86 protein-coding genes are annotated in these 88,605 nt (G+C 31.9%); 46 read left to right on the top strand and 40 right to left on the bottom strand.

The genetic code is table 11. The annotated features are described in order from the left end of the window. Window positions 1–752 precede the first annotated feature (752 nt). Window positions 753–1,556 carry a sulfite exporter TauE/SafE family protein gene (locus MXE27_RS10120; RefSeq protein ID WP_248612318.1) on the top strand — a complete coding sequence of 268 codons (804 nt, stop codon included), beginning with the start codon at window positions 753–755 and terminating at the stop codon, window positions 1,554–1,556. A gap of 6 nt (window positions 1,557–1,562) precedes the next feature. Here the strand turns inward: MXE27_RS10120 and MXE27_RS10115 are convergent, their stop codons facing one another. The 10 genes from MXE27_RS10115 to MXE27_RS10070 form a co-directional block, all read right to left on the bottom strand. Next, on the bottom strand, window positions 1,563–3,203 hold the full coding sequence (locus tag MXE27_RS10115; protein WP_248612317.1) for an ABC1 kinase family protein: 1,641 nt from the start codon (window positions 3,201–3,203) through the stop codon (window positions 1,563–1,565). A gap of 75 nt (window positions 3,204–3,278) precedes the next feature. Beyond that, window positions 3,279–3,653: a hypothetical protein gene (locus tag MXE27_RS10110; protein ID WP_248612316.1), complete on the bottom strand. Its 375-nt coding sequence runs from the start codon at window positions 3,651–3,653 to the stop codon at window positions 3,279–3,281. 102 nt (window positions 3,654–3,755) lie between these two features. Further along, window positions 3,756–5,252, bottom strand: coding sequence for an alpha,alpha-trehalose-phosphate synthase (UDP-forming) (locus tag MXE27_RS10105; RefSeq protein ID WP_248612315.1), 1,497 nt, complete (start codon window positions 5,250–5,252; stop codon window positions 3,756–3,758). A 15-nt stretch (window positions 5,253–5,267) separates the two neighbouring features. Further along, window positions 5,268–6,566 carry a phosphomannomutase gene (locus MXE27_RS12005; protein ID WP_248612314.1) on the bottom strand — a complete coding sequence of 433 codons (1,299 nt, stop codon included), beginning with the start codon at window positions 6,564–6,566 and terminating at the stop codon, window positions 5,268–5,270. A gap of 51 nt (window positions 6,567–6,617) precedes the next feature. Next, window positions 6,618–7,748 (bottom strand): nucleotidyltransferase family protein, encoded by a 1,131-nt coding sequence (locus tag MXE27_RS10095; RefSeq protein ID WP_248612313.1) that lies wholly within the window; start codon window positions 7,746–7,748, stop codon window positions 6,618–6,620. A gap of 113 nt (window positions 7,749–7,861) precedes the next feature. After that, entirely contained in the window at window positions 7,862–8,671 is an 810-nt protein-coding gene (gene otsB / locus MXE27_RS10090) for a trehalose-phosphatase (protein WP_248612312.1), read from the bottom strand. A gap of 79 nt (window positions 8,672–8,750) precedes the next feature. Further along, window positions 8,751–9,926 carry a hypothetical protein gene (locus MXE27_RS10085; protein WP_248612311.1) on the bottom strand — a complete coding sequence of 392 codons (1,176 nt, stop codon included), beginning with the start codon at window positions 9,924–9,926 and terminating at the stop codon, window positions 8,751–8,753. Window positions 9,927–10,112: 186 nt separating this feature from the next. Continuing rightward, a complete protein-coding gene (locus MXE27_RS10080) occupies window positions 10,113–12,020 on the bottom strand; it encodes a MutS-related protein (protein WP_248612319.1) in 1,908 nt (635 codons plus the stop codon). Window positions 12,021–12,217: 197 nt separating this feature from the next. Then, complete coding sequence (locus tag MXE27_RS10075; RefSeq protein WP_248612310.1) at window positions 12,218–14,866, bottom strand: U32 family peptidase; 2,649 nt, start codon at window positions 14,864–14,866, stop codon at window positions 12,218–12,220. Between the two features lie 110 nt (window positions 14,867–14,976). After that, entirely contained in the window at window positions 14,977–16,332 is a 1,356-nt protein-coding gene (locus MXE27_RS10070; RefSeq protein ID WP_248612309.1) for a GAF domain-containing protein, read from the bottom strand. A gap of 164 nt (window positions 16,333–16,496) precedes the next feature. Between MXE27_RS10070 and tmk the strand changes: the two genes are divergently transcribed. Further along, entirely contained in the window at window positions 16,497–17,084 is a 588-nt protein-coding gene (gene tmk / locus MXE27_RS10065; protein ID WP_248612308.1) for a dTMP kinase, read from the top strand. Between the two features lie 22 nt (window positions 17,085–17,106). Here the strand turns inward: tmk and MXE27_RS10060 are convergent, their stop codons facing one another. From MXE27_RS10060 to mcm, 5 genes are all read right to left on the bottom strand, one after another. Continuing rightward, on the bottom strand, window positions 17,107–17,301 hold the full coding sequence (locus tag MXE27_RS10060) for a hypothetical protein (protein ID WP_248612307.1): 195 nt from the start codon (window positions 17,299–17,301) through the stop codon (window positions 17,107–17,109). Between the two features lie 75 nt (window positions 17,302–17,376). Continuing rightward, complete coding sequence (locus MXE27_RS10055) at window positions 17,377–18,342, bottom strand: tyrosine--tRNA ligase (protein ID WP_248612306.1); 966 nt, start codon at window positions 18,340–18,342, stop codon at window positions 17,377–17,379. A 113-nt stretch (window positions 18,343–18,455) separates the two neighbouring features. Next, window positions 18,456–19,502: a 60S ribosomal export protein NMD3 gene (locus MXE27_RS10050; protein ID WP_248612305.1), complete on the bottom strand. Its 1,047-nt coding sequence runs from the start codon at window positions 19,500–19,502 to the stop codon at window positions 18,456–18,458. A gap of 162 nt (window positions 19,503–19,664) precedes the next feature. Further along, window positions 19,665–20,072 carry a translation initiation factor IF-2 subunit beta gene (locus MXE27_RS10045; protein WP_248612304.1) on the bottom strand — a complete coding sequence of 136 codons (408 nt, stop codon included), beginning with the start codon at window positions 20,070–20,072 and terminating at the stop codon, window positions 19,665–19,667. Window positions 20,073–20,181: 109 nt separating this feature from the next. After that, the gene (gene mcm / locus MXE27_RS10040) at window positions 20,182–22,179 is read right to left on the bottom strand and encodes a minichromosome maintenance protein MCM (RefSeq protein ID WP_248612303.1); all 1,998 of its coding nucleotides are present in this window, start codon (window positions 22,177–22,179) and stop codon (window positions 20,182–20,184) included. 126 nt (window positions 22,180–22,305) lie between these two features. Between mcm and MXE27_RS10035 the strand changes: the two genes are divergently transcribed. After that, on the top strand, window positions 22,306–22,740 hold the full coding sequence (locus MXE27_RS10035) for a hypothetical protein (protein ID WP_248612302.1): 435 nt from the start codon (window positions 22,306–22,308) through the stop codon (window positions 22,738–22,740). Between the two features lie 51 nt (window positions 22,741–22,791). On the opposite strand, the gene MXE27_RS10030 is transcribed toward MXE27_RS10035, so the two are convergent. The 4 genes from MXE27_RS10030 to MXE27_RS10015 form a co-directional block, all read right to left on the bottom strand. Next, complete coding sequence (locus tag MXE27_RS10030) at window positions 22,792–23,403, bottom strand: RlmE family RNA methyltransferase (protein ID WP_248612301.1); 612 nt, start codon at window positions 23,401–23,403, stop codon at window positions 22,792–22,794. A gap of 44 nt (window positions 23,404–23,447) precedes the next feature. Further along, window positions 23,448–23,969, bottom strand: a complete 522-nt coding sequence (locus MXE27_RS10025; RefSeq protein ID WP_248612300.1) for a metallophosphoesterase — start codon at window positions 23,967–23,969, stop codon at window positions 23,448–23,450. A 139-nt stretch (window positions 23,970–24,108) separates the two neighbouring features. Continuing rightward, window positions 24,109–24,468, bottom strand: coding sequence for a DUF5518 domain-containing protein (locus MXE27_RS10020; protein WP_248612299.1), 360 nt, complete (start codon window positions 24,466–24,468; stop codon window positions 24,109–24,111). Between the two features lie 278 nt (window positions 24,469–24,746). Further along, a complete protein-coding gene (locus MXE27_RS10015) occupies window positions 24,747–26,699 on the bottom strand; it encodes a sensor histidine kinase (protein ID WP_248612298.1) in 1,953 nt (650 codons plus the stop codon). A 131-nt stretch (window positions 26,700–26,830) separates the two neighbouring features. Here MXE27_RS10015 and MXE27_RS10010 point away from each other — a divergent pair, with 131 nt between their 5' ends. From MXE27_RS10010 to MXE27_RS09985, 6 genes are all read left to right on the top strand, one after another. Next, complete coding sequence (locus MXE27_RS10010; protein WP_248612297.1) at window positions 26,831–27,100, top strand: hypothetical protein; 270 nt, start codon at window positions 26,831–26,833, stop codon at window positions 27,098–27,100. An 11-nt stretch (window positions 27,101–27,111) separates the two neighbouring features. Continuing rightward, window positions 27,112–27,561 (top strand): HVO_A0114 family putative DNA-binding protein, encoded by a 450-nt coding sequence (locus MXE27_RS10005; protein ID WP_248612296.1) that lies wholly within the window; start codon window positions 27,112–27,114, stop codon window positions 27,559–27,561. Window positions 27,562–27,660: 99 nt separating this feature from the next. Then, a complete protein-coding gene (locus MXE27_RS10000; RefSeq protein WP_248612295.1) occupies window positions 27,661–28,230 on the top strand; it encodes a flavin reductase family protein in 570 nt (189 codons plus the stop codon). A 505-nt stretch (window positions 28,231–28,735) separates the two neighbouring features. Further along, complete coding sequence (bsh, locus tag MXE27_RS09995) at window positions 28,736–29,722, top strand: choloylglycine hydrolase (RefSeq protein WP_248612294.1); 987 nt, start codon at window positions 28,736–28,738, stop codon at window positions 29,720–29,722. A 222-nt stretch (window positions 29,723–29,944) separates the two neighbouring features. Then, a complete protein-coding gene (locus tag MXE27_RS09990; RefSeq protein WP_248612293.1) occupies window positions 29,945–31,600 on the top strand; it encodes a lipocalin-like domain-containing protein in 1,656 nt (551 codons plus the stop codon). Window positions 31,601–32,026: 426 nt separating this feature from the next. Continuing rightward, window positions 32,027–32,233 carry a hypothetical protein gene (locus MXE27_RS09985; RefSeq protein ID WP_248612292.1) on the top strand — a complete coding sequence of 69 codons (207 nt, stop codon included), beginning with the start codon at window positions 32,027–32,029 and terminating at the stop codon, window positions 32,231–32,233. 277 nt (window positions 32,234–32,510) lie between these two features. Here MXE27_RS09985 and MXE27_RS09980 read toward each other — a convergent pair whose 3' ends face one another. Next, the gene (locus tag MXE27_RS09980; protein ID WP_248612291.1) at window positions 32,511–32,891 is read right to left on the bottom strand and encodes an ArsR/SmtB family transcription factor; all 381 of its coding nucleotides are present in this window, start codon (window positions 32,889–32,891) and stop codon (window positions 32,511–32,513) included. Between the two features lie 249 nt (window positions 32,892–33,140). Here MXE27_RS09980 and tsaA point away from each other — a divergent pair, with 249 nt between their 5' ends. The 4 genes from tsaA (at window position 33,141) to MXE27_RS12000 (ending at window position 35,575) form a co-directional block, all read left to right on the top strand. Continuing rightward, complete coding sequence (tsaA, locus tag MXE27_RS09975) at window positions 33,141–34,094, top strand: tRNA (N6-threonylcarbamoyladenosine(37)-N6)-methyltransferase TrmO (protein WP_248612290.1); 954 nt, start codon at window positions 33,141–33,143, stop codon at window positions 34,092–34,094. 193 nt (window positions 34,095–34,287) lie between these two features. After that, window positions 34,288–34,824: a GyrI-like domain-containing protein gene (locus tag MXE27_RS09970; RefSeq protein ID WP_248612289.1), complete on the top strand. Its 537-nt coding sequence runs from the start codon at window positions 34,288–34,290 to the stop codon at window positions 34,822–34,824. 213 nt (window positions 34,825–35,037) lie between these two features. Beyond that, window positions 35,038–35,181: a hypothetical protein gene (locus MXE27_RS09965; protein WP_248612288.1), complete on the top strand. Its 144-nt coding sequence runs from the start codon at window positions 35,038–35,040 to the stop codon at window positions 35,179–35,181. After that, a complete protein-coding gene (locus tag MXE27_RS12000) occupies window positions 35,174–35,575 on the top strand; it encodes a YoaP domain-containing protein (protein ID WP_248612287.1) in 402 nt (133 codons plus the stop codon). The genes MXE27_RS09965 and MXE27_RS12000 overlap by 8 nt, the downstream gene beginning before the upstream one ends. A gap of 284 nt (window positions 35,576–35,859) precedes the next feature. Here the strand turns inward: MXE27_RS12000 and MXE27_RS09955 are convergent, their stop codons facing one another. Together MXE27_RS09955 and MXE27_RS09950 are read right to left on the bottom strand one after the other, a co-directional pair. Beyond that, complete coding sequence (locus MXE27_RS09955; RefSeq protein WP_248612286.1) at window positions 35,860–36,486, bottom strand: type 1 glutamine amidotransferase family protein; 627 nt, start codon at window positions 36,484–36,486, stop codon at window positions 35,860–35,862. Between the two features lie 325 nt (window positions 36,487–36,811). Continuing rightward, window positions 36,812–37,135, bottom strand: a complete 324-nt coding sequence (locus MXE27_RS09950) for a hypothetical protein (RefSeq protein WP_248612285.1) — start codon at window positions 37,133–37,135, stop codon at window positions 36,812–36,814. 186 nt (window positions 37,136–37,321) lie between these two features. Here MXE27_RS09950 and ku point away from each other — a divergent pair, with 186 nt between their 5' ends. The 10 genes from ku (at window position 37,322) to MXE27_RS09905 (ending at window position 42,957) form a co-directional block, all read left to right on the top strand. After that, the gene (gene ku, locus MXE27_RS09945) at window positions 37,322–38,092 is read left to right on the top strand and encodes a non-homologous end joining protein Ku (protein WP_248612284.1); all 771 of its coding nucleotides are present in this window, start codon (window positions 37,322–37,324) and stop codon (window positions 38,090–38,092) included. A gap of 26 nt (window positions 38,093–38,118) precedes the next feature. Continuing rightward, a complete protein-coding gene (locus MXE27_RS09940) occupies window positions 38,119–39,006 on the top strand; it encodes an ATP-dependent DNA ligase (RefSeq protein WP_248612283.1) in 888 nt (295 codons plus the stop codon). Between the two features lie 388 nt (window positions 39,007–39,394). Continuing rightward, window positions 39,395–39,733: a carboxymuconolactone decarboxylase family protein gene (locus MXE27_RS09935; RefSeq protein ID WP_248612282.1), complete on the top strand. Its 339-nt coding sequence runs from the start codon at window positions 39,395–39,397 to the stop codon at window positions 39,731–39,733. A gap of 132 nt (window positions 39,734–39,865) precedes the next feature. After that, window positions 39,866–39,997 (top strand): hypothetical protein, encoded by a 132-nt coding sequence (locus tag MXE27_RS11950; protein ID WP_282731748.1) that lies wholly within the window; start codon window positions 39,866–39,868, stop codon window positions 39,995–39,997. Between the two features lie 70 nt (window positions 39,998–40,067). Beyond that, the gene (locus tag MXE27_RS09930) at window positions 40,068–40,718 is read left to right on the top strand and encodes a class I SAM-dependent methyltransferase (protein WP_248612281.1); all 651 of its coding nucleotides are present in this window, start codon (window positions 40,068–40,070) and stop codon (window positions 40,716–40,718) included. Window positions 40,719–40,785: 67 nt separating this feature from the next. After that, entirely contained in the window at window positions 40,786–41,181 is a 396-nt protein-coding gene (locus tag MXE27_RS09925) for a hypothetical protein (RefSeq protein WP_248612280.1), read from the top strand. Then, window positions 41,181–41,333 (top strand): hypothetical protein, encoded by a 153-nt coding sequence (locus MXE27_RS09920; RefSeq protein WP_248612279.1) that lies wholly within the window; start codon window positions 41,181–41,183, stop codon window positions 41,331–41,333. The genes MXE27_RS09925 and MXE27_RS09920 overlap by 1 nt, the downstream gene beginning before the upstream one ends. Window positions 41,334–41,422: 89 nt before the next feature. Beyond that, window positions 41,423–41,590 carry a hypothetical protein gene (locus MXE27_RS09915; protein ID WP_248612278.1) on the top strand — a complete coding sequence of 56 codons (168 nt, stop codon included), beginning with the start codon at window positions 41,423–41,425 and terminating at the stop codon, window positions 41,588–41,590. Beyond that, a complete protein-coding gene (locus tag MXE27_RS09910) occupies window positions 41,574–41,798 on the top strand; it encodes a TDT family transporter (RefSeq protein WP_248612277.1) in 225 nt (74 codons plus the stop codon). Before MXE27_RS09915 ends, MXE27_RS09910 begins: the two co-directional genes overlap by 17 nt. Before the next feature lie 802 nt (window positions 41,799–42,600). Next, the gene (locus MXE27_RS09905; RefSeq protein ID WP_248612276.1) at window positions 42,601–42,957 is read left to right on the top strand and encodes an ArsR/SmtB family transcription factor; all 357 of its coding nucleotides are present in this window, start codon (window positions 42,601–42,603) and stop codon (window positions 42,955–42,957) included. Between the two features lie 71 nt (window positions 42,958–43,028). Here MXE27_RS09905 and MXE27_RS09900 read toward each other — a convergent pair whose 3' ends face one another. Beyond that, window positions 43,029–43,799 (bottom strand): CPBP family intramembrane glutamic endopeptidase, encoded by a 771-nt coding sequence (locus MXE27_RS09900; RefSeq protein WP_248612275.1) that lies wholly within the window; start codon window positions 43,797–43,799, stop codon window positions 43,029–43,031. Between the two features lie 330 nt (window positions 43,800–44,129). Between MXE27_RS09900 and MXE27_RS09895 the strand changes: the two genes are divergently transcribed. From MXE27_RS09895 to MXE27_RS09860, 8 genes are all read left to right on the top strand, one after another. Next, window positions 44,130–44,507, top strand: coding sequence for an iron chaperone (locus MXE27_RS09895; protein WP_248612274.1), 378 nt, complete (start codon window positions 44,130–44,132; stop codon window positions 44,505–44,507). 183 nt (window positions 44,508–44,690) lie between these two features. Next, the gene (locus MXE27_RS09890) at window positions 44,691–45,662 is read left to right on the top strand and encodes an NAD(P)H-dependent glycerol-3-phosphate dehydrogenase (RefSeq protein WP_248612273.1); all 972 of its coding nucleotides are present in this window, start codon (window positions 44,691–44,693) and stop codon (window positions 45,660–45,662) included. Between the two features lie 77 nt (window positions 45,663–45,739). Continuing rightward, window positions 45,740–46,465, top strand: a complete 726-nt coding sequence (locus tag MXE27_RS09885) for a phosphocholine cytidylyltransferase family protein (RefSeq protein ID WP_248612272.1) — start codon at window positions 45,740–45,742, stop codon at window positions 46,463–46,465. A 330-nt stretch (window positions 46,466–46,795) separates the two neighbouring features. Further along, the gene (locus tag MXE27_RS09880; RefSeq protein WP_248612271.1) at window positions 46,796–48,031 is read left to right on the top strand and encodes a CDP-glycerol glycerophosphotransferase family protein; all 1,236 of its coding nucleotides are present in this window, start codon (window positions 46,796–46,798) and stop codon (window positions 48,029–48,031) included. A gap of 43 nt (window positions 48,032–48,074) precedes the next feature. Further along, window positions 48,075–49,274: a CDP-glycerol glycerophosphotransferase family protein gene (locus tag MXE27_RS09875; protein WP_248612270.1), complete on the top strand. Its 1,200-nt coding sequence runs from the start codon at window positions 48,075–48,077 to the stop codon at window positions 49,272–49,274. Window positions 49,275–49,277: 3 nt separating this feature from the next. Then, on the top strand, window positions 49,278–50,426 hold the full coding sequence (locus tag MXE27_RS09870; RefSeq protein ID WP_248612269.1) for a CDP-glycerol glycerophosphotransferase family protein: 1,149 nt from the start codon (window positions 49,278–49,280) through the stop codon (window positions 50,424–50,426). A gap of 86 nt (window positions 50,427–50,512) precedes the next feature. After that, a complete protein-coding gene (locus MXE27_RS09865) occupies window positions 50,513–50,869 on the top strand; it encodes a hypothetical protein (RefSeq protein WP_248612268.1) in 357 nt (118 codons plus the stop codon). A 726-nt stretch (window positions 50,870–51,595) separates the two neighbouring features. Continuing rightward, a complete protein-coding gene (locus MXE27_RS09860) occupies window positions 51,596–52,654 on the top strand; it encodes a GNAT family N-acetyltransferase (protein WP_248612267.1) in 1,059 nt (352 codons plus the stop codon). A 130-nt stretch (window positions 52,655–52,784) separates the two neighbouring features. On the opposite strand, the gene MXE27_RS09855 is transcribed toward MXE27_RS09860, so the two are convergent. Continuing rightward, window positions 52,785–53,171: a hypothetical protein gene (locus MXE27_RS09855; protein WP_248612266.1), complete on the bottom strand. Its 387-nt coding sequence runs from the start codon at window positions 53,169–53,171 to the stop codon at window positions 52,785–52,787. Between the two features lie 154 nt (window positions 53,172–53,325). Here MXE27_RS09855 and MXE27_RS09850 point away from each other — a divergent pair, with 154 nt between their 5' ends. The 6 genes from MXE27_RS09850 to MXE27_RS09825 all read left to right on the top strand — a co-directional run bounded on the left by MXE27_RS09850 (window position 53,326) and on the right by MXE27_RS09825 (window position 56,851). Next, on the top strand, window positions 53,326–53,709 hold the full coding sequence (locus tag MXE27_RS09850) for a hypothetical protein (protein ID WP_248612265.1): 384 nt from the start codon (window positions 53,326–53,328) through the stop codon (window positions 53,707–53,709). 126 nt (window positions 53,710–53,835) lie between these two features. Next, window positions 53,836–54,672: a hypothetical protein gene (locus MXE27_RS09845; protein WP_248612264.1), complete on the top strand. Its 837-nt coding sequence runs from the start codon at window positions 53,836–53,838 to the stop codon at window positions 54,670–54,672. 1 nt (window position 54,673) lies between these two features. Next, window positions 54,674–55,174 carry a MarR family transcriptional regulator gene (locus MXE27_RS09840; RefSeq protein ID WP_248612263.1) on the top strand — a complete coding sequence of 167 codons (501 nt, stop codon included), beginning with the start codon at window positions 54,674–54,676 and terminating at the stop codon, window positions 55,172–55,174. Window positions 55,175–55,193: 19 nt separating this feature from the next. Beyond that, window positions 55,194–55,712 (top strand): flavodoxin domain-containing protein, encoded by a 519-nt coding sequence (locus tag MXE27_RS09835; protein ID WP_248612262.1) that lies wholly within the window; start codon window positions 55,194–55,196, stop codon window positions 55,710–55,712. A 26-nt stretch (window positions 55,713–55,738) separates the two neighbouring features. After that, a complete protein-coding gene (locus MXE27_RS09830; protein WP_248612261.1) occupies window positions 55,739–56,308 on the top strand; it encodes a flavodoxin domain-containing protein in 570 nt (189 codons plus the stop codon). A gap of 36 nt (window positions 56,309–56,344) precedes the next feature. Beyond that, window positions 56,345–56,851, top strand: a complete 507-nt coding sequence (locus MXE27_RS09825; protein ID WP_248612260.1) for a CDP-alcohol phosphatidyltransferase family protein — start codon at window positions 56,345–56,347, stop codon at window positions 56,849–56,851. Window position 56,852: 1 nt separating this feature from the next. Here the strand turns inward: MXE27_RS09825 and MXE27_RS09820 are convergent, their stop codons facing one another. Continuing rightward, window positions 56,853–57,146, bottom strand: coding sequence for a 4a-hydroxytetrahydrobiopterin dehydratase (locus MXE27_RS09820; RefSeq protein ID WP_248612259.1), 294 nt, complete (start codon window positions 57,144–57,146; stop codon window positions 56,853–56,855). Between the two features lie 193 nt (window positions 57,147–57,339). Between MXE27_RS09820 and MXE27_RS09815 the strand changes: the two genes are divergently transcribed. Further along, window positions 57,340–57,606: a hypothetical protein gene (locus tag MXE27_RS09815; protein ID WP_248612258.1), complete on the top strand. Its 267-nt coding sequence runs from the start codon at window positions 57,340–57,342 to the stop codon at window positions 57,604–57,606. 24 nt (window positions 57,607–57,630) lie between these two features. Then, the gene (locus MXE27_RS09810; protein ID WP_248612257.1) at window positions 57,631–57,978 is read left to right on the top strand and encodes a hypothetical protein; all 348 of its coding nucleotides are present in this window, start codon (window positions 57,631–57,633) and stop codon (window positions 57,976–57,978) included. On the opposite strand, the gene MXE27_RS09805 is transcribed toward MXE27_RS09810, so the two are convergent. The 5 genes from MXE27_RS09805 to MXE27_RS09785 all read right to left on the bottom strand — a co-directional run bounded on the left by MXE27_RS09805 (window position 57,975) and on the right by MXE27_RS09785 (window position 64,729). Further along, entirely contained in the window at window positions 57,975–59,381 is a 1,407-nt protein-coding gene (locus tag MXE27_RS09805) for an undecaprenyl-phosphate glucose phosphotransferase (RefSeq protein WP_248612256.1), read from the bottom strand. The genes MXE27_RS09810 and MXE27_RS09805 overlap by 4 nt on opposite strands. A gap of 63 nt (window positions 59,382–59,444) precedes the next feature. Further along, entirely contained in the window at window positions 59,445–60,329 is an 885-nt protein-coding gene (locus MXE27_RS09800; RefSeq protein ID WP_248612255.1) for a glycosyltransferase family 2 protein, read from the bottom strand. 138 nt (window positions 60,330–60,467) lie between these two features. Beyond that, window positions 60,468–62,240 (bottom strand): glycosyltransferase family 2 protein, encoded by a 1,773-nt coding sequence (locus MXE27_RS09795; RefSeq protein WP_248612254.1) that lies wholly within the window; start codon window positions 62,238–62,240, stop codon window positions 60,468–60,470. 295 nt (window positions 62,241–62,535) lie between these two features. Next, the gene (locus MXE27_RS09790) at window positions 62,536–63,489 is read right to left on the bottom strand and encodes a glycosyltransferase family 2 protein (RefSeq protein WP_248612253.1); all 954 of its coding nucleotides are present in this window, start codon (window positions 63,487–63,489) and stop codon (window positions 62,536–62,538) included. Window positions 63,490–63,598: 109 nt separating this feature from the next. Further along, window positions 63,599–64,729 (bottom strand): glycosyltransferase family 2 protein, encoded by a 1,131-nt coding sequence (locus MXE27_RS09785; RefSeq protein ID WP_248612252.1) that lies wholly within the window; start codon window positions 64,727–64,729, stop codon window positions 63,599–63,601. 338 nt (window positions 64,730–65,067) lie between these two features. Here MXE27_RS09785 and MXE27_RS09780 point away from each other — a divergent pair, with 338 nt between their 5' ends. The 5 genes from MXE27_RS09780 to MXE27_RS09760 are packed head-to-tail and all read left to right on the top strand — an operon-like array spanning window position 65,068 to window position 71,849. Further along, window positions 65,068–65,850, top strand: a complete 783-nt coding sequence (locus MXE27_RS09780) for an ABC transporter permease (protein ID WP_248612251.1) — start codon at window positions 65,068–65,070, stop codon at window positions 65,848–65,850. A gap of 10 nt (window positions 65,851–65,860) precedes the next feature. Next, complete coding sequence (locus MXE27_RS09775; RefSeq protein WP_248612250.1) at window positions 65,861–66,667, top strand: ABC transporter ATP-binding protein; 807 nt, start codon at window positions 65,861–65,863, stop codon at window positions 66,665–66,667. A gap of 20 nt (window positions 66,668–66,687) precedes the next feature. Next, window positions 66,688–67,797 carry a glycosyltransferase family 2 protein gene (locus MXE27_RS09770; protein WP_248612249.1) on the top strand — a complete coding sequence of 370 codons (1,110 nt, stop codon included), beginning with the start codon at window positions 66,688–66,690 and terminating at the stop codon, window positions 67,795–67,797. Between the two features lie 28 nt (window positions 67,798–67,825). Next, on the top strand, window positions 67,826–69,595 hold the full coding sequence (locus MXE27_RS09765) for a CDP-glycerol glycerophosphotransferase family protein (RefSeq protein WP_248612248.1): 1,770 nt from the start codon (window positions 67,826–67,828) through the stop codon (window positions 69,593–69,595). 4 nt (window positions 69,596–69,599) lie between these two features. After that, entirely contained in the window at window positions 69,600–71,849 is a 2,250-nt protein-coding gene (locus tag MXE27_RS09760; RefSeq protein ID WP_248612247.1) for a polysaccharide pyruvyl transferase family protein, read from the top strand. A 174-nt stretch (window positions 71,850–72,023) separates the two neighbouring features. Here MXE27_RS09760 and MXE27_RS09755 read toward each other — a convergent pair whose 3' ends face one another. The 4 genes from MXE27_RS09755 to MXE27_RS09740 form a co-directional block, all read right to left on the bottom strand. Then, window positions 72,024–73,343 (bottom strand): UDP-glucose dehydrogenase family protein, encoded by a 1,320-nt coding sequence (locus tag MXE27_RS09755; protein ID WP_248612246.1) that lies wholly within the window; start codon window positions 73,341–73,343, stop codon window positions 72,024–72,026. A gap of 26 nt (window positions 73,344–73,369) precedes the next feature. Continuing rightward, on the bottom strand, window positions 73,370–75,751 hold the full coding sequence (locus tag MXE27_RS09750) for a glycosyltransferase family protein (protein WP_248612245.1): 2,382 nt from the start codon (window positions 75,749–75,751) through the stop codon (window positions 73,370–73,372). A gap of 246 nt (window positions 75,752–75,997) precedes the next feature. Beyond that, window positions 75,998–78,439, bottom strand: coding sequence for a glycosyltransferase (locus tag MXE27_RS09745; RefSeq protein WP_248612244.1), 2,442 nt, complete (start codon window positions 78,437–78,439; stop codon window positions 75,998–76,000). A gap of 6 nt (window positions 78,440–78,445) precedes the next feature. Next, window positions 78,446–79,867 carry a glycoside hydrolase family 99-like domain-containing protein gene (locus MXE27_RS09740; protein ID WP_248612243.1) on the bottom strand — a complete coding sequence of 474 codons (1,422 nt, stop codon included), beginning with the start codon at window positions 79,865–79,867 and terminating at the stop codon, window positions 78,446–78,448. A gap of 297 nt (window positions 79,868–80,164) precedes the next feature. Between MXE27_RS09740 and MXE27_RS09735 the strand changes: the two genes are divergently transcribed. After that, the gene (locus MXE27_RS09735) at window positions 80,165–81,310 is read left to right on the top strand and encodes an FkbM family methyltransferase (protein WP_248612242.1); all 1,146 of its coding nucleotides are present in this window, start codon (window positions 80,165–80,167) and stop codon (window positions 81,308–81,310) included. 58 nt (window positions 81,311–81,368) lie between these two features. Here the strand turns inward: MXE27_RS09735 and rfbB are convergent, their stop codons facing one another. The 6 genes from rfbB to MXE27_RS09705 form a co-directional block, all read right to left on the bottom strand. Then, window positions 81,369–82,370 (bottom strand): dTDP-glucose 4,6-dehydratase, encoded by a 1,002-nt coding sequence (rfbB, locus tag MXE27_RS09730; RefSeq protein ID WP_248612241.1) that lies wholly within the window; start codon window positions 82,368–82,370, stop codon window positions 81,369–81,371. A gap of 41 nt (window positions 82,371–82,411) precedes the next feature. Further along, a complete protein-coding gene (gene rfbC, locus MXE27_RS09725) occupies window positions 82,412–82,969 on the bottom strand; it encodes a dTDP-4-dehydrorhamnose 3,5-epimerase (RefSeq protein ID WP_248612240.1) in 558 nt (185 codons plus the stop codon). Continuing rightward, window positions 82,966–84,051 (bottom strand): galactosyltransferase-related protein, encoded by a 1,086-nt coding sequence (locus tag MXE27_RS09720; RefSeq protein WP_248612239.1) that lies wholly within the window; start codon window positions 84,049–84,051, stop codon window positions 82,966–82,968. Before MXE27_RS09720 ends, rfbC begins: the two co-directional genes overlap by 4 nt. Window positions 84,052–84,146: 95 nt before the next feature. Continuing rightward, complete coding sequence (gene rfbA / locus MXE27_RS09715) at window positions 84,147–85,019, bottom strand: glucose-1-phosphate thymidylyltransferase RfbA (RefSeq protein WP_248612238.1); 873 nt, start codon at window positions 85,017–85,019, stop codon at window positions 84,147–84,149. Between the two features lie 212 nt (window positions 85,020–85,231). After that, on the bottom strand, window positions 85,232–86,068 hold the full coding sequence (gene rfbD, locus MXE27_RS09710; RefSeq protein ID WP_248612237.1) for a dTDP-4-dehydrorhamnose reductase: 837 nt from the start codon (window positions 86,066–86,068) through the stop codon (window positions 85,232–85,234). Between the two features lie 62 nt (window positions 86,069–86,130). Continuing rightward, window positions 86,131–86,649 (bottom strand): glycosyltransferase domain-containing protein, encoded by a 519-nt coding sequence (locus MXE27_RS09705; protein ID WP_342766004.1) that lies wholly within the window; start codon window positions 86,647–86,649, stop codon window positions 86,131–86,133. Window positions 86,650–87,009: 360 nt separating this feature from the next. Here MXE27_RS09705 and MXE27_RS09700 point away from each other — a divergent pair, with 360 nt between their 5' ends. Next, window positions 87,010–88,017, top strand: coding sequence for an SIS domain-containing protein (locus tag MXE27_RS09700; RefSeq protein ID WP_248612235.1), 1,008 nt, complete (start codon window positions 87,010–87,012; stop codon window positions 88,015–88,017). Window positions 88,018–88,605: the final 588 nt, after the last annotated feature.

The raw sequence follows: 88,605 nt of genomic DNA, 5'->3' as shown, positions 1-88,605 counted from the left end.
TGGTACTGTGGGTTTGTTCCTATGGGAATTTCATAACGCTGCCAGCCCATCTCATTATTACTATATTTTAGAGTGAATTATTTAGAATTCGCACATTACAATTTATTTTAAGTGCTTTTTTATTTCAAATTAATAGTCCTATTTCTAGGTTCTATTTGATATCAAATTCAAATGATCATCAATCCTGTCTTAAAATTTATTAAAAAATTAATTAAGATTAAATAGGCTGTAAAACATATATTTCATTGTCATATCTTACGACTGATGCCTACGGTCCTTCTAAGATTTAGGCGATAGCCAGGAATGATTAGGAGAAACCCAGCATTGGACAGACTGCCTGCTTCGAGGGTTGCTCGGGGAGGGAAGGGTTATCTACCTGTGATCCAGACGAGTTAGTATGCAGGCAACATACATTTATAATTTGGTGAGTATTTACTTTGCAGATCAAATATCTTTTTAATCAATACAATTTTTTAACTAGTTTCATTCTATTCAACATTCAATTTGTAAAATTAATTAATTTTTTTATGATTATATTCAATATCTAAATCTAATTATGCATCAATGTGGTTAATGGATGTTATAATGTAGAATTTTTGCTAATTGATAGCTAAGTGTATGATAAAACTTTAAGAATTCATGTTTAAAGTATGATATTCAATAAAAATCGAGAATAGGGAGAAAAGCTAAGATACATATCATATAATCTACATAGGTAAAGAAAAAAACAGTTTCTGGCTGTAGGTCTAAAAATGAATAACAAAAAAACATCCCTATTATCATTAGTTATAGGTGCACCTATTGGTTGTTTAGGTGGATTAATAGGTTTAGGTGGAGCAGAATTTAGATTACCTTTCTTATTAAAGACGTTTAGTAAAACTGCCAAAAAAGCAGTAGCATTAAATATGTTGATTAGCCTAATCACCGTAGCATCTGCAATTTATTTTAGAATGAATAATTTTGATGTATCTCCTATTTATCCTCAAATATTATTAATGATATCACTTATAGTAGGTTCTACTACTGGTGCTTATTTTGGAATAGAATTATCAACTAAAATCTCCGATGCCTTATTTAAAAAAGTATTGTTAATTTTACTTTTGATTATGGGATTACTTCTAATTAGTGAAAGCTTCATCACATTTGGATCAATGGGAATACTATTTAGTAGTTTGTATATGATGTTAGTAGTAGCTATATTATGCGGAGTACTAATTGGGATTATTAGCAGTCTTTTAGGGGTGGCTGGTGGAGAAGTTATAATTCCTATATTAATTTTAATATTTGGAATAGATGTTAAACTAGCAGGAACTATGAGTTTAATCATCAGTTTACCTACTATGCTTGTAGGGATTACCCGACATGCTAAAAACAAAATGTATACAAAAAAATCTGAAATAAAATATTTAGTTATCCCTATGGGTGTGAGCTCAATAATCGGAGCTTCAATTGGAGCTTTTTTAGTTATATATGCTCCTTCAGAATTATTAAAAATTATATTGGGTGCATTATTAATATTCACATCTATTAAACTATTTACAGAAAAAGAAGAATAAAAAAAGTTATACTCGTTTCAAAACAGATAAAATTAACATCAATCCCAGTATTGCACTTATTATAAATCCAATAATTCCTAAAAATGGAAAACCTAAAATTAATATTCCTTTATCGGTTTGCATTATCAGGGATGATCCAATTAAAAGTGCAGAGAGAATCAAAGCGATTGAGATCTTATTACTTATTCTATCTAAATCTTTGTGTTCAATTTCAATCTGTATTTTCCCTTCTTCTAACCTATAAAGTGTTTTAGTAAATGTACGTGGCACAATTTTTAATAGATGTTCAAATTCAAATAAGTTATCCTTTATAAAATCTATCAGCTTGAAAGGGGTAAGTTTTTCATGTAAAATCTTACGGGCCATGGGTTGTAATATTTTGGTGGTATTAAATTGAGGATCCAGTCTTTGACCTGTTTCTTCTAACATGGCTATTCCCCTTGCTAAGAGAACAAATTCACTAGGTAGGGAAATATGGTACTTACGCATGATATTAATCATAGAATTCATACCTCCCTGAACTTCTGTTAACTCGGATCCGTAATATTTGTACATTAAATCATTTAATTCAGTTTTTAAGGAAGAGGTATCCATAGCAGCATCAATAATTCCCATATAAATTAATTGGTTAATAATTCCTTTAACACTATTTTCAATAAAGTAAATAAAAAGTTCTGCCAAGTTTTCTCTGAATTCTTTATCCAATATACCCATCATTCCATAATCAAGGAAACATATGACGTTATCTTCTAAAACATAAATATTGGCCGGATGGGGATCTGCGTGGAAGAATCCATGCAACATTATCTGTTTAAAGTAAGATTCAACTCCTCTTCTAGCCAGTAATTTTCTATCAAATCCTTTACTATCTTTAATAACATTTGAAATTTTCTCGCCTTCTATCAGTTCCATGGTGAGAACTTTAAAAGTAGAATAATCATGATAAGTTTTAGGTACATAGATGCTGTCGTCGTCTTTAAAAATATCCTCAAAGCGTTTAATGTTTCTAAATTCCTGTTCATAATCGATTTCTTTTAAAATAGATCTTTCAAATTCATCAACAATTCCTGGAAGGTTATAATTACGTGCGGATGGGATGTAATTATCTATTCTAATAGCTAAAAATCGCATTATGGCAAGATCTGATTTTATGAGTTTTTTTACGCCAGGTTTTTGAACTTTAACAGCTACTTTTTCCCCACTTTTAAGTACTGCTTGATGTACTTGACCAATAGATGCGGATCCGAGTGGTTCTTCATTAAACTCTTTAAAAACAGTGTTAATTGGCTTTTTTAATTCTTTTTCAACAATTTTTTTAATGGTATCAAAGTCTAAAGCAGGGTTATCATCTTGCAGCTTAGTTAATTCACTGGCTATTGTCCTTCCAACTAAATCCGGCCGGGTGCTTAATGTCTGCCCCAGTTTTATATAAGTAGTTCCTAATTCCTGGAAAACCATCCTCACTCTTATGGGGAAAGATTCATCTAATTCTTCCAGTGACTCATATTCATTCGATGGGTTGATAAAAGGTATTTTATGTTTAAGCTTTATTTTTTCTGAGACATACCCAAATTCGTATTTGCTCAAGACTTTGAGTATTTCATTCACCCGATTTAAATGGGGGTTGCTGCTTTTGCGAAAGTTCATAAAAATAGTAAGTTTCAAATATTATATAATTTTCTGCTTTATTTTATTAAAAAAGATAAGATTTAGGAAATTAAATTAATCTAATTTTAGGTTTTTTTTAAATTCTACATATTCTACTATTACTCCATCGGGATGTTGAACTCTCATATTCATGCCAGTAGGCACTTCACGGGGTTCACTTAGAATAATGGTGTTATCAACACCTATTTTCTTTCTAAATTCGTTAATAGAATCTACTAAAAATGTTAAAGACGTTTCTTTAAAAGGTTTTAAATCATCTTCAGAACCAGCAATTAATAATATTGGTCCAACCACAGCTAATTCAAGACCCGCTGGATGTTCAATAATCATTTTACATTTTTTATCAAATAGATTTTCATAGTATTTTATAGAAGTATACAAATCGGAAGAATCAATATAAATTCTGCTTAAAACTTTTAGTATTTCCATTCACCCACCTGCAAATAAGATGTTTGTTGTATATTTTGTAGGTACGTTATTGAGTTAGCCTAGTATTCTATGATTTCATTAGATATATATATTTCATTAAATTTATTTCTCAGGCATTAATTTTTCAAAATCCTCAAATTGCTCACTAATCCAGTGATAAATGGTTCTTCTGGAAATAATCTTCTGCATTCTATTTAATCTACTTTTTCTATCTGCAGAACTCATTGTTATGGCTTCATAAAAAGCATCTGCAGTTTCTTTGATATCAAATGGATTCACAGAGATGACATGTTCTTTCAATTCTTCATAACAACCAGCATTTTCTGATAAAATCAAGGAACCATCACATTCATTGACGGTTGATGCTTCTTTGGGTACAATATTCATACCATCAGCAATGGGATTCACAATCAAACAGTCATAGTTTTTAAAAGCAGCTACCACTAAATTGTAATCCGCTTTAAATATACACTCGACAGGCTTCCAATCGGCAGTAGCATATTTTTGATTAATTTCGTGAATGGCTTGCTGAATTTGGTTGTAATATTCTTTGTATTCACTAATTTGCTGACGGGTTGGCTTGCCTGTAGATAAAAACTTCACTTTCCCCTGGTATTCTGGATGATTTTTTAAAAACAGATCGTATGCTTTAAAACCTCTTATAATATTTTTACTTAAATCAGCTCGATCGGTTCTATAAATTAAAAAATTCTCCCCTTTAATATCTTTGACTAGTTTTTCTCTTGCAGCTACATCTTTGGAATTTGCCATTTGGGTTATATTATTGTAATCTACGGAAATAGGGTAACTTTTCACATATGTACAAATTCCATTGTGCCATATGGTTCCTTTATCATAATTGACTTTGTCTACAAATTCTTCACAGCATTGAATAAAATTAGTAACATAACGGGGAATATGGAATCCTAAGATATTATTGGATAACATACCTTCAATTATGGCTTTCCTCATATATTCTGGTATTATGTGGAAATATTCTGATTGAGGCCAGGGAATATGTATGAATTGGCTTAAAAAAATATCCCCTAATTTTTCACGAATAAAAGAAGGACATAAATAAAGATGATAATCTTGAAGCATTATTAATGGATCTTTATGATTCCGTTTACTTTCTTCAATTACTTTTTCAGCAAATTTTTTATTGAGGTACACGTAACCATTTTTCCAGGCGCTATGTATGTCCTCATCAATATTAGGAGTGTAAGGATTGTCCCACATATAATGCTGGACAAACCATAAAAGGGGATTGCTTATAACACTGTAATAGTCTTCATATTGGTCACGATTAACTACTACAAAGGGTACCCAGAATTTTGTATCTTTTTCAGGAATAGGTACTCTATTATCTGGAAACTGCCGGGCAACTTCAGCATCGGCCAGTGTCATGGCACTGGCGATCCATGTGCCATTCAATGCTTCCATCAATGGTAAAAGAGTAGAAACAAGGCCTCCTGCACCTCTTTTCATTTTAAATTCATTTTCTTTTTTATAAAATTCAATAGGCCCTCTATTAGAGACCACTATCAAATTTTTATCCTCTAAAAAATTTAAAATTTTCTTTTGCTGGGGATAATTCATTAATTTACACCTTCATCATGCTAGTTCAATCATAGATTTAACAGATTCAGCTAACTTTTGTAATTTATCTGCAGATTCAGATTCCAAATACACTCTTATTATTGGTTCAAATCGAGAAGGCCTTATCAAAATCATAGAATCATTCAAATCAACCCTTATACCATCTGTAGTGTTTATTTCATATTTTGATTCAAATTGATCTTTGAAAATATCAATTACTGGAGTTTTTTTCTCATGTTCACAATCTATGGTAAAAACAATTCTATTATATTCTTCTATTTCATTTGCCAGATTAGATAGAGTAGTATTTTTTTGGGCCAGTATTTCAAGCATTTTAACTACGCTGAAGATGGCATCAAAACAAACCTGAAATTCTGAGAAAACGTACATACCAGGTTCGTCACCACCAAATATTGCATTATTTTCAGCAATTTCACTTAAAACTTGATTAACAGATGTTTTAATAATTTTGCCTTTCTGGAGAACAATATCATCTAAAGACTTGGAAACAACTACTGATGAAACAATAATACTGCCTGGATTTTGTTCTAAAATATATTTGCTGAATATGGCTAAAATGGTCTGATCCTTAATTCGGTTTCCTTTTTCATCAATAAAAACAACCATATCTAAATCGTTATCAAATATTATCCCCATATCCGCACCCACAGCAGTGGTTACCTCTGAAACCAGAGAAATTCTTTGAGGATTGGGTTCGGGATAAATTTTAGCAGGGGAAGTATCTTTACAACCAATAATAATATTTTGACACCCTACATCACTCAGTATCTGAGATGCAAATGGTTTCTCCAGACTTTCTTCACAATCAATGACAATTAAAAATCCTTTATCTTTTATTAGATTAATGGGTGTATTTTTAAGAATAGATTTTAAATACTGATCTTGATGGTTAGTGGCATATTTTAAATGACCTATCTTATCCCAGGGTACTTTTTCGGCGTGTCTTTGTTCTAAAGGGATTTCATGATCGCTGAAAATTTTGATATTAATGTCTTCTGGTCTTAAATGTGATCTAGAAACAGTAATCATCACCGAGGCGTCAAATATCTTTAAATTAAAATGAATAAGGGGTAGGGGAACTATCCCCAGATCAATTACATTTATCCCTGCAGACATAAGTCCAGTAGTTAAACTTCTTTTTATCATTTGGGATGGAGTATGGGAATCTCTCCCAACCAGCACATTCTGATCAGAGCCCAGGTAGTTACCTACAATGGTTCCTAAATGTGACGCGAATTTATTGGTGATTTCAGTATTAACTACGCCTCTAATATCTTGCACATATTTTGACACTTGAAACCGCCCTTTTTCTCAAATCACCGAAATTAATTTCAAATTTTATAGTTATAATGGAAAATTCGAGTCAACATGTGATTCTGGTAAAATTTTTACTTTGTTGGTAATGGAACGATTGGAACTAATTAAACTGGATGGCCCTACATGCACTGAATTGCCAAGAAGAGCTCCTTTTTCAATTACACAACCTGAATCTAAAATACATTCTGAATCAATTATACAATTTTTAAGATGTGAATTTGAATTTATAATGCTTTTTGAAAATATCACAGAGCCTTCAATTGTTGTATTCTCTTTTATAGTTACATTATCCCCAATAACGGTGTTTCTCCCAATAACAGAATTTTGTTCTATGATTGAGTCATTTCCAATAACTACTGGACCAATTATTCTCACTTTATCCTTAATTTCAACATTATCTCCGACCCATATGTCTCCAAACTTCCCCACACTTTCTTTTAATATTTTACCATTAGGTCGGGGTGTTATTTTTTTATTAAGCACATCATGGTTGGCATTTAAAAATGAATCTGGTCTTCCTACGTCATTCCAATACCCCTCTGATATATAACCATAAATACCTGCTTTTGCATTTATAAGTTCTGGAAATACGTCATTTGAAAAATCAACAGCTCCTTGGGAAGTATCAATATAATCCATTATTTCTGGTTCAAAAATATATGTTCCAGTATTCGCAATCTTACTGAAAACATCTGAATGTGATGGTTTTTCTAAAAATTTAATTATTTCATTGTCTTGACTTAATACGGCAATTCCAAAATGAGATGGGTCATTAACAGGTTTAAGAATCATAGTGGCTAATGCTTTTTTCTTTTTATGAAATTTCAATATTTCATCAAAATCTACGTCAATTAGCACATCTCCACTTAAAACAAAAAAGGTATCATCAATATATTTCTGGGCCAGGGCCACTCCTCCCGCGGTGCCCAAAGGTTTTTTTTCTATTGAGAATTTAGCATTAAAATTAGGATGGTTCTTTTTCAAGAGTTTTTTGATGTGGGTTCTTAAATAGTTTAAAGTAACCACTATGTCATTATGTCCATGAATTTTAAGTTTTTTAAGAATATATTCAATCATGGGCCTATTTGCCACAGGAATTAAGGGCTTTGGTCTGCTTAGAGTTAATGGTTGTATTCGAGTTCCCTTTCCCCCGGCCATAATAACAGCCTTAATCATAGGTATTAATATATGAAGTTCACATCTAATAAGTTTTTCTTAAAAAATAGTTTTCCCGTCTTTATTTGCTTATTTAAACTTTAAAAAGAACTTTATCAATCTAAGAGCCATCTGAAAAATTTAAGAACTTCCTTTACATCACACACAAAAAACTGCGCACCATTTTTAACATAAATGGGTATTTCATTGGACAGAACTATTATGCTGGCACTTTTTATTTTTTTCTGATTTTCTAATTTTTTAAGTTCTTTAAAGGCGTCTAAATCTGTGATATCGTCCCCCAAATAAATTATTTTTTTTAAATTATATTTATCTACGATTTCATGGATAATGACTCCTTTATCGTAACCCACAGGGGGTTTTAATTCTACAATTTTCCGTCCTTCATTTATCTGCAGCTTTTTTGATTCAGGAACTTTTTCAATTGAATCTAATATCTTGTTTCGAATTATTTCTGAGCCATCACATTTACGATAATGAATAGAATAGCAGATACCTTTATCCTCAAATAATAAACCTTCAATAGCACATAAGTCTTTGTTTATTTTACTTGCTGTTTTATTAATAGATGAGAGATAATTTTCTACATCCGGAGCCACAAAGTATTCGCCGTCTGAAAAATATTCCAGACCATGGTTTCCTACATATAAAATATCTTCGATTCCTACCATGGATCGGGCGTCTTTTAGAGATCTACCACTTATAACGGCCAGTAAATTAAATCTTTCTTTCAATTTTATTAATTTATTTCTCATGGATGGTGTAATTAATGCTTTTTTTGGATTATTAGTTATTTCACTGATAGTACCATCTATGTCTGTAATTATGGCGGTTGAAATATCATTTTTAAACTCAGCCAATAAATTTAAATTATCAAAAAGATATTTTGGTTTCAAATCTTCCATAAAAATCACATCAGTATATTATTGCTGCAGAAAGGTCAAGATGAACGCTGGAATTTATTCTTGATTGGAATTTAAAGATTCAATTGCTTTTTTCAAGATATTGTTTCACGTTATTGATTATTTTATAGGGGTCATCTGCCACCACTGTGCTTCCAAATAATTCCATCCCCCCCATATCTACAGTGGGCCTGAAAATGTTTCCACGGTCAACGATTTTAATTAAGTATGGAAAATTATATTCTCCATCCATGGGGGGACAATAAATGGCTAGGTTAAAGCTGTGAATTCTCATAATGTCTATAAAACACCTTAATATTCCATATATGGTTTGTTTGATATTCAAATCTTTATGGGGTGCTTTTGAAGCTAAAATCATAATCTCTTTTTCTTTTATGGGGGTGATGCTAGCATATACTCTAACGTCTTTGAGGGAAAATCCCAATCCTAAAATACTGTGGATCTTAAATATATCATGGAAATAATCACTGCCATTTTCTTTTTGATATTTTGAACTAATTTTTCGCATGGATTCCATTTTAGCATAAGCTTTATCTTTACTCATCAAAATCTGCGCATGACCATGCACTTGAGATGCTCCCGCTTTATATAAACAATTCCAAACAAAAAAAGGAAATTTATAATCTTGGTTTTGAGCATATGCTTCTTTAAACCAGGTGAAAGCAGTATCTATAACATCTGATAATTCTTCTAAATTAAATTTAAGGGGGTTGTGATTTTTAAATATAACTAAACTACTCCAAAGATCATATTTTGCTAAATTAGATGCAGTAATTGAATTTTTTCCCTTAATCCTACCATTACTACTTAATGAAACTTTTTTAAAAATATCCTGGGGGGTGCATTTTTCCGCATTACAAAAATCACAATTGGTTTTAGAATCATTAATTAAAATAGAAATCTGTTTTTGATCATCTTCGAAACTTTTATCTCCTGAGATCGGTCGTGAAGTGCGGATATAATTAAAAAGAGCGCTTTCATAAGTCCAATTATTAAATGTTTTGATTATTTTCTGTTTTTCAATTCTATTTATAACATTGCCTGGATTTTCTAGGAGATGGCCATATTCATCTTTTCTACCAAACTGATTAATTACTTTGTTTTTAAGATCAGGAGGAATAACCATAAATCCTTCTCCAGATGATACTGTGAAAATTCTATGGAAAAGATGATATGATTCTTCATCAGTAATTTTAAGATATTTTATTTTATTTTCCAATTCCATAATGGATGTCATAAACACACCATTCCATATTATTATTTTAACTTCAAAATATTTATAAATGAATAGTGAGTATGGTGCTAAAATGATCCTTTGAAACTCGGTATTTTAATTCAAGATAATAAAATTAGAAATCAGTTATTTAGATAAATTTAAGATATTTGATCTTCATGGGCTTAAAGAAGGATATGGTGAATGCATTCAAAATTTTTCTAATATTCTGCTATAAACTTCTTTTAGTTTCCCATCTGAACGGCTGTGAATCATTTTTAAGATCAGCTCTGGAGTACTGCGTGCAAGATAATTCATTCGAGGAGTTCTATCTACAATTAAATTGTAATTTTCATCCAGGCCCTTAGCTTCAATCCCATCAACCCTAACTTCGGCGTATTTCATTATCTCCCGTGCCATGTGAGTAACAATCACAGCATAAGACTTAGAATCTTTAATGAACTCAATAAAACTGGAAATTATTTTCACTGCGGCTTCTAATTCAGTAATGGCTTCAAGTTCATCTAAAAGGATTAATTTTTGAGTATCGGTTGTGGCTATTGGTGCAAAAGTTCTCAAGAATGATTCAAATGCACCGGCATCTAGTGACCTTTTCTTGGAGAAGAAATAAATTTCGTCCAATAATTTTATTTGAGCATTTTGTGCACATACAGGCAAACCCATCTGAGCCATAATAGAAATTTGAGCCATTGTTTCCAGAAGTGTAGTTTTTCCTCCACTATTTGCACCAGTTAGAATGGCTACGTTTTCTTCATCAGTTAAATTATAATCCACCCTCTGAATATTTTCTTCATTTTCTAGTGCCAGATCAAGATGGAGGGCTTGTTTTAAAGTAAAATTATTGGAAATTTCTGGAGGTTCTAATTTATAGTAATGAGCAAAACAACCCATTGCAAATTCATAATCAAATTCAAGGGCTTCTTTAATTTCATTATCCACTGATTTCCTTAAATCGGAAAGCCTTTTAGCTGCTTTAACTTTATTATCAAAATCAACAATCTGCCTATTTGAAAGCTCCCTTTTTTTTATTCTTTCCAGTTCTTGCTGGTCAATTTCAAGTGGATATGTGCGGATGAATGGATCAAATTCTGTGCCTGTTTGGGATTTGATTGTTTCCCTTGATTTACCAATAATATCATCAAATATTTTTTCAATCTTATCTGTCATTCCCTGATTTAATAAAGCAAGAACTTCATTTCCATTAAGATCAACATTTTGAATGGTATTTTTTATCTCTTCATCAGCCACTAACTTCGCAGATTCAACAACTTTATCAAAATCAACTTCCCGGGCCTTAAATTCTTTTAGTTCAGAGATTATGGTTAGAACTTCGTCCATAACTGTTTTTGTACCGGTGATTTTTCTAAGTTCCAGGACTTGTTTAAATATATCTTCGTTATCAAAAAAATAGATTAAAACTTTTTCAGGAACTATCTCTAATTCTTCTGCCTCTTTATTAACCATTATAAGATTACTAGCATCTTCAAAGTCTATTTCTCCTGAAGAATATACATATATAACTAATTCATATTCCTGAATCTCTCCTGCTTCTTGAGCAGTAATAAGGGGATAATACTTGTTCAAGCCTAAATCCAGCAGATAATTATAATCTTCCTTATTTTCCACTAAAATCGCTTTAGATGCATCAAAATGTGGTTTTTTTTCCTGGGGGGTATTTAGGTTTCGTAGTAACTTTTTAACATTTTTTATGGGCAAATTGGAAACCATTTCTTTAGATTCCATTACAAAATTAAGATTGGATTGAATTTTTTCCATATCTTTAGAAGGAGATAAAAGTAAAATCTTATTCCTGGCATGGGTAGTATGAGTATATTTAATTATCTTTTCCAGTATTTCTTCATAAATCTGCAAGGTTCTTTCTGTTTTTAAAAACTGCTGTGTGGGATTACCTAACAACTCATTCATGATCTCAATAGCCTTTCTTTGACTAACTCCGTCAATACTGGAAATCTTATCCACTTCACAATTTTTAACTATTTTAAATAGTTCTTTTTCACCACCCAGTTGAGATATTATCTTCTGGGCCATATGATCTCCTACCCCTTTAACTGTGGTAAGGTCAATTTCTTTGTCCATACTTTTGCCTGGAATTAATCTTTCAGATGTATTTATTGATGAATGATTTAATGTTATTGGATAAGACATTAAATAGACTTATTTTTTATCATGGTATTTATAAAAATTCCGAGAGTGTGTGAAAAGAAATAATCCACTTCCATTAATTTACAACTTCACTCCAAAATATTGGATATTTAGATATTCCATAAACTTAATTACGGCTTTTCAATACCTTTCATAAAATTATAAGATGTAATGCCACCTAAAGATATTTTTTTAATGTCTTTTTTTATTTTTTCAACTTTTTTATTATTTTTTGAGTTTTGGATGGCTTTTTCGTAGAAATAACCCATTTTTTCCACGTAACGTTCTCCTCGCCATCTCCCGTCAATTGCTATATTTTTAATTCCATTGTTCATCATTGCCGGGACATAATTCACCAGACAAGTTTCTACAGAATTTAATATAATGCTCTGACAATCTGAGGAAATTTTCAAAGGAAAAACACGTTCACGTTCATCTTTGATCCCCCAAAATCTCTCCAAACATGATTTTTCTGGACTAAATTCTGAGAAATACGTTTTAGAAATTAAATCTGGAGAAATTAGGCAGTTTTCACTAATAATTGATTCCATATTTCCTTGAACAAGTATTTCTATTTCTGAATTAGAGGATAAATGATTTGATTTTTGATAATGGATTATATTATTAATTTCTTTCCAGGATAATTCTGGAGATAATGTGATCAGTGAAAAAAGAGGGGATAATGTGGCTATGGTACGGTGGTTCCAGACATTAAGAGCATAGGATCCATACAATCTGGTTTCATCAAAGCTCTTTTTAATGAAATTTCCAGCACCTATGTTGCCCACCATAAGATCCAGACCAGTGGGATAATCTTTTTTAATCTTTTTTAAAAAGTCTAAAAGATAATTTCTAGTAATATTGGGCCATTTCCAAACTAAATGGGAATTGGATTGAGAACATAATTCAATAGCTTCATCTAGAATAGCATTAACATATTCGAAGTCAAAATCATACTTTGAGTTGGGATCACTGCATTTGGAAAGTAGCTTTTCAGGGGCTAAAAGAGGAATATCCAGATAAATACGATCAAAACCTGTTTTTATCGCAGACTTTAAACTGGGAATATCATTTACATACACTGATAAATTGATCGAGCTTTGGCTTGATTTAGAAGCGTTTTTAAATGGTCCATTTTGTTTTTGGCCATGGTAATGTAGACCTTTCTTCAATTCATTTAATTTTAGCTGGGCTGAATCAATTTTTTTTAGAGAGGGGGTGTAACTTTCAATAACTTTTTTTTCCAAATCTTCTATTAATTCTCTTCTAAGTTGATTCAATTCTTTAATGGGTAGAAAAAGAGTTTCATCATATTCAATATCTGAAATTTTCCCCTTAAATGGTTTATCCCCCATTTTAAGCAATTGTTTTTGAATATTTTTGTTGGATAGTGGGCGAGTTTTTGCTGGTTCCATAGATGTTTTACCCACAACCTCGCTGATTACAACTTTCCCCCCATGTGTTTGTATTTGGCCTTTAAGGTGGGGATAATTATTTGCATCTAATTTAAAGAATAAATCAACTGCTAAATTAGGCAAATCAATGGGCTGGTGGTTTTTATAAAGGAGAGATAAGTCCTTTTTACGGGTTAAAAAAACCCTTGACGGTACTGTAACTGGTTTTTTCAAGGATAAAAACATATCTTTTCCTTTTATAAATGGGGGTTTTTCAATATCCATACCAATGGGTGCTTCATTGTTAGAAGGAACAAAAAAAAGCCCATCTCCTTTTCCTGGTTTTATAATTGATTTTAAATGAATGACGCCTTCTCGTTTTTTTGGATTATACTTTTTAAGATTTCCAATAAACAAACCCCGATGACCGGGTTTGTCCCGACCCATTAATTTTTCCCTCATGGATTTAAATAAGTATCCTGATGTGAATCCTCTATTAAATCCTAATTTAAGGACCTCCATATCATAATCATTATTTAAATGATTTGTACCTGAACCAATTTTATCTAATGCTTGACGGTAAATACTTACTGCGGTTTTCACATATTCTGGAGAACGCATCCTACCTTCTATTTTCAAACTACTAATTTTAGAATTAACTAGTTCTCTTAGATGAGGATAAAGACACAGATCTTTAGGAGAAAGAATATATTTTTCTTTAAGAGGTAATGCCTGGATTTTTATGGGTCGGCCATATTCATCCAGGTTACTAGTTATTATGGTGTAGGGTTTTCGGCATGGCTGAGCACACATACCACGATTTCCACTTCTACCCCCAATAAATGATGATAAAAGGCACTGCCCAGAATAGGAATAACACAAAGCCCCGTGGAGAAATATTTCCAGTTCCAATCTACTATTTTTGGTCATGGAGTTTACTTCATCCATACTCAGCTCTCTAGATAGCACAACTCTGCTGAAACCATTTTCTTCAAGCCATTCTAGACTGTCATTATTATGAATGGTCATCTGTGTTGAACCATGCAAATCCATATCTGGAAAAATTTCCTTTATGATATGCGATAATCCCAGATCTTGGACTAAAACACCATCCACACCCATACTATATAGTTTGAATACATACTCTGCAGCAGATGATAACTCCCTCTCTTTAATAAGAGTATTCACAGTAACATATACTTTGACTCCTCTTAAATGAGCATACTGAATGGCAGATTCTATTTCAAAAACACTGAAATTATCTGCAAATTGCCGAGCCCCAAATTTTTTTCCAGATAAATAAACTGCATCCGCACCGGCAGATATAGCCTCTTTTAAAGCATCAGGAGATCCTGCAGGGGCTAAAAGTTCAGGTAATTTAATCAATATTCTTTCCTCCAGATTATATCACTTAGATGGTCATAAAAAAGATATATTATTTATTCAAATACAAAATAAAAAAAGATTATATGGGTCGACATTTAAAAATTAGAACCTTATTTTATCTCTGCCAGCATTTCAGATACAATTTTCAGAAATTTTTCTACAATAATCCTGTTTTTTTCTTCACTTTTCATTAATTTTTCTTCTGAAAGTTTTCGATGTATGGCCAGGGCATAGATATCTGCCAGTCTTTCGGTAAGTAAAAGATCTTGATCTGTATAAGAATGATCTGCATTGGCCAGGGCAATTTGGCCCACTAATTCATCATTTGCTATGGCGGGGGCAGATAAGAAATTTTTAATAGCTATATGACCTTCAGGAGTTCCTTTAGATCTTTCATCTGCTGATGGATCATTAGTTAATATTGATTTTTTATTATCTAAAACCCAACCCCAAAGTCCTCCTACGTCATTGAAATCAAATTCGGTTTTAAAAACATTTTCTACATGACACTTGGACCAAACGGTCTTAGTGAGGCTGAAATTAACGAGGTTTTTTGTGCCAGGTTCAGTATAACCTACAAAACAGAATTCACTTCCAGTTAATTCTTTAGCATATCCTAAGACTTGTTTGGAAATATCTTCCAGGGATATTGCACCTAAAAGTCTTTGAGATAAATCTGCAAGAGCATTACTGTTTTTAATTTCTAATGAAAGTGCTTTTTTTGTTTTTTTAAGAGCAGTAATGTCTCTTAAAAGCCCAGTAACTCCAATTATTTCTCCATCTGCATTTTTAAGGGGTGAAACAGATGTCTGGAAATAAAAACTGCTTTCATTAATCTGGGTTGACCAGTCATAAACAACATTTTCCCCATTCAAAGCTTTTTGATTAGCTTCATGATGTGCACGGGTGGATACTCCTAATTGTTCAAACGGATTTTTTCCTATAAAATCCTCTGCATTAAATCCATAGCGTTTTAATTGAGGTTCAGAAACCATAGTACATTTTTCATCAAGATCGAGCGTAAAGAGAATATCATTAATTGAATTAAGAGTTATCCTATATCTTTCTTCACTTTCTTTAAGTTTAGTTTCCAGATCATGTTTATAAAGAGCAATTTCGATTACACTGTGCAGTTCCCTATCTTCAAATGGTTTAATAATATATCCAAAAGGACCTGTTACCTTGGCTCTTTTAAGAGTTTTTTCATCAGAATAAGCAGTGAGGTAAACTACCGGAATTTTAAATTTTTCCACAATCTGCGCTGCTGCTTCAATACCGTCCATTTTCCCTTTTAAAACAATATCCATCAAAATAATCTCTGGTGAAGTTTTTTCAGCCATTTCAATGGCTTTTTCGCCTGATGAAACTGTAGCGGTTACTTCATATCCCAGGCCAACCAATCTTTGACCAATATCAATTGCTACAATACTTTCATCTTCTACTACCATGACCTTAATTTTAGACATAGTTCACCTCTTTAATTTCCACGAATAAAGTAAGTAAATATTTGGATGAATACATTATTATAAATATCCCTAATCTGTACTAAACTATAATTGGTTTCGAGCTAATTCATTATTTTCATAACTCATTAGAAAAACTATTATGTGCTGAGGTTGAATTGTTGTTTATGTACATATGTTTGGAAGGTATTGATGGTGCTGGAAAATCCACTCAAGTAGAACTTCTCAAAGAATGGTTAGATGAGATGGGGCATGATGTGGAGCGGATTGTTGAACCCACATCATCAGAAGTAGGAATTCTGATTCGAAAGATGCTGAAAAATCCTAAAGCTACTCATTCCGATTTTCAAAAAACACTAGGCCTCCTTTTTGCTGCAGACAGAATGATTTTAAAGGAAACAATAGAGAAAGCAGAAACTGAAAATAAAATTATTATAAGTGATCGCTGCTTTTATTCAAGTATGGCTTATCAAAACCCCTTAAGTTGGATTGGGGAAATTAATAAATATGCAAAAAAACCAGATCTGGTTGTTTTATTGGACTTGGATGTTAAAACAGCAGTTTCACGCTGCCAGGGAACTGATGAATTTGAGAAAAAATCCTTTTTAACAAAAGTGAAAAAAAATTATTTGAATATTGCAAAAAAGGAAGATTTTTTTGTAATAAATGCAAACAATGGTGTTAACCTGGTTCATAGGGATATTAAAAAGATTATTGCCCCTCATTTAGGTATTTGTATGGATAATATTCTTTAATATAAATTCAAAAAAATAAATTTTATTTTTTTTCAAATTTATTAATGCGTTGATTCAACTCTTTCACTAAATAATCTCTAATTTCTTCCAGTACAGTAATCTCACCTTTAATCACTGGCCCATAATCCGTGTGAACTAATTCGACTTCATATTGGTTTATTATGTTCGCCATATCTCTTTCAGTTACTCCAGGGGGAATTCTCATTTCATACAACATTTTATCACCACATATGAAACATTTTTTACATTTTTGGGAAGATTAATTTCTTAGTTTATATTTGAAGATATTTTTTTATTTATTAGCCATATATTCTCGAACAGGCTTTAATATATCTACCAGGTACTCTGTCACGGTATTTTTAAGGTCAAGAGGATGTAATTTTTCTTGAGAGTACATATCTAATAATTCTTTATAATTTAGTTCCAGATTACCCCCAAACTTTTCAGGTCTTTTAATAACCATCTGCTCTTGTCTGGTAAATATAAAATGTTTTGCTATTTCTAAAATAGGATTACCATCAATTTCTCCTGCAGGACAGTAACTCTTTTTAATCTTTTGCTTTATTTCTTCAGGAGAATCATCAATAGCTATGAAATTACCTTTGCTGGAGGACATCTTTTCAGAACCATCTGTACCATGGAGTAAAGGCGTATGAATACAAACTGGGGATTCAAAACCAATTCGGGGAAGATTTTCACGGGCTAACATGTGTATTTTCCGCTGCTCCATACCACCTAAGGCTAGGTCAGCTTCTAAAAATACCATGTCCACTACTTGCATTAAAGGATAAATAACTTCCGCTACCTTATGGTCCTCAGCGTCCCGTGTAATTTGGGCCATACTCCTTTTGGCTCGCACCAGCGTGGTTAAAAGGGCTAATTTGTAAACATGGGTAGTGTAATCTTCTCTGGTTTGAAAACTGGATCCCAATATGAATTCAGTATTTGTGGGGGAAAGTCCTAGAGCAAGGAAACATTTTTTATTATATTCCGCCATATCTTTTATTTCTTCTAAACTGCCTTTTCCATTTAAATAAGCGTGATAATCGGCTAAAAGAATTTTAATTTTAAAACCCGCTTTTTGAAGATCTATCAACTTCATAACAGTAATGGCATGCCCCATATGGATTTTTCCAGATGGTTCATATCCAATATATGCTACTGGTTGGTCTTTTTGGAGTTTTTCTTCCAATTCATTGTCGGTAATTACTTCCAGGGTGCCTTGAATAATTAATTCCATCTTTGTTTGTAAATCCATTCTTTCACCGTTTTTAGAATGTGAAAACTTGTAAGTTTTATTAATTGATTGTTATTTAAATTATGGTTTATTTGGGAGGCTTATTCCATTGATATGCAATACCTTCCGGCTTTTTATTCAGTGATTATATAAATTTCATTATTTAATTCAATAACTGAAACCTCATCCCCAATTTCCAAATCTTTCATCCGAGGCTTTATCTCCAGATCAATAGGTTGAAATGTTTCAGGATGTAAAATCTGAATTTCTTGTGGTGATTTTGAGGTCACGGTTGTTTTCTGTATATCTTCAGATTTTTTCAAGGTTTCAATATTATCATATTCTTTCCAGAGGATGCTGAGCCGGGTTAGTTGAGAAAGGTCCATAACACTAATTTTCCGCGAATCAATAGCAACTACTCGGCAGGTTTTGTTTTCATATATTACAAAATCCCCAATTTCAAATTCTGGGAGTCTAAGAGACATCCATGTTCGATAAAGTCCTTTTCCCGTGGACTTGTCCTGTCCCATCAGGCGGGGTGATTCCTTCACTGTCCCACCTAAAACTTCTCTAAGGGCACTTATGACTTTTTTAGCTGATTTTTGGGACCCAATATAATAATCTATGCCTTCTTTCATCTCGGATCTTTGAGCAAGATATGCCAACCTATTTTTTTCCCACAAACGTTCTAAAACATCATTAATAGTTTCATCAGCAGATCTTATTTCTTCTGGCGTTAAAGGCCTATTAGTTGCTCGTAGTTGAATAACTGCTTCATAATATCCGGCTATGAATTTACTACAATCTGGGCAAACTGTTTTTTTCAATTTAACAGAAGAATGATATTCTTGATGGATTGATTTTCCCAGAACGTTCCCATCTACTTTTATTATGCACTGGGCACTTGAACCTTTTATTTGAAGTATTTCCAGGTCAATTTCCACGTCTTCACTTATTTCATCTATTTTTATATGGTCTTCCAGGGCCCTATAAATAATTTCTTCTTCAGGAATCCCCATTTCTCTCCATTTACCTTCTTTTAGATTAGATGCACAGTGAGCGCAAGTGGTAACTTCTATATTTTCTGCTATGGAAATAAGATTAAAATCTTTTAAAAAACAGTCTATACATAGTCCTTCCCACATCTCCTTTTCTGAACTTCCGCATTGAGGACAAAACATACTATAATTACCTGAAAAATTGTTTTTAATTTAAAAAATGATATTCTTATAACTTATATTTAAAATGAAATATTTGGCTTCTGTAGTGAACTTTTTTAATCTAATGTGATAATGGAGTTCGATTTATCAGAATGCCATAATAAATTAAAAGAATCTAAAACTTTATAATGTTTTAAGAGGAGCTTTTGCACCACATGCCTCACATTTAAGGAGGAATATCCTGTCTTCTCGTATAATTCGAGTATCTGGGCGGTTACATTCATGGCACATGACGAATTTCTGCACATAATCGTCAATTCTTTCATTTATTAAAAAGTGGGTGAATTTACCTTGCATGATGGCCCTTCCACCTTCTAAATTTCCGGCAGTACCTAATTCTCTTAATAAGAACTTCAAGAGGTGCTGAGGGTCTCGGTTTAGAGCATCTGCAATTTCTCTAAAATTTTGGATAAAAGTTCTGTTTCCTTGAATTACGGAGTAAGCTTTAGGTACGCTGAAACGCTTGGTTTCAAATACTTCTGGGGGCAATTGTTCAATAGCCCGATCTAATAATTTATTGTAATCTGTCATAATTAATACCTCCAAACTAAGATAAATAGAAAATGGGTGGATAAATTATTGAAATAAAGTGTTCAATTAATTAATAAACTTTAATCAAGTTTTAAAATTTCAAAGAGGATTATACTACTTTTAGGTAGCCTCTGGAGGGTTCGAATATAACTCCTTTATGTTTGAGGACTTTTATAATCTCTTCCACCTTTTCTTCGCTTATATTATATCTATCTGCCATCTCAGATATAAGAATATTGGTAGGTGCTCTACCACCATATTCTTCTTCCAGTTCCTTGATAACTTCCATGAGTATACGGAATTTATCTCTTTCTGATTTGGGTGGTCTTCCTTCTACTTTATCAATATCAATTTTACCTGTCTCAGGATCATATCCTACTTGTTTTAAACAAGCCTGTGACAATTTAATAGCTTGATGGGCATCTTCAGGGTCCACTTGGGGCTTAAGTTTTATTTTAGCACTAGCTTCTGAAAGACGTATGATGGCCTCTAATTGTCTGGCAGTAATAGGTACAGGTGAGTCTTCATCAATAGAACTATTCCTCATTGATACATAAAATTCTTCTAAAACATCCATTGCTCCGTCTGTAAGTGTAGGTTGTATATTACGGCGGGCATATGCAATGTATTTTCTGAGAAGTTCTGGATCTATCTCATAAAGCATATTGTCTTCTTTATGGGTGTTTAAGATGTGCCGGGCTAAGTTCCTATCTTTTGTTTCTTCTGGTTTATCTTCCACTACAAAAATTAAATCAAAACGAGATAAAATGGTTGATGGAAGTTCTATTTGCTCAGCTATGGATTTATAACTATCAAAACGCCCAAATTTGGGGTTAGCTGCAGCTAAAACGGAACAACGTGAATTTAAGGTTGCCATTATCCCTGCTTTGGCAATACTTATGGTTTGTTGTTCCAGTGCTTCGTGAATAGCTGAACGATCTTCTTCTCTCATCTTATCTAATTCGTCAACACAGACATTCCCACGATCCCCTAATACCAGTGCACCTGCTTCTAATGACCAACCTCCAAATTCATCTCTTACTGCGGCTGCAGTAAGCCCAACTCCACTGGTACCTTTACCACTGGTATAGATACCTCTTGGGGCTAATTTAGAAACATATTTGAGCATTTGGGACTTACCAATACCTGGATCTCCTACAATAAGGATGTGGATGTCTCCTCTAAGCCTGGTTTTATCATCCAGCTCTTTTCCAGCTCCTCCAAATAGTTGAAGAGCAATAGCTTCTTTAACATCCCTATAACCATGTATGGACGGTGCTGTGGATTTGATAATCTTTTCGTAAATATGGGGATCTTGAGACAACTCCATAATAGCTGCTTCGTCTTCAGGGGATATTTGAAGTTCTTCAAACTCCTGTTCGAGATGTTCTGTATAATTACCATAAATGAAATTTTTAAAACGCCTGGTTTTCTCGTCGCGTACTGTGCGCAAAGTCCCAGTTATTCTTACTATGTCCCCGGGAGTTAAAGTATCCACAAGATCATCTTCAAGAACAACCGATATTTGACGGGGCTGTTCACCACCAGAAAGATTTTCCAGCGGTTCCTGTACTTTAACTGCTTGAGTATCTAAAAATTCAGATTCTTCCTGTAGTAAACGAAATGAACGCCCACCACAATCAGCACATAATGATGGCTCAGATATCATGTTGCTGCTTTGTTTTACTTCATGCAAACGCATGCAACCACGACACTCAAAAACAGCAGTAACTATTCTTGGTCGTATTTCATCTGTTTTACGGACGATACCATCTACTGAAATGAATTTGCCTATGAATTTACTGCGTAAAAAACGTAAAGGAATATTATTAGTTACATTTTCTAATCTAATATTTAAATCAGCATTTTTTCGTAAAGGGTCAATATTTTTTATGGCTTTTTGCGAAGCTTTAATAACTTCCTCAGGTTTTTCAATGAGAAGATCTGCTAAATCGGGATCAAACATTTCCAGATCCAAATAATCTACTATTACTGATCTTTGATCAGGATATTTCTCTAATGCTTCAAATACGTGATCTTTGTATTTTGTTGAGAAAAATTCCTCGAATTTAGCCAGTGATGTTTTTGTCTTATCTGCAGTTGTCATCGTGGATGATATGTTAATCTTGGATTATAAACTCTTTCCTAGAAAAATTAATAAGTCTCTTTGCACCATATGGTTACAGATATAAATAATTATTATTCCCACTAATTCTTCAATAACGGTGATTAAATGAAAAAATCAAGATTAAATTTATTTAGACTCACTTCCATGACCATATCTATTTTAGGGGTGCTTATATTAGTAGCAACCTTGATTATATTTGCTTATATAGGTGTGGATAAAATATCATCTGGAATATCCTCCAGTGTGGATAGTGGATCGGCATATGATGAACTGGCCACATTAAATTCAGAATATTCTGCTTTGAAAGTTGAATTCGATTCAGTAAAGTCTGATGTAAATAGGGGAAGCAATGAGAATCTGAAAAGAGAATATGTTAATGCCGAACTCGAACTGGTAAAAGCAAAATCGGCTATTGATGATGTGGAAAGTGCACTTTCAACCAATAAACCCCTGTCTGAAGTTCAAAATCGGCTAAAAGTTGCTAAAGATCAACTTCAAACTGCAAAAAAAAGCTTAAGTAATTTAAGAGGGAAGATGTAGTTTATTTTAACAGTAATGTTAAAATAACACACTATTTTTAGAATTTGTTTTTTATTTTTCTTTGAATCCTAATCCAATAATATACATTTCAGAACTGGCTTTTCTCGAAGAAGCAGGTTTGGTTGTTTTAACAATTTTGAATTCTTTTTTAAACTTTTTGATCAGTTCTTGATAACCTGGCCCCTGAAATGTTTTCATTAAAAGATTTCCCCTAAATTCCATTATATTTTTAGCTATTTTAATAACATTTTCTGCTAAATCCATAGAACGGAGTTGGTCAATATCTTTAATACCTGAAAGGGAAGGTGCAGCATCACAAATAATCACATTGGCTCGCCCACCTATTTTTTCCATTATTTTATCTTGTATTTCTTTTTGAGTGAAATCGCCCTGTATAAACTGGAAATTTTCTTCAGGAAATGGCTTTATACGTTTTAAATCCACACCCAAAACCATTCCTGTTTCTTCTATCTTTTCTAATGCTATCTGTGACCATCCTCCTGGTGCAGCTCCTAAATCTACGATTTTATCGCCTTTTTTGATTATTTTAAATCTTTTATCCAATTGCAATATTTTGTAAGATGCACGGGACCGGTAATTTTCTTTTTTAGCACTTTTATAATAATGCTCGTTTTTCTTTTCAACTTGCCAACGTTTTCCCATATTAATAACCTTTCATGTTCTTAAATTTAGTTTAGCTTCTTTAATCAAGGGCCTGAAAAATTAAGAGCTTTACAAAGTGGATCTCCTATTTTCACTATTTGGGAATCTATGTTCCCATTATTTATATTTAAAAGCATTACCGTGGGATCAGTAAGTCTGGGCACGGTGGGACTTCCGGGATTTAAGAGTAAAATATCACCTATCTGTTTTACAAAGGCTTGATGTGTGTGGCCGGTAATTAAAACTTTAACATCCATTTCCATGGCTAGATATTTCAATTGTTGGGTATCACCCCGAGGATAAACTTCGCCATGATTTAATCCTAATTCAACCCCTTCGATTTCCATAACTCTATTTTTTGGTAGCTTAAGACCATAATGACGGTCCATGTTTCCCTGAACACAATAAGTTGGGGCAATCTTATTCAAGGTGTCTTTTACAGTAGTGTCAATCAAATCACCTGCATGTAAAACCATATCCACACCTTCAAATACTCTGAAAACTGCTTCAGGAATTTCGGATGCTCTATCTTTGATGTGTGTATCAGATATTACGCCAATTAACATGTTATCTCCTTTAATGATATAGGGTCGTAATTAGTTTATCAACAATGCTTGATTTTTAGATAAGTTATAATAAATAAAATTAGTATTTATAATGTATTAAAATAATGAAAAAAATAAGTTTTGGAGGAAAAAATTAAATCTAATATCCGGCTATGGCTGCACCAATAGCGCCACCTATTCCCATAAATATCATGGAGAATAGTAAAGCTGCAATTATCATTATAATGCCTGTAAAGGCCCCCGTAACCATACCTGCTAGTCCGGCAACAGCTGTCCCTAAAATTGTGATTAATATGGCGGTGACTATACCTCCAAATGCTCCGGCAACTGTGGCATTCCAAAATCCATTAAATGCTCCCTCTTTTACCATTATTCCTACCACAAAACCTGCAAGGAATAATCCAATCACGGATGTCCAGCTATCCATGAACAAATCTAAAATTGCAGGAAATGCTAATGATAGTACGAAACCAACTATAACTGCACCCCATTTTACCATAATAAACCTCCTTTCTATTAGTTATTTATTGTTGATTTAGATTAATAAATTTTATGAGAATAATATTTTTACAGTAGGCGGGTAATGGATTTACATAAAAATAGTGAATTAAACTAAACTAGAATAAATGTTTCCTATATCCATTATAAAATAACCATAAACTGGTATTATTTTTAAAATTTTAACCCACCAGCCAACTAATTATAGTATCTGTTTTAATTCCTAAAACTAGTTTATGGATAAAAAAAATAAATTTTAAAATAAATCTTCTATAAATATTAGGTCCTTTGGGGGTAATGGAGTTGTTTAAATTTGATTATAAATGAGGTACCATGGTGGCGATCAATTTCAACCATTCCTTCAATTTGTTTAACCAGCATATTAACCAGTTCCAGACCTAATGTGTCAGTCGTATCAAAATTTACAGATTCGGGCAGCCCAATGCCATTGTCCCCAATAACTAATGTTAAATTTTTCTCATCATCTCCACTGAGATTAATGGTTATGGTGCCTGATTTTTTATCTTTAAATGCATATTTTAAGCTGTTAGTCATTAATTCAGTTATGATGAGGCCACAAGGTATGGCAGTTTCTAAATTAAAGAATACATCATCTATACTTATTTTTAAGGTTATATTGTTTGCAGTTTGATAAGATGATAACAAATCTTCAGCTAAAGTAGTAGCATACTCTTTAAAATTTACTGTTGAAATAGTATCTGATTGATATAGCTTGGAATGGATGAGTGCCATCGATTTTACTCTATTTTGAGTATTATAGAATAGTTCCTTATCCCTATCATCCCGAGCATAACTGGATTGTAAATTTAAGAGGCTGGATATAATCTGCAAATTATTCTTCACCCGGTGATGAATTTCCCGAAGTAAGGTTTCTTTCTCTTTTAATGAGGTTTCTACTTTATCTGATGCAAACTTACGAGAGGTATCATCAACAATAGTTAAAATTGAACCATTAAATTTCCCATCTTTTACTTCGGGCAATATCCAACCCGTGAAATAAAAAGTTTCACCACCCGTATTAAGGGGCAGAGTTTCAAAATAAGTTGGCTGCAGGCTGTTTTTAGCCTTAGAATAATATTCTAAAAAATTATCCTCTAAATGGGGGAATTTATAATTAACATTTTTCAACTCAAAATCTCCCAATCCGTTAATATGTTTCAATGCAGCATTAAAATAGATCACTTCGTCGTCTTTATTTGTTACAAAAATACCTTCATTCAAACTCTCAATAATTCTTTCATAGAACTTTTCCAGTTCATTAATGGTTTTAAGAGCTTTCTGCTGATATTTATCTAATTTATTTATCTTTTGAGCAGTCCAAAATATTAACATGAACAATATGATGGAACTGGTAACTACCATTATACCGGTACCCACAGGTTGACTAAATATCTGAAAATCTTCTCCTAACCGCGTGATTAACCCCACTCCAAAAACTGCGGCTATTGAACCAAAAATCAATATTCGCGACAGTTTTCCCCCAATATATGGGCTGATAATAGTTTGCATTATTCCTTCATCGGCCTGGTAAAAGAGAATACTACTTGAAAGCAGTATTCCTATTAACGATGTATAAATGCCCATTTGAAAATAGAAATCTCCGATATGATTTAATTGGATCCCATAAATGTTGATTATAAAACCATAAAACGCTAAAAATCCACTTATAATGGCTGTGGGTTGGACTATTTTATTATCCTTTGTAAAATTCAACAAAGACAATGATAAACCAATGAAAATAAGAATAAGGGCTGATGATATTTTAGGACGACCAATAAATAGTTCATTGCCTGCTAAGAAGCTTTGAGAATAAAATAATTGATCCATTCCCAGATTAATCCCAAGAATATATTCTAATAGGGTTAAAATTCCTATTAAAAGGACGAGAACTGATAATACGCTGGAAACAGATTTTAATATGCTTTTTGCCTTGAAAACATGTAATAGGTAGATTGAAACTCCAGCTAATAAAAAAGTCAGAGCAGTATTAAATTTTGAAGCATAGAAACCCAGAATATCTCCCCGAAAGAAGGGGATGTTAAAAATCCAGCCCAATAGAATTAAAAAACTAAATATAATCGCTACAAATGCAAAAATTAATGAAATTCTTTTTAAAATGGAAACACGGCGTTCACACTCTTTAAAATCATTTTCTAATTTTTTATCAATTAATCTTGACGATAATCTATTTTCCTGATTATCATTTAACATTTAATAGCCTTGAGAAATTATTTACATAAATTATATTTTTTAGTAAATATAATTCTTATGAAAAAAAGGTCACTAATCATTATTCAAATTTTTTGGATAGTAATATAATAACTAAAACCCTATTTATCCTCATGTCAAGTGTAAATTTTCTTCAAAACAACTGCCCTGAAAAAACAATTTATTGGCGAAGGAATAAAAAATATTGGGCAATATTATTAATGCCAGATAACATACGCATTGACAACAATCATGGATATTGTCATATACACCTCAAAAATAAGAAAAATCACCATCCCCTAAAAAATGATAGTTTTGAATCTATTTACCAGATAATTTCGGATCATATTCAAGAAAATAATCAAATTGACATGGATAAATTAAAAAAAGAACTTGATTATTAATTAGTTATTATTTGATTAAAAAAGGGGGTAATGCACTGAAAATTCAACTTATGCGTAAAATTAAAGGCAAACAATTAGTCATGGAACTTCAAACAGAATATGGATCTATTTATAAACTTGAAAAACTCTATGATGAGGATGTGGATAATTTAAAGTTATATACTGATTTGGAGGATTGGAAATTCTATTCTGAAAATCCAGAGGATATTCTGGAGGATGGCAAAACTATAATATCCGATGAATTAGATCTAGGAAAGTTAGAATTACAATTGATAGAGATAATTAAGGAAAAGAATCCTTCATCCATAAATGAACTAACTGAAATGATTGATTCATCTATTGGCTTTATTTTCCCAAAAATCTACAAATTAGCGGATTGGGATGTGATAAATTTAATTCCTGGGCAAAAAAAGACACTTAAACCAGTTTTAAAATACCATGAGGTAATAATTGATAATTAACTATTTTTTTACTAAATGGATTTGCATAGGTAACTCTACCCCCCCTAATGGGGTAGAGATTAACATTATAAAAATATAGAAATAAGAATAGGTGATAAAATGAAAAAATCCATTGGTGCTAATACTATTGTATACCCCACACCTGTTTTTATAATAGGGACTTATGATGAAAATAATAAACCAAATGCTATGAATGCTGCATGGGGAGGAATATCCTGCTCCGTACCGCCTTGTGTTTCAATTTCTCTAAGAGAAGCAACCTATACTCATGGAAATATATTGAATAAAAAGGCTTTTACTGTGAATATTCCCTCTGAAAAATATATTAAAGAAGCAGATTATTTTGGAATCGCCTCTGGAAAAAATGAAGATAAATTTGAGGCTACTGGTTTAACACCTATCAAAAGTGAAAAAGTTGACGCGCCTTATATTGATGAATTTCCATTTGTTTTAGAATGTGAATTAGTTAATGTAACTGAATTGGGATTACATACTCATTTTACTGGTGAAATAAAGGATATTAAAGTTGATGAAAATCTACTGAAGGATGGTAAACCGGATATTAACCAGATTAAACCAATGTTATATGATCCATCATTTAGAACTTACCATGGAATCGGAAAACTCCTAGGAAAAGCTTTTTTGGAAGGTAAAAGTTTCATTAAATAATAATGACTAAATATTTTAACTATTTTTTTTAAATAATACTTGGATTTGAATTGACCCACAAATTCCATTATTTTTTTCAATTTTAATCATGAGAAAAGATGGTTTAATAATAGATATTTTTAATTTCGTTATAGTTCAGTTTAGCGAACTTGGATGTAATGTCTTAAAATAAGAAATCAATGTAAATTATATCTAAGATGTATATTTCATCACATAACTTCTACTTAAAATATCAAAGGTATCATTAAATTAATTTCGGCTTTCATAAAACAGCAGGTAATATTGGAATGCTTTATAAATCGATATATTTACTATATTTTGTCTTATGGTTGATTATTTCTAGAAAATATTTTTTTTTATTGAATCTTTTTTAGAATATAAAAACCAATTTTTCACACGATATACTCATCTAATGACATTTAAAATCCCAATTTTTGAAACTTAAATAAAAATAAGTAATAAAAAAAAGATAAAAAATATAAATAAAAAAATTTGGGGTGAAAAAATGTGTACAACATTTAGTATACAAACAGAAGAGGGGAATAACTTTGTTGGACGAAATTTGGATTTAGCATATAATGTAAATGAATATCCCATAATCCTTCCGAGAAATTACATTCTGCAGGATAAAGTTACTGGAGATAATTTAATCTCCAACAAAGCCATTATTGGCATGGGGACGGTGATAGACGACCACCCTTCAATGGTTGATGCCATGAATGAAAATGGATTAGTCTGTGCTGGCCTAAATTTTGAAGGATTCGCACATTTTGAAGAAAAACCAGTACCGGGGAAAACAAATATCACACCTTACGACTTCATTTATTGGGTAGTCTCCAACTACGATACAATTGATGAAGTTAAGAGTGCTCTTTCTAACATAGATTTAGTTGATGTACCCTTAAATGACCAGACACCAGTTCCCACACTCCACTGGATGATAACTGATAAAACTGGTTCGTCAATTGTAGTTGAAAAAACTAAAGAACAACTTGCAGTCTATGATAACCCTGTTGGGGTAATGACCAATCAACCTACCTTTGACTGGCATTTAATGAATCTAAACAGATACCTGTCTATTAATCCCAATCAACCTGAACCAGTCAAGTGGAGTGACCAGTTGTTGCAGATTCATGGTGTAGGTGCTGGTACTCTGGGACTGCCCGGAGACTCGCATAGTGTTTCAAGATTTGTGAGAATTGCCTATGCCCGATCTCATATGCCTACTCTGGAAGATGATATCAGTGCTGTGACCCAATGTATGCACATGCTTGACTCTGTAAAAATGGTAAAAGCAGGGGTTTTAACAGAGGGAATGGCAGAAAAAACGACATATTCTGCTTGCATGGATCAAGAAAATGGCATTTATTATTACAAAAATTATGAAAATAGTCGAATTAACGCGGTTAATATGCATAAAGAAGACTTGGATGGTGATGAAATCATCAAATGCCCTTATCTAAAAACACAGGATATAAATTATCAAAATTAATACTTGTTAAGGGAATTATATTCCCATTTTCTTTATTAAAAGTAGATTTTGTCAAAAAATGCTTAAAAAAATAACTATTCAATCTCCCCTTCAATTCCTTTAACTCTTTTTACATATCCAAGCCCTATAAACATTAACTAATACTTATCATTATGGAAAATCTATAATATTCCTCCAAAAGAATTAATATTTAAAGAAATTAATAGAAGTAAAGGGATAAATATGGAAACTCGAGATTTAATGGCTAAATTGGATGAAGAAACTAAGGATAATATATCCAAAATTCTATGGATGCGCGAATTTAATGCTGAAGAAATTCCAGACGAGATTATTGAAAGATTGGAAAGCGAAAAAAACAGCAAGGAAGGTTTTGGAGAGAGAATGCAGTATCTTTTGAGGGAAAAGTTAAAAAATCCTGATTCATTCACTCCTAACTACAAAAATGTTTACGAAACATTAATTGAGCATTCAAAATCACTCACACCACATCAAGCATATGCAATGACATTCTTTTTAGGAATGGATAGTTCTAAAGGTTATAAATCTATACCTGCAAAAGCGGATTTTAAAATTCCACAGGATGATGCTCCTCAATGGGATTACCAATTGGGCTGGCATTTTATTGTTGGAAGCTGTATTGGGGAGAATGGAAAAGAATATGGTGTTCAATTTATGTTTTGGCAATATGCGCTGCTTCCTCCAGAAATAGCTAAGCATTTTGGACTTTCTGACATTGAAAATCAGTTCATTGAATTGCACCTTGCTGTAAGTGAGGCGGGAGGAAAACATCATCGCTCTAAACCTCTAGCCATTGCAGGTACAACTGGATTAATAGATTTTTCAAACAATCCATTTGATTATACCCTAGGAAAGAATAAAATAAAGTCTTTAAGTGAAGATAGCACTTTTCCTCTGCAAATTAAAGGTTGGGGAGTAGATTTAGATCCTGATTCCGGCTCAGAAATTGAAGTGGATATTACACTAACACAAACCAAAGAATATTTACTTCAGGGCAAAGATGGATGCGATCCTTGCTGTGGCGGGGTTGGAACGTTGTATTATTCTGTACCAAACCTTAGAGTCGATCCAGATCAAAGTATTTTGAGAATTAATGAAGAAGAAGTTCCCTTAAAAAGCGGTAAATTCTGGTACGACCATCAGTGGTGCAATGGAATGCTTCCAGCAGGTAACCCCCGAGTAAAGGTTTTAAGAGCAGCTAATAATATGAATAAAAAGGCTGCAGGGGGATGGGACTGGTTCATGGCCCAATTTAAGGGAGATAGGGAATTAACAATGGCATCCATACATTCACATGAAATGTTGAATTTTCTTAATCAGACAGGGACCAATCCTCCAGGAACAATGGAGGCTGAAGTTTCAGGGAAATATGTGGATGAGGAAAGCAACTCTAAAAAAGTTAAAGGAACCTTAAGGATTACTAAATGGATAAGGAGCGAAAAATCACAGGATCCAGATTTATACTCCGTCACGAACGTGTGGTATCCGCAAGAATGGGAATTTAGCTTTGATGAAGATGTTCCAGAGGATATCCGGAATTTTAGTATGATTCCAATTGTAAGCGTTGGTCAATCAGGATTTTTTGCAAATGGACTACATTATTCCGAAGGCGCAGTATACTTAAAAGATCCCGAAGGAAATTCCATTGGTAGAGGTTTTGCAGAATCAACTGGCTATGCTGACCCAATACTAAATAGACTCAGATTAGCTGGGCTTCCAGCAACAGAGGAAATGCGTGACAAACTTGAGATACCTGAACCTTCCTCGTTGTTAAAACTAATTAGCTTTTTATATATTTTATGGCCTTCAAATAAGTCTAAACTAAAAGAATTACTTTCCAATTGTGTGGATACATTGTAAAATCATTTTTAACATGAAAAAATATGAAGTAACCAATGTTATCTAAATAAGCTTGTAAACTTTAGTAGAGAAATTTTAAGTAATATAATAATATAAAAACTTAATTTAATTTCAATTCAAAAACCTCTAAAACTCCCCCTTCAACTCCCTTATTTCTTTTTTCATCCCCAGACTTGTTTTTGTAAATTCTTGATTTCATCCAAGGAGAAATTAACTTGTGAACTTTTAACTTTTAAGTAATCGATATGCCTCAGGTAACTTTTTTGGAGGTCTTCGGGGTCGGCTAGGAATTATTGGTCCAGAACCCTACATTTTTCATTGATCTACACACGTCCCGAATTTCCTTATGGCTTCCTGCATTAATTAGTTGAGTGTTGAAGAATTTCCTGAGCATGTGGCTGGTGCCTTATTTAAGCCATCCTCATTTTGCTCCTAGTTCAGGAATTTATTTATCTCACGGTAGGAGTGCTGGATTGCCATAGTTGGCAGGTGGTCTCCACCAGACTTGTACCTAGAGAAGAGTGCATAATCAGGTGTGATGTCTTGCCTTTCAAACTCCCGGTACATTTCAATGGTCTCAACAGCCTCTTCACTGAAGAAAATAGTGAATTTAACGTGTTTTCTTCATCTTGACAATGATGAAAATGCTAAAGTTGTTATTTCACTGGTTCAGAAGTATAAAGTGGTGATTTTTAGATAATGCCTGTTTGATCATCTATCCAAATAGCAGTATTTAATTGGTATATAGTACCTTTCTTAAAAGAAGCTTATTCTATAGCAAAAAGAAAATTCAAACCAAAAGTTGGCTTGAAATAAAAATATGGAATGAAGAATCCAGAAAGTCCTACGAAATGGAGCATGTGTCGTTTAAACACTATTTGTGGCCTAAAAAAATCAACAACATAATTTCTTATTTGCGCTCTAAAAATGACTTTGCAAGATTTTTACGTTGTTCCATTTCTTTTCTTCTAGTTTCTACCTTTTCACTATCTTTAAAACTTTTTTCTATAGAAAAAACGTATCTTTTACCATCTTCTGTAATGTTGTAGGTTCCGTGTTGTTTTTTTTCAATAAGCCCTGTGTTTTTTAGCTGAGTTAGATGGTTAGCCAGGGCGGATTTCTTCAACTTCAGCTCATCAAGTAAAGTTTGAAAGCTAACTGGTCCATTAACCAGTAGGATCAGTATTGTTAACCGACTAGGGTTCCCTAGGGCTTTTAAAATAGGAACTATCTCATCAAATGATTTTAAGAGAAACTCTTGTGAAGGGTTTAAATCATTTTTCTTATCCATACAATTGATTTATTTTTTAACTTGATAAATATTTTTCCTTTAAACTTGACGCGTACCATCAATTAACATTTTTTTCTTTTTCCAAGGTTTTTATTTTCATTTTTTGTAACTAATATTTTAAAATTTAATAGTAGGAAAATGAAATCGGTATTTTTAAGTTCATAAAATAATGGAATTTTATTCCGAAAAAAAATAAATATATATACATGATCTCTCACACATAATCATGCAAAAAATGGAGGGAAAAATATGAAAATTGAATCAAAAACCATAGAAGAAAAACAGGTGGCTAGCATATCACACATAGGGCCAGTAGAAAATATGAGAGATTTAATAGGGGAATTAATCAGTTGGGTAATGAAAAAAAGGCTAGAAATCACCGGACCACCATTTGTTGTATATTACACCAGCCCCATGGAAGTTGCACCTGAGAAAATGGAATATGATGTGGGAATACCATTTCAAGGAAAAATAACAGACGAAGGCAAGGTCAGTGTGAAAATATTACCACAACACCATGTTCTATCCACCATCCACCAGGGACCATATCAACAAGTGGGTTCAGTTTATGGGATGATGATGGAACATATATTCAAAGAAGGATACGAGATAATTGGAGTTCCCAGAGAGATCTACATGAACAGCCCGGGAGAAGTCCCTGAAAGTGAGTTATTAACTGAGATACAGTTTCCCATCATCCCCGAATCGATAATGAAGGATGCAGATTTAAGCATCGAATTTTTCAACCTAAAACAGAACACAGAATCATATAACATCTACAAAATTGGAGAGGTAAAACTGGAAAATTCCAAAACGTATCTGAAAATTTTGGAGCCTTACAGACCTGCAATCAAGAACCTCGTTGATTTCAGCCATGTAATGGTATTCTGGTGGGCGGATAAGTTTGCTAGTGATAGATATAGAACTGCATTACGCACCAAACTTCCCTATGCAACCAACAGACAATCTGGTGTATTTGCCACCCGTTCTGAGTACAGGCCCAACCCAATTGCATTAACTACTTGTCGAATAATTGAGGTAGATGAAAAAGGAGGAATAATAGAAATATCTGGCATGGATGCCTTTGAGGGCACACCAGTTATAGATTTAAAACCATATTCTCCATCTTTTGATCGTGTTAAAGAACCAAAGATACCGAAATGGCTTTCTTTCCTGTGGCCTCAATGGAAAGGAGAATACTAAAAGATAATTTCACAAAATTGATGAAGTCTTTGGGATATAGAAACTTGATTCTAATGAACTAACCATAAACAATACTTTAAAGATTAATGGAGGAGGTGATAATTTATATAATAAGTGATATATACTGTTTATTCTACTTAGTTTATGAATGAATCACTTTGCACATGTTTTTATAAAAATGAGGATGCACAAGATGAACTCCAATCAAAAGCTTCCCCAACCAAAAAAAATTGAAGTAACTGATGTAAAAGCTTTAAAACTAATGGGCTGTGTTTATTATGGGGATCCATTTCATTCAAATCAAGAGTGGAGTACAGAAAACGAGATTGGAGTTACCTGGAACCGATTTCATAGATTATGCTATTTACATGAGGAAATACTGTGTGAAAAGGCAATAGGGGATGTGGCATATGAAGTTCACATCCAACCAGATGATTATAAGGAAACCGGGAAATTTTATGTGTACGTGGGGGTTGAGGTGAAAAAACTGGATGAAATGCCCCTGGAAATGTTTGCTAAGACACTTCCCCCCACCAAATACGCGGTCTTCACTTACAAAGGAGAAGATATGTTTAATGGGGGGACTTACATCTGGAGTGAATGGCTTCCCAGTTCAGAATATGAGGAATCATACCCTTACATGCTGCAAGCCTATGATAAAAGCAGATTTAGGGGCCTTGATGATCCAGAGTCAGAAGTTGATTTTTATGTACCTGTAAAACTTAGATAAGGATAATATTGACACTGAACACATTTGCTGGGCCATTGGAAACGATAAAAAGAATCAAAAACGTGCCAGTTTTAAGAAAGCCTGGTTAAAGGAAAGATTTCCAGAGGAACACACCTTTAAAAAGTTCGATGTTCGGGGTAAAGTTTTCATAGAGTATGTTCCTGCTGAATATGCCTGGTTCCCAGTTGAAGCTCCTGGTTACAATTTCATCCAGTGCTCTGGGCTTCAGGACGTTACAAAGGAAAGGGATATGGGTCCAGGCTTCTGGAAGAATGTGAAAAAAATTCCATAGAAAATGATAAAAATGGTCTGGTAGCAGTTACCGGACGCAAAAAAAATTCCTTTCGCTGTGGATAAAAAATTCTATCTTAAAAAAGGGTTTGAAGTATGTGATGAGGCACCACCCTACTTTGAAATGCTAATGAAAAAATTCACTGAAGATGCACCCACACCCCACTTCACAGAAAAGGCCAAAAAAGCAGAAATTCCTGGAAAAAAAGGATTAACATTTTATTACACGGACATGTGTCCGTTTAATGCAGATTATGTGGATATAATGATAGATGTTGCTCATAAACACAGTATAAAAACTGAAAACATTAAAGTGGAAAGTTTAAAAACAGCAAAAGATTTAACAACTCCTTTCGGGATTTTCAGTGTGTTTTACAATGGAGAATTCTTAACCCATGAAGTACTGGCTGAGAAAAAGTTTGATAATTTTAAAAACTGTTATTGGTTGAAGAGACCCTAATTGATTGAGAATATTTAAAAAATCATTTCCGAAATAGAAAATTCGTTTTTTTTTTTTTTTAATTGGAAAATACAAATGAAAAAAATTAGTATTTTAGGGTTGCCAAACAAATACCCAAGAATGTGAAGTTAATGATATTTATGAAAAGAATTTTTTGATTGACTTCGCCATTGTTGCGTATGGCAAATTATTACTTTTTGAATATAATTAAAAACTAAAATTTTTATCTCTCTTTTTAAGATAAAAAATTTCAATAAAATTAAATATTTAATTCAAAAATTTATCTATGCTTCTTCAATGGATTCCATTAGGGCATAAAAATACTTTGAATCATTAGTTTTATATAATTGGTACCATGCTTCCAGTGTTTCAGTTTTCATTAAATTTGTTCTTTTTAATATTTCATATGAAAACTCTAATGGGGCAAGACCACTAGCTGTTATTAGATTGTCATCTGTAACTGCTGGTTGATTTAAATAGAAATTTTCTCCGGTGTATTCGGGGCAAAACATCTTTAAAACTTCTATGTCATTGCTGGTATGTTTTCTATTGTTTAATATTCCTTTATTTGCAAGGGCTATTGTGGCTCCACAAACTGCGGCAATGATTACTTTTTCATTTATAATACTGGAAACGATATCTATTATTTTTTTATTTTCCTCCTCTCTCCACGTGTCTGCTCCGGGTAAAATAAGTAAATCATCTTCCTCAAACTTGATATTATCAATAGTCTCATCTGGAGTAATTGCAATACCTCCCATTGTTTTTATGGGTTCTGTGGTATTCCCAATTTTTATAAGGTCAACCGGAGGTATTTTTTTATCCAAATATCTGCCACTATTAAGTTCAGCAGTTAAATAACTGATTTCCCAATCTGCTAATGTATTTAATAGGTATATGTATACTTTCATAAAATTTCCTTAAGCATTAATGTTTATAATGTTATCTTTTTCTGAGTAAAAATTCGTCAAAAAAATTAAATAATGCACTTCTTTTCCTACTATTAAGCAGTCTTTATGTGTTTCATATAAAGAACCTTTTTTTTGCGGAAGAAGAATGAAAATCCTTGAAATTTTCGACTATTTTATAAATAATGAATATAATTTTTTAGTATCTATGTAATATGTCCTTTTATTTCGCCATATTGGCTATATTTACCTTTATGGTCGTGTATACTAATCCAAATGCAGTTTTTCCAAATTAAAACTAAAAATATAAATTTGGGTTTTATATTAATTAAAAAGAACTTTTCTCCCTACGTAACCTAGTCGTATTCAACATGAGAATCAGGATGTATGCTCCTCCCACTATAACTGGTAGAATCCAATCCATAGGAGTTAAAATATTGAATTTCCATGCATAAAATATGGTTAAAACACAGAAAGGATTTAAGACCAACCTGGTTGTAAGGAATCCCGGATTATAGTCCATTTTTGGGCCTAAAATTATGGTGTGTTGGATTCCATTTATAATGCGCTGGAAAATAATTATACTCATAACTATCCCTGGCAAAACATTGGCGGGCAATGCACCGTTCATGGCCATAATCTGGAAGAACATATTAACAAAAAATCTGCAACCCGGGTTAAAGGTGAATCATTCTCAGGAGGGGCCATGAATTTAAAATATTTTTTAACTTATTTTTGTAAAATTTAATTACTTAGATCATGAATTTAAAATATTTTTTAAAAATCAATGGAAAAAATTACACCATTTAAATCATATAATTAAATATGGTGATGGTAAATGCGGTCTATTTGGACAGGTTCTATAAAATTTGGGACTATTTTTATACCCATCAGATTGTATGCTGCCAGCGGAAACCTCCATATGGGGTTTCATCTAGTGCATAAAACAGATTGTGGTAGAGTTCATTACAAAAAAGTGTGTGAAAAAGATGGGAAAGAGCTTAAACGTGATGAAATTGCTAAAGCTATAGATATTGCCGGTGAATGCATACAATTCACTGATGATGAGATTAAAAATCTTCATCCGTTCTCAACTCGAACTATGGAAATTCTCGGATTCTGTAATTTTGAGGAAATACCTATGATATCCCTGGGAAAATCTTACTATATTGGAACTGAAAATCCCAAGAAAGGAGATTCTGGACAGAGTTTTCATTTATTAAAGGAAGTTATGGGTAAACTGGATGATGTTGCAGTGGTTAAATGGGTGCAACGGAATAATGAATACATAGGAGTTTTAAAAACCCATGAAGATGGATTTCTTTTAAAACAGTTATTATACTTTGAACAGGTAAGATCAGCCGAAGAAGTAGAAATCATCAAATCAGAGGTGGATCCGGAACTGGTTGACAAAGCCCTTCAAGTTGCAAAAAATATGAAATTGGACTTTGACTGGACTGAATACTTTGAAACCTATAATCAACAGTTAATGGAACTAATTGGGAAGAAAGCTGCAGGTGATGAAATAATTCCAGAAATTAAACCTCCAGAAACACGTTCACTTCAAAAAGAGCTGGATAAAATGTTGGCCATCATGGAAGAAGAATAAACCAATTAACAGATGGTGGGTTTTCAATGGAAATGTTAGAACCAATGCTCGCAACACTCAAGGAAGGAAACTTTAACTTGACAGGAGTTTGGATTAGTGAGCCAAAATTGGATGGGGAAAGAATAATAGCCATGCGTGAAGGGGACAATATTAGACTATGGACTCGTAGGCACATTGAAAGCTCTTATAAATTCCCGGAAATTGTTGAAGATTTAAAAAATAATGTTAAGGGCGATAAATGGATTTTGGATGGTGAGTTAACAGTTCCAGGAGGATTTAGAAAATTGTTAAAACGTAATGTTGAAGATAAACTCAAAATATCAATTTTATCCAAGAAATTACCTGGAACATACCATATTTTTGATATTCCCCAAATTGATGGTGAGGACCTAACTCAAAAACCATTAGCAGAGCGCAAAAAAATCTTATTAAAAATTGTAAACCCTGGAAATAATACACATATAGTGCCTTTTCAGTTAGTAACCAGTGAAACTGTTCAGGAACAATTCAAAAAATCTCTGGAGGAAGGTCATGAGGGCATGGTTCTAAAAAAGGCCGATTCTTTTTATGAAGCAGGGAAAAGATCTAACGAGTGGCTTAAAATTAAACGAAAGGAGACAATTGACGTTAACATAATTGGGGCCACAATTAGTAATGGCAGCATTCCTTTTGGAGCCCTCATCATGGAAAAAGATGGCCAATATTTTGGTAAAGTTGGCACGGGATTTAGTGATTTGGATAGAAAAGAGATCGTAGAATATTTAGAAAAAAACAAAGAAGATACGGATATTCCTTTATCATCTAATATTGATGTTCTTTTTACTACGCGCCCTCTGCCTGCAGAAATTAAGGCCAATGAAGTTATTAATGGGAAGCCCCGCGCTCCAGTATGGGTAAGATTTAGATGGGGATAATGCTTTTTAATTAATATAATCATGCCTCATTCAATGACTTGAATCGTATTTAGGGCGATTAAAATTACTAAAGAATAATCGAAACATCAATATATTTTTTTGAGGGAGAAAGTTGGATTAGCTGTTAAATATGAGGATGAGGATCTCTCAGGAGAATTATTAGACATCCTCAATGATACCTGACAAAAACTCAGGGAAAAGAAGAATGGGGATTATATGGTGATATTCTCCGAAACTGAAGGATTGGGGAATTGAAATAGAATTAATAAATTTGTTTAATTGTTTTTTCACAGTATTTTCATAGTTATGTTTATATACTACTTCAGATATTTTATTTATATATTCGCATATGTGGATAAGTGAAATTGTTTTAGGTGAAATGGAAAAAATGAGTTCCTTAAAAGATATCATAGAAAGTAGAGAAACCAATGAAAAACGTCTTAGTAACGAAGCTCCGGACTTTCATAAAGGTTTTAGAGATAGGATAACTCTTTATTATAAAGGGGGAGCCTTAAGTACAAAATATAAATATTTAATGGCTGTTACAGCAGCAATAGCAACGAAATGCAAATCTTGTATGATCCTTGATGCAAATAAAGCTATAATTGCAGGAACTACAAAAGAAGAGGTTATTGGGGTGGAAGCTATAGGTATTGAGTTTGGAGGTGCATCCGCATATGTTATGGTTCGAAATAATCTTTTAACTTTCTTAGATGAAATGGAATAGGACTTATAACTTAATTAATATTCTGGAAATTGACAAAATATGAAAACACAAGATCTTGAATGCTCTAATAATGCAATTCTAGATATTAAACTAGATTAAACACAATTAGGCGTAAAATATGGAGTTGATGTTATGGAAGAAAAAGAATGTAAAATATTATGTGGAGATAAAATTGCAACCAGTAATTGCAGCAAAAAGATGAAAATAACTCCTATCCAAGATGAAAAAGAAGATTGTGATGATTTTAAAGGATGCTGTGATTAAAATCTTTTATTTTTTTATTTAAATGCATTAAATTAACTAAAATCTAGAATAGTAAATACAGGGGTAGTAAATGGAGCCTATAAATTTAGATTGGGGTAAAGAGACTAGTCAAAATTATTGTAAAGACTCGGCAAAGCTCATTAAAAATGATTATTTGCATTGGGCAATAAGAATACATGAGAAAAACATAGGAATTCCCCATCCCAAAATAGCAGATATTGGGTGCGGGCCTGGATTTCTTTCATTCGAGCTAAATAAACTATTAAGTGGAAAATATTATTTCGTCGACAGTTCAAAGGATATGGTAAACTTCGCAAAACAAGAAGCCAAAAAAAATGACATCGATGCAGAGTTTATAATTTCGCCTGCAGAAAACCCTGCATTACCTGATAATTCTGTTGATATTGTCATTTGTAAGCATATTTTGTTAAGTTTAAGTGGAATTACATCCTGTTTAGAAAATATATATCGCATTCTGGCTGATGGAGGCTGTGTTAATATTATTGATGCTAATCCACAAAGCTCCAAATTAATGGCAAGAGTAATTTCCTGGTACGCCAAGATGACTGTGAGTAAAGAACGCGCCGAAAAATCATGGAATGCATATTTGAATGGTATTTCTCATGCCAATGTAGTTCAAGAGATGAATAGAATAGGATTCAAAGAAGTGAATGTTTCATTCCATTTTCCAATGGCCTATTTTATAACAGCAACAAAATGATGGCCTAATAAACGATAATCATCAAAAATAAGAGTTTTCACGAAATAAAACAATGTGAGTTGATAAAATGGATGATAACAATTTTATGAAATTGACTTTCTTTTTAGGTTTAGTTGCACTGATAGATACCATTTATATATCCATTAACCATTTCGTGCTTGGATCGCCCCCTTACTTTGCATATACTGCGGGAGTACCAACAGCACCTATAGGAATCATTTTTTACTTAGTGTTATCATTTAACGCGTATTATTTAAATACACAGAAGATGTGGGTATATAATGTATTATTGGGTCTATTGGCCATAGCATTCTTATTTGGACTCAGTGCATTTTATACTCAGACATTTGTACTAAAATTTTTCTGCCCATTTGCATATTTATATGTCATAATAAGTATTTTGATGTTTATTTTGATAATTCTAGCCAATATTAACCAAAATAATGAAAAAAAGGTGATTTAATGTCCAAAGAATCTGTTGAATGTAGTAAATATGGATTAAATGCATGTGTTAAAAATGAACCATTAGATAGGCCCAAATTTTGTCCGATTAAAACAAGAGATGATGTATTGGATATAGCCATAAATCATTACTTAGATGATCTAAACGATTAGGAGATCATGGCTGCCGCTGCACGTACTGAAATTGAAGGTATCACAAACCGTTGGACACGCATTGAGGATGTTATAAATTTTGCAATGAAATGGGTTATAAAAAATTAGGTATGGCTGTTTTTATGGCTTTAATTTCCGAATCAGCAATTTTGACTAAAAGATATTGGAAAATAAAGGATTTGAAGTTGTATCAATATGGTAAATATGGCAGCATATTCAAAGAAAATATAGGGTTAACTGGTGGAAACTATAAATAATCCTGCTGTTGCAGGTATTGCTTCTACTTTTCCAATGAGTATCGTGGTTTTATCAGCATATGTTAATCATTTTATTCCTAAAATGGCATATGCGATGTGGATTATGGGAATTATAATGCAAATTATTCTTATAATTTATTTTACCCGGAAATTTATTTTTAATTTTGATATTAAAACGTATTTCCAAGTTATTTTATTGTTTATGTAGGTATTGCCGTTGGAAGTATTGTAGCACCTATATTTAATGCTATAAACGTGGGTAAATTATTATTCTGTTTTGGTTTTATATCTTATCTGATCTTATTGCCTTTGATTACTTATAGGATATTAAAAATTAGGCCTATTCTCGAACCGGTTATTCCTACTTTGACTTTTTTTGTTGCGCCTGCGAGTCTTTGTTTAGCAGGATATTTAAATTCATTTAATTCAATAAATACGACAATTCTAGGTATATTGCTCTTTTTATCATTACTAATGCTATTTCCAGTGCTTCTTTATATGCCTAAATGGTTAAATTGAAGTTCTATCCCAGTTATTCTGCTTTTACTTTTCCACTTGTAATTAGTGCTATTGCAGTTCAATCTTCAAACGATCTTTTAATAAAAATGAAAATGGTAATGCCTTTACTCCATTATGTGGGCTATTTATTAGAATTACTGACAGTTATATTCTTTATTTATGTATTAATTCATTATACAAAGTTTTTATTTATTAAAAACTGAAGTTGAGATCAATTTTCTTTCTTTTTTCATTATCTAATTTTTCAAATTTTTATAATGGTTATTTTTATATTTACATTAACATAATTAACATTGAAAATTAACAGTCGGCTAAAGTATGCAACTAAACTTTTACAATGAGTTTGGATGGATGAGATGTAATTAGATGGTGCTGTTTTGTGATATATTAAATGATGAGAATAATCACTTCAAATGTTAAAAAAAGTACTTGAATTAGTTACCTTAATGATCTCTTGTTTCTCCAAGCAGAATAATTAAAAAGGAGATTTTATGGAAAATAATCAAATTTCAGATGAGACTAAATCCAATAAAACTCAAAGTGAGATAATTAAAAAACTTAGGGAAGCATTGCCTGATAAAGACCAGTCTGAAACATATGCAAGAAAACTTAAAGCTTTATCGGACCCTACTCGACTTGAAATTTTATATTTGTTATCTGATGGGGAGCTGTGTGTCTGTAGAATAACGCCTGCATTAGATAAACCCCAATCAAGCGTATCTCGCCATTTGAATATTTTAAAGAATTTGGGTTTTATTAAAAGTCGAAAAGAAGGAGCAAGGGTTTATTACAAACTTACAAATCCTAAAATTGCAAAAAAGGTTAAAGAATTAATTGAATTAATCTAGTTAAATTAATAATAAACATTTAATCAACTGAGGTAATATCAATTAAAAAAGATAAATGTAAATTTAATGTTTTAAACCAACACTATCAATGGAACAATCACGTGTAACACAATATCTGCAGAGAAATGAGACACCATAGCTGATTCTAAACCTTTTTTCCAGTAAAGCCATCCAAATATAATTCCTCCAACTGCATTTAAAAGAATTGTACGAATAATTACCATAGGGGTCAGTGTGGTCAGGCTCATTACTGCAGGTAAATGACCAGCACCAAAAATAATAGCGGCTAAAATAATTGCTAACCACATACCAATATTTGTCGGTGTTCCTTCTGTTGTTTTCCTGATTTTAAAGATTATCCATGCAATTAAGGTCATTAAAAATAATCTTAACAGGATTTCTTCATTTATTCCACCATAAAAAGATGCAAGGAATCCCTGCCATGCTGGAGGATTTATTGAAGCTTGAGTTATATTAATTGACACACCGGCAAAGGAAAACAAGTAATCAATCCCAATTATCAAAACACCGGCTAAAATTCCAAGCCCAATGGATATGCCCAGTATTGATTTTAGATATTCTTTAACTTCTTTTCCTTCAAGCCAGCCTTCAATGATAGGAAGTCCCAGCCCGACTTTTTTAACCAGAGATAAACCAATAAAGATAGCAATAACAAATAAAACTATGCTTTGAATAAGTTGAACAACTAAAAGAACATATAACGGCACAGGTGAATTTTCAAGTAATTCTGCCTGAAGAGTAAATGTATAAGGCATTACGGCTATCACTCCAAAGATAGATGCGATTAAGAGGATTATAAACAATTTCCATTTTGTCTTCATATTAAAAAATATATGATTTTATTTATTAAAAAATTAATTATAAATTTCACATTCATCAGGCATATTTTCTCTTTCCCTTTTAGTTATATTAGTTCCAGGGCATTTCAGAAATTAATTTTAATTCAATTAAAAAAAATTCTAAGCAATTTCCTGTGAAAAAATAAAAGCTTGGCAGATGATTTAAAAAAACCAGTAATGTTTAACAAAATAAAATCTAAATATATGCTATTTTAATATAATAATAATGATCAAATTCAAAAAGATGTGAACAGGAAACTTTTTGTTTATATCAAACATTTTAATCTTAACTGATTAACCATTGGGGATTTTATGGGAATTAGAAAAAAATTCAGTAATTTTGAGGAATATATGGCTGAATATTCTCCAGATATTCAACAGCGCTTAGAAGAAATTCGCCAGACAGTAAAGAGCACGGTTCCAAAAGCAGATGAAAAAATTAGTTATAGCATATTAGCATTCAGTTACCATGGTATTTTAGTATATTATGGGGCATTTAAAAATCACATTGGATTTTACCCCGCAAGCAACACGGTATTTGATGTATTCAAAGATGAATTAAAAAAGTATAAGCGAAGTAAAGGAACCATTCAATTCCAACATAAAGAACCATTACCTCTGGGATTGATAAAAAAAATTGTACAATTTCGAGCAGAAGAAAATATTGCAAAAAAAGATGGGATAAACTAGAATGATGAATTGATTTAGATTATTTAAGTTAATTTTTTTATAGCCCAAACTCAGCCCCTACTATCAAATACTTATTTAAATAACCCAGAATAATATTTAACTTGGTAAATTAATATTGATTATTAGAATTTTATAATTATTTTATCATTCAGAATTTCTATTTTATTTATTTGAGGTGAATTAATGAATTTAAAAGTATCAGTTATTGGAGCAGGGAGTCTGGGAACTGCTATTGCTCAACTTATCTCTGCAAATGTCGATTCAGTATATTTGCATGCTCGACGTAAGGAAGTAGTGGAGGAAATAGCCCGAACGGGTTATAATAGTGAATATTATCCTAATCTTAAATTAGCAGAAAATATCACTCCGGTGAGTGATTATGATTGTATTAAAAAATGCGATATGGTATTCCTATGTGTTCCATCATCTGGATTAAGATCCACCTTAAAAAAACTTTCACCTTACATATGCAAAAATTGTATAATGGTGAGCACAGCCAAGGGAATTGAATATCCTTCCTCAAAAACCATGAGTGACATTATCCGGGAATATTTCGACATATCTCCTGTGGTCTTTTCCGGCCCTAATTTCGCCTTTGAAATCGCCCAATCACTATTTACTGCAGCAAATATCTCATCAGATAATCCTCAAAATCTGGAAATTGTAAAAAAAGTTCTTAGTACAGAAGAATTTAAGGTTAAAGTAACAGATGATGTAATTGGAACCGAATGCTGTGGTGTAATTAAAAATATTAATGCTATAGCCTACGGAATATGTGAAGGAATGAATCTAAATGATAATGCGCGTTACGCGGTTTTAACCAAAGGATTCAATGAAACTAAGGATATTATAGAAGCTTTAGGTGGTAAAATAGAAACAGTAGATGATTACTGCGGATTCGGAGATTTAGTGTTAACTTCAACTTCTAGAGAAAGCAGAAACCATACTCTGGGAATGTTATATGGTCAAAAAATAGTGGTTGATGAAAAAGCTTCAGGTATAATATTTGAAGGAAAAAACTCTATAATGGCCATAAAAGAGATATGCGACCAAAAAGCTGTAAACAGTATAATTGTTAATTTTGTTTATGATGTAATGGTTAATCTAGAACCACCAAAATTAGCTTTTAAGAAATTATGGAAGAAAATGGAATGATTAACTATATTAGCACATAACTACTATTCCTTTTAATCAATTTTATTAAATTCGATATTTTATCTTCAGGTGATAATGTGATAGCCATAATCTTAGCCGCAGGCACAGGAACTCGATTAATGCCCCTAACCAAGGACATACCCAAGCCATTACTGGAAATTGGGGATATAAGTTTGTTAGAACGTATGATGATAATCTGCATTACTCATGGAGTGGATGAGTTTGTTGTCGTGGTGGGTCATAAAAAACAGAGAGTTCTGGACAAAGTTGATTATTTATCTAATAAATACGACGTAAAAATCACTACAGTGGAAAATAAAGAATATGCTCAGACTAATACGTCCTGTTCAGTCAACTTAGCTACTAAAAACTTAGATGATGATATAATGATTATCAATGGAGATAACGTGGTGGATGAGCGCATAATATCTGGACTTTTAAAGATGGGTAAAACATCCCTGGTAATTGACAATCACAAGGATCTCAATGAAGAATCATTTAAACTCAGAATTGAAGATAATGAAATCCGGGAAATTGGAAAAGGTATACCTATCGGAACTGCTTCTGGAGAGTTCATTGGTATTTCAAAAGTCGTTCGCGATGATTTAAGAAGATTTAATTCTATTCTGGAAGACCTGATTGCAGAAGATGTTCAAAATTACTATGACTTGGCCTATAAGGATTTAAGCCGGGATTCAAGTATTGACTATTTTTATACAAACGGACTTAAATGGACTGAAATTGATGATAAAAACGATTGGGAATATGCCCATGACTTGATTGAAGAGTTCGATAATCAATAATCTACAAAAAGATTTCTATTAAATTCTTAATTTTTTTAATAATCTAAATACTGATTTTTTTTAATTTTTAAATAATCAAAACTCCTATTTTTCAAGATGATAATTGTATCTATATTTTTTAATAGGTGAAATAAAATTTTGTAACTAACTGGAATTGTGAAGTATCAATCACCTATAAAAATATTTAAATCATATTCTTATCTAACCTTTAATATCTTTATAAAGTCACTAATTTATTTAATCAAATTCTGAGATTTCCTTAATAACAATACTTTTTTCATGATTTGGTTACTCGTGGATTAATTAAATAACAGGGTACTAAGTGATACAATGAATCGAAACTTCAAAGATTTTATCAAAAACTACATGATTTTACCCGGGTATTCCCTATTTAGAAAACTTCCAGTAATCAATGACCTGATTATTTTTGAAAGTAACATGGGAAGGAATTACAGCGGCAATCCCCGATATATTTATGAAGAGATGGTGCATCAGGGTTTGGATAAAAAAATGCAGTGTGTCTGGGTTTTTGAGGACACCTCTACAGAAATTCCAGGAAATGCAAAAAAAATTAAAAGAAGTAGATTAAACTATTATTATTATATGGCCCGGGCAAAAATATGGGTATTTGATACAAGAGACCCCAAATACATTAAAAAACGAGATCAAGGGTTTTATATACAAACATGGCACGGCACCCCTCTTAAAAAACTGGGAATGGATATGGATGATGTTTTCATGGCTGGCAGTGAAAACATAATGGAATACAAATGCAATTTCTATAAAGATACTAAAAAGTGGGATTTTTTACTAGCTCAAAACGAATTTTCTTCCCAGATATTTGAAAATGCTTTTGCCTTTTCTGGAAAATATTCTCCATTACAAGATATATGGACTTATGGATATCCCAGAAACGATATTTTAACTAATAAAAATAATGAAGGCGATATAAATCGGTTAAAATCAAAATTAGGTATTCCTGAAGATAAGAAAGTGTTGTTATATGCGCCTACCTGGAGAGACAATGAATTTCATGATAAAAGTAAGTACAAATTTGTAACTGATATGGACTTTGACTTATTACAGCAGGAACTATCTGAAGAATATGTAATCATAGTAAAATATCACTATCTGGTGGTTGAAGATGTGGACTGGTCTGATTATGAAGGATTTGTTTACACATTCGGAGCCCTGCAGGATATTGCAGAATTATATCTAGTATCAGACGTGTTAATCACAGATTATTCTTCAGTCATGTTTGATTACTGTATACTGGATAGGCCCATGCTCTTCTTTATGTATGATTTGGAAACATATCGCGATGAACTTAGAGGATTCTATTTAAATGTTTTAGAGGAAATTCCAGGCCCTATATCTAAAAAAACCGAAGATTTAATTGAAGATATTAAAAATCATGACTCTGATGAGTTTAAAAAGAAATATGATGTCTTCACCCAAAAATTTGTTAAATATGATGATGGTAAATCTGCTTCCCGGGTAGTTAATCGTATTTTAGAACTTAAAGATATAGATAAAGTGGCAAAACACCAAAAGATGGAAAGATAATAATCGTCCTTTTTCCAAATATCAATTAATTGTAGGAGTTTTCATGAACATAAAATCTATGATAAAGAAGATAATCGTCTCTATTTACCACGTATTTTTAAAATTACCTGTAAAAGATAATGTTATCTTCTTTGAGAGTAATGTGGGGCGTAACTATACAAGTAATCCCAAATACGTTTATGAAGAAATGGTTAAAAGAGGACTGGATAAAAAATATAAATGTGTTTGGTCATTGGAGGATACCAATTTAGAAATCCCAGGCAATGCTACGAAGGTAAAAAGAGCGAGACTAAGTTATCTGTATTATCTGGCTATTTCTAAGGTATGGGTATGCGATACTAGACTTCCCTCTTTTATAATTAAAAGGCCTGAGGCAACCTACATCCAGTTATGGCACGGAACTCCTCTTAAAAAATTAGCCATGGATTTAGAAGTTCTCAGCATGAGTGAAGGTATGGAACTGGAGGAATATAAAAGATTATTTGAAGAAAATACTAAAACTTGGGACTATTTAATCTCCCAAAGTGATTATACTTCGAAACGATTCAAATCATGCTTCGCATTTAAAAACGAAATTTTAGCCTCAGGATTTCCCAGAAATGACATATTATTTCAGAAAAACAATGAAAAAGCCATAAAAAAAATCAAAATGCAATATAATATTCCCCTAGATAAAAAAGTTATATTATATGCTCCCACATGGAGAGACGACGAGTTTCATGAAAATGGAATATATAAATTCTCTTCCCAAATGGATTTCGATCTTTTAAAAAAAGAACTCTCAGATACTCATATTGTATTGATAAAATTACATTACCTGGTAAAAGACTCACTGAACTGGGATAAGTACCAGGGATTTGTTTATGAATGTGACCATTTATGGGATATACAGGAACTATACCTTATCTCTGATTATTTAATAACAGATTACTCCTCAGTCATGTTTGATTATGCTCTTCTTAAAAAGCCCATGATAATATATGCCTATGACTATGAAAAATATCGGGATAACCTGCGCGGGTTTTATTTCAACATATTTAAAGAATTTCCAGGCCCGATTGTAGAAAAATCAGAGGATCTGGTGAAGCATATTAAAAATTATGACTATAAACTTTACAAAGCCCAATATGATGCATTTTTAAATAAATTCACCAGTTTTGATAAGGGCAATGCGTCATCATTCATTGTGGATATAATTTTAAAAATAACCCGTAATTCCGATTATAATTTTGATGAGGATTAAAAAATGGACAAAGCTAAACTTTTTAAGGGCATAGCCTATTCTCTCATGGCTCTATTCTTTTATATCAGTTATTTATTCCCGGTAAACTCTAAAAAAATACTACTTATCATGACCCACGATGATAGTGATGAGGGAAATATAGGCTCTGTTCATGATTATTTTAAAAAAAGAGACCCCGATCTGATTTTTAAAAAAATTACCCGAGATGATTATAACTTTAAAATAAATAAAAATATTATACGTAATCTACTGATCATGTTCATTTATTTACCATATCAAATTTCTACTTCACACATCATATTTATGGATAATGTTTTTTTACCATTTTCCAGTATAAAACCTAAAAAAAATACTCAACTAATCCAATTATGGCATGGTACAGGTTCTATAAAGAAATTTGGGGTTGATTCAGAAGAAGGGTGGATCCGTGACAGGGCAATGGCAGTATGTAAAAATACTACTCATTTTATTGTAGGATCTAACTGGATGAAAAATATCTATAAAACTGCCTTTAAAGCAGAAGATGAAAAAATATTCAACATTGGATGTCCTCGCACAGACCTGTTCTTCAATGAAGATTCAATAAAGTCAAAAAGTCTGGAATTCTTCAAGGAGTATCCGGAACTAAAAAATAAAAAAATAATTCTTTATGCCCCTACTTTCAGGGATGGTGAAGATGTAGAAATTCGTCTGGAACTTGATAAGATGATATCTAAACTGAAAGATGTTTATGTTCTGGGTCTTAGACTGCACCCCCATATCGCAGGTGATGCTAATATTGAAGAAATGTTTTCAAAAGAACATTATTCTGATAAAATCTATGATTTTTCACATTATCCCAAACTCAGCACTCTTATGGTTAGCTCAAATATTTTAATAACAGATTACTCTTCAATAATCTATGAATATGCTCTTTTACAAAAACCAATGATATTTTATAGTTATGATCTGGAAACTTTTGAAAAAAAGGATAGGGGATTCTACGGAGATTATAAAACAAGTGTCCCGGGACCTATTGCCTATAAAACAGACGAAATTATAGACATGATCAATAAAGGCAGTTATGGGTATGATCTATCCGAGTTTTTATCTATTTACTTAGAAAATTGTGATGGGCGGTCCCGAGAAAGGTTATATGGCCTGTTATTTTAATCTGAGACTGACTATAATAATTTATTAATGGTTATTTTAATAAACAAAAATTCACATATATTCTATAAAATCAATCAGTGATTATCATGTCTGATATAACTCAAGAAGTAATATTCAAAAAAGATAGTGGAGAATCCCTATCCCTAAGTGAAAAATTTGTAAGGCTGCATTCGAGAGCAAATGGAGTACTAACTGTAAATTTTAGAACACCTGAAAAGGAAATGGTTGATTTGAAAGAATTTTTCCAATTATTCCAGAACGATGAACTTCTAAAAATCGACATTGGTGGAACCGGAGATATAGGATGTTCATTTAAAGGTATGTCTCCTATAATGAAAAGTAATGACGATGCAGGTTTCACGTTCTTTTCTTTATCCATCACACTACAGGATCTAGAAAAAATGAAAGCTTATAATGAACCACCAGAATGCGGGTGTGGATAATAATAATATTTTAAAAAAAATAAAAGTTAAGAAAAATTAACTCTTCTTATTCTTTTTAATTTTAGTCAGTAATTTTGCTTTTTTGGCAACTTTTTGCTGTAAACTCTTCTCTTTCCGCTGGAAAACTTTTATTTTAACTCAATGCGCATGTGTGTTTATAGTGCCGCTTTTATAAGTAATAGGATGCGTTTTTAGTATTCTATCTCTTCAACTTAAGAGATTGTTTTCAGTGTTTTAAGGCAATTAAAAGTCATTTAGCTTTATTCTTACCAGTATGGGCTGCGTTTAAATTATCAATTTTAATGATTAACGCATTATTCTGGCTTTCTATGGTATTTAATTTTGTCAGATGCTTTCAAAGTTGCTGTGGAAGGGTCTTCTTCAAAGACTGAACTGCACTCACAATAAATCACCAGAAAACATATTAATGGTATTATTTTCCGTATAATTTTATCCCTCCAAGTGCAAATTTTAATCTTTTAAACTCATTAGAAAAAGATTTTTATTTTGATTTAATGGCAAAGACGGTCCGCGGGTCCTTTTTCATATTTTGGGATTATTTTTCAATCATGGTCATTAAAGTAATATTTTTATCATATTCTAAAAAGTTTTAAAGCAACTTAAAACATAAATACTAACTGGAAAAGTATTCATCCTGTGAGGGTGAAAATATTTTTAATGACTATTTTTTTGTCTCTTCAGGGTGAAATATAGGGGGTTAAATAAATGGTTTTAATCAGGCCATTTGAAAGTAAAGATAGTGCATGTATTATGGATATTGAGCAAATGTGTCCTCAAGGAGATAATAGGTGCGCCATGGGAGTGAAGAAAACTCAAGATACGGTTAATAGATATGGGGTGTATGAAAATTCTCAGATCAAGGTAGCCCAGAAAGATGATGAAGTCGTGGGATGGATTGGTTGGACATTAAAAACTCAAAAAAATAGAAAATATATTTATCTGGCTGAAGTAAATGTGCATCCTGATTACCACCGACAGGGGATAGCTACTCAACTGGTGAAAGAGGTAGAAGATAATGCCCTATCCCATGGAGCAGATCATATCTACTGCTATATCTATGAACCTAACGATTCATCCAAATCATTATTCTCATCAATGGGTTATTCTCCAGTACTAGATGTTTATTCGGCGGCACTATCAAATTATAAAACATATGATATTCCTGAAGTTTATAAAATTAAACAGATAAATAAAAATGAAATTAAGGAAACCGTAGAACTTATAAATGATTATTACGATGGTAGAGAACACTTTGTACCATATAATCGAGAAAACTTCCAGAAATATATAAACCATATTCAGGGCTACGGACTTGAAAACTTCTATGTGGTTAAAGAGAACAATAAAGTAGTTGCATGTGGGGGCTTATGGGACTGCTCAAAGTATGCTGATTTTTGCTTTGCCCGAGAACCCACATCGTGGAAAGTAATGAAAGGAGTATATGATTTTTTCAGTCACTTTACCAAGGTTCCTTACATTCCAGCAGAGGGAGAGTTCTTTAAAATGAGTATGCTTTCAAATCACGCCTATCGGCCGGAAAATAATGGCGCCATAAAAGCATTGATCTCATATTTCAATAATTTACTACTGAATGATGAAAAAGGTTATTTGCTGGCAACATTGGATCCTCAAGATCCATTAATTGTTGATTTAAAAGATTTTCAACCCATGGTGGATATCTGGTCAGTATTTACTAAATCTTTTAAGGAGGAAATAGACGAATTTGATAGATTTTTTGTTGATGTGCGGGATTTAATTCCCTAATATGCTTCTTATATGATTTTTAGACCTTAAACCATCTAATATTTGCTAAAAAGAGTAAATTTAATGGTATGGGCTTTTAACTTAATTAATGAATTACTTAATTTATAAAAAAAACCCATCACTAATAAAGTTAATAAAATCCGACTGAGGTAAAATTACTGTGTATTTCTGGAATTCCCTTAGTATTAGGGGATTCTATTTTAAATGGTTTTTCTATTTTATCATTATCAATGGATAAGTAAAACCGGCCACAGAAACTTATGGACTTTTCATCAATTTTTATTTCTGCTTGAACTTCTGAAATAGCTTTCAATAAATTTTTCTTATTCAATTCTAATAGAAGCGATGGATCAGATATTTTAAAAGCCATTGGTTTCTTTTCGTGGTTAAAATAAATTTTTAGATGAGGTTCTATTTCAAAGGATTCTTTATAATCCGGATCTCCTAAAACTCGTATACATATTGAATCGGATCGGGCTTTATGTTTAAATTTTACAATATAATAATTATTTTTCATTGTCATTTACCTTCTGCACTTTATATTGGACTTTGGACATATTATATTTTGTGCAAAAAATAATATATATTCTGTTTTTAGTATTATAATGTTGTGGTAAAATATAATTTCTATTATTAATAAATATAAATAAAACCATAATGGGGGTGAAATTTTGAATAATGGTTTTATAGCGGCTATAGTAATCCTAATAGTTGTTTTGATTGGTGCAGGGGCATGGGTTTTAACACAACCTCAAACTAATGTCACCAATAACACAACAGGCAATAATGACACAAATATCATTGATATAACTAATAATACTACTAATCAATCTACTAACCATACTACGACAAATAACACAACTAAAAATATAACTGCTGCTGAAGCAAATAAACTTGCAGAAAAATACATTGCAATGGGAGTTTACTTGGGAAACAACACAACATTGACTACATTTAAGGGCGTTCGTGTCTGGAATGTTTCAGTATACACTACTCAGGGATTGTATTCTGATGCCATCTATATATCGGTTACAGATGGAAAGCGGATTGAGTGAATATTTTTTTTTATTTTATATTTTTTTAGCAAGTAATGGTTAACTTTATATACTCCTTTTTCCTATTAGGTAATATATTACCTAAATTGGTAATATATTACCAATTAAATTTCATGGAGATTCAAAATGAATAAAAAAATCATATTTTTAAGTTCGCTGATTATAATCATATTGTCTGTGATGGCTACTTTAACTGGCCTATTTTGGCCTAATTTATATCAGCATGATACCATTTCAATAATATCTCAAATGCAAGGTCAAGATTTGATAACATTGATTATTGTTATTCCTATATTGGTAGGGTCAATTTATTTAGTTTCAAAAAACTCTTTAAGAGGGCGTCTAATATGGATGGGAACCATATTTTACTTTATTTACACATATGCGTCTCTTTCATTTGCAGCCTCTTACAACCAATTATTCCTAGTTTATGTGGCGATATTTTCTCTGGCATTGTTCGCGTTTCTGGGAGAATTAGTCTCTCTTGATATAAAAAAAGTCAGAGAATCATTTTCATCAAATTCTATGAGAAAAATAACTGCAGTCTTTTTGGCTATAGTGGGTTTGATGCTGGCTTCGATGTGGCTAAAAATGATTGTTGATTCGCTACTAGTTGGAACCAATCCTCCAGCTCTTGAAACTTACACTACGCTGGTGATTCAAGCTTTAGATTTAGGGGTGGTGGTACCAACAGCGATTTTAAGTTCATACTTATTAATGAAAAATAATGAATGGGGATTTGTTATAGCCTCTGTTTTTCTGATAAAAGCTGCTTTGCTGGGAACGGCAATTTTATCCATGGTACTCTTCATGGTTTTAAATGGAGTGGCTGTGGATATGGGCCAGGTTATATTCTTTATTATCTTAACCGTGTCCGGTATTGTGGTTGCTTCAGGATTTTATAGTAAAATAAAAGGGATTTATTTGCCTATGACTAAAAATGACTCAATAAAAAGTGGATAAAATGAAAGATTCTGATGAAATAATGGCAGAATATGATGTGGGGGACCTTCTGGAAATGGAAAAATACACTCTGGTGGTTTTATTTTTAATACAGCAAAGATGGAGTTATATAATAAATAAAGAGTTTAGTGAAGATCAAATAACAACTAAACAATGGTTATTGCTTGTGATATTAGGAAATGCTTTTAACCATGCACCTTCCATGCAGGAAATGGCAGAAGCCATGAGTACAACTCACCAGAATGTTAAACAACTAGCTACTCGATTAGAAGACAGAGGATTACTCAATATAGAAAGAGATTTTAATAATAAACGGATATTAAGACTAAAAGTCACTGATGAATATGGTAAATTCTGGAAAAAAAGATCAGAAAGTGATGAAAAATCTATAAAAGAATTATTCAATGGATTGGATAATGCAGAAATAAAGAATTTATTTGAGATCATGGCTAAACTGGAAAAATTATCTTTAGCCTTATATAATGAATATAAAAATAGATAAACAATAATGGGGTTTAATAATGAAAGCATTAGTAGTATATGGAACAAGATATGGGGCTGCCAGAGAAATTGCACAGGAAATTAGCAAAGTTATATCTGAAGAAGGTGTTGAAACCGACCTCCAAGATGCCAAAGGCCTTAAAAAAATAGATATATCTTCTTATGATTTGATCGTGGTTGGTAGTGGTATTAAGATTGGTAAATGGACCAAAAATTCACTAAACTTCCTGAAAGAACACAAAGAAGAACTGGCAACTAAAAATGTGGCACTATTTGTCACCTGCGGTGCAGCCAACAAGGAAGAAACTAAACAAGAGGGCTGGGATAATTATCTCATCAAAGTTGCTGAAGATAATTTAATCAACAAGCCACTGGATCTAGGACTTTTTGGAAGTCTTTACGATCCTAAAGCCAGCGGATTAATGTTTAAACTGGTTAATCGGTTTATTAGAAAAGACCTGGAAAAGCAGGGAATCGATACCAGCAAACGCTATGATTATCGTAACTGGATGAAATCAGGGATTGGTCAAAAAATTTAGTTTCCAAAATTAATTGAGGATTTAAAATGAAAATCAAGAAAATATTAAAATATGCCGGTATGGTGTTAGCTGTCATGTTAGTAACGGCCTTTGTGGCAATGGGTTTTGTAATGTTCGATGTGATGAGCTATACTGCCACCGGATCTGAGAAACTAAATGCTGCAGGAGAAGCAGCAGGTAGTGCTATGGTAGTGTACGATCCAGGTATAAGTGGGGAATCTAAAGAGATTTCGACAGCAATTGCCAAAGATTTGCAGTCTAAAGGATATAACGTTAATCTGGCAGGTATAAGCAGTGCTGATGCGGCTAATACGTTGGGATATGATATACTAATTGTTGGAGGCCCTATATACGCCGGCAAAATCAGTAGTTCTATTCAATCTTATTTATCTTCAATAAAAACTGATGAAGGTACTAAAATAGCTGTTTTTGCAGCAGGTAATGATCCAGACACTGCAAATAATGAAACTTTACTTAGAGAAGAAGTCGTAATATCTGGTAAAAACGCAATCAATGTTATAGCAGTCATGAAAGTGGTTTCTGGTGAAAATCCTCAAGCAAAATCTTCACAACTGGTATTGGCCATTTTAAGTTAAAATATTGGTTCACACTCCCCATTTTTGAGGCATAAAATGAGTCCTAAATCAAAAATACCTTCTTTAATTACTTTAAGCAGGTTAATGTTATCACCGGCTATTGTCTATACTTACTTAAATGGGGAATATATGATTTCTCTTTTAATTTTCGTTTTTGCAGCATGCACCGATTTTTTCGATGGGTATATTGCCCGAGAAATGGATTCTGAAACAGATAGTGGGGCGTTTCTTGATGTGTTATCTGATTTTATCCTTATAATTTCCTGTTTTTCGGCTTTTATCGCACGGGATCTTTACAATCCATTAATATTGGTTTTGATAATTTTAATGTTCGCTATTTTTATGGCAACCTCTAATTTTAATAAACCCATCTATGACCCCGTTGGTAAATATTTAGGATCTTATCTCATGTTAATGATCATTGTAACATTTTTATTTCCGGGAACTGATATAATCGGGCCATTGCAATTATCTTTTGTTTTATTTTGCATAGTATCCATTACTAGCCGCTTAGTGTTTTTAGGTAAATCGGTGAATGCGTGATTTATTTAAATATATCCTCAACTTTTTTAGCAAAATCAAAGTCTAACTGGGTTAAACCACCGCTATCATGAGTAAAAATAGTTAACTCCACTACTCCCGTGCCGATGACGATTTCCGGGTGGTGCTGCATTTCTTCTGCAAGATTGCCTATTTTAACTGCAAAATGCATGGAACTTGCAAGGTCGCTAAATTCAAAAACACCTATTAAATGATGGTTTTCTACAATTTCCCAATTTGATAAATCCTTAATTTTTTGGCTAATCTCATTGGCAGATAAAAGCGTCGGGGCCTTCATAATCAACCTCCTGATATGTTGCTTATATTTCTAAAAGTATTAAAGTTAAGATTATTTTTTTGCAAATAAACTTTTTACGCTGTTAATAGTAACTGTTATCTTTATTAAAAACAGAATATACTTGAATAAATAATTTAATTTTTTTAAATATAGATACGTTGATCGCAGGGAATCATTAAGTTTGAGGAATTTGATGGTAATTGAATCAGATATAGAAGAATTAAAAAAAGCACTTAAAAATCGAGACTGTACTATCCATCCACAATCAAAAGTCATGGAAATCATTTTTCACAATAAAGAAGATGCGGATTGGTTTGATGATATTATGGAAGCCAATCAAAAGGGTTCTGCAGTATCCTGTTTAATGACTATGAGGCCATTAGGTAAAAGCAAGACTCATAAATTCATATTCAATATTAAAGACCTGAAAAAATTCATTGAGATGATAAACACGGCTTAAATAATATTTTCCAGAGGGGAACAAATGGAAGAAAATAATATAAAAGTCACTGAAAAAGACGTGATTGATACTTTGGATATATTCACAAAAGTTCCCTCTATTCTATTAAAGAGATGGGTATCCAAAAAATCCAATTTAGTTAAGTCTTTTGAAAGCCAGGTTATATCATACAGTACCCGATTATCTCTAGAAGAAAAATGTAAGGTAGAAAAAATTCTGGAAATGCCAATAAATGATCTTCAAATCATATTAAATAATGCATATCGCAGGACAGGCAAAAGACAACTAAAAATACTGGCGGATCCTTCTGCAGAAGATTTTATAGAGGTTAACTTGCAGGAATTAAAAAGAGTACTGGAATTAAATGATTAGTAGGCATTTTTATCAGTAAATCCTTTATAAAATGTCAGTAAAAATATTTTAAAATCTAAAGACATGGTCCAGTTTTCCACATAATATATATCATGTTCTATTCTTTTGGGAATTGAGGTATTGCCTCTCCATCCATGGACCTGTGCCCAACCAGTCATCCCTGGACGAACATGATGTTTCACCATGTATTTAGGAATCTCTTCTCTAAATTGTTCAACAAATTGAGGACGTTCGGGTCTAGGACCAATTAAACTCATATCTCCTTTAAGTATGTTGAATATTTGGGGAAGTTCATCAATACTGGTCTTTCTGATGAAAGTTCCAAATTTAGTTTTACGAGGATCGTCTTCGGTGGTCCATTGAAATTTTTCATGGTCTTCGTCTTGAACTTTCATGCTACGGAACTTATACATATTGAAATTTTTCCTATGGCGACCTACACGTTCTTGTTGGAAAATAATAGGGCCAGGGGAACTAATTTTAACCATGATGGTGGTGAAAATTAAAATAGGGGAGAAAATAACCAGACCAATCACAGCCAAAAAAACATCAAAAATTCTTTTCAGTGCAGAATTAAATGAATTATCTAAAGGCACATATCTGATATTGATAATGGGTATATCATCAATCATGTCAATGGATGGTTTTGCCGGGAAATATCGGTAATAATCAGGCACTATTTCTGCTTTAACACCGTGCTTTTCACAAGTATCTACCAGATGATCTAAAATTTTAAAATGCCGGGGAGATATGGTTATAATGATCCTATCTAACTCTTTATTCAATATAATTTCTTCTAAGTCATTGGTGTCTCCAATTATGGGAATTCCCGCAATTTTTTGACCTTTTTCCAGGTGATCATCCAGAAAACCAATAATATGGTAACCCACATAACTATTTTGCTTAATTTTACGGGCAAACTTTTCCCCTAATTCACCAGCACCCACAACCAGTATGTGTTTAATATTATAACCTTTACTGCGTATGAATTTTAATAACTGTCTAAACATTGATCTTTCTGCAATTGCAAAAGCGGTGCTGAATATAACAAACATTCCCAGTAAAAATCTTGAAAAATCAGTTAAATTAAATGTGAATAATAAGGTGACTACTATAAAAATTCCCACCAAATTAATTTTTATCAGATTTACTGATTCATCAGTATTAGTCCTTTTAGCTCTCTGAGGACTATACAATCCGGTGAGATAATAAAGACCAATGTAAATGGGCAAAATTACTCCTAATGGCATCATGTAATGTGTAAATCCCCAGCTACTTTGTCCAAATCCTAACAAGTCTGTTTTGAACCTTATAAACCATGCCAACATAAATGCCAGGGTGATTATTAGCATGTCAATCAAGATTAAGACAATATTGAAGAATCTCTGGTTCTGTTGAATCATTTAATCACATATAATTAATTTTCAGTATTAAATAATGGGGAATATCAAATAATATTATGGTTTTCATCTCTTAAAAATATTTAAGAACAGTTTTAAACCACACATTCCTCCTATTCCCAAGTAAGTAATAGTAGTTATTATAATCGAATGTTTATTTTTATAGTGTTTGTTGTAAAAAATATACATTGCTCTGTAAAATTCGTATATGAGTTTGTTTTTTTGTTTTTTCCCATTGCTGCTGGCACCCTTATAATGAACTATTTTTGCATCACTATAATAAACTATTTTCCAGCCTTTTTCTTTAAGGCGATAGCACCAGTCAATATCTTCACCATACATGAAAAAAGTTTCATCCAGAAGCCCTACTTGTTCAATAGCCGTAGATCGCACCATCATGAAGGCCCCTACCAGACTATCCACTTCATAAGTTTTATCTTCATCCATATAAGTAAGGTTGTACCTTCCAAATCGCTCATTATTTGGAAAAAGTTTAGATAAACCAGTCATACGGTAAAAAGATACATCAACGTCAGGAAAACTTCTTCTGCATGCTTTATCTAAAGTTCCATCTTCCAGAACTACTTTACATCCCAGAGCACCAATGGACGCATTTTTTTCCATTTCAGTTAAGCATTTTTCCAAACAATCGCCAATAATTATGGTGTCTGAATTGAGTAAGAGTATGTATGATGCATTGGTTTGATTCAAAGCTAAATTATTGGCATGTGCAAATCCTTTATTTTGAGAATTTGCAATAAATTTAATTAAACCGCCCGGGGACTCTTTAGAAAAATCTTTCTGTAATTTTTCAAAACTACCGTCATTTGATGCATTATCTATTAAATAAATATCATATGTGAATTGGTGTTCTTTTGTTATAATGGAGCTTATGGTCTGTTTGGTTAACTCATAAGTCCGGTAATTCACTATTATTATAGATAAATCCATCCTTTTTCTCCTTATCCGTACTTTTATTAATTATTAAGTTCATGCTACCTTAAATCAGAAGCTATTCTTTGAAATTATTAATCTATCTTTGATATATTTAGGACCATTAAAAAAAGTTATTATAGGGCCGATATTTTTTTAATTATCCCATGGTGCTTTTTTATATCCAAGTTTCTGTGCTAATTCACTTTCCCATTGATTTTTAATGAACATGAGATTAAATTGTTCTTTGTTTTGGGGTTTACTACGCATAAGATCGGTGGATTTTTGTAATTTGTGGTGTACAATTGCTTGCGGAATATAATAAATCTTCAAATTCAATACATGCCTCACATAGTCGCATAATATTCTATCTGATCTATAATGACGGCCATATTCTGCATCAAGACCTTTGGTTTGCTTTAAAATGTCTCTTTTAATATATGCGCAGAATAATGGTGCAAATTTAAGTTCTACTGCTTGGCCACTGTGGAAAACAGGAGTGTTTATAATATTCTTGTGGTGTGCAGATAAACTAACATCACATTCAATATGGGAATTAGCAAAAGGAACGTGGGTATTTATAGTTTTAGTCTTGGGTGGAAGCACCTGTTGGGGTATAACAATGCCACATTGGGTCAGTGTATCTGATGCAGTTTGCATATTCTCAATTGCGCCGGGAGTTACAATTGCGTCGTTGTTTAAAAGTAATATGTCACTATTGGGGCGGGATATACCTATTCCCTGGTTCACGGCATAAGTAAAACCATAATTAACATCATTTAGAATAACTTTTATTTTATTTTCTGCCTTTAATTTATTCAAATATTCCACTACAGAGGCACTTGAAGCATTATCTACCACTATAATCTCCAACAATTTGTCATTTAATTCTAAAAGCGAATCTATGCACTCTTTTAAATCTTCTAATGATTCATAACTGGGTATTATGGCACTTACTTCACGTTTCAATACATTCTGTGTATTTTTGTAACGTGTTTGTAGTCTTTCATCTTGTTTTTCTCTGATTGAACTTAAATGATGGCTTAAACTACGATTATTGGTTATGGTATTGTCTGCCTTATCATAATAATAGTTGGAAAGAAGAACGGGGATTGAATATATGGTGGATGTTTCGGATATGCGCATGATTAAATCCCAATCAACATATCGATTTAAAGCCTCATCAAAACCACCCAAGCGATTATATAGTTCTTTGGTATGGCAGAACGTGTTGAGATCAATGTAATTGCGGTTATGGACTAAGGAATAATTAAAACTACCAAAACGAATGGCGAAGGGGCTTTTATCATAACCTCTATACAGATATTGGCCACCATATACTGCATCACTGTCTGGTAGATATGTAAAAGCACCAACTATTGCTCCCAGATAGTCTTTTTCCCAGGTATTATCTGAATCGAGATAAGCTATATATTTGCCTTTAGAATAGTCCAAACCCTTATTTCTAGCATTAGATACGCCCTGGCAGGTTTTATTTTTTATTATCTTGATTTTAGGGTTTTCATTTTTTTCTAAAAATTCCGTGGTACCATCGTCACTACCATCATCAACAATAATCAGTTCAAAATTCTGATAACTCTGTTTCAATACAGAATCAATTGCAGAGGATATAGTGCCAATACGGTTATGCACTGGCATTATTACGGATACTAATGTTGTTTTTTCAACTTTTTGACTTTCTTCAGTCAAAAAACGAGCTATATTTTCCATTTGAGCAAAGCACCTTTTTTCTTCTTCACCGAAAGGTGCTTCTAATAGGGGGGATATTGAAGAATATGTAAGAAACTCATCAAAGTCATTAAAATTTGGAATTTGTATATTTAATTTGCAAAATCTAGCTTTTAATTTTTTTAAAAAAGATTTCAGTTTTTTAGCAATAATCTTGGGTCTTTTTTTTAGTTTAGCCATTGCTCTTTTACTCCACAGTGATTAGTTTTACACGTGTTTTGATAATTTTTAAATTTTGTTTAAATTTCCATTATTTATAGTTTAATAAGATGAAATCAAAAAAACTAATAGCGAGGTTTGATTGATATGATGGGGGATATTTGCTTCCCAAATATATAAAAAAGACCTATAATAATATTTAAAGGGCAAAAAAAGCAGATTTTTCTTTATTTGATATCATATTTTAAACTATATTGGGGTATATTATTTAAAACATTATCTTGAAATAAAATGTTTTTTACAAGTGTTTGTGTTTTTAAAAAAATAGGAATTTTATAGTATTTTTAATAAGTAACCACTCAATTTTTAAATAATTTTCAAGGTTTTTGCTTTGGTAGTTTACTTTGTCTATTTTATCTAAAGAATTTAATCCTTCTTTCAATCCTTTTAAATAAACTGGACCTTTCCCTGCTTTAAGAAAAAACAGATACTTAATAAAAAATCCCATGAGCAAAAATAAAAGATTTATAGTCAGTTGGGGCCAGGGCATGTTTTTGTAAGGGATGTATATATTGTTTCGAGCAGCTAATTGTATTTTAAATTCATTATATCTACTTCCACTGGTTCCACTGCCCACATGATAAACAACGGCACCAGGACAATAAATATTAATATAACCTTGAATTAATGCCCGATAACTGATATCAATGTCTTCTAAGTATGCAAAGAAGTTCTCATCAAAATATCCAATTTCTTCAAAAATTTGTTTTCTGTAAAGAGATGCTCCTGCGCAGGCACTGAAAATTTCTCTTGAATCATTGTATTTATCCCGGGATTTTCCATAGCCCACTCTTTTTGTCCAGCCTAAAACGGTGTACTCATCGCCGGCATCATCCATTTTAGTTCTATCATGGTACTGCACCATCTTAGAAGATACTGCAAATATATTGGGGTTGTTTTCCATAGTTTTTAGTAAATTAGAGATACAGTTTTTTTCCAGTTCCATATCATTATTTAATAAGAATAAGTAATCTCCTTTTGAGACTTCTATCCCCTGGTTTATTGCAGCTGCAAAACCTAAATTTTTTTCATTTTCTATTAAAACATAATGGGGGTATTTTTCATGAATAAAATCAATACTTCCATCACTGGACCCATTATCCACAATTATTATCTCCTCAATGTATTCTTGAGTTTCTAATGATGAGAAAAGTTTTTTTAAATAATTCAATCCATTATAATTGGGAATAATTACCGACACATTATTCATTTTTTTACCTTGATTAAGTTAAAGATATAATTCGAAAAATAGTTAACATCTACTTTTTTTCTAGAGGGCATAATAATTCATCATGAAATAATTTAAAAGCAAAATCCCTTTATTTTTTTAGTTTACTGGTTTTATATTTAATGTAACCCTTTATATTGCTTCTTTTTTTCATTTTCTCTTCCATGATTTTATTTTCCTCTTTTAAAGATTTATTCTGCTTTTTTAAATCTTTATTCTTTTGCTTTAATATTTTATTCTGCCTGCCCAGTTTGTCCACGTAATTTAATTTTTGCATATATAAGACTGCATTTTTAAATTGCTGGGTTTCAATTAAAATAAACAAGAGTTTTAAACGTTCCCCTGGCGTTGCACCCATATCTTTACTCTTTTTGTACAATTTTTGAAATTCTATAATGACTTTTTCATTCTCTTCTAGGGATAGTTCACTTCTAATTAATGTGTCTAAGAAGTAAGTTAACCTCATGTTTATTAGATATTTGATGTATTCTAAAGAATCGTTCTTTTTAAATCTGAGATATGCTTCCCTGTAACCAATCAATAATTGGTTAAGGTAGTTTATAGATTTTGATCGGCTTATAGAATGAGGATTCGCATAGTGAGTGTATATATAATCATCTTTAAGCATGATTATCCCACTTGCTTTTAAGAATGCATGGGAAGTGAATACGACGTCTTCTATTCCGGTTTCTGGAAAATAGATATCGTTGTTTTTTAAAAACGATTTTCTAAAAATTTTGACCCATATGAAAGCAGGATGTCCTAATATTGATGGATCTTCGTTTATACTGTCTATTTTTATCTCGGATTCGAGTTCTCTAAATGGTATCTTAGCATCATCAACCAGTTTATACCATCTTCCAGATACTATATCAACGTCTTCTTTGATTATTCTATTGTGTAATATTTCGCACGCGGTTGGCTCAAAAAAATCGTCCTGATCCATGAACATCAGATAATCTGCTGATGCTGCATCCATTCCTATGTTTCGGGGTACACCGGGATGGCCGTGGTTTTCAGCTAAACTGATAATTTTAATGTTTTCATATTTTTTAGCATATTTTTGAAGTACTTCTAAGGTAGAATCCATTGAATTATCATTAACCAGTATAACCTCTAAATTTTTAAAACCGATGCTTTGGTTTATAATTGATTCCAAACCTTTTTCAATATATTTTTCCGCATTATATAGAGGAACTATGATACTTATTAAATAAGACAATAAACCCCCACCTTTTCTTGTTTTAGGAGCCAATTTAAGATTATATTTATATACTCCATAATTCTACATCACTATGTAAAATTTAATTCATCTTACTTTATTTAAATATTTACACGACTTATTTAAGAAATGATAAGAAAAATTTATATTATCTGTTCCTTAATTATAGTAAATACTAAATTTTAGATTTCTGAATATCATTTATTCACTAAAAAATAGAAGGGAAAAAGTATACTGGACCGGTTTAATCAATATATTTTTCAGGATTTTCATTCATTCATTAAACAAAACAAATATGAAAAACAGCTATTAATTTATTTAGGGATGTTTTAGATATCATGTTAGATCACAGATTCATAAAAAACTTCACCAAGTACAAATTTCTCCTGGTTGAACTAGTTAAAAGAGATATCACTGTAAAATACAGGGGATCTGTATTGGGAATATTATGGAGTTTTTTAAACCCATTACTGCACATGATGGTGTTAACCATAGTGTTCGGGACTTTTTTTGGAAAGAGCATACCTAACTTTGCAGTTTATGCTTTAACCGGGTTTTTAATATTTTCTTTCTTCTCATCAGCCACCACGCTGTCAATGAATTCTATAAAGAAAGGGGCGCCGATTCTAAAAAAGATGTATGTTCCTAAATATATCTATGCACTGGCAGGTATTTTATCAGAAACAATCAATCTCCTCATTTCCATGATTGTATTGATTTTAGTAATGCTATTCACTGGATGTCCATTTTCAATTTTTAATTTAACGGCCATAATACCAATATTTTTCTTATTCATATTCACTATTGGCTGTGGTTTAATACTGGCCACTATAAATGTCTTTTTCAAAGATGTAAAATATTTATATGGTGTATTCACGCGTTTACTGTTATATGGCTGTGCTATATTTTACCCCATAACCATCATACCCGAGCAGTTCATAATTGTATTTTATGCTAATCCCGTATATTGCGCGATTAGTGGACTTAGGGATTCAATTCTCTATGGAACATTACCTGGAACCGGATTATTATTGTATTTAAGTCTGATTTCAGTCATAACCCTAATCATTGGAATTATTGTATTTTATAAAAGTCAGGATAAATTCATATTACACCTTTAGGAGGGATATATTGGATACAACTAATCAACAAATAGAAAATCAAGAATCTAGTGGCTCAAGTTCTGAAAAATCCAATAAGCCCGGAAAAGTAGTTATCAAGGCAGAACATGTAACCATGAAATTTGACATGAGCCCTGAAAAGATTGATAATCTTAAGGAATATGTTATCAAATGGATTAAAAGGGATATTAAAAAAGAAGAATTTATAGCCCTTGATGATGTTTCATTTAGCTTGAATAAAGGGGATCGGCTAGGATTAATTGGATTAAATGGTGCAGGTAAAAGTACTCTGCTAAAAATCATAGCCGGGGTAATGAAACCTACTTCTGGAAATATTTCGGTTTCTGGAAAAATAGCTCCTTTGTTAGAATTAGGTGCTGGGTTTGATCCAAATTACACTGGAAACGAAAATATTTTTTTAAATGGAGCAATTTTAGGTTATTCAAAAGAATTTTTAGAGGAAAAATATGATGAAATCGCCGAATTTTCAGAATTAGGTCGATTTCTAAAAATTCCTATTAAGAATTATTCCTCAGGTATGCGTTCTAAGCTAGGGTTTTCCATAGCTACCATTGTAGAACCAGATATATTAATACTGGATGAAGTATTATCTGTAGGAGATGCCAAATTCAGGAGAAAAAGTGGAGATAAAATTCGTTCGTTATTTGATTCCGGTGTAACAGTATTATTAGTTTCTCATTCCATAACTCAAGTCAGAGAGTTGTGCAATAAAGTTATCTGGCTTGAGAATGGAAAAATTGTTATGAGTGGAGACGCTGATGAAGTGTGTGACGCCTACATGAAAAGCGTGGAATAAGATATCTGAGGGGTTTATTCATGAATAAAGATAAAATTTTAGTCAGTATCATAATTCCAGTTTTTAATACTGAAGACTATCTGGAAGAGTGCTTGGACAGCTTAATTAATCAAACCTTAAAAAATATTGAAATCATCTGCATCAACGACGGATCCACAGATAACTCTCTAAATATCCTAAAAGATTACGCGGCACGTGATAACCGCATTAAAATTATTGATAAAAAGAATGAAGGACAATCTGTTGCTCGAAATAGGGGCGTTAAAGAGGCTAAAGGGGAATATATAGCTTTTGTTGACTCTGATGATTACATTAACTTAAACGCCTACGAGTTATTATACGATTTTGCTAAAAAACATGACCACGATATGGTTCTATGTGATGTTATCCGCTTCAATTCAGAAAAAACATGGAGGGCAAAATTACATAGAATTTCTATCCCTGTTGATGAAGTAATTGTTTCCACCAACATACTTGAAAGGCCCACTCTGATATATGATACCGGCCCATGGAATAAACTTATAAAAAAGAGTTTTTGGGATGAAAACAAGTTTTCATTTTTAGATGGGTACTTATATGAAGACTTGTTGATATCTGCGGAAATGCATTGCGCTGCAAAATCTGTGGGAATATGCCCCCAGACTCGATACTACTGGAGATTCCGTGAAGGTGAAAATATATCAACCACGCAAAATACACTGCGTATTAAAAATCTCCAGGACAGAGTATTCATTATCAATAAATTATCTGATTTGTATAAATCTAAACCAGAATATAATTCATTACTACTTCCCCATTATAAAAAATGCATGGAATATGACCTGATGATATTTCTGGACAAAGTAAACATGGCTTCTGAAGAATATTTAAAAGAATTAATTCGCCAAATAACTCCTTTGGTGGATGAAATTGGCCTGGGAAAAGACATAAATCTCAGAGTCTGGGATAAGTTCAAATATCAACTAATCAAGGACAATGACGTTGAAACCCTTAAGAAAGTGACTACTTACACTCAAAAATATAATAAAAAAGGAAGGATAATGAGAAGTGCCTGTATGCTGGCCAATGCATTAAAGGACAACATTTTAATGAAATTATGGAAATTCCGCCAGGCCAATAAAGCAGTTTAAATAAAAAAATTTCAGGTTAGTTTTCCTCATGAAGCTTAAAAAATTAAAAAAAAAATTTCACTTATATCGAAAAAATGCTGTTTTAGATAACTATTATACTGATCTTCCCTTAGAAGAAAACTTAATTTTCATAGAATCCAAAAATGGCAATGATATAGCGGGAAATATCTTTTATATTCTGAAAGAATTAAGCAAAAAAGAATATTCCACTTATAAAGTTGTAATATCCTTAAAAAGTAAACTATGGGATACTAAACGTGTTTTATTAGGCAACTATGGTATATTTAATATTATATTCACTGAAACGGGCACTTTAGAATACTATAAATACCTCTACAGTGCCCATTATTTATTTTCTGATGCGACTTTACCTCCAGCTTTTGTTAAAAAGAAGGGTCAAATTTATTTGAATACATGGCATGGAACTCCCCTTAAAAAATTGGGAAAAGCTAATGCTAAAAGGGGCTATGGTCTGGGTAATGTACAACGAAATTTTGTTATGGCTGATTATCTGCTCTATCCCAATCCTTTCATGCAAAAGACTATGATAAGTTCATTCATGCTGGAAAATCTGAGTAAAGCCATGATTATGAATGAGGGATACCCTCGAAATTCTATATTCTTTGATAAAAATGCAGTAGCTAGCCTTAAATCTGAAATGGGAATTGAAGATAAACAGGTAATTGTTTACATGCCTACTTGGAGAGGTATCTACAGCGACCTGGATATCAAAGGCCAAAACCAGGCAGTTAAAAAGTATTTATCTAAACTTGATGAACTTTTATCTGAAGAACAGATATTATATGTTAAATTACATACTGTTGTAAAAGACCAAATTAATTACAAAGAATATAATCATATAAAGCCGTTTCCAAGAGACTATGAAACGTATCATTTCTTGAACTCTGCGGATTGTTTGATAACAGATTATTCAAGTGTATTCTTTGATTATGCTTGTTCTGGAAAGAAAATAATATTATTTGCTTATGATGAAGAAGAATACTTAAAAACTGTGGGCACTTACTTTTCATTGGATGAATTACCATTTCCCCAGGTTTATAATGTGCCTGATTTAATTAAAGAGATAAATACTTCTAAAAATTATGAAGATACTCCATTTTTAGAGAAATTTTGCAAATATGATAATCTTGACGCGGCAAAAAATATCTGCGAATACCTTATTTTAAATAAAGAGAATGATATTCCATTAAAAAATATTAAATCGAATGGTAAAGAAAATGTTTTGATTTATACTAACAGTTTAAATGATAATTCGTTAAAAAAATTTTTCAATAAAGCCGATTTCAGCAAAAAAAATTATTTTCTGACCTTTAGGGCATCTAAGGTAAAAGATAATGCAGAGCGATTATACGAAATATCACATAAATTGAACTACATTCCCCTGCATGATAATTTGACTGTCACTATCCAAGACGCATTAGCCATAAAACTGTTTTTTAAGTATAATATTTCCAGTAATAAGATCAAAAAGCAATTAGATCGGTTTTATAAACGTAATTTAAATAAATATTACCCTTCCATTGACTTTGATCAAATAATACACATCACAGGGCATGATAAACAGATAATTAATCTTTTTGCGAGATATCCTTCTCAAAAAACAATTTTCATGCACAAAGATTTGATAAAAAAATTAAAAAAAGAGAAGATAACCCTGTCTTATTATGATCAGGTAGTTCTACTCAAAAGAAATTTATTGGAACCCGCTTTAAAAGTATATCCAAAAAAAGACAAGATAATCAAGTTAGAAGATTTTATTGAAAAATTAAGTGAATGATTACATGAAAGCCGGAATACTAACTTTAAATTCAGCTCATAACTTCGGAGCATCACTGCAGGCATATGCTCTCCAAAAAACATTGGAAAATCTGGGTTTCGAGACAGAGATAATCAACTACCGTTATAAAAAGATTGATTATGTATACAATCCCTACAGGCGAAGTAAAAAAGGATTACTGGATATAGGGTTTTATTTAAGTAGAATAAAATTACATACTCTGGACAAATACAAAATCACCAAATATGATAACTACGAAACATTCTTTAAAGAATACTTTAATCTCACCCCCCCTTACAATACACTTAACCAATTAATGGACGCTGAGTGGGGCCATGATTTTTATATATGTGGAAGCGATCAAATATGGAGCGCACATATCACGAGGGGATTACAACCACCTTATTTTTTAGATTTCTTGCCTGAAGACTCTAAAAAGATAGCTTATGCTGCCAGTTTAGGTACAGACACTATCAACGAATATGATATTCCTATTTTTAAACAGTATCTATTTAATCTGGATAATATTTCAATTCGAGAACAATCATCCATTAAAGCACTGAAAAAATGCACCGACAAACCATTAGACGTGACCATTGACCCAACATTGCTTCTAAAAAAAGAAGACTATGACGAACTCAAAATAGACCCCTCATTTAAAGACAAGGATTATATTTTTGTATATGTCATTGACCGTAATGAAGAACTCTATAAAATAGCAGAAAAGATATCTCAGGAAGAAAACTTACCAGTGGTATTTTCCAGCCCTTATCTAAAACCAGAAAAAGTATTTAAAAAACAGATGGATCATGTATGGGACATGGGACCACGAGAATTTTTAGGGGTCCTGGCTAATGCTAAATATGTGGTAACTAATTCATTTCACGGGAACATTTTCTCCATCATCTACCAGAAACCATTCATTTCTGCACCACACCAGGTGACTTCTGCCAGAGTGCTGCAGTTTTTGGAAAAAATAAACCTTAAACAAGTATTATTCACAGATTCCAATGAATTTAGCAATATTAAAGATGTTAAAATTGATTATGTTGATGTAGGGAAGAAACTTAATGATTTGAAACAAGAATCAATCAACTTCTTGAAAAAATCAATGGTCAAAGATAAAAAAGTAAAACCAAATTATTTTGAAAATAAGCTGAAATTAACTTGTTATGGTTGTTATGCATGTAAAGAGATCTGCCCCACCGGTGCTATTAGCATGGTTGAAGATTTTGAAGGGTTTGTATATCCTAAAATAGATGAAGAAAGATGCAACAACTGTGATTTATGCAAAAAAACCTGTATATTCTCTAAGGATGAACTAAAAAATACGGATATGCATTTAGTATATGCTGCCTATAACACACATAAAGAGGTGAGGGAATCCAGCTCTTCTGGAGGAATATTTTTACCACTAGCACAGGAATTTATTGAAAACGGTGGATACGTGGTGGGAGTGGCATATGATGAGAATATGGAGGCTCGATATATGGTTGCTGAGACCATGGAGGAGTGCAGAAAATTCAGCGGTTCTAAATATGTTAGAAGCAACATTGAAAAAATCCTTCCCGAGATAAAAAAACTCTTAGATGATGGTAAAAAAGTTCTCTTCACTGGAATTCCCTGCCATGTAGCAGGATTGAAAGGATATATTGGAAACAAAGATAATCTATTCACAACAGAGATTTTATGCCATTCTAACCCATCTCCTAAAGTATTCCGGAAATACATACATTATTTAGAAGAAAAATTTGAATCAAAAGTCATAGACTTTAAATTCAAGAATAAATCAAAGGGATGGAACTCTCCCTCTGTAGAAATAATATTTGAAAACGGCAAAAAAATAATTGAAAATGCTAAATACAATAATTACACCCGAGCATTTCAGATGGGACTCACTGCCAGACCATGCTGTTATAACTGTGAGTTTATAAAAGAGAACCGGGCAGGAGATATAACCATCGCTGATTTCTGGGGTATTGAAAAGATTGAAGAAGAATGGAATGATGATAGGGGAACTTCCCTTATAATTGTAAATAATGATAAAGGTCAAATCTTACTGGATAAAATAGAGGGGCAATTAAAGATAATCCAAAAAACCATGGGAGAAGCATTTATCAAAAACCATAAACGGCCTGTTATTATGCGCAGGGAACGCAATGAATTCTTTGACAGGTTGAATAAAGAAAATATAGATGAACTGCTCTATTCTTATAATCTTTTAAAACAGAGATTGGATACGCATAAAAAGTGATTAATTGTAGAAAATAAATCTCACATTATCCATCAATAATATTCAAAAGACACTCCAAAGCCAACTCCCTCATTAAAATAAAATAAATATACTTAATCCCTAGGTTCGGGGGATTAACTATGTTAAATATGAATCAATATTTAAAATAAATGGGGGTTGCTAACTTATTTATTTTTAATTTCCTATTTGGTAGTAGTCAAAGCCCATCTTTTCCAGATAATTTTTGTTATACTGGTTCCTTCCGTCAAAAATGATTTTATTTTTTAGCTTTTTGCCAATCTCATCAAAATCAGGACTTCTAAATTCTTTCCACTCGGTGATTAATATTAATGCGTCGGCATCATTGATTACATCATATTTATCTAAAAATTGTATACTATTTTCGTCTTTAAAGTAATATTTTTGAGCTATTTCCATGGCCTTAGGATCGTAAGCCTTAATATTTGCACCTAATTCTATTAACTTTTTTATAATAACCACAGATGGTGCTTCTCGCATATCATCAGTTTCTGGTTTAAATGAGAGCCCCCAAATAGCGAAAGTACGGTTAGATAAATCCTCACCAAATCTTTTAATGATTTTTTTAATGATAACTCTTTTTTGTTCGTGGTTAACATTTTCAACTTCTTTTAATATTTTGGATTCATAGTCGTGATCTTGGGCGGTTTTGATTAATGCCTGAACGTCTTTTGGGAAGCAACTTCCCCCATAACCGCAACCAGCATATAAAAAGCTGTATCCAATTCTTTTATCACTACCCATGCCTATTCGCACGTGGTTTATATCAGCCCCGACGATTTCGCAGATATTGGCCATTTCATTCATAAATGATATACGGGTGGCCAGCATGGCATTAGATGCATATTTGGTCATTTCAGCACTCCTAATATCCATAGTTATCATTCTCTCATGGTTGAGAGTAAATGGGGCATATAATGCTTTCATAATCTCAATAACATCTTCATTGTCTGAACCAATGACTATTCGATCAGGATGCATAAAGTCTTCTACTGCAGCACCTTCTTTTAAAAATTCAGGGTTTGAAACAACATTGATTTTGTAAGGAACTTCTCTTTTGTCCAGTTCTTTTTGTATGGTTTCCTTTACTTTATCTGCGGTACCTACTGGAACGGTTGATTTATCCACCACAATCAAATCATGGGACATTTTTTGGCCAATTTCTCTTGCTGCATTTAGAACGTATTTCAAATCAGCACTACCATCCTCATCCATAGGGGTTCCAACAGCAATAAAACAGATATCTGAGTTAGTTAAAGCTTCAACTAAATCTTTAGTGAAAACAAGGTTTTCATGTTCAAAGTTCCTCACCACTAACTCTTCTAAACCGGGCTCATAAATAGGGACGATTCCTTTTTTAAGACTTTGAATTTTATTATTATCAATATCTACACAGTAAACCAGGTTTCCCATCTCTGAAAAACATGTTCCTGTAACTAATCCCACGTAACCTGTTCCAATAATTGTGATTTTCATTTTTATCCCTTATGTTCATAAAATGATTACTTTTTTAGAATTTCTAAAATGCGAGATACTCTTACTTCGAAAGTATGGTCTTTTAAGACTATATCTCTGCACTTTTCACTTTTATGATTCTTTTCATCTTCATGTTCTAAATAATAATCAATTAATTTATTTAATTCTTCTGCATCAGAGTAAGTAACTAATTCATTATTAAAAATTTCTTTAGCCCCATCGATTTCATCGGATATTATAAAAGCACCTGATGCAAATCCATCAAATAATCTATTAGATATAAATCCTTTTTCACGCATATCATCCCAGTGATCATTAAGTAATATTTCACATGAAGAATATGCTTTATGGAGTTCGATGTTGGAGATATGTTCTCCAGAAATGTATTTGGGGTCTACTTTATCCCCCCAATATTTACCATATAAACTAAAATCTTTAGTGGTTGGTAATAAATCTTTTATAATCTTCCGGGAATTTCTCCTTCCGTTTCCTACAAATAATAATTCATGTTTATATTCAGAGGATGGTTCAGGATAGAAAACTTCTGGGTCGGTGCATTGCAATAATGGTTCTACTGGAACACTTACTTCATCCTTTAATTTAGCAGCCCATTTTTCAGAAGCAATAAAAACATGATCATATTCATTATATTCTTCCAGGCTTACCATATCTGGATGGGAAATGTTCCACATGATATTAAAGTTGTGTGGTTTTGGTTCATATTTAACTAATCCTCTTAGAACAAAAACTACATCTGCGTTATCTTCTTCTCCCCATTGATAAGCAAAATGAATATTTACGTCATGTCCTTTTCTTTCGAACTGTTTTTTTAAAGCAAGAGCAAAGTGATAATCTCCCCAGTATTGACAGGTTTTCCAATCAGGAGCAGGAACTTTAATTGAAATTTCAAGGTTTTCTTTTCCACTGATTATATCTAGCTTCTTTTTGATTACATCTTCTCGAGAAAATGTTTTTTCTGTTTCATCTAATTGCTTAATCTTCTGTTTTTTTGCAGCTTTTTGTGATATTAATCTTCCTTCTTTAATACCATATAAACTGTAATGAACCAGTGGATTTAAATTGGATTCTTTAACATCTTTATACCTTTTCAAATAATATTTCGCTACAAATGAAGGATTTGGCTTCTTACCCTCTTTGAAACCATGATATATATAATGCAAAATAGGATCCATTCCAGATTGCCTTACACTTGGGCTATTTTTTAGATAAAAACCAATATTTAATAGTTTATTCTTTTTTATAGCAGTATAACCTTTTATATTAAGTAAAGTGTTTTTCATACCATTTTGTGGATGGGTTAATAGGAATAAACTAGGAAATTTAGAAATCAATCTTTGGTATAGTGACCTATTAATATTACAATGATATTCCAAGGTGTAATACTTAGATTTTAAATTTTTAATCTCTTTATTATTCTTTGTTTCTTTTTTAAAGGTTACATAATTATGTGACAGTTGTTCACACGCTTCTAATATATTGGACAATGGGTTTATTTTATGATCAGTATATTTTATCGCAATATTTTTACAGAAAGATAGTTCCATAGGATCTTTAGTGTATGTAATTTCGGCATTGTCCTCTTTTAAAGCATATTCTGATGCAAATCTAGTCACATCTTCTTTTTTGACAGTTTCATTATTTTTAATTTGGTCAAATATTTTTTTCCAGTGTAAACTGTGCCTGGGTTTTCTTTCAGTACTGGATAATGCATTTATCCATCCTATAGACACCTTAGAAATTGCCTGTTCAACTGATCTTATAGGAAAATGAGCTATCCGTAAATCATCATTGTGAACAAGTTTCATTGAATCTTCATATTTTGGACTATATAATAATCTATGACTTCCTCGACCTATTTCTATATCATAATTTTTCACTAAATCTTTGGTAATTATTATTTTAGAATTTGCTATTACCAATGATCTTTCAATGTTTTCATCCCTAAAGTAAGTGATTCTGGAAGGTATGAATTTGTCCGTCTTGTTTTTTCCTAAATATGGGATGTAAGTTCTCCATAAAACAGAATGATAAGTGCCTTGTTCAATTTTTTCTAGATACTCTCTTGGGTTTTTTTTATTGGCTGATATTAAAAATTCATCCGCATCTAATGGGACAATAATATCTGCATTAAATTCTTCCACTGCTTTTTTTAGAAGGAGTGTCATTTTAGCAACTTTATCAAATTCACTGTCTGTGTCTTCAAAGATAAATATTGGGAGATTTTCTTTTTCAAGAAGTTTTAATATGTGTAGAGTTTCATCGGTACTTCCATTATCTAAAATAATCATTCCATCAAAAATATTAGAATTATATCTTACGAATGATTCAATGATGTCCATTTCATTTTTAACCATGCTGATGGAGAATATTTTTTTATCATACGCCATTTAGTTTCCGTCCTTATTTGGGTTATACTATAAAGTTTTCAATTTTTAGCTAATTTGTAATTATTCTTTGTCAAAATTATTGGGATGACGTTTAGGATTAGATAGCTAATTAAAAGAATGATTAATATAAGATAATGAATTTAAGTGAAAGAACTATTTAAAAATTTCGAATTATATATATGATGGATTTCTCTTTAATCAATAATATTCAAAAAAATTGATAAAAAGTTTGTGTTAATCATTGAATTATATTTTTTTATTATACAATTCAAGATAATCATCTGCCATTTCTTCAGTATTTCTTATTTTAATTTTATTCACTTTCCTAGCGGTTTTGATATATTTTTCTTTTGATTCAATAATTTTCAATATTTGTTGGTAAGCTTTGGATGGGTTTTCAAGCTCTAAAAGCCACCCTCCACCATTTTTGTTCACTCGTTCTTCTAAAACTCCTATTTTGGTGGTTAAAACTGGTATTCCGCAGCTCCATGCTTCAGATAATGTATGGCAATAAGTTTCTGGCCATATGGATAGTATTCCAATAAAAGATGGCTTAACGTTTTTCACGATTTGACAAAAATTATCTCTTTTATAATGCCCATGATAAGTTCCATATGACTTCAAATCATCATCTAAAGCCCCCATAAAATGAAAATCTAATAAAGAATTTTTGTCAAATTTTTTGAGTTTTTTAATAAATTCTGCACCTTTCTGGTTCTTTATATCTCCTGGAAATAAAATTTTAGTAGGTTTTTCATTTGAAGGTATTTCATATGGTTCAAGGTCTGTATTTTTTTTAAAATCTCGGCCATGTTCTATAACAATAAATTCTTTTTGTGATAGTTCTGGATAAATCGAAATAAAAAGTTTTTTAACAATTTGAGAAGTAGTTACAAATGCAGAAGCGGAGGGTAATATTTTCGAAACTTCTTTCCGCCATTTTTTGCTGAATGATTTGAGGTTAGGGAGATCTTTTAATATTTCCAGAGTTAGATTGCATTGACCGTCTCCCTCTGTGCAGTTACCAGCACAATATTTATTTTTTTCGTCAAGTAAATTATAAGATGGGCAAATGAAATAGAAATCATGGAAAGAAATGATTAAAGGAATACCCAATTTTTTTGCTATTATCGGTAAATCAAAAGTATGCTGTATTAAATGCCTTATATGTATAATATCTATTTTTAATGCAGTAATAACATTAAAATAAACATCTCGGAATTCTAAATTGTAAAAATCTTTCGCGGACCATTTTGATTCAATATCCCATGATTCTATTGTATCAAATTTGTTGTCTATGTATCTTTGTAGAGTAATTTTTTTAGAATTTGAAACAAGTACAAAACAATCAAAATCTTTTTGAACATTTTTCATAAGATCTATATTTGTAAATTGAGTGCCTCCACCACCATGATGAACAACATATAAAATTCTTCTTTTACATATTCCCTTTTCTTTAGCACTATTTAATGCATATTTCACGTGATCTTGGATATTTTTAAGTTTTTTGGAGTCAAAAAATTTCCAGATTCTTTTTATATAAGTAGGATGTTTTTTTTCGAGTATTATCTGGTTTTCTTCTTTTAATTTAATAGATTCTGAAGAAAATGAAGCACTTCGATTATGATAAATAAATGTAGAATCATCATATGTATGCTTCCATTTTTTATATAATGCTCTCATACAAAAATCATTTTCTTCTCCATATCCCCTTCCAAAACTTTTTTCATCAAATAAACCAATGTGGTTTATAGTTTCTCTTTTGATGAACATACAAAAACCATTTCCAGTGGGGGCGTTAACATGTATATTTTCTGATGCTTTTTCAACTAAATGTGCCATTTCATCAAGTGATAAAAATTCTGGTATTGGGTTGTCTTCCCCCATTTCTGGCACAGAAACACTAGATGCATTGGTTAATGGTGTTACAGTAGCTATCCTTTCATCTGAATAGGCTGCAATTATTAGTTTAGGGAGCCATTTGGGAGTGACTATAGTATCACTATTTAATATCACAACGTCTCCTTTTGAAATTTTCATTCCTGAATTTATATTTTTTATGAATCCCTGATTTTTGGGATTATTTATGATTGTAATATTGCCCCTATCTTTTATTTTATTTAATAATGGTTTAATTCGGTCATCTGTGCTATTGTCATTTATTAATATCAATTCATAGGGGATTGGGGTGTTTTTTAGAACGCTTTCTATACATCTTTTTGCATCTTCATAAGCATTATAAATTGGTATTATAATGACTATTTTTTCTTTCGGATTCAAAGCATCTAAAATCCTGTTTATTTGGAAGTGGTCATATGGTGATAAATTTTTTTTGGTTTGTCGCCCCTCCTTTATTCCATATAAACTATAATGGACAAGGGGATTGAGATCGGAATCCCTCACATCTTTATATCTTTTAAGATAATAATTATTGTTGAATTGGGGATGAGGATTCCTACCTTCTCTAAATCCATGATAAAAATAATGAATTAACGGATCCATTTTGGCATTTTTCACATCAGGATTATTACTTAAATAGTATTTTTTATCAAAAAGATTGGCTTCTTTTATCTTTTTATAAGCGTTGATATAGATTGATGCGTTTTTAATTCTCCATTTTTCATTTAATAGAATATAAAGTGTTGGATTTTTTAAAATATTGAAATTTTTAGCTTTTTTTAGCACCATCTAAATTCATTCCTTTTTTCTACTTTCTAATATGGCTTCAGCAGTAGCTTTTAAGTATCCATAACCAAATTTTTGGTCTGGTTCTAAATGAGCACCTTCAGCCCATTCATTCCATGCATTAATAAATATGTATCTTTTTTCTTGATCCATATTTTCGTTAGTAAATGTAATAACATCAGATAACCATTTTTTATAGATAGAAGGATCACTCACATAAACTTGCCCGTTATTCCCTCTGCGGGCAGTATTGTCCCATGAAGGGATGACTGTTTTAAATTTGAAGTAGTTATCTTCTTCCATGTACTCTTTATTCGCAACAAATTTTTCTAAATCATATACGGTGGGGTTTGCTCCTTTATTTATGAACTGAACTGGTTTGCTTTGAGTTGGATGAGGCGTATTTGGTGGAAATTCCACGGCTCCATCTAAACCATATGTTTCAGGATCAGTAAAATCATGGCGTTTTGCTCCAAGTATGAACAATTCACCCAAATTCTCTTTTTTAAAGTATTCTCTCCATATTTTGAATGTTTCTCGGGGTTTAGGGAGTAATTGGGGTTTATAAACAATTATTAAATGTTTTCCATCAATTTTGATATATCTTCCATCCTTAAAATATTTGCTCAAATCTTTTATAATATTTAAATCATCCTCTGGAGAATATTTCTGTGCAATTAAGATATCTTCATCCATTCCATCCCATCTTCTACTCCAGTTTTCATTTGCCCAGCATAAACAGAAGGGTAAGTTCAGTTCAGGGTTGTTTAAAAACATATTTAATGGTTTTTCTAGCAATCTTTTGCCATTGAACCAATAATAATAAAAACAAAAACCAAAAATGCCATATTTTTTCGCAAGTTCAATTTGTCTTTTTTGCGTTTCAATTAATCTTAAATCATAAAATCCCAAATCAATGGGCAAATGGGGTTGATAATGCCCTATAAATTTAGGTAATGCTTTACTTACATTTGTCCATTCAGTGAAACCTTTACCCCACCATTCATCATTTTCTTTTATGGGATGAAATTGGGGGAGATAAAAAGCTATTAATTTTATATCTTGTGGGGTTAAGTTCACATTGAAATTATCTTCATACTCCACGAAGCTAGAATATTTATTAGACGAATTTAAGAGATTAAAAATATATTGGGAGTTTATTTGATGTTCATTTTTGAGTTTACCATATTTTTTTGATAGATTGGAAAAGTTTTGTGACTTTTTTTTGTATTTAACCCTCAATTTTTCATGTGCTGTTGATTTTTTCCAATTTTTATACATGGGTTTATTTTTTAATAAAAATCCAAAATGTATATAAAATCCATTTTTTATCTTTGTTTTTTTTTGTTGAGTGATCGGTAACTTTTTATAAATCTGTTTTATAAAGCCAATTATGGATGGCTTTTGGATTTTTGTATTTTCATAAGACATCTATGTTGCCCCTTACGCTTTTTGTTTGCAAAAAAAGAAATTAAAAAACTGAAAAATATAGTTATTTTTGTGAGAGACTATAAAGTTAAGTGGGTGTTAGAATGTTCATCATTATTCCTAATCTATTAGTCGTTGTTCTTTAGCAAACTAGAAACATAGTAATTATAAAAAATTTCTCTGAAAATTATTTAACCCACTACTTTACAACTCCTTTTATGAAAAAATCATTTATATTAATTTAATTTTGAAACTAAATATATATACATATTAGGTTATATCTTACAAAGGTGCATTTTTATGACCATTAAAAATCCTATTAAATTAATCAAAAAGGCTAACAAATCTTTCAATATTTATTTGAAAAATTATAAAAAAATAAATAAATTTATAAAGGATTATTATAAAAACAGCGAAGAAATCAAGGATTTCATTGAGTTATACAAAACTGATCAAGTGAAATTGAATAACCGGTATAAAAAATTGGATAATGATCATGATAATTTTGATAGATTTATAGGGGATTGGTCTTCTAGAAGATTAGATATCGATAATGCCATCCATATATTAAATGAAAACTATAAAAAAACTAAAGAATACTTTTTTAATGGCGATGAACTTTTGTTTAAGGAAATGTTGGTAAATACAGATCATTTTTTCCAGATGTGTTATTATAATAATATTGAATTATTAGCTGCGTCATTTGCTGAAAAGAAAATATATTTGAAAACAGAAGATGGCATAATTTTATCTACTAATAATAGATCTTGGACTATTGAGGAAATATTTGCACGCAATGGTTATTCAATACCACAATTATATGCATTTAAAGAATTCGTTGTTTTTGATATTGGTATGAATAGAGGATATGCTTCTCTAAAATTCGCAAGTTTAGATTCATGTAAAGCCGTTTTTGGATTTGAAATAGATGATAATACATATGAAATTGCTTTAGAAAATTTTAAGCTTAATAAAACTTTATCTAACAAAATTAATGCATATAATTTTGGTCTTTATGATGAAGAGAAAGATTTAGAGCTATACTATATTCCCGGCTATGATGGAATAACTACAGCTAATTTAGAATTTGCAAAAACACAATCAGAATGGGTAAGAGAACAAAAACAAATGAAGATAAAAAAATCAAAGGTAAAGATGGCAAGTGATGTAATATCTACTATAATAAAAAATGAAAATATTACTTCTAATATTGTCTTAAAAATTGACACAGAGGGTGCTGAACATAAAATTATAGATGATTTAATATCCCATGATTTATTAGATAAAATAGATGTTATTATGGGAGAAATTCATTTAGAAACACAAGATCTTGAAAGTAAATTACAAGGATTTAAGAAGATTCGGAAAGAGTATATCACAGAATCTGTTTATAATTTTTGTTTTGTTAAAGAAAAGTTTTATAATGAATATTCTTTAGCGGAATAATGGAATTTAATTATTTTTCTTAAAAGTTAATAAAAATAATGGGAAAAATAAAGAATTTTTACCCATACATCTTCTCGTAATAACCTTGATATTCTCCACTTTTTACTTTTTCCATCCAATCGGGGTTATCTAAATACCATTGGATAGTTTCAGCAATACCTGTTTCAAAGGTATATTTAGGTTCCCATCCTAATTCTTTCTGTATTTTACTGGAATCAATAGCATATCTCCTGTCATGACCTAATCGGTCTTCAACATATTTAATGAGAGTTTCAGATTTTTCTAGGTTTTCAAGAATTAATTTAATAATTTCTATATTGGGTTTCTCATTATTTCCACCGATATTATACACTTCTCCAGATTTCCCTTTATGAAGAACAAGATCTATGGCGGTGCAGTGGTCATATACATGTAACCAGTCCCTTACATTCAAACCATCCCCGTAAACCGGTAATTCCTTATCTTCAAGGGCATTAGAAATCATCAATGGAATTAATTTCTCAGGGAATTGGTAAGGACCATAATTATTTGAGCATCTGGTGATGTTAATGGGTAACTTAAAGGTCTTGTGATAAGCTCTAACCATTAAATCTGCTCCTGCTTTACTGGCAGAATATGGGCTGTTTGCTGCAAGAGGGGTGTCTTCTCTGAAATAACCATCTTTTCCTAAAGAACCATAGACTTCATCTGTAGATATCTGTAAAAACTTATTTATTCCAAATTCTTTGGCTGCATCTAGAAGAACCTGCGTACCTAATATATTGGATTTGATGAATATTTCAGGATCTTTTATACTTCGATCTACATGGGATTCAGCTGCAAAATTTATAATATAATCCACATCTGAAACAATTTCATGAATTAATTTTTTATCGTTTATATTGCCTTTGATAAAAATGTAATTGGGGTTTTCTTCGATCCCACTTAGATTTTCTAAGTTTCCACAGTAGGTTAGATCATCTAAATTTATGATTTCATAATCTGGATATTTGTCCAGCATATATCTAACAAAGTTACTGCCAATGAACCCGGCTCCACCAGTAATAAGTATTTTTGTCATCTTTTCGCCTCAAATAATTAATTTTAAAATAAAATTATGTGTTAAAAATCAACATCCGTTTCTTTTAAGGTTTTCCACATTTTATCTTTATCAGATAAAATAACTTCTCCGATATCTTCAAGTGGCCATTCAATTCCTATCTCGGGATCATCCCAGAGGATTCCGCCTTCATCTGCAGCTTCATAAAAGCTGGTGCATTTATAAGTAAATTCTGCTTCATCAGACAATACTAAAAATCCGTGCCCAAACCCTTCTGGAACATAAAATTGTTTTTTATTTTCTTCAGAAAGGATTATTCCTTCCCATTTTCCGTAAGTAGCTGAATCCTTCCTCAAATCAACAGCCACATCAAAAACTTCCCCTTTTATAGCCCTAACAAGTTTTCCCTGAGGTTTAGTATATTGGAAGTGAAGTCCCCTTAGAACTCCTTTTTTAGATTTAGATTGATTATCTTGGACAAATTTCATATCAAGCCCGGCTTCTTTAAATTCGCCCTCATGATATGTTTCCATAAAATAACCTCGCTCATCACCAAACACAGTAGGTTCTATAATATGAACTCCTTCAATAGATGTTTCTGTGAATTTGAATTTACTCATGTTTTATTCTCCATACTCAATTTTTTAGCTTCTATGGCCCATGGCCATTTTCTTATTTCATTAAGAACTTCTTCTTTGTCCATTTGTAACATTTTTCGAAGTAGTTCTGAGTTATTTTTTGATCTTATTCGTGGTTGATCATGGTAGAGGTGATATACTATTTCATCTATTCGTATTTGTTTAATATTTAGTAAATCTGCCCGTATCATGATTTCGTTATCTTCCCCGCCCCAACCCTTGAAATATTCATTTAACATGCCAACTTCAATAAATGATTGTTTATTCCAAAAAACAATACATCCATCATTCAAATCCCGTTTTTGTTCTATGGAATCAACTGCATTAAAGTCATATGATTTTGTAAATTCTGATTTATTTTCTATGTCTTTAATACGCCTATTGAATGGAAATACGATCTCAAAACCTTCATCCAATAAATTGAGTGATTTTTCTAGATTAATCTTCTCAGCTAAACAATCCATGTCATGTATACAAATGTATGGTGTTTTTGAATATAATGCTCCTTTATTTGCTGCTAGGGATCTATTAAAACTTTCTCCATTTGAATTACTAAAAATAACTCTAAATGAATCAAATAAATTTTCATATGCATTCAAATCATTTTCTGCAGAAAAATCAGAATGTTCTGATATCACAAGATTTTTTATTCCCAGTTTGCTTAGATAATTCAAAGTTATTTCTACGTTTTCTTCTCTTTGTTTATCCGTCGTCTTACGGTAGGGTATAATAACTGTTAAATTGGAATAATTTTGTATTTTTTGTTTATTTATTAAATTATCTTTTAAAGAAGATTTTAGGTCTTTGTTTTCAGCTTTTAAATTTCGAATTAACAAATTAAGATTTCGTTTTTGTTCTTCTTTATTTTTCAATGATTTTATAAGTTTTTTTTCTTGTTCTTCTTTATTTTTCAATTGATTTAACAAGGACTTGTTTTCGGCGTTAATATTGTCGCATAATATTTTAATTTTAGAGTATTGGGATTCAAGCTTATTTTTATCTATTTCTAAAACTCTGTAAGTCCCACTCCTTTTTATATGCTTTTTAACTTGCTTTTTTATCATTAAAATCCCTATTATTGATATTCAATTTTAATAGTGTTTATCCGCCTTTAACCACGTCTTAATAACTTTTTTAATTTCATAGTTTTGTGGTCAATTTATTCCTCTGAATAAAGTAACTCCATGAGATATTTTCCATAATCTGTTTTTTCCAAGTGTTTAGCTGTTTTTAGCACAGCTTCATCATCAATCCAGCCATTATTATAAGCAATTTCTTCCAAACAAGCAATATAAAATCCTTGTCTTTTTTGAATTGCTTCAATAAAATTACTGGCCTCTAATAACCCGACATGAGTCCCCGTATCTAGCCAAGCCATTCCTCTTCCTAAAAGTTCCACCTTCAATTGTTTTCTTTTTAGGTACTCTTCATTAACAGATGTGATTTCAATTTCACCACGATCAGATGGTTTGACATTTTTGGCAATTTCTACTACGCTATTATCATAGAAGTAAAGTCCGGGTATGGCATAGTTCGATTTAGGATGTTCTGGTTTTTCTTCAAGCGAAAGCACATTACCATCATCATCAAATTCCACTACTCCAAAAGCATGTGGATCCCTTACATAGTAACCAAAAACAACAGCTCCATCTTCAATCTGTGCTGCTCTTTGCAAAATTTCACTAAATCTGTGACCATAAAATATGTTGTCCCCTAAAACCAGGACTACGCTGTCATCACCAATAAATTCTTCCCCTACAATAAATGCATCTGCCAGTCCCCGTGGTTCTTCCTGCACAACATATGAAAATGATACTCCCAGTTCACTACCATCTCCTAAAAGTTCCTCATATAATGGTAGATCTCTAGGGGTAGAAATAATAAGTATTTCCTTAATTCCAGCTAACATAAGCACGGAAAGAGGGTAATAAATCATGGGTTTGTCATAAATGGGGAGTAATTGTTTGGAAACCGCTTTGGTAATAGGATAAAGTCGAGTACCAGATCCTCCTGCAAGTACAATTCCTTTCATTCTGTTTTCTCCTTTATAATAATTTAGAAAATATACGCACTTTTATCTCTTAAATATTTTAATAAAATAAGTTAATAAAATTTCCTTATTTATTAAATAATATAAAATAAAACAATTTTACTTTTTAAAAAAAGAAGAATTAATTTTTATTAAGCCCTATTTTTCATTCAATATATTATTTATTATTATTAATTCTAAAAAATTAAAGAAGATTATAATAATTTCATATAATCCTTTAAAGCTTCTTTGTAACTCCTAATTGGGGGGAATCCCTCCATTTTCCAGTTGTAATTTTCAAGAACTGAATATTTGGGCCGTGCTGCTGCACTTCCAAATTCTTCGGTAGTAACTGGTTTTAATTCAATTTCAATACCTGCGTTCTCAAAGATTAACTGAGCGTATTCATGCCAGGAGCAATGTTCGCTGTTGGTAAGGTGATAAGTACCATAAATGGGCTTTTTAATGAGCTCTGCAATTGCTTTAGCAAGATCCACAGTATATGTTGGCGAACCTATCTGGTCACCCACTACATTAATGCTGTCATAGTTTTCTGCAAGTTTTAGCATGGTGGTGACAAAGTTAGGCCCATGGAATCCATATAACCACGATGTTCGGGCTATGTAAAATTTATTAAGAATTTCTTTTACACAGACTTCGCCTAAGTACTTAGTTTTACCATATACACTTAGAGGATTGACTTGATCATATTCCCGATAAGCTGTTCCTTTAGTTCCATCGAAAACATAGTCAGTACATATATAAACCAGCGCAGCGTCTGCTTCTCTACATGCAACAGCAACGTTGCGTGTTCCAATTACATTCACTTTATATGCCAAATCTTCATGTGATTCACTGCCATCCACATCAGTAAATGCTGCTGCATGAACAACAACATCAGGGTTGATATCTTTCACAGTTTTTATTGTTTTTTTAATTTCTGTGATATCCAGAGTATCAATGGTAGTGGTGCTAATTTCATTTTCCTCAGATAGGACATCTACTAAATCATGACCTAACATACCTTCTGAACCTATAATCAATACTTTCATTCTTTTCACCATGTTTATATTGTTAATTATTTTAAATATTCTCTTTTAGTGAATTACCCCTATTATTTATGTTCAAGACGATTAAAGTATTTATTATTCCAGTAAAGCAGATCGCATTCATCATAATGGAACCTATTTTTCCAACAGACATAGTTGTAGCTTAATTGATCCCTACGACTGTGTAATTTAACTTCTTTCCACCAATCTTCCATTAATTTTATTACTTGGGGGTCGTTGTGTTTTCTGTATAAAATTCCACTTGCAATTAAACCATTATTCGGAGGATATTTTTCTAAAGAATATTTATTAATTTGCTTTGAAATAATTTCTTCAGAATCTTTTTTTACTTTTATACAAACTTCTGCTTCTTCATAAATACATTCTCTATCTGGATGAGCAATACACATCATGGATGTTTGTTTGGCAAATTTTTTTATAAATTTGTTAATGTCATTTAGAATCATAAAGTTCCCATCAACCCAAAGGCTTTGATCATATTCCTCTAAGTATCTATGTGGTAAAATTTTGTATTTCCTAGCTTTTTTTATTTTATCTAAATTAGAATTTTCCATTTCTCGAATTTGCCAGTGTTTAGATTTAATATTTTTATTATCTGTAAAACAAATGTAATCCCAGTTTTATTGATGTAAGTAGGGGTCACTAATTCATCGTAGTCTCCAGTAATAGCCGTATAAATTACTTTCTTTTGTTTTTTTGGAAATAATTTATTTAAAAAATGGTTTAACATTAGTATCTTCCTGATTTTAATCTAATGATGATGTTCTCTTATAAAATATATTAGTTAATAAATGATATTAGAGTATATCATTTTTATGAATAGTCGATAAATTAATTTATCAAATTCATGTATAATTAAGAAATTAAAAAATATAAGTTATAATAAATTTTATTAAAATTTCCTTAGAAATTTGAGGGATTATATGGTCATATATAAAATGTATGAAGAAATATTAGAACAACCTAATGCTATTAGAAAAACATTAGAGTCTCAAAAGGAAAATTTAGATTCTATTGCTAGAAAAATATCAGAAACAGAAAAAATATATTTAATAGGTTGTGGAAGTTCTCTTTCTACTTGTTATTCTGCAAAATATGCCTTAGAAATGGTTCAAGATGTTAATGTGGATGTTTTAACAGGATACGAATTTTATTATCATAAAAAAATATCTAATAAAAATTCTGTTGCTATTTTTACTTCACAATCTGGCGAAACGGCAGATACTAGAGATGCTATGAAAAAAGCAAATGAAGAAGGAATGTACACTGCAGTCATTACCAATGAAAAAAATAGTTCTATGGCCAAAAAAGCAAATATTGCTGTTGTCACTGAAGGTGGAAGAGAAGAAGCAATATTGGGTACTAAAACTTATGTTACTCAATTAATGGGATTATATTATGTTCTATTTGGAGCATTTGATGATTTTAAATCCCGCAAAATCTTTGAACAGTTAACAAAAATTCCAGATATAATGGAAAAATTAATTAAATCCACAGAAAAAGAGAATAAAGAGTTAGCAAATGAATTTAAAGATGAAAACTTATTTTATTGTATTGGATCTGGTCCTAACTATGGTCTAGCCTATAAATTAGCCATGACTATGTTAATGGAAGGTGCCCTAAAACACGCTTGCCCATTGTATTCTGGAGAATTCAGACATGGCTTAATTGAAAGAGTCGAAAAAGATGTGCCGGTTATATTTTTAGATTCAAATTTTCCAGGTGATATATTAACTCAAAAATCAGTTGAATTTTGTGAAAATATAGGGACAAAAAATATCCTCTTTAGAATGCAGGACTATGCTGATATTAATAGTATATTATCTCCATTCATCCTGGTTATTCCATTGGAATGGTTCATATACTATTTAGCACATTTCAATGGAGAAGATCCAGGAAGTACGAGACATATTGGGAAGGTTAGATATTAATATATAATAGAATTTTCCCTTATTATTTGATTTATATTATTATTGGAAGTTGAATTCATCAAAGTTTTTTCCTTATTTTTTTACAATAATTACATTTCTAAAAAACTTAGTTTCATAGTAGTTTTTCTTGATTAGGGGTTTATTATGGGTTGTTTTTGATTAATTTCATATCACTTTTTTGCAATAATTTCTAATATGTTTGTGTTTCTGTGTGTGTTGTGTATTGTATGTGCCATGAATTAAGGCGTCGACTGGAGTGTGATTATCGTCACTCTGTGAAAGTTGTAATTTCCATTTGTGGCTAAATATTATGATACTTATTAAAATGAGGGCCTGATCCATTGTATCCTTGGATACATGCAGTGTTCAGGTTTGATGTTGGTTTGTGGTAGTATGTGGTGATTTTTGATTGCTGCATATTGCGTACATGTGCTAAAAATACCTATGCTTATGGAATGTGATGTTTTTTTACTGAACTAATTCCTGTTTTTTCATGTACTTTCCCAATATAAAAGCTAACTATAATAGTGTAGTTTTAAATCCGTTTGATCCTGGCGGAGGCTACTGCTATTGGGGTTCGATTAAGCC

The organism is Methanobacterium alcaliphilum (assembly GCF_023227715.1).
GTDB classification, from domain to species: domain Archaea; phylum Methanobacteriota; class Methanobacteria; order Methanobacteriales; family Methanobacteriaceae; genus Methanobacterium_E; species Methanobacterium_E alcaliphilum.
Note: the sequence above shows the minus strand (reverse complement) of the source record. Positions and strands in the feature narration are given on the sequence as shown.

Excerpts from the sequence above, each read along its gene's own strand:
- MXE27_RS10120 (WP_248612318.1), top strand. The coding sequence starts at position 753 with ATGAATAACAAAAAAACATCCCTATTATCATTAGTTATAGGTGCACCT.
- MXE27_RS10115 (WP_248612317.1), bottom strand. The coding sequence starts at position 3,203 with ATGAACTTTCGCAAAAGCAGCAACCCCCATTTAAATCGGGTGAATGAA.
- MXE27_RS10110 (WP_248612316.1), bottom strand. The coding sequence starts at position 3,653 with ATGGAAATACTAAAAGTTTTAAGCAGAATTTATATTGATTCTTCCGAT.
- MXE27_RS10105 (WP_248612315.1), bottom strand. The coding sequence starts at position 5,252 with ATGAATTATCCCCAGCAAAAGAAAATTTTAAATTTTTTAGAGGATAAA.
- MXE27_RS10095 (WP_248612313.1), bottom strand. The coding sequence starts at position 7,748 with ATGGCCGGGGGAAAGGGAACTCGAATACAACCATTAACTCTAAGCAGA.
- otsB (WP_248612312.1), bottom strand. The coding sequence starts at position 8,671 with ATGGAAGATTTGAAACCAAAATATCTTTTTGATAATTTAAATTTATTG.
- MXE27_RS10085 (WP_248612311.1), bottom strand. The coding sequence starts at position 9,926 with ATGACATCCATTATGGAATTGGAAAATAAAATAAAATATCTTAAAATT.
- MXE27_RS10080 (WP_248612319.1), bottom strand. The coding sequence starts at position 12,020 with ATGGACAAAGAAATTGACCTTACCACAGTTAAAGGGGTAGGAGATCAT.
- MXE27_RS10070 (WP_248612309.1), bottom strand. The coding sequence starts at position 16,332 with ATGTCTAAAATTAAGGTCATGGTAGTAGAAGATGAAAGTATTGTAGCA.
- tmk (WP_248612308.1), top strand. The coding sequence starts at position 16,497 with ATGTACATATGTTTGGAAGGTATTGATGGTGCTGGAAAATCCACTCAA.
- MXE27_RS10060 (WP_248612307.1), bottom strand. The coding sequence starts at position 17,301 with ATGTTGTATGAAATGAGAATTCCCCCTGGAGTAACTGAAAGAGATATG.
- MXE27_RS10055 (WP_248612306.1), bottom strand. The coding sequence starts at position 18,342 with ATGGATTTACAAACAAAGATGGAATTAATTATTCAAGGCACCCTGGAA.
- MXE27_RS10050 (WP_248612305.1), bottom strand. The coding sequence starts at position 19,502 with ATGTTTTGTCCTCAATGCGGAAGTTCAGAAAAGGAGATGTGGGAAGGA.
- MXE27_RS10045 (WP_248612304.1), bottom strand. The coding sequence starts at position 20,072 with ATGACAGATTACAATAAATTATTAGATCGGGCTATTGAACAATTGCCC.
- mcm (WP_248612303.1), bottom strand. The coding sequence starts at position 22,179 with ATGACAACTGCAGATAAGACAAAAACATCACTGGCTAAATTCGAGGAA.
- MXE27_RS10035 (WP_248612302.1), top strand. The coding sequence starts at position 22,306 with ATGAAAAAATCAAGATTAAATTTATTTAGACTCACTTCCATGACCATA.
- MXE27_RS10030 (WP_248612301.1), bottom strand. The coding sequence starts at position 23,403 with ATGGGAAAACGTTGGCAAGTTGAAAAGAAAAACGAGCATTATTATAAA.
- MXE27_RS10025 (WP_248612300.1), bottom strand. The coding sequence starts at position 23,969 with ATGTTAATTGGCGTAATATCTGATACACACATCAAAGATAGAGCATCC.
- MXE27_RS10020 (WP_248612299.1), bottom strand. The coding sequence starts at position 24,468 with ATGGTAAAATGGGGTGCAGTTATAGTTGGTTTCGTACTATCATTAGCA.
- MXE27_RS10015 (WP_248612298.1), bottom strand. The coding sequence starts at position 26,699 with ATGTTAAATGATAATCAGGAAAATAGATTATCGTCAAGATTAATTGAT.
- MXE27_RS10010 (WP_248612297.1), top strand. The coding sequence starts at position 26,831 with ATGTCAAGTGTAAATTTTCTTCAAAACAACTGCCCTGAAAAAACAATT.
- MXE27_RS10000 (WP_248612295.1), top strand. The coding sequence starts at position 27,661 with ATGAAAAAATCCATTGGTGCTAATACTATTGTATACCCCACACCTGTT.
- bsh (WP_248612294.1), top strand. The coding sequence starts at position 28,736 with ATGTGTACAACATTTAGTATACAAACAGAAGAGGGGAATAACTTTGTT.
- MXE27_RS09990 (WP_248612293.1), top strand. The coding sequence starts at position 29,945 with ATGGAAACTCGAGATTTAATGGCTAAATTGGATGAAGAAACTAAGGAT.
- MXE27_RS09980 (WP_248612291.1), bottom strand. The coding sequence starts at position 32,891 with ATGGATAAGAAAAATGATTTAAACCCTTCACAAGAGTTTCTCTTAAAA.
- tsaA (WP_248612290.1), top strand. The coding sequence starts at position 33,141 with ATGAAAATTGAATCAAAAACCATAGAAGAAAAACAGGTGGCTAGCATA.
- MXE27_RS09970 (WP_248612289.1), top strand. The coding sequence starts at position 34,288 with ATGAACTCCAATCAAAAGCTTCCCCAACCAAAAAAAATTGAAGTAACT.
- MXE27_RS09955 (WP_248612286.1), bottom strand. The coding sequence starts at position 36,486 with ATGAAAGTATACATATACCTATTAAATACATTAGCAGATTGGGAAATC.
- MXE27_RS09950 (WP_248612285.1), bottom strand. The coding sequence starts at position 37,135 with ATGTTCTTCCAGATTATGGCCATGAACGGTGCATTGCCCGCCAATGTT.
- ku (WP_248612284.1), top strand. The coding sequence starts at position 37,322 with ATGCGGTCTATTTGGACAGGTTCTATAAAATTTGGGACTATTTTTATA.
- MXE27_RS09940 (WP_248612283.1), top strand. The coding sequence starts at position 38,119 with ATGGAAATGTTAGAACCAATGCTCGCAACACTCAAGGAAGGAAACTTT.
- MXE27_RS09935 (WP_248612282.1), top strand. The coding sequence starts at position 39,395 with ATGAGTTCCTTAAAAGATATCATAGAAAGTAGAGAAACCAATGAAAAA.
- MXE27_RS11950 (WP_282731748.1), top strand. The coding sequence starts at position 39,866 with ATGGAAGAAAAAGAATGTAAAATATTATGTGGAGATAAAATTGCAACC.
- MXE27_RS09930 (WP_248612281.1), top strand. The coding sequence starts at position 40,068 with ATGGAGCCTATAAATTTAGATTGGGGTAAAGAGACTAGTCAAAATTAT.
- MXE27_RS09925 (WP_248612280.1), top strand. The coding sequence starts at position 40,786 with ATGGATGATAACAATTTTATGAAATTGACTTTCTTTTTAGGTTTAGTT.
- MXE27_RS09920 (WP_248612279.1), top strand. The coding sequence starts at position 41,181 with ATGTCCAAAGAATCTGTTGAATGTAGTAAATATGGATTAAATGCATGT.
- MXE27_RS09915 (WP_248612278.1), top strand. The coding sequence starts at position 41,423 with ATGGGTTATAAAAAATTAGGTATGGCTGTTTTTATGGCTTTAATTTCC.
- MXE27_RS09905 (WP_248612276.1), top strand. The coding sequence starts at position 42,601 with ATGGAAAATAATCAAATTTCAGATGAGACTAAATCCAATAAAACTCAA.
- MXE27_RS09900 (WP_248612275.1), bottom strand. The coding sequence starts at position 43,799 with ATGAAGACAAAATGGAAATTGTTTATAATCCTCTTAATCGCATCTATC.
- MXE27_RS09895 (WP_248612274.1), top strand. The coding sequence starts at position 44,130 with ATGGGAATTAGAAAAAAATTCAGTAATTTTGAGGAATATATGGCTGAA.
- MXE27_RS09890 (WP_248612273.1), top strand. The coding sequence starts at position 44,691 with ATGAATTTAAAAGTATCAGTTATTGGAGCAGGGAGTCTGGGAACTGCT.
- MXE27_RS09880 (WP_248612271.1), top strand. The coding sequence starts at position 46,796 with ATGAATCGAAACTTCAAAGATTTTATCAAAAACTACATGATTTTACCC.
- MXE27_RS09875 (WP_248612270.1), top strand. The coding sequence starts at position 48,075 with ATGAACATAAAATCTATGATAAAGAAGATAATCGTCTCTATTTACCAC.
- MXE27_RS09870 (WP_248612269.1), top strand. The coding sequence starts at position 49,278 with ATGGACAAAGCTAAACTTTTTAAGGGCATAGCCTATTCTCTCATGGCT.
- MXE27_RS09865 (WP_248612268.1), top strand. The coding sequence starts at position 50,513 with ATGTCTGATATAACTCAAGAAGTAATATTCAAAAAAGATAGTGGAGAA.
- MXE27_RS09860 (WP_248612267.1), top strand. The coding sequence starts at position 51,596 with ATGGTTTTAATCAGGCCATTTGAAAGTAAAGATAGTGCATGTATTATG.
- MXE27_RS09855 (WP_248612266.1), bottom strand. The coding sequence starts at position 53,171 with ATGAAAAATAATTATTATATTGTAAAATTTAAACATAAAGCCCGATCC.
- MXE27_RS09845 (WP_248612264.1), top strand. The coding sequence starts at position 53,836 with ATGAATAAAAAAATCATATTTTTAAGTTCGCTGATTATAATCATATTG.
- MXE27_RS09840 (WP_248612263.1), top strand. The coding sequence starts at position 54,674 with ATGAAAGATTCTGATGAAATAATGGCAGAATATGATGTGGGGGACCTT.
- MXE27_RS09835 (WP_248612262.1), top strand. The coding sequence starts at position 55,194 with ATGAAAGCATTAGTAGTATATGGAACAAGATATGGGGCTGCCAGAGAA.
- MXE27_RS09830 (WP_248612261.1), top strand. The coding sequence starts at position 55,739 with ATGAAAATCAAGAAAATATTAAAATATGCCGGTATGGTGTTAGCTGTC.
- MXE27_RS09825 (WP_248612260.1), top strand. The coding sequence starts at position 56,345 with ATGAGTCCTAAATCAAAAATACCTTCTTTAATTACTTTAAGCAGGTTA.
- MXE27_RS09820 (WP_248612259.1), bottom strand. The coding sequence starts at position 57,146 with ATGAAGGCCCCGACGCTTTTATCTGCCAATGAGATTAGCCAAAAAATT.
- MXE27_RS09815 (WP_248612258.1), top strand. The coding sequence starts at position 57,340 with ATGGTAATTGAATCAGATATAGAAGAATTAAAAAAAGCACTTAAAAAT.
- MXE27_RS09810 (WP_248612257.1), top strand. The coding sequence starts at position 57,631 with ATGGAAGAAAATAATATAAAAGTCACTGAAAAAGACGTGATTGATACT.
- MXE27_RS09805 (WP_248612256.1), bottom strand. The coding sequence starts at position 59,381 with ATGATTCAACAGAACCAGAGATTCTTCAATATTGTCTTAATCTTGATT.
- MXE27_RS09800 (WP_248612255.1), bottom strand. The coding sequence starts at position 60,329 with ATGGATTTATCTATAATAATAGTGAATTACCGGACTTATGAGTTAACC.
- MXE27_RS09795 (WP_248612254.1), bottom strand. The coding sequence starts at position 62,240 with ATGGCTAAACTAAAAAAAAGACCCAAGATTATTGCTAAAAAACTGAAA.
- MXE27_RS09790 (WP_248612253.1), bottom strand. The coding sequence starts at position 63,489 with ATGAATAATGTGTCGGTAATTATTCCCAATTATAATGGATTGAATTAT.
- MXE27_RS09780 (WP_248612251.1), top strand. The coding sequence starts at position 65,068 with ATGTTAGATCACAGATTCATAAAAAACTTCACCAAGTACAAATTTCTC.
- MXE27_RS09770 (WP_248612249.1), top strand. The coding sequence starts at position 66,688 with ATGAATAAAGATAAAATTTTAGTCAGTATCATAATTCCAGTTTTTAAT.
- MXE27_RS09765 (WP_248612248.1), top strand. The coding sequence starts at position 67,826 with ATGAAGCTTAAAAAATTAAAAAAAAAATTTCACTTATATCGAAAAAAT.
- MXE27_RS09760 (WP_248612247.1), top strand. The coding sequence starts at position 69,600 with ATGAAAGCCGGAATACTAACTTTAAATTCAGCTCATAACTTCGGAGCA.
- MXE27_RS09755 (WP_248612246.1), bottom strand. The coding sequence starts at position 73,343 with ATGAAAATCACAATTATTGGAACAGGTTACGTGGGATTAGTTACAGGA.
- MXE27_RS09750 (WP_248612245.1), bottom strand. The coding sequence starts at position 75,751 with ATGGCGTATGATAAAAAAATATTCTCCATCAGCATGGTTAAAAATGAA.
- MXE27_RS09745 (WP_248612244.1), bottom strand. The coding sequence starts at position 78,439 with ATGGTGCTAAAAAAAGCTAAAAATTTCAATATTTTAAAAAATCCAACA.
- MXE27_RS09740 (WP_248612243.1), bottom strand. The coding sequence starts at position 79,867 with ATGTCTTATGAAAATACAAAAATCCAAAAGCCATCCATAATTGGCTTT.
- MXE27_RS09735 (WP_248612242.1), top strand. The coding sequence starts at position 80,165 with ATGACCATTAAAAATCCTATTAAATTAATCAAAAAGGCTAACAAATCT.
- rfbB (WP_248612241.1), bottom strand. The coding sequence starts at position 82,370 with ATGACAAAAATACTTATTACTGGTGGAGCCGGGTTCATTGGCAGTAAC.
- rfbC (WP_248612240.1), bottom strand. The coding sequence starts at position 82,969 with ATGAGTAAATTCAAATTCACAGAAACATCTATTGAAGGAGTTCATATT.
- MXE27_RS09720 (WP_248612239.1), bottom strand. The coding sequence starts at position 84,051 with ATGATAAAAAAGCAAGTTAAAAAGCATATAAAAAGGAGTGGGACTTAC.
- rfbA (WP_248612238.1), bottom strand. The coding sequence starts at position 85,019 with ATGAAAGGAATTGTACTTGCAGGAGGATCTGGTACTCGACTTTATCCT.
- rfbD (WP_248612237.1), bottom strand. The coding sequence starts at position 86,068 with ATGAAAGTATTGATTATAGGTTCAGAAGGTATGTTAGGTCATGATTTA.
- MXE27_RS09700 (WP_248612235.1), top strand. The coding sequence starts at position 87,010 with ATGGTCATATATAAAATGTATGAAGAAATATTAGAACAACCTAATGCT.